General features: G+C 63.2%; 109 protein-coding genes, 2 tRNA genes, 1 other RNA gene and 4 pseudogenes (2 of these 116 only partly in view). 48 read left to right on the forward strand and 68 right to left on the reverse strand.

Going from position 1 to position 115343, the window contains the following annotated elements; all coding sequences use genetic code 11:
* Both HQ394_RS00760 and HQ394_RS00765 read right to left on the reverse strand, forming a co-directional pair.
* Positions 1–68, reverse strand: partial view of an ELM1/GtrOC1 family putative glycosyltransferase gene (locus tag HQ394_RS00760; RefSeq protein WP_190261604.1) — the beginning only. Its footprint begins 1045 nt before the window's first position; only the first 68 of its 1113 coding nucleotides appear in the window; it begins with the start codon at positions 66–68; its stop codon lies beyond the left edge, outside the window.
* A 179-nt stretch (positions 69–247) separates the two neighbouring features.
* Entirely contained in the window at positions 248–475 is a 228-nt protein-coding gene (locus HQ394_RS00765) for a LysR substrate-binding domain-containing protein (protein WP_407644726.1), read from the reverse strand.
* On the opposite strand from HQ394_RS00765, the gene HQ394_RS00770 reads away from it, so the two are divergent.
* Complete coding sequence (locus HQ394_RS00770) at positions 450–1136, forward strand: SDR family oxidoreductase (protein WP_456151467.1); 687 nt, start codon at positions 450–452, stop codon at positions 1134–1136. The two genes, HQ394_RS00765 and HQ394_RS00770, sit on opposite strands and share 26 nt — an antisense overlap.
* 454 nt (positions 1137–1590) lie before the next feature.
* Positions 1591–1755, forward strand: a complete 165-nt coding sequence (locus tag HQ394_RS00775) for a hypothetical protein (protein WP_190261607.1) — start codon at positions 1591–1593, stop codon at positions 1753–1755.
* A 123-nt stretch (positions 1756–1878) separates the two neighbouring features.
* On the opposite strand, the gene HQ394_RS20930 is transcribed toward HQ394_RS00775, so the two are convergent.
* The gene (locus HQ394_RS20930; protein WP_190261608.1) at positions 1879–4593 is read right to left on the reverse strand and encodes an MGH1-like glycoside hydrolase domain-containing protein; all 2715 of its coding nucleotides are present in this window, start codon (positions 4591–4593) and stop codon (positions 1879–1881) included.
* A gap of 53 nt (positions 4594–4646) precedes the next feature.
* Positions 4647–5537: an SDR family oxidoreductase gene (locus tag HQ394_RS00785; protein WP_223291755.1), complete on the reverse strand. Its 891-nt coding sequence runs from the start codon at positions 5535–5537 to the stop codon at positions 4647–4649.
* A gap of 324 nt (positions 5538–5861) precedes the next feature.
* On the opposite strand from HQ394_RS00785, the gene HQ394_RS00790 reads away from it, so the two are divergent.
* The 3 genes and pseudogenes from HQ394_RS00790 to HQ394_RS20935 form a co-directional block, all read left to right on the forward strand.
* Positions 5862–6143, forward strand: coding sequence for a BufA1 family periplasmic bufferin-type metallophore (locus HQ394_RS00790; RefSeq protein ID WP_190261609.1), 282 nt, complete (start codon positions 5862–5864; stop codon positions 6141–6143).
* Between the two features lie 57 nt (positions 6144–6200).
* On the forward strand, positions 6201–7073 hold the full coding sequence (bufB, locus tag HQ394_RS00795; protein ID WP_190261610.1) for an MNIO family bufferin maturase: 873 nt from the start codon (positions 6201–6203) through the stop codon (positions 7071–7073).
* 15 nt (positions 7074–7088) lie between these two features.
* Positions 7089–7292: pseudogene (locus HQ394_RS20935) on the forward strand (HvfC/BufC family peptide modification chaperone); the annotation flags it as partial.
* Here the strand turns inward: HQ394_RS20935 and HQ394_RS00805 are convergent.
* A complete protein-coding gene (locus HQ394_RS00805) occupies positions 7272–7871 on the reverse strand; it encodes a hypothetical protein (RefSeq protein WP_190261611.1) in 600 nt (199 codons plus the stop codon). The pseudogene HQ394_RS20935 and the gene HQ394_RS00805 sit on opposite strands and share 21 nt — an antisense overlap.
* Here HQ394_RS00805 and HQ394_RS00810 point away from each other — a divergent pair.
* Together HQ394_RS00810 and HQ394_RS00815 are read left to right on the forward strand one after the other, a co-directional pair.
* Entirely contained in the window at positions 7870–8346 is a 477-nt protein-coding gene (locus HQ394_RS00810) for a DoxX family protein (protein ID WP_190261612.1), read from the forward strand. The two genes, HQ394_RS00805 and HQ394_RS00810, sit on opposite strands and share 2 nt — an antisense overlap.
* 101 nt (positions 8347–8447) lie before the next feature.
* Positions 8448–9092, forward strand: a complete 645-nt coding sequence (locus HQ394_RS00815) for a redoxin domain-containing protein (protein WP_190261613.1) — start codon at positions 8448–8450, stop codon at positions 9090–9092.
* Positions 9093–9102: 10 nt separating this feature from the next.
* Here the strand turns inward: HQ394_RS00815 and HQ394_RS00820 are convergent, their stop codons facing one another.
* Entirely contained in the window at positions 9103–10029 is a 927-nt protein-coding gene (locus HQ394_RS00820) for a LysR family transcriptional regulator (RefSeq protein ID WP_190261614.1), read from the reverse strand.
* A gap of 122 nt (positions 10030–10151) precedes the next feature.
* Positions 10152–12266 carry an FAD-dependent oxidoreductase gene (locus HQ394_RS00825; RefSeq protein ID WP_190261615.1) on the reverse strand — a complete coding sequence of 705 codons (2115 nt, stop codon included), beginning with the start codon at positions 12264–12266 and terminating at the stop codon, positions 10152–10154.
* A 317-nt stretch (positions 12267–12583) separates the two neighbouring features.
* Here HQ394_RS00825 and HQ394_RS00830 point away from each other — a divergent pair, with 317 nt between their 5' ends.
* Complete coding sequence (locus HQ394_RS00830) at positions 12584–13696, forward strand: TRAP transporter substrate-binding protein (RefSeq protein WP_190261616.1); 1113 nt, start codon at positions 12584–12586, stop codon at positions 13694–13696.
* Positions 13697–13726: 30 nt separating this feature from the next.
* On the opposite strand, the gene HQ394_RS00835 is transcribed toward HQ394_RS00830, so the two are convergent.
* Positions 13727–15079 (reverse strand): mechanosensitive ion channel family protein, encoded by a 1353-nt coding sequence (locus HQ394_RS00835; RefSeq protein ID WP_190261617.1) that lies wholly within the window; start codon positions 15077–15079, stop codon positions 13727–13729.
* A 238-nt stretch (positions 15080–15317) separates the two neighbouring features.
* On the opposite strand from HQ394_RS00835, the gene HQ394_RS00840 reads away from it, so the two are divergent.
* Positions 15318–16310 (forward strand): TAXI family TRAP transporter solute-binding subunit, encoded by a 993-nt coding sequence (locus HQ394_RS00840; protein WP_190261618.1) that lies wholly within the window; start codon positions 15318–15320, stop codon positions 16308–16310.
* A gap of 66 nt (positions 16311–16376) precedes the next feature.
* Here the strand turns inward: HQ394_RS00840 and HQ394_RS00845 are convergent, their stop codons facing one another.
* From HQ394_RS00845 to HQ394_RS00865, 5 genes are all read right to left on the reverse strand, one after another.
* Positions 16377–18008: a fumarate hydratase gene (locus HQ394_RS00845; RefSeq protein ID WP_190261619.1), complete on the reverse strand. Its 1632-nt coding sequence runs from the start codon at positions 18006–18008 to the stop codon at positions 16377–16379.
* A gap of 156 nt (positions 18009–18164) precedes the next feature.
* Positions 18165–18638 carry an SspB family protein gene (locus HQ394_RS00850; protein ID WP_190261620.1) on the reverse strand — a complete coding sequence of 158 codons (474 nt, stop codon included), beginning with the start codon at positions 18636–18638 and terminating at the stop codon, positions 18165–18167.
* Positions 18639–18721: 83 nt separating this feature from the next.
* Positions 18722–19056, reverse strand: a transfer-messenger RNA (tmRNA) gene (gene ssrA / locus HQ394_RS00855).
* Positions 19057–19127: 71 nt separating this feature from the next.
* Positions 19128–19385, reverse strand: a complete 258-nt coding sequence (locus tag HQ394_RS00860) for a GlsB/YeaQ/YmgE family stress response membrane protein (RefSeq protein ID WP_190261621.1) — start codon at positions 19383–19385, stop codon at positions 19128–19130.
* Positions 19386–19587: 202 nt separating this feature from the next.
* On the reverse strand, positions 19588–20391 hold the full coding sequence (locus HQ394_RS00865; RefSeq protein WP_190261622.1) for a response regulator: 804 nt from the start codon (positions 20389–20391) through the stop codon (positions 19588–19590).
* A 368-nt stretch (positions 20392–20759) separates the two neighbouring features.
* On the opposite strand from HQ394_RS00865, the gene HQ394_RS00870 reads away from it, so the two are divergent.
* Positions 20760–21014, forward strand: a complete 255-nt coding sequence (locus HQ394_RS00870; RefSeq protein ID WP_190261623.1) for a hypothetical protein — start codon at positions 20760–20762, stop codon at positions 21012–21014.
* Positions 21015–21033: 19 nt separating this feature from the next.
* The gene (locus tag HQ394_RS00875; RefSeq protein WP_190261624.1) at positions 21034–21720 is read left to right on the forward strand and encodes a sigma-70 family RNA polymerase sigma factor; all 687 of its coding nucleotides are present in this window, start codon (positions 21034–21036) and stop codon (positions 21718–21720) included.
* A 56-nt stretch (positions 21721–21776) separates the two neighbouring features.
* Here the strand turns inward: HQ394_RS00875 and HQ394_RS00880 are convergent, their stop codons facing one another.
* Complete coding sequence (locus HQ394_RS00880) at positions 21777–21974, reverse strand: PLDc N-terminal domain-containing protein (protein ID WP_190261625.1); 198 nt, start codon at positions 21972–21974, stop codon at positions 21777–21779.
* A gap of 230 nt (positions 21975–22204) precedes the next feature.
* On the opposite strand from HQ394_RS00880, the gene HQ394_RS00885 reads away from it, so the two are divergent.
* Complete coding sequence (locus HQ394_RS00885) at positions 22205–22519, forward strand: BON domain-containing protein (RefSeq protein ID WP_190261626.1); 315 nt, start codon at positions 22205–22207, stop codon at positions 22517–22519.
* Positions 22520–22605: 86 nt separating this feature from the next.
* Here HQ394_RS00885 and HQ394_RS00890 read toward each other — a convergent pair whose 3' ends face one another.
* The 6 genes from HQ394_RS00890 to HQ394_RS00915 all read right to left on the reverse strand — a co-directional run bounded on the left by HQ394_RS00890 (position 22606) and on the right by HQ394_RS00915 (position 29468).
* Entirely contained in the window at positions 22606–24975 is a 2370-nt protein-coding gene (locus HQ394_RS00890) for a response regulator (protein ID WP_190261627.1), read from the reverse strand.
* The gene (locus tag HQ394_RS00895) at positions 24968–26734 is read right to left on the reverse strand and encodes an ATP-binding protein (protein ID WP_190261628.1); all 1767 of its coding nucleotides are present in this window, start codon (positions 26732–26734) and stop codon (positions 24968–24970) included. The genes HQ394_RS00890 and HQ394_RS00895 overlap by 8 nt, the downstream gene beginning before the upstream one ends.
* Positions 26731–27741 (reverse strand): ATP-binding SpoIIE family protein phosphatase, encoded by a 1011-nt coding sequence (locus HQ394_RS00900; protein WP_190261629.1) that lies wholly within the window; start codon positions 27739–27741, stop codon positions 26731–26733. Before HQ394_RS00900 ends, HQ394_RS00895 begins: the two co-directional genes overlap by 4 nt.
* A gap of 6 nt (positions 27742–27747) precedes the next feature.
* A complete protein-coding gene (locus HQ394_RS00905) occupies positions 27748–28152 on the reverse strand; it encodes an ATP-binding protein (RefSeq protein ID WP_190261630.1) in 405 nt (134 codons plus the stop codon).
* The gene (locus HQ394_RS00910) at positions 28133–28522 is read right to left on the reverse strand and encodes an STAS domain-containing protein (protein ID WP_190261631.1); all 390 of its coding nucleotides are present in this window, start codon (positions 28520–28522) and stop codon (positions 28133–28135) included. Before HQ394_RS00910 ends, HQ394_RS00905 begins: the two co-directional genes overlap by 20 nt.
* A gap of 10 nt (positions 28523–28532) precedes the next feature.
* A complete protein-coding gene (locus tag HQ394_RS00915; protein ID WP_456151468.1) occupies positions 28533–29468 on the reverse strand; it encodes an STAS domain-containing protein in 936 nt (311 codons plus the stop codon).
* Positions 29469–29613: 145 nt separating this feature from the next.
* On the opposite strand from HQ394_RS00915, the gene HQ394_RS00920 reads away from it, so the two are divergent.
* From HQ394_RS00920 to HQ394_RS00955, 8 genes are all read left to right on the forward strand, one after another.
* Positions 29614–29766 (forward strand): hypothetical protein, encoded by a 153-nt coding sequence (locus HQ394_RS00920; protein WP_190261632.1) that lies wholly within the window; start codon positions 29614–29616, stop codon positions 29764–29766.
* 287 nt (positions 29767–30053) lie between these two features.
* Entirely contained in the window at positions 30054–30605 is a 552-nt protein-coding gene (locus HQ394_RS00925; RefSeq protein WP_190261633.1) for a hemerythrin domain-containing protein, read from the forward strand.
* 101 nt (positions 30606–30706) lie between these two features.
* Entirely contained in the window at positions 30707–32803 is a 2097-nt protein-coding gene (locus HQ394_RS00930; RefSeq protein ID WP_190261634.1) for a catalase, read from the forward strand.
* A gap of 184 nt (positions 32804–32987) precedes the next feature.
* Positions 32988–34130 carry a sensor histidine kinase gene (locus tag HQ394_RS00935; RefSeq protein ID WP_190261635.1) on the forward strand — a complete coding sequence of 381 codons (1143 nt, stop codon included), beginning with the start codon at positions 32988–32990 and terminating at the stop codon, positions 34128–34130.
* 163 nt (positions 34131–34293) lie between these two features.
* A complete protein-coding gene (locus HQ394_RS00940) occupies positions 34294–35205 on the forward strand; it encodes a transglutaminase family protein (RefSeq protein ID WP_223291756.1) in 912 nt (303 codons plus the stop codon).
* A 308-nt stretch (positions 35206–35513) separates the two neighbouring features.
* On the forward strand, positions 35514–36479 hold the full coding sequence (locus HQ394_RS00945; RefSeq protein WP_190263049.1) for an EboA domain-containing protein: 966 nt from the start codon (positions 35514–35516) through the stop codon (positions 36477–36479).
* A gap of 91 nt (positions 36480–36570) precedes the next feature.
* Positions 36571–37467: a TatD family hydrolase gene (locus HQ394_RS00950; protein ID WP_190261637.1), complete on the forward strand. Its 897-nt coding sequence runs from the start codon at positions 36571–36573 to the stop codon at positions 37465–37467.
* 36 nt (positions 37468–37503) lie between these two features.
* Positions 37504–38880 carry an alkaline phosphatase family protein gene (locus tag HQ394_RS00955; RefSeq protein WP_190261638.1) on the forward strand — a complete coding sequence of 459 codons (1377 nt, stop codon included), beginning with the start codon at positions 37504–37506 and terminating at the stop codon, positions 38878–38880.
* Positions 38881–38909: 29 nt separating this feature from the next.
* Here the strand turns inward: HQ394_RS00955 and eboE are convergent, their stop codons facing one another.
* The 5 genes from eboE to HQ394_RS00980 form a co-directional block, all read right to left on the reverse strand.
* A complete protein-coding gene (eboE, locus tag HQ394_RS00960; protein WP_190261639.1) occupies positions 38910–41030 on the reverse strand; it encodes a metabolite traffic protein EboE in 2121 nt (706 codons plus the stop codon).
* Positions 41021–42226 carry a 3-dehydroquinate synthase gene (locus HQ394_RS00965; RefSeq protein ID WP_190261640.1) on the reverse strand — a complete coding sequence of 402 codons (1206 nt, stop codon included), beginning with the start codon at positions 42224–42226 and terminating at the stop codon, positions 41021–41023. The genes eboE and HQ394_RS00965 overlap by 10 nt, the downstream gene beginning before the upstream one ends.
* A gap of 367 nt (positions 42227–42593) precedes the next feature.
* Positions 42594–43202, reverse strand: a complete 609-nt coding sequence (locus HQ394_RS00970) for an OsmC family protein (protein WP_223291758.1) — start codon at positions 43200–43202, stop codon at positions 42594–42596.
* Between the two features lie 41 nt (positions 43203–43243).
* Entirely contained in the window at positions 43244–44263 is a 1020-nt protein-coding gene (locus HQ394_RS00975) for a helix-turn-helix domain-containing protein (protein WP_190261641.1), read from the reverse strand.
* A 194-nt stretch (positions 44264–44457) separates the two neighbouring features.
* Positions 44458–45645, reverse strand: coding sequence for an MFS transporter (locus HQ394_RS00980; protein ID WP_190261642.1), 1188 nt, complete (start codon positions 45643–45645; stop codon positions 44458–44460).
* Positions 45646–45841: 196 nt separating this feature from the next.
* On the opposite strand from HQ394_RS00980, the gene HQ394_RS00985 reads away from it, so the two are divergent.
* The 7 genes from HQ394_RS00985 (at position 45842) to HQ394_RS01015 (ending at position 50810) form a co-directional block, all read left to right on the forward strand.
* On the forward strand, positions 45842–46429 hold the full coding sequence (locus HQ394_RS00985) for a hemerythrin domain-containing protein (protein WP_190261643.1): 588 nt from the start codon (positions 45842–45844) through the stop codon (positions 46427–46429).
* Between the two features lie 92 nt (positions 46430–46521).
* Positions 46522–46716: an HIG1 domain-containing protein gene (locus tag HQ394_RS00990; protein WP_223291759.1), complete on the forward strand. Its 195-nt coding sequence runs from the start codon at positions 46522–46524 to the stop codon at positions 46714–46716.
* A gap of 86 nt (positions 46717–46802) precedes the next feature.
* Positions 46803–47366, forward strand: a complete 564-nt coding sequence (locus tag HQ394_RS00995) for a cob(I)yrinic acid a,c-diamide adenosyltransferase (RefSeq protein ID WP_190261645.1) — start codon at positions 46803–46805, stop codon at positions 47364–47366.
* 118 nt (positions 47367–47484) lie between these two features.
* Positions 47485–48423, forward strand: coding sequence for a nucleoside recognition domain-containing protein (locus HQ394_RS01000; RefSeq protein ID WP_190261646.1), 939 nt, complete (start codon positions 47485–47487; stop codon positions 48421–48423).
* 277 nt (positions 48424–48700) lie between these two features.
* A complete protein-coding gene (locus HQ394_RS01005) occupies positions 48701–49897 on the forward strand; it encodes a phosphoglycerate kinase (protein WP_190261647.1) in 1197 nt (398 codons plus the stop codon).
* A 91-nt stretch (positions 49898–49988) separates the two neighbouring features.
* Positions 49989–50558, forward strand: a complete 570-nt coding sequence (locus HQ394_RS01010) for an NUDIX hydrolase (RefSeq protein WP_317628976.1) — start codon at positions 49989–49991, stop codon at positions 50556–50558.
* A gap of 42 nt (positions 50559–50600) precedes the next feature.
* Positions 50601–50810 carry a hypothetical protein gene (locus HQ394_RS01015; RefSeq protein ID WP_190261649.1) on the forward strand — a complete coding sequence of 70 codons (210 nt, stop codon included), beginning with the start codon at positions 50601–50603 and terminating at the stop codon, positions 50808–50810.
* On the opposite strand, the gene HQ394_RS01020 is transcribed toward HQ394_RS01015, so the two are convergent.
* From HQ394_RS01020 to HQ394_RS01040, 5 genes are all read right to left on the reverse strand, one after another.
* Positions 50800–52167, reverse strand: a complete 1368-nt coding sequence (locus tag HQ394_RS01020; protein ID WP_190261650.1) for an adenylate/guanylate cyclase domain-containing protein — start codon at positions 52165–52167, stop codon at positions 50800–50802. The two genes, HQ394_RS01015 and HQ394_RS01020, sit on opposite strands and share 11 nt — an antisense overlap.
* Before the next feature lie 307 nt (positions 52168–52474).
* Positions 52475–53296, reverse strand: a complete 822-nt coding sequence (locus HQ394_RS01025; RefSeq protein WP_190261651.1) for a WD40 repeat domain-containing protein — start codon at positions 53294–53296, stop codon at positions 52475–52477.
* Positions 53239–54180, reverse strand: a complete 942-nt coding sequence (locus HQ394_RS01030) for a WD40 repeat domain-containing protein (RefSeq protein WP_190261652.1) — start codon at positions 54178–54180, stop codon at positions 53239–53241. The genes HQ394_RS01025 and HQ394_RS01030 overlap by 58 nt, the downstream gene beginning before the upstream one ends.
* Complete coding sequence (locus HQ394_RS01035) at positions 54105–55892, reverse strand: NB-ARC domain-containing protein (RefSeq protein ID WP_223291760.1); 1788 nt, start codon at positions 55890–55892, stop codon at positions 54105–54107. The genes HQ394_RS01030 and HQ394_RS01035 overlap by 76 nt, the downstream gene beginning before the upstream one ends.
* Entirely contained in the window at positions 55841–56545 is a 705-nt protein-coding gene (locus HQ394_RS01040) for a toll/interleukin-1 receptor domain-containing protein (protein WP_190261654.1), read from the reverse strand. The genes HQ394_RS01035 and HQ394_RS01040 overlap by 52 nt, the downstream gene beginning before the upstream one ends.
* 191 nt (positions 56546–56736) lie before the next feature.
* On the opposite strand from HQ394_RS01040, the gene HQ394_RS01045 reads away from it, so the two are divergent.
* Together HQ394_RS01045 and HQ394_RS01050 are read left to right on the forward strand one after the other, a co-directional pair.
* The gene (locus HQ394_RS01045; protein WP_190261655.1) at positions 56737–58752 is read left to right on the forward strand and encodes a TAXI family TRAP transporter solute-binding subunit; all 2016 of its coding nucleotides are present in this window, start codon (positions 56737–56739) and stop codon (positions 58750–58752) included.
* Positions 58753–58897: 145 nt separating this feature from the next.
* Complete coding sequence (locus HQ394_RS01050; RefSeq protein WP_456151511.1) at positions 58898–60838, forward strand: AsmA family protein; 1941 nt, start codon at positions 58898–58900, stop codon at positions 60836–60838.
* Between the two features lie 19 nt (positions 60839–60857).
* Here HQ394_RS01050 and HQ394_RS01055 read toward each other — a convergent pair whose 3' ends face one another.
* On the reverse strand, positions 60858–63419 hold the full coding sequence (locus HQ394_RS01055; RefSeq protein ID WP_190261657.1) for a sensor histidine kinase: 2562 nt from the start codon (positions 63417–63419) through the stop codon (positions 60858–60860).
* A gap of 36 nt (positions 63420–63455) precedes the next feature.
* Here HQ394_RS01055 and HQ394_RS01060 point away from each other — a divergent pair, with 36 nt between their 5' ends.
* Positions 63456–63704, forward strand: coding sequence for a hypothetical protein (locus HQ394_RS01060; RefSeq protein WP_223291761.1), 249 nt, complete (start codon positions 63456–63458; stop codon positions 63702–63704).
* A gap of 24 nt (positions 63705–63728) precedes the next feature.
* Entirely contained in the window at positions 63729–63953 is a 225-nt protein-coding gene (locus tag HQ394_RS01065) for a hypothetical protein (RefSeq protein ID WP_190261659.1), read from the forward strand.
* 275 nt (positions 63954–64228) lie between these two features.
* Here HQ394_RS01065 and HQ394_RS01070 read toward each other — a convergent pair whose 3' ends face one another.
* Positions 64229–64426, reverse strand: a complete 198-nt coding sequence (locus HQ394_RS01070) for a CsbD family protein (protein ID WP_190261660.1) — start codon at positions 64424–64426, stop codon at positions 64229–64231.
* Positions 64427–64627: 201 nt separating this feature from the next.
* Here HQ394_RS01070 and HQ394_RS01075 point away from each other — a divergent pair, with 201 nt between their 5' ends.
* The 6 genes from HQ394_RS01075 to HQ394_RS01100 all read left to right on the forward strand — a co-directional run bounded on the left by HQ394_RS01075 (position 64628) and on the right by HQ394_RS01100 (position 69751).
* Positions 64628–64873 (forward strand): SemiSWEET family sugar transporter, encoded by a 246-nt coding sequence (locus HQ394_RS01075; protein WP_223291762.1) that lies wholly within the window; start codon positions 64628–64630, stop codon positions 64871–64873.
* A 240-nt stretch (positions 64874–65113) separates the two neighbouring features.
* Entirely contained in the window at positions 65114–65848 is a 735-nt protein-coding gene (locus HQ394_RS01080; RefSeq protein ID WP_190261661.1) for a VWA domain-containing protein, read from the forward strand.
* A gap of 4 nt (positions 65849–65852) precedes the next feature.
* Positions 65853–66611 carry a DnaJ domain-containing protein gene (locus HQ394_RS01085; protein WP_190261662.1) on the forward strand — a complete coding sequence of 253 codons (759 nt, stop codon included), beginning with the start codon at positions 65853–65855 and terminating at the stop codon, positions 66609–66611.
* Between the two features lie 250 nt (positions 66612–66861).
* Positions 66862–67731, forward strand: coding sequence for a UTP--glucose-1-phosphate uridylyltransferase GalU (galU, locus tag HQ394_RS01090; RefSeq protein WP_190261663.1), 870 nt, complete (start codon positions 66862–66864; stop codon positions 67729–67731).
* Positions 67732–67845: 114 nt separating this feature from the next.
* Positions 67846–69252, forward strand: a complete 1407-nt coding sequence (gene pgmG / locus HQ394_RS01095) for a phosphoglucomutase/phosphomannomutase PgmG (protein ID WP_190261664.1) — start codon at positions 67846–67848, stop codon at positions 69250–69252.
* Positions 69253–69259: 7 nt separating this feature from the next.
* A complete protein-coding gene (locus HQ394_RS01100) occupies positions 69260–69751 on the forward strand; it encodes a gamma-glutamylcyclotransferase family protein (protein ID WP_190261665.1) in 492 nt (163 codons plus the stop codon).
* Between the two features lie 54 nt (positions 69752–69805).
* On the opposite strand, the gene HQ394_RS19320 is transcribed toward HQ394_RS01100, so the two are convergent.
* The 3 genes and pseudogenes from HQ394_RS19320 to HQ394_RS20340 form a co-directional block, all read right to left on the reverse strand.
* Positions 69806–70132: a hypothetical protein gene (locus tag HQ394_RS19320; protein ID WP_223292147.1), complete on the reverse strand. Its 327-nt coding sequence runs from the start codon at positions 70130–70132 to the stop codon at positions 69806–69808.
* 284 nt (positions 70133–70416) lie between these two features.
* Positions 70417–70767: pseudogene (locus tag HQ394_RS20335) on the reverse strand (D-alanyl-D-alanine carboxypeptidase family protein); the annotation flags it as partial.
* On the reverse strand, positions 70764–71156 hold the full coding sequence (locus tag HQ394_RS20340; RefSeq protein ID WP_263053758.1) for a serine hydrolase: 393 nt from the start codon (positions 71154–71156) through the stop codon (positions 70764–70766). The pseudogene HQ394_RS20335 and the gene HQ394_RS20340, both read right to left, overlap by 4 nt.
* A gap of 297 nt (positions 71157–71453) precedes the next feature.
* On the opposite strand from HQ394_RS20340, the gene HQ394_RS01110 reads away from it, so the two are divergent.
* Positions 71454–73085, forward strand: a complete 1632-nt coding sequence (locus HQ394_RS01110; RefSeq protein ID WP_190261666.1) for an alpha-D-glucose phosphate-specific phosphoglucomutase — start codon at positions 71454–71456, stop codon at positions 73083–73085.
* Positions 73086–73214: 129 nt separating this feature from the next.
* On the opposite strand, the gene mazG is transcribed toward HQ394_RS01110, so the two are convergent.
* The 4 genes from mazG to HQ394_RS19330 form a co-directional block, all read right to left on the reverse strand.
* Entirely contained in the window at positions 73215–74024 is an 810-nt protein-coding gene (gene mazG / locus HQ394_RS01115; protein ID WP_190261667.1) for a nucleoside triphosphate pyrophosphohydrolase, read from the reverse strand.
* A gap of 102 nt (positions 74025–74126) precedes the next feature.
* Positions 74127–74405: an NUDIX hydrolase gene (locus HQ394_RS01120; RefSeq protein ID WP_190261668.1), complete on the reverse strand. Its 279-nt coding sequence runs from the start codon at positions 74403–74405 to the stop codon at positions 74127–74129.
* 140 nt (positions 74406–74545) lie between these two features.
* Complete coding sequence (locus HQ394_RS01125; protein WP_190261669.1) at positions 74546–75034, reverse strand: tetratricopeptide repeat protein; 489 nt, start codon at positions 75032–75034, stop codon at positions 74546–74548.
* A 3-nt stretch (positions 75035–75037) separates the two neighbouring features.
* On the reverse strand, positions 75038–76798 hold the full coding sequence (locus tag HQ394_RS19330) for a tetratricopeptide repeat protein (protein ID WP_223291994.1): 1761 nt from the start codon (positions 76796–76798) through the stop codon (positions 75038–75040).
* Positions 76799–77145: 347 nt separating this feature from the next.
* Here HQ394_RS19330 and HQ394_RS01135 point away from each other — a divergent pair, with 347 nt between their 5' ends.
* Together HQ394_RS01135 and HQ394_RS01140 are read left to right on the forward strand one after the other, a co-directional pair.
* Positions 77146–77376 carry an antitoxin MazE family protein gene (locus HQ394_RS01135; RefSeq protein ID WP_223291763.1) on the forward strand — a complete coding sequence of 77 codons (231 nt, stop codon included), beginning with the start codon at positions 77146–77148 and terminating at the stop codon, positions 77374–77376.
* 18 nt (positions 77377–77394) lie between these two features.
* Positions 77395–77700: pseudogene (locus HQ394_RS01140) on the forward strand (type II toxin-antitoxin system PemK/MazF family toxin); the annotation flags it as partial.
* 19 nt (positions 77701–77719) lie between these two features.
* Here HQ394_RS01140 and HQ394_RS01145 read toward each other — a convergent pair.
* From HQ394_RS01145 to HQ394_RS01180, 8 genes are all read right to left on the reverse strand, one after another.
* Positions 77720–78550 (reverse strand): MBL fold metallo-hydrolase, encoded by an 831-nt coding sequence (locus tag HQ394_RS01145; RefSeq protein ID WP_190261670.1) that lies wholly within the window; start codon positions 78548–78550, stop codon positions 77720–77722.
* Positions 78551–78566: 16 nt separating this feature from the next.
* Positions 78567–79340 carry a TatD family hydrolase gene (locus tag HQ394_RS01150; protein ID WP_190261671.1) on the reverse strand — a complete coding sequence of 258 codons (774 nt, stop codon included), beginning with the start codon at positions 79338–79340 and terminating at the stop codon, positions 78567–78569.
* A complete protein-coding gene (gene metG / locus HQ394_RS01155) occupies positions 79327–80904 on the reverse strand; it encodes a methionine--tRNA ligase (protein WP_190261672.1) in 1578 nt (525 codons plus the stop codon). The genes HQ394_RS01150 and metG overlap by 14 nt, the downstream gene beginning before the upstream one ends.
* A 14-nt stretch (positions 80905–80918) precedes the next feature.
* A complete protein-coding gene (locus HQ394_RS01160; RefSeq protein ID WP_190261673.1) occupies positions 80919–82043 on the reverse strand; it encodes a DNA polymerase III subunit delta' in 1125 nt (374 codons plus the stop codon).
* Between the two features lie 21 nt (positions 82044–82064).
* Positions 82065–83960, reverse strand: coding sequence for a dTMP kinase (tmk, locus tag HQ394_RS01165; RefSeq protein WP_190261674.1), 1896 nt, complete (start codon positions 83958–83960; stop codon positions 82065–82067).
* Between the two features lie 64 nt (positions 83961–84024).
* A complete protein-coding gene (locus tag HQ394_RS20620) occupies positions 84025–85239 on the reverse strand; it encodes a septal ring lytic transglycosylase RlpA family protein (protein WP_190261675.1) in 1215 nt (404 codons plus the stop codon).
* Positions 85236–86459, reverse strand: coding sequence for a lytic murein transglycosylase (locus HQ394_RS01175; protein WP_223291764.1), 1224 nt, complete (start codon positions 86457–86459; stop codon positions 85236–85238). The genes HQ394_RS20620 and HQ394_RS01175 overlap by 4 nt, the downstream gene beginning before the upstream one ends.
* Before the next feature lie 632 nt (positions 86460–87091).
* Entirely contained in the window at positions 87092–87760 is a 669-nt protein-coding gene (locus HQ394_RS01180; protein ID WP_223291765.1) for a protein-L-isoaspartate(D-aspartate) O-methyltransferase, read from the reverse strand.
* Positions 87761–87946: 186 nt separating this feature from the next.
* Here HQ394_RS01180 and HQ394_RS01185 point away from each other — a divergent pair, with 186 nt between their 5' ends.
* Together HQ394_RS01185 and HQ394_RS01190 are read left to right on the forward strand one after the other, a co-directional pair.
* A complete protein-coding gene (locus HQ394_RS01185; RefSeq protein ID WP_190261677.1) occupies positions 87947–88855 on the forward strand; it encodes a class I SAM-dependent methyltransferase in 909 nt (302 codons plus the stop codon).
* A gap of 139 nt (positions 88856–88994) precedes the next feature.
* Positions 88995–89084, forward strand: a tRNA-Ser gene (locus HQ394_RS01190).
* Between the two features lie 452 nt (positions 89085–89536).
* Here the strand turns inward: HQ394_RS01190 and HQ394_RS01195 are convergent.
* Positions 89537–90898 carry an IS1182 family transposase gene (locus HQ394_RS01195; RefSeq protein ID WP_190260069.1) on the reverse strand — a complete coding sequence of 454 codons (1362 nt, stop codon included), beginning with the start codon at positions 90896–90898 and terminating at the stop codon, positions 89537–89539.
* 176 nt (positions 90899–91074) lie between these two features.
* The gene (locus HQ394_RS01200) at positions 91075–91389 is read right to left on the reverse strand and encodes a hypothetical protein (protein ID WP_190261678.1); all 315 of its coding nucleotides are present in this window, start codon (positions 91387–91389) and stop codon (positions 91075–91077) included.
* Positions 91390–91597: 208 nt separating this feature from the next.
* Between HQ394_RS01200 and HQ394_RS01205 the strand changes: the two genes are divergently transcribed.
* Positions 91598–92764, forward strand: coding sequence for a CaiB/BaiF CoA transferase family protein (locus HQ394_RS01205; RefSeq protein ID WP_190261679.1), 1167 nt, complete (start codon positions 91598–91600; stop codon positions 92762–92764).
* A 61-nt stretch (positions 92765–92825) separates the two neighbouring features.
* Here the strand turns inward: HQ394_RS01205 and HQ394_RS01210 are convergent, their stop codons facing one another.
* The 13 genes and pseudogenes from HQ394_RS01210 to HQ394_RS01265 all read right to left on the reverse strand — a co-directional run bounded on the left by HQ394_RS01210 (position 92826) and on the right by HQ394_RS01265 (position 102441).
* Positions 92826–93356, reverse strand: coding sequence for a DUF1499 domain-containing protein (locus HQ394_RS01210; RefSeq protein ID WP_190261680.1), 531 nt, complete (start codon positions 93354–93356; stop codon positions 92826–92828).
* 1 nt (position 93357) lies between these two features.
* Positions 93358–93513, reverse strand: coding sequence for a tetratricopeptide repeat protein (locus tag HQ394_RS01215; RefSeq protein WP_223291766.1), 156 nt, complete (start codon positions 93511–93513; stop codon positions 93358–93360).
* Positions 93514–93591: 78 nt separating this feature from the next.
* Complete coding sequence (gene ccmI, locus HQ394_RS01220) at positions 93592–94551, reverse strand: c-type cytochrome biogenesis protein CcmI (RefSeq protein ID WP_190261682.1); 960 nt, start codon at positions 94549–94551, stop codon at positions 93592–93594.
* Complete coding sequence (locus HQ394_RS01225) at positions 94548–94979, reverse strand: cytochrome c-type biogenesis protein (protein WP_190263055.1); 432 nt, start codon at positions 94977–94979, stop codon at positions 94548–94550. The genes ccmI and HQ394_RS01225 overlap by 4 nt, the downstream gene beginning before the upstream one ends.
* Before the next feature lie 87 nt (positions 94980–95066).
* Positions 95067–95624, reverse strand: coding sequence for a DsbE family thiol:disulfide interchange protein (locus tag HQ394_RS01230; protein ID WP_190261683.1), 558 nt, complete (start codon positions 95622–95624; stop codon positions 95067–95069).
* The gene (locus HQ394_RS01235; protein ID WP_190261684.1) at positions 95621–97615 is read right to left on the reverse strand and encodes a heme lyase CcmF/NrfE family subunit; all 1995 of its coding nucleotides are present in this window, start codon (positions 97613–97615) and stop codon (positions 95621–95623) included. Before HQ394_RS01235 ends, HQ394_RS01230 begins: the two co-directional genes overlap by 4 nt.
* On the reverse strand, positions 97612–98115 hold the full coding sequence (gene ccmE / locus HQ394_RS01240) for a cytochrome c maturation protein CcmE (protein ID WP_190261685.1): 504 nt from the start codon (positions 98113–98115) through the stop codon (positions 97612–97614). The genes HQ394_RS01235 and ccmE overlap by 4 nt, the downstream gene beginning before the upstream one ends.
* The gene (gene ccmD, locus HQ394_RS20940; RefSeq protein WP_190261686.1) at positions 98105–98314 is read right to left on the reverse strand and encodes a heme exporter protein CcmD; all 210 of its coding nucleotides are present in this window, start codon (positions 98312–98314) and stop codon (positions 98105–98107) included. The genes ccmE and ccmD overlap by 11 nt, the downstream gene beginning before the upstream one ends.
* A gap of 39 nt (positions 98315–98353) precedes the next feature.
* Positions 98354–99073, reverse strand: coding sequence for a heme ABC transporter permease (locus HQ394_RS01250; protein WP_190261687.1), 720 nt, complete (start codon positions 99071–99073; stop codon positions 98354–98356).
* A 116-nt stretch (positions 99074–99189) separates the two neighbouring features.
* Positions 99190–99897 (reverse strand): heme exporter protein CcmB, encoded by a 708-nt coding sequence (ccmB, locus tag HQ394_RS20945; protein WP_407644727.1) that lies wholly within the window; start codon positions 99895–99897, stop codon positions 99190–99192.
* A pseudogene (gene ccmA / locus HQ394_RS20950) lies at positions 99886–100500 on the reverse strand (heme ABC exporter ATP-binding protein CcmA); the annotation flags it as partial. The gene ccmB and the pseudogene ccmA, both read right to left, overlap by 12 nt.
* Positions 100501–100831: 331 nt before the next feature.
* Positions 100832–102019, reverse strand: a complete 1188-nt coding sequence (locus tag HQ394_RS01260; protein ID WP_456151512.1) for an ABC transporter substrate-binding protein — start codon at positions 102017–102019, stop codon at positions 100832–100834.
* Positions 102020–102114: 95 nt separating this feature from the next.
* Positions 102115–102441 (reverse strand): hypothetical protein, encoded by a 327-nt coding sequence (locus HQ394_RS01265; protein ID WP_190261689.1) that lies wholly within the window; start codon positions 102439–102441, stop codon positions 102115–102117.
* On the opposite strand from HQ394_RS01265, the gene fzlA reads away from it, so the two are divergent.
* The gene (gene fzlA / locus HQ394_RS01270) at positions 102421–103089 is read left to right on the forward strand and encodes an FtsZ-binding protein FzlA (RefSeq protein ID WP_190261690.1); all 669 of its coding nucleotides are present in this window, start codon (positions 102421–102423) and stop codon (positions 103087–103089) included. The genes HQ394_RS01265 and fzlA overlap by 21 nt on opposite strands.
* A 4-nt stretch (positions 103090–103093) precedes the next feature.
* Here fzlA and HQ394_RS01275 read toward each other — a convergent pair whose 3' ends face one another.
* Positions 103094–104014, reverse strand: coding sequence for a tetratricopeptide repeat protein (locus HQ394_RS01275; RefSeq protein WP_190261691.1), 921 nt, complete (start codon positions 104012–104014; stop codon positions 103094–103096).
* A gap of 233 nt (positions 104015–104247) precedes the next feature.
* On the opposite strand from HQ394_RS01275, the gene HQ394_RS01280 reads away from it, so the two are divergent.
* Positions 104248–104934: an NAD-dependent epimerase/dehydratase family protein gene (locus tag HQ394_RS01280; protein ID WP_456151513.1), complete on the forward strand. Its 687-nt coding sequence runs from the start codon at positions 104248–104250 to the stop codon at positions 104932–104934.
* Between the two features lie 1698 nt (positions 104935–106632).
* On the opposite strand, the gene HQ394_RS01290 is transcribed toward HQ394_RS01280, so the two are convergent.
* Both HQ394_RS01290 and thyX read right to left on the reverse strand, forming a co-directional pair.
* Entirely contained in the window at positions 106633–106833 is a 201-nt protein-coding gene (locus HQ394_RS01290; RefSeq protein ID WP_190261693.1) for a hypothetical protein, read from the reverse strand.
* Between the two features lie 271 nt (positions 106834–107104).
* Positions 107105–108085, reverse strand: a complete 981-nt coding sequence (gene thyX, locus HQ394_RS01295; RefSeq protein WP_456151469.1) for an FAD-dependent thymidylate synthase — start codon at positions 108083–108085, stop codon at positions 107105–107107.
* A gap of 191 nt (positions 108086–108276) precedes the next feature.
* Between thyX and HQ394_RS01300 the strand changes: the two genes are divergently transcribed.
* Positions 108277–108352: transfer RNA gene (locus HQ394_RS01300), tRNA-Glu, on the forward strand.
* 228 nt (positions 108353–108580) lie between these two features.
* Here HQ394_RS01300 and HQ394_RS01305 read toward each other — a convergent pair.
* Positions 108581–109000 (reverse strand): recombinase family protein, encoded by a 420-nt coding sequence (locus HQ394_RS01305; protein WP_223291769.1) that lies wholly within the window; start codon positions 108998–109000, stop codon positions 108581–108583.
* A gap of 344 nt (positions 109001–109344) precedes the next feature.
* Between HQ394_RS01305 and HQ394_RS01310 the strand changes: the two genes are divergently transcribed.
* Entirely contained in the window at positions 109345–112758 is a 3414-nt protein-coding gene (locus HQ394_RS01310) for a RecQ family ATP-dependent DNA helicase (RefSeq protein WP_190261695.1), read from the forward strand.
* A gap of 204 nt (positions 112759–112962) precedes the next feature.
* A complete protein-coding gene (locus HQ394_RS01315; protein ID WP_190261523.1) occupies positions 112963–113991 on the forward strand; it encodes an IS110 family RNA-guided transposase in 1029 nt (342 codons plus the stop codon).
* Positions 113992–114453: 462 nt separating this feature from the next.
* Here the strand turns inward: HQ394_RS01315 and rnc are convergent, their stop codons facing one another.
* Positions 114454–115170, reverse strand: coding sequence for a ribonuclease III (rnc, locus tag HQ394_RS01320; RefSeq protein WP_190261696.1), 717 nt, complete (start codon positions 115168–115170; stop codon positions 114454–114456).
* 22 nt (positions 115171–115192) lie between these two features.
* Positions 115193–115343 carry the 3' portion of a signal peptidase I gene (gene lepB, locus HQ394_RS01325; protein WP_317628978.1) on the reverse strand. The gene runs 599 nt beyond the window's last position, so only the last 151 of its 750 coding nucleotides appear in the window; its start codon lies beyond the right edge, outside the window — the gene reads right to left on this strand; its stop codon occupies positions 115193–115195.

The raw sequence follows: 115343 nt of genomic DNA on the forward strand, positions 1-115343 counted from the left end.
AGCTTGTCGCCGATGACGAGCCAGGTTCGTGGTGAATTGGAAGGGGGCGTCGAAGGTTCGTTGGTCACGGGCAGAGGGCCTCGCGTGGCGAAGGCTGGAACGATAAGGGCTTAAGAAACTAGGGGCATTACGCAGAGGACGCAAATCCGATCGCAGACGATCGACAATGCGGCGTCAGCATCATCTCTTAGGATAAGAGATCCCGCCGCAGCAGGCTCGCCAGCCAGTCGGCAAAAACCTGCAGGCGTCAGGATAAATGCTGACGATGCGGATACAAGAGCGTCATTGGCATTGATTCGGCTCGATGGTCGGGCATGACCTCGATCAACAAGCCGGCATCCAATTGCCGCTTCACGTCGTAGGCCGGGATTTGGATCATGCCAAGCCCGGCGAGGCAGCAGGCAATGTAGACTTCGGCGCTGTTTGCCGTAATGCGGCTACGCAGGGGCATGGAGTGTCGCTCCCCGCCTTCGATCCATTACAATAGCGGTTCAACCAAGGTGCATGCCGACGAGACGGTCGCGGCGATCAAAGATGCGGGCGCACAAGCCGTCGCGTTTCAGGCGGATTTGACCTCAGCAACTGCCGTGGAGGAGCTGTTCATTGACACGATTGCCGCCATCGGTCGCCCGGATGTCGCGCTGAATACCGTTGGCAAGGTGTTGAAGAAGCCTTTCCTTGAGATCACGGAAGCCGAATATGACGACATGAGCGCTGTCAACGCCAAGTCTGCTTTCTTCTTCCTCAAAGAGGCGGGACGGCATGTCACCGACCATGGCAAGATCTTGACCGTCGTTACCTCGTTGCTCGGTGCCTACACGCCATTCTACGCCGCCTATGCGGGGACCAAGGCGCCGGTTGAGCATTTCACGCGTGCTGTCTCGAAGGAGTTCGGCGAGCGGGGAATCTCAGTGAACGCGATCGGTCCCGGCCCGATGGACACCCCGTTCTTTTATCCCGCTGAAGGCGAGGATGCTGTGGCCTACCACAAGACCGCGGCCGCACTTTCGGCGTTCTCGAAGACCGGTCTCACCGACCTTTGCGATATCGTGCCCTTCATTCGCTTTCTTGTCTCGGACGGCTGGTGGATGACCGGCCAGACAATTCTCGTTAACGGAGGCTACACTTCGAAGTAGGCCGCAGCCGATGTGGCCATTGCTGGATGCCCAGATTCGCGATTGTTGCGGCGATTCACCTGCAACTGAGCGCGAAAGCAGTGGTTTTCCCCGGGATTCCCATCATTCAACCATCCTGCGATAGGCGCAAATAAGCTAGAGTCCCGTGTGAGTTAGCGATCGCTGCCCGGCTGCAGCGCGCTTCGGCCAGCGGCCGATCCTTGACCGCATGGCAAGCTGAGCGCAGCATTCGCAAGCTATCGGCTTCGGCGATGATGAAGCCAAGTCAAAGGGTTAGGTCGGAATCAAGTCAGCCGTCGCTTTGCGTTCGGCGCATGGAGGTCTATTCCGGCAGCAAGCCGACAACAAAGACTATGCGTCGGCATGCAAGGGGGAACTGGGGCCGGCAGGAGGAGCGTAGGGGTGCGCTTTCGGACCTGCTCGATGTGTCAGAACTGTTAGACCGGAGCCATCCATGGCAGACCTTATGGAGATAGGCCGGGTACTCTACGATCACCAGTGGGAGAGGCCCGAGGAGTGGGGGCGGACGCTGTTGGGCGAGTTGGCCGACCTCACGGACGAAGAGATCGGCACCTTGGTCGGCTTGCGTAGCAAACGCACCGAACTGCCACATACTTAAGGGCAACACGCCACCGCTAGGAGAGTGCCTGCGTTACGACCGGTGTTCGGCGCGCCGGTTTCTTCATCTGCGGCGGCTCGCATTTGCTGCCGGAAGGTGGGCGGACCCCCGCCGTCATGCCGCTCAGCCATCCGCATCATGTGCGCGCTGGCGGCTCCAGTACGCGGGAATATGCTGGCGGTAGTGACGCAGCACGAGGTTGGCAATCAGGCCCGTCCAGCCGGTTTGATGCGCTGCTCCCAGGCCCTGGCCGGTATCGGCATGAAAATACTCATAGAACTGCAGCAGGTCCTGCCAGTGGACGCTGGTTTGGAAGGGCGGTTGCGCCTGCAGCGCCGGCGGATAGGGGTNGCCGTCACGGCGATAGATATCGACCACACGGTCGGCAACCAGCGTCGCAATTTCGTTTAGTGTCAACTGCTTGCCGTCGAGGCAGGGGACACTGCAAGTGAAGCCGTCGCCGAGAAAGCGGTGAAATTTTTCGATTGCCTGGATCAGCAGATAGTTCACCGGCAGCCAGATCGGTCCCCGCCAGTTGGAGTTGCCGCCAAACAGCGACGACGGTGATTCACCTGGCGCATATTCGATCATCGCCTCACCGATGCCGGGCAATACCCCAAGATCCTTGTTCGTCGCGTGCACCTTGCTGACGCTGCGGATGCCATAGGGGGAGAGGAACTGCTCCTCGTCGAGCAGTCGCTCCAGCAGTCGCGGCAGCATGGTGTGGTCAACGAGTGCCAGCAGATGTTCGCCACGGTGGTTCTCCCAGTCCGGGCAGGCACAGACGTAGGTGCCTTGAAACAGGCCGCCCTTGTGACGGTGGAGCCGTTCGCGAAAGCGCGGGGCGTTGGCAAGCAGCCGTTGATCGACGATTTCGGTAGCGAACAGCGGAATGAGGCCGACCATGGAGTAGACGTCGATGCGCTGGTAATGGCCGTCGGGCGTCAGGATCAGGTCCTTGAAGAAGCCGGCTTCGTCATCCCACAACGAGACGCCGCAATTATCCTTGCCGTTGATGGCGTTGGCGATGGCGAAGAACTGTTCGTAGGTTTGCAGGGCGATGTTTTCGTAGGCCGGGTCGCGGGTCGCAAGCTCAAGCGCGATGACAGTCATATGCAGCGAGAACATCGCCATCCAGCCGGTGGCGTCGGCCTGCTTCAGGCTGTAACCGAAGGGCAGCGGCTGCGAGCGGTCAAAGACCGAGATGTTGTCGAGACCGAGGAAGCCGCCTTCGAAGACGTTCTGCCCGTTAACGTCCTTGCGGTTGATCCACCAGGCATAATTGAGCAGCAGCTTGTGAAAGACGCGCTCAAGGAACGCGAAGTCTGCTTCGCCCCGCTGCACCCGCTCGGCACGAAACACCTTCAGTGCACCCATGGCATGCACCGGCGGGTTGACGTCGCCGAAGTTCCATTCGTAGGCGGGAATCTGGCCGTTTGGATGCAGAATGTCATCGCGCAGCATCACTTCGATCTGCTGCTTGGCGAAATCCACATCGACAAGTGAAAGCGCCGCGCAATGAAAGGCGAGATCCCAGGCGGCAAACCAGGGATACTCCCAGGTGTCCGGCATCGAGATCACGTCGGCTGCCTTGAAGTGACGCCATTGGCTGTTGCGAGCGCGCCAGCGTTCGGCTGGCGGCGGCAGCGTGTCGCCACGCAGCCACTGCAGCACGTCGTAATGGAAGAACTGCTTCGACCAGATCATCCCCGCCAGCGCCTGACGAAGAATCCGTTGGTCCTCGGGTGTCGCCTCGGGCAGTAGGTCGTCATAGAACTCGTTGGCATCGGCTCTGCAGGAGGCAAAGATCACCTCGCTGCGGGCGAACGGTGCCTCCAGCGGTGCAGCGGAAAGCACCAGGTCGATGGTCACCGATTGACCCGCGGGTAGGGTATGGCGGTGCCAGGCGGCAAACTTGCTGCCCGTCTGCTCGGGATTAACCGCGCAGTTCTCTGCGTCGACCACCAGCCGATGGAAAGCGTCCTTGACGTAGGCGGAACCCTCAGCATCGCCCCACAGCAGCCGGGAATTGGTCTCGTTTTCGGTGAACAGCGGCTGTGCCGGCTGCCGACCGTAAAGGTGATAGCGCCCCAGTTCGGGATGCTCCGCCACCACCGACCATGCGGACGCTTTCGGAGCTGCCGTCGATTGCGGTGCCAGCTGGATGGTCGGCCGGGAGCCGTTGGCGCCCCAGCTCCAGGTGTTGCGGAACCAGAGCGTCGGCAGCAGATGCAGTTCGGCGGCCTCCGGGCCGCGGTTGCTGGCGACGATGCGGATGTGAAGCTCGGTGGGCGACGCCTTGGCGTAGCTCACGTCCACATCGAAATAGCGATCCTCGGCGAAGGCGCCGGTATCGAGCAGACCGAAGGGTGGATCGGTGCGGCTGCGCCGTCGGTTCTCCTCGAGCAGCCATTGGTAGGGATACCGCGCTTGCGGGTACTTGTAGAGATAGCGCAGGAAACTGTGCGTCGGCGTTGCGTCGAGATAGAAATAGTACTCCTTGACGTCCTCGCCACGATTGCCCTGGGTGCCGGTGAGGCCGAAGGCGCGCTCCTTGAGGATCGGATCGTGGCCGTTCCACAGTGCCAGCGCAAAGCACAGGCGCTGTTGCTCGTCACAGACACCGGCAAGGCCGTCTTCGCTCCAGCGATAGGCACGCGAGCGCGCCTGATCGTGCGGCAGGGCGTCCCAGGCATTGCCGTCGGCGCTATAGTCCTCGCGGACCGTGCCCCAGGCCCGTTCCGACAGATAGGGACCCCAGAGGTGCCAGGCTTCGTCCCCCTCGCGCAGCCGCTCAAGGCGCAACCGCTCGGCATTGATTAACCTCTCCTCGCGCATCCGACGTCTCCTGTATTTACCACCTGACCATTATCCCGCGATCCGGACCGGCTCTAGCCGCCGGTTTCGAACCCCGGATAAAGAGTCATGCCGCCATCGATGTAGATGGTAGCGCCGGTGACATAGTCGGAGTCGTCCGATGCGAGCCAGACCGTGGCACGGGCGATGTCGTCCACTTCGCCGATCCGCTTATAGGGGACGAGCTTCATCAATTCGGCATAAGCCTCAGGCGTACTCCACGCCTGCATGTTGATCGGGGTGCGGACGGCACCTGGCGAGATCGCATTGACGCGGATCCGGTAAGGCGCCACCTCCTGGGCGATCGACTTCATCAGCATCGATACGCCACCCTTGGATGCGGCGTAGTTGACGTGTCCGGCCCAGGGAATGACGTCATGTACCGAGCTGACGCAGAGGATCTTGCCGGCAGAACAGGAGACCTCCGGGCGCACGCCGCGACGCTTGAACTCGCGCACCGCTTCCCGCGCACAGAGGAACTGACCGGTGAGGTTCACCGAAATCACCTTGTTCCACTGCGTCAACGTCATCTCGTCCAGCGGCGCATCCTGCTGCAGGCCGGCGTTATTGACCAGAATGTCAACGGTGCCGAATTCATCCAGCATACGTTGGAACATCTCCTCGACCTGGCGTTCGTCTGAGATGTCGGCCTGATGGGCGTACGCTTTGGCACCACATCGTTGGACGTCGGCAACGATGGCTTCGGCCTCGTCCTGATCGCGGATGTAGTTGACGACCACATTCGCCCCGGCGTGACCGAGGCCGATCGCGATCCCCTTGCCGATGCCTGAACTGGCACCTGTCACCAGCGCCGTCTGTCCTCGTAGCTTTTGCTCGATCGGGCAGGCGGGCATGACCACTGGCGGCAGACCCGGATCGTGAAAGGCGGCGACGTCTACGTCCTGTTCGGAATAATCGGGAGCCATGGCAAAGGTCTCCTGTTGCGGATAGTCGCTAACCTGTCGCTGCGGCCAGGATCGCCGCCCGCTGCAGGCCTTACTCCGGTCATCATTGCCGCGGGACGCATCGCAGCGCCAATAGCGCCTGCCTTTCATTTTCATGATCGGTGTCTATCGAAGAGCCACAGCCGATGAAGGCTGGCTATCGAAACCATAGACGGGCGGCATTTCCGTTTGCGACGCATTCGCAGGATGCTGTCAGCACTTCGGTTGGTGATCGATCCGGCAGCGACGGATGCAATGCCGACCGGCAACGGACCAATGAGCCTTTCAAACCTAGGAGAGAGTTCGATGAGCGCAACCAAGGTGGCCCTGGCTTCAGCGTTTACCGGCCTGATGGCGGTTTCGGTGATTAGCTCCAGTTTCGCCCAGAGCGGACCGGCACCGCAGCCGAGCTTCAAGTTCGAGAAGTGCTTTGGCGTGGTGAAGTCGGGCAAGAACGACTGCCAGACCATGGGCTCGTCCTGTGCCGGCACGGTGAAGCACGACCAGCAGGGTGACGCCTGGATCTATTTGCCAGCGGGCAGCTGCGACAAGATCGTCGGCGGCAGCACCGAACCGAAGAAGTCGTAGGTCCTCCGCCAACCGACCGCTTGCCGGACGAGAACAGCGATGACGGGAGGCACGCCGATGGCCAGCTCATTCCTTCCCAGTGTGACGCCCAGCGTTGGAGTCGGCTTCCGAACGCCTCACTATCGCGTCATCGTTGCCACTCGTCCGGCCATCGGCTGGTTCGAGGTTCATCCCGAAAACTACCTCGGTGGCGGTGAACTGCCAGCACAGTTGCAGACCTTGCGCCGAGACTGGCCGATCAGCCTGCACGGCGTCGGCCTGTCGCTTGGCAGTGCGACCGGGCTCGACGATCGCCATCTCGGACGGCTGGCCGATCTCTGCCAACGCATCGAACCGGCCCTTGTCTCCGAGCATCTCGCCTGGAGCGTGACGGGCGGCGTCTATCTCAATGATCTGTTGCCGCTGCCCTATACCGAGGAGAGTTTTGCCGTCGTCGCCAGCAACGTGGCGCGGTTGCAGGACCGGCTCCGCCGGCGGGTGCTGATCGAGAACCCGTCGAGCTATCTCCGCTTCGCTTCCTCCTCCCTCGGCGAAGCGGAGTTCCTGGCCGCCCTGGTCGCGCGAACCGGCTGCGGTCTGCTCTGCGACGTCAACAACATCGTCGTCAGCTGCCACAACGTCGGCGGCGATCCGCTTGACTATCTCGACGCNGCGCTGCCGCCAGCAGCCGTTGAAGAGATTCACCTTGCCGGCCACGCGGTCAACGATGCCGACGGGACGATCATCCTGATCGACGACCATGGCAGCGCCGTCGCTCCCCCGGTCTGGTCCCTGTTCGCGGCGGCGGTTCGCCGCTTCCCGCAGGCGGCGCCGCTGGTCGAATGGGACAGCAACCTGCCCACCTTCGACGTGCTGCTCGCCGAAGCCGCGACCGCCGAACGCATGCAGCGACAGATTTTGCGCGAGGTGAGCGATGCCTACGCTGCATGATCTNNGCAACAGGCGATGGCGCGCGCCGTAATCAGCGGTCAGTGCGAGGACGCGGCCGCAGCGGTGATCGCCGATGCTCCAGGCGCCTCTGCCAGGCTCCGAATCTATCATAACCATTACCGCGTGACGCTGATCGACGTGCTGGCATCAGCCTTTCCGGCAACCTTGGCTGCGGTCGGTGAGAACCATTTCCGCGCCTCAGCACGAGGATTCATCCTCACCCAGCCACCGACGCAACCCAGTCTCACCGCCTACGGGGCCGCTTTTCCGACGTTTCTTGCCCAGTTGCCACCACTCGCCGCCTGGCCCTACCTCGCCGATCTGGCACGGCTGGATTGGGCGCTCAATGCGGCGGTGCACGCGCCGGACGCGACGCCGATCGCCGGTGAAAGGCTGGCGCAACTCGACGCTGCGGCGCTCACGAGGGCGGTTGTGCGTCTGCATCCGTCTTGCGCCGCGCTCGTCTCCAGCTTCCCCGTCGACCGCATTCGCAACGCTGTGCTTGCGGGCGAGACGCTGTCTGGGGACGAGGCGATGGATCACGCAGGCGAGGCACCGTGCCTTTGCCGGTTGCTGATCTTTCGCGCCGGTGAGGATGTGGGTTGGTTGCAGCTGCCGCCGGGCGCGTTCGTGTTCGTCACAGCACTGTTGGCAGATGCTTCCTTCGCCGAGGCCGCACGTAAGGCGGTCGCGCTGGATCCGTCGTTCGATGCCGCTGCCACCCTGGCGGCGGCTTTGCTCAACCAGGGGGTCGTTGTCGATATCTCGCCCCCATGCATGACCTGGAGGCTTAACCATGTTTGCAGCTTCGTCGCCCCATTTCAGCCGTGCGTCGCAAACCGAGGGTCTTATTCCGGCTGCCATAGCCGTGCTGGAGCGGTTTCCCACCTCGCTTCTCAGCCTCGCGTTCCGCGTTGCCGTCGCCACCGTCTTCTTCCGTTCAGGGCTGACCAAAATCGCCAGCTGGGACGCGACGGTGGCGCTGTTCGACATGGAGTACATGCTGCCCTTCATTCCGGCCGAACTCGGTGCTTACCTGGCGGCAACCCTCGAACTGGGTGCTCCGGTGCTGCTGGTGCTGGGCTTGCTGACGCGCCCCGCCGCCGCAGCGCTGCTCGGCATGACGACGGTGATTCAGCTGTTCGTTTATCCGGAGAATTGGCCGGATCACATCTTGTGGGCGTCGATCCTGCTTTACCTGGTGATGCGAGGGGCGGGGGCAATATCCGTTGATCATCTGATCGCGCGCTGGTTCTCCCAGCGGACAGCCTGATCAATTGGCCTGAACCATTGGCGGGTGTCCGGCAAAGTCCCGCCGGACACCCGTGTTTTGCGACCGATTCATGGACCTTGCTGCGTTCGGGAGGATGCGGAATGGCTAGGCAATGCGCATCGGGTTTTGGTGCTCCCGGCGATCCGGCCGCGGCAGCTCGCGATGCCGAACTGGCGCACGCGCTCACCTGGCTGACCGAAGCCGGCATCTTCACCCAGGCGGTGCAGATGGGGGAAATGGTCCCTGATTTTACCGTACCGGACTGCCATGGCGGGACGATCGAGCTGCAAGGATTGCTCGACCGCGGACCACTGGTCCTGCTCTTCGCACTCAGCCTCGACATTGCGGACGCCTGCCGCGCCCTAACGCAGCTGCAGGAGGCGTTGCCGGCGATCGAGGCCACCGGCGCCCACCTCGCAGTGTTGTCCGCTGCCCTGCCGGCCGCTGCCCGTGCCACGTCCGAAGCGCTGCACATCGCCTTTCCCATCGGCCACGATGCCGGCAACCATGTGGCGCAGCTGTTCGGGCTGACCTATCAACCACCGGAACCGAGCGATCGCTGGTGCCTGCGCCTCGGTCTGCCGCCGGCGGCACTGCCGCCCGACCATCTCTTCGTTTTGCCGGCGACCTACGTCATCGACAGCGACGGGGTCGCCGAATACGCGGTGCTCGAAGCCGATCTGCGCCATCGCGTCCGCATCGCCGACCTGCTGCGCGCGCTGTCGCCGCTCAGCAGCCGCCGCTGAGTCCGCCACATCAACCGGGCGGTAGCCTCTCTGCCGCTTTTGGCGGCAGCGATATTCCCCCTTCCGGCCAGGAGTGGCTGCGGACCTGGCGGACGAAGGCGCCGACCGCCGGCGAATGGGGGCGGCCGCGGACGGAAACGAGGCAAATGGTTCGGGTGATCTCCGGTTCGATGAGTGGCTTGGTCACGAGTCCCGGCATGGTGACGCAATACTCCGGAAAGAAGCCGAAGCCGAGACCGGCGAGAATCATTGCCTGAACCCAATCGTCGCGATCGCTCCGTAGCACCATGTTCACCTGCACGCCCATTTCCCGCAGGATATTGCGTGCGTGCAGGAGGAACTCGCAGTTAGCCCGGTTGACGTAGCGTTCCTGATGCAAATCCTTGCAGTATACCGCGTCCTGCGTGGCAAAGCGGTGCGTCGGTGCGACGGCAATGACGAAGCGTTCGCGGAACAGTGCCATTGCATGGAATCGCTCGTCGATTCCCTCCGGCAGGCCATAGATCGCCACCTCGATGTCGCCCGCGAGCAGCATATCGTTGAGTGCATGCCCCGCACTGTCAAGAACCTCCACCTCGACCCCCGGGTGCCGTTCTTGGAACAAGGCGATCAGCTCCCACAGCATCGCCGGGCTAATCGTGCACATGACGCCAATCTTCAGCGTCGCATCTTCCAGCTTGACGAAGCTCTTCGCCAGCGTGCGCGCCGCCTGCGATTGTTCGTACATCTGCGTGAAGTAGGGCTGCATCAGCCGCCCCAGCTCGGTGAGATGCGTTCGTTGCCGTTCGCGGTGAAACAGCGGCCCGCCCAATTCCCCCTCCAGACCCTGAATGGCTCGGGTCAGGCTGGGCTGGCTGACATTGCACTTCTCGGCTGCACGGGTAAAATTCAACGTTTCGCACAGCGCTAGGAAGTACTTGACCTGATAGAATTCCATGCTGGCCCCGCGAGACAAATAGCCGACCGCTGTGTAATGCTTATTTTTTACCAGCTTTGTAAATCAGCATTAACTGGTTTCTCGCTCGGTGCAAGCAAGCTTTGCGCTGGCAGCGCGTGCGGTCAATCGGCGCCACCCTCTCGACCGGTGATCAATCGCATGCTGCGGCCATAGGTGAGATAGGACCAGAACCAATCAAGCAGCACCGCGACGCGGGCGCGGACATCGACGAGAAAGGCGACATGCACGAAGGACCATAGCCACCAGGCGACGGCTCCCGACAGCTTCAGACCGAGAATATCAGCGACCGCGGCCTTGCGTCCAATGGTCGCCATGGTGCCCAGGTTCCGGTAGCGAAACGCTCCCGGCGTCGCACCGCCTTCAAGGCGGGCGCGAATGGTGCGAGCCACGTGCCGTCCTTGCTGTTTGGCGACGGCGGCGAGGCCGGGGAGGGTGCCGCCCTCGGGCGAGGGGCAGGCGGCAGTGTCGCCGATCGCCCAGACGCCGTCGATACCGGCAACCGCAAGATCGGCCTCGACGATGATGCGGCCGGCATTGTCGCGCTTGGCATCGAGCCAGCGGCCTGCCGCAGAAGCCATGACACCTGCGGCCCAAAGGACAGTGCCGGCAGCGATCCGTTCGCCACCCACGGTGACTCCCGCCGCATCGATCTGCTCGACGCGCGCATTCAGGCGTACGTCGACACCCAACTGCCGCAGCGAGACGAGGGCGGCGGCGGCCAGCGAGTCCGCCATTGCCGGCAGGACGCGTGGCGCTGACTGCACCAGGATGACGCGCGCCGAGGCGGGATCGGCGCGACGGAACTCGCCCTGCAGACCATGCTGGGCAAGTTCGGCGATGGCCCCCGCCAGCTCAACACCGGTCGGCCCGGCGCCGACGATGACGAATGTAAGCAGCCGGCAACGCTCCGCCGCATCCTCGCAGCTCTCCGCCTGTTCGAAGGCGGCAAGGATGCGCGCGCGTATGGCCGTGGCGTCATCGATCTTCTTCAGGCCCGGCGCCAGCGACTCCCAGGCGTCCTTGCCGAAGTAACTGTGCCTTGCACCCGTAGCAAGTACGAGCAAGTCGTAGCCGATCGTACGCTCGCCAATTTGCACCTGGCGGGCCGCGCGATCGATACCGGTAACCCGTCCCATCAGGACAGTGCAGTTACGCTGATCGCGAACCAGGGTGCGAATGGGGGTGGCGATGTCGGCCGGCGACAGGCTCGCCGTGGCCACCTGGTAGAGCAGGGGCTGGAACAGGTGATAGTTGCGGCGATCGATCAAGGTAACCCGGGCCCGGGCGTAGCGCAGGCCCTGCGCCGCGGCGATGCCGCCGAAGCCGGCGCCGACGATAAGGACGCGGGGTGCATCGGCCAGCCATTGGTCGCTGGGTGCCAGTGCCGGAAACCAACGCTTGATCGAGCCCGCCAGGAGACGATCAACGGCGAGGGGACCGCCGCCCTGCAGGGCAAAGGATGCCAGCAGCAGAAGAGGATAAACCGGCTCGCCCAGGAGCGCGGCATTTGTCGGCAGCAACACGACCAGCAGCAGAATGATCACCGCGGCGAGATGCGTCGCCAAGCCGGCGACGAACGCCAGCGAAGCGAAAACGCCCACCACCTGAATGACCAGCGGCTGCGAAACCAGGAGGCCGTGCCAGATCATGGATGCCAGCCACACCCGGAGCAGCATCGTCAGGACCGGCGCCGCATAACGACGCAGCGCCACGCCAAGAGCGGCAAAGTGACGAGCCAGCGGCAGCGGCGCGTTGGCCAGATGCGGACCGACAAAGGCATCGATGGCAATCGGCCCCGCACCACGCAGCGTCAGCAGGCCGAGCAGCGCCATCCAGAATAGATGATCAGGCAGCGCCTTGTAGGTGAATTGCAGAAACGCTGCGGTCAACAGTAGCGGCAGGGCACCAAGGCGGGTGAACAGCCCGAGCACCAGAAGGATCGGGCAAACCAGTTCAATGCCGGTACCGATGGTCGCTGCCGTCGTCGCCGGCACCCCCTTGAGCGGGTGCTCGATGGTATACAGGAGCACAGTGGTCGGCCATGAGGAGGCTTTGAGCACGCCGGAGGTGAAAAAGACACTGGCGAGTTGCAGGCGAATCATCAGGTCAAGCAGCGGCCAGAGACGCTTGGAGAGGAAGGCAAGACCGTCAGCTGCGGTCTCCACCGCGGGGGCAAGCGCCGGCACGAAACGATCGACTTGCAGACGCTGGGACATGGTCATCTCCGCTCATGGGCACAAAAAATCGCGTAGCGGAGACAATGATGCCGGCGACCGCCTGGCCGATGGAAATGCCGTCTGGTTAGCGTTTCCATAGGTTGGTCACATTGAACGCGGCTGCGAACCCTGCGCTTGCGTCTGAGGTGGTTATGCGTTCGCCGAAGGTGACCAATTCGGCGATTGTCTGGATGCCGGCGGCTGCGTCAGTATGCTGGCAATCAAAAGGCGGCGCGGGGGCGATGAGCGCAAGACAGGCAACTGTTGCCCATGCAGGTCGCGTGTAACCACAGCGTTTCCCCGGAGAAGATCGCCAAATGGAAAGACGCAGGTTTCTCAAGGTTGCCAGCCTCAAAGCTGCCGGAATCGGCACCGGAGCCGCCGTCTCGGCACTCGCTGCGCCCGCCGTCGCCCAGACGATGCCGGAGATCAGGTGGCGCTGTGCGTCGAGCTTCCCGAAGAGTCTCGATACGATCTTTGGTGCCGCCGAGATCGTTACCAAGCGGGTCGCCAGCCTCACCGACGATAAGTTCCAGATCCGCGTCTTCGCTGCTGGCGAACTGGTGCCTGGACTGCAGGTGCTCGATGCGGTGCAGAACGAGACCGTCGAGTGCGGCCATACCGTCAGCTATTACTACGTCGGCAAGGATCCCACCTTTGCCTTCGACGCTGCTGTCCCCTTCGGTCTCACCGCCCGGCAACAAAATGCCTGGATGTATTATGGTGGAGGCCTCGAACTGATGCGCGAGTTCTTCAAGGGCTATAACCTCGTCCAGTTCCCCTGTGGCAACACCGGCGCTCAGATGGGCGGCTGGTTCCGTAAGGAAATCAACAGCCTTGATGACCTGAAGGGACTGAAGTTCCGCATCGGCGGCTTTGCTGGCAACGTGATGAGCCGCCTGGGCGTCGTGCCGCAGCAAATTCTCGGCACCGACATCTATCCGGCGCTGGAAAAAGGAACGATCGACGCGGCGGAGTGGGTGGGACCCTACGACGACGAGAAACTCGGGTTCTACAAAGTCGCCAAGTATTACTACTATCCGGGCTGGTGGGAAGGTGGGCCGCAACTCACCTTTCTCGTCAATATCAAGCAATGGGATGCGCTGCCGAAGTTCTACAAGGAAGTGCTGACGATGGCCTGCGCCGAAGCGAACGTGCTGACCCTCGCCAAGTACGATGCGGAGAACCCGCCGGCATTGCGCCGCTTGGTCAGTCAGGGCGCCGTTCTCAAGGCCTTTCCCAAGGACGTGCTGGAAGCCTGCTACAAGGCAACCTTCGACGTGTATGCCGAAACGGCTGCGAAGAACGCATGGTTCAAGAAGGTGTTCGAGCCATGGCTGCAGTTCCGTAAGCTCGAATACGAATGGTTCTCCATCGCCGAGCACACCTTCGACCGGTTCGTCCTGGCACAGGCGGCTCGTGAAGGCTGAGCCACCCGGTGAACGGCGATAGCGACAGCGTCAGGCGGCCTCGCCCGCTGGCCGCCGGGTGCGTTCGACCGAGACGCTCAACTGCGAGTCGGAACGGATATGCAGGTCACGCTGTGGGAACGGAAACTGTACGCCGGCCTCCTGGAAGTGGTCCCAGATGTTTAGGAGAATCTCGCTCTTGACGTTGACCACCCCATTGTGGGGATCGCGGATCCACACGCGCAGCTCCAGATTGACCGCACTGTCACCAAAACCCATCAGCCGGCAGACCGGTGCGGGATCACGCAGAACGCGGCTCACCTGCTTCGCCGACTCGACAGCAAGCCCGATCGCCTTGCGGACATCGGAGGCATAGGCGATGCCGAACGGAACCTGCAGACGCAACTGGTCGGAACTGTAGGACCAGTTGGTTACTCGCTGGGTGATCAAATCCTCGTTCGGAATCAACCACTCCTTGCCATCGCGGGTGGTCACCGAGGCATAGCGGGCATTGAGTGCCGAGACCCAGCCATAGGTATCGCCGACCTCGATGACATCACCCGGCTTGATCGAGCGATCGAGCAGGAGGATGACGCCGCTGACCAGGTTCGAGACCAGTTTCTGCAGGCCGAAGCCGACGCCGACGCCGACTGCGCCAGTGAACACGGCGAACGCCGTCAGGTCGATGCCGACACTGCCGAGGGCAAAGACGATGGCGATCGTCATCAACGACAACCGCAACAGCTTGCCGGTGAGAACCTTGAAGGAGGGCGTGAGCGCGCGCGCNNGCTGCACCCGCTGTTCAAGCAGATCGGAAGTGGTGGTGGCGACCCAGACCAGCACCGTAACTGTCAGTACGCCTTTCAGGATCGACAGCGCCGAGATGTAGATGCCGGAAAAGTGAAAGCCGAGCCCATCGAGAAACTGGATCGCAAGCGGTAGCAGGCCGAAAAGGTTGAGGGCGGCAACGGCAAAGGCGGCGATGGTGATCACGCGCGCCAGGGTCTCGTGCTGGATCAATCCGGAGGTCAGCCGGATGACGACCCACACGCCGATCAGGTTGACGGACGTATCGAGGAGCAGGTGTGGCCAGCCGAGTGCGTCGGCGACGGCGATGGCGGCCGATAACAGCAGGAAGGCGATCAGCGGCAGGACGATCGAGCGGCCGGCGGTAGTGAGCATTTGCATGGTCTTCTGCCGCCAGCGGAACCGCGCCACCAAATCGGTGAGGCGATTTTGTAGAGGCCGCGAGGCGAGGTAGGCGATGCCGAAGGTTGCGGCCAGGGCGGCAAGTTGTGCGAGCGTTGCGGCGACGAGGAAATCACTGATGATCCAGTTTTCCACCCGCATCTGTAGATTTCGCAGCGCAATCCAATCGATCAGCTTGTCCAATCCGTATATCATCGACGCCTTCTCCCATCGGAAAGACACCAGTGCGCCCGAGTGCCTCTAATGCCAACGTGTCTCTAATGCCAGAGTGCGTCTTATGTTGGGAGGCCGCTTGTGTATAGTGATAGAGCGGGCAGCGGAGAGGAGACCCTCATTGCTTTTCGGGCGTCGTTTTTACTCTCGGTCAGGGTTTTGCGTGCTCATCCTGGCCGGCCGCCGACTAGCTTCGCAGGTAGCGCGCGGGCGCGTTCCGATGCTGGTTTCTCGCCTGATCCTGGCCGGAGTGCTGGCGGTGCTCGGCCTCACTGCGGAAACGGGACACGCCGACATTTCGCCGACGTCCACGTCGCGCCTGATCTCGATCGGTACCGGTGGTAAGTCGGGGGTCTACTATCTCACCGGCGGTCTCATCTGCGATTTTGTCAATCAGCGGCGCTTTGAGACCGGCCTGCGTTGTCTTGCCCTCAGCGCCGAAGGCTCGCTTGCCAATCTGCGGGCGATCCGACGTGGAGCGCTCGACTTCGCGCTGGTCCAATCGGACTGGCAATATCACGCCTTCACTGGCGATGCGGCATTCAAGGATGCCGGGCGTGATCCCAATCTGCGTTCGGTCTTCTCGCTCTATGTTGAGCCGTTCACGGTGATTGCCCGCCGCGATGCCGGCATCGATCGTTTCGAGGACTTGAAGGGCAAGCGGGTGAATATCGGCAATCCCGGCTCCGGCCAGCGCAGCACCATGGATAAGGTCATGGCGGCCATGGGATGGACGGTGGAAGACTTTGCCGTCACCGAGGACCTGGGGCTAGACGAGGAGGCGAAGGCGCTGTGCGATGATAAAGTGGATGCTGCGATCTTCATGGTCGGCCATCCGAACCAGGCAATGGCCGACGCCATCAACTCGTGCGGGGCGATCCTGATCCCGTTGCCCAGCGAGTTGATCGATCAGATGATTTCCAGCTACCCGTATTATCAGTCGGCGACGATCCTCGGCGGCACCTACACCTCGAACGCCGACGATGTCCACACCTTCGGCGCCCTTGCCACCTTCGTGACCTCGGCGCGCACCGATCCTCTTGTTGTCGAGCAGGTGGTGCGGGCAGTGTTCGAGAATTTTGACAAGTTTCGCTCCGCCCACCCTGCCTTCGCATCGCTCAAGCGCGAAGATATGACCAGCGTCGGGCTGACGGCACCGCTGCACGCCGGCGCCGTCCGCTACTATCGTGAAGCAGGGCTTCTCAAACACTGACGCCGCGGCCCGGGCTGGGACCGCGGCGCTAAGCGTGCTGGGAGACGTAGACAGACGGGCGAGGGGTCAGTGCCCGGCGCCGGGCTTCATGAACTTGGCGAAAAAGTCGTGGCCCTTGTCGTCGACGATGATGAAGGCGGGGAAGTCTTCCACTTCGATCCGCCAGATCGCTTCCATTCCGAGTTCGGGGAAGGCAATGCACTCCACCTTCTTGATGCAGTCCTGCGCCAGCCGGGCGGCGGGACCGCCGATCGAGCCGAGATAGAAGCCGCCGTACTTCTTGCACGCATCGGTCACTTGCTGCGAGCGGTTACCCTTCGCCAGCATCACCATGCTGCCGCCGGCAGCCTGGAACTCATCGACGTAGGCGTCCATCCGTCCCGCCGTGGTCGGACCGAAGGAGCCGGAAGCCAAACCCTCAGGCGTCTTCGCCGGGCCGGCATAGTAGACGCAGAGATCCTTGAAGTACTGCGGCAGCGCTTCGCCGCGGTCGAGGGCTTCCTTTAGTTTCGCATGGGCAATGTCGCGAGCGACGATCATCGGCCCGGTGAGCGAGACGCGGGTAGTGACCGGATACTGGCTGAGGGTTTTGCGGATCTCGTCCATCGGCTGGGTGAGATCGATCTTCACCACCTCGGAGGAGAGATCGGCGGCTACTGCCTCGGGCAGGTACTGCGCCGGGTTGTCTTCCAGCTTCTCGAGGTAGATGCCGTCCTTGGTGATCTTGGCGAGGATCTGGCGATCGGCGGAACAGGAGACGCCGATGCCGACGGGACACGACGCACCATGGCGTGGCAGCCGGATCACCCGGACGTCGTGGCAGAAGTACTTGCCGCCGAACTGGGCGCCGATGCCCATGCTGCGGGTCATCTCATGAACGGCCGCTTCCATCTCCAGATCGCGGAACGCCTGGCCCGCCTTGTTGCCGGCGGTCGGCAGGCCGTCGAGGTAGCGTGCCGAGGCGAGCTTGACCGTCTTCAACGCCAGTTCGGCCGAGGTGCCACCGATGACGATGGCGAGATGGTAGGGCGGACAGGCTGCGGTGCCGAGGGTACGGATCTTCTCGTCGAGAAACTCCATCAGCCGCTTCGGGTTCAGCAGCGCCTTGGTCTCCTGGTAGAGGTAGGTCTTGTTGGCCGAGCCGCCGCCCTTGGCCATGAACATGAATTTGTAGGCGTTGCCTTTGGTCGAGTAGATGTCGATCTGTGCCGGCAGGTTGGTGCCAGTGTTGACCTCGGTGTACATGTCGAGTGGCGCCACTTGGCTGTAGCGCAGGTTGGTCTCGGTGTAGGCCTTACGGATGCCAGCGGCGAGCGCTGCCTCGTCATCGCCGGAGGTCCAGACGTTTTCGCCCTTCTTGCCCATGATGATGGCGGTGCCGGTATCCTGGCACATGGGGAGTACCCGACCAGCGGCAATGTTGGCGTTCTTCAGCAACTCGATGGCGACAAAGCGATCGTTGGCCGAGGCTTCGGGGTCGTCGAGGATCTTGCGCAGTTGCGCCAGATGGCCGGGGCGCAGCAGGTGCTGGCAGTCGCGCATCGCCTGATCGGCGAGCAGCGTCAACCCTTCGGGAGCCACCTCGAGGACTTCGCGGCCATTGGCGCGGATCGTCGTCACATGCTCGGTGGTCAGCTTGCGGTAGGGCGTCGTATCCTCGCCCAGGGGAAACATCTCTTGGTAGGCTTGCTCGCTCATCCTCGACCCCTTCCGTCCACATGGCTGTGGTTTCGTTTATCGCAGTCGAAGGCGGCGTGCCCGCGACAGGGGCGGCGTAGACGAACCGCAGCCGATGCTGCCCGGATCGCGGCCTTCTGCCGNCCTTGCCTCAACGCAGTTTGGGGGCGATTTGTGCTACTTTTTGCGAAAGGTGTCGAGGGCGATTACCTTGGCCGGCAGCTCGGTTGCAGGCTGGGCCGGCGCCCCCTCTGCGTGCGGCTGGTCACCCTNCGGCATCATCATCCGCCAGACCAGGCAGCGCGTGAAGATGCAACCAAAATTGACCCCTGGGTCGCCGAACGCCTGGATGGTGTCGAAAGGCACCGTCAGTTGCGCCGGCCGTCCATGAAAGCGCAAACTGACCGAAAAGCGCTCCTCGCTCACCTGCAGGTCCCAGAATTGATGCTGCAGAATGATCGTCATCGCCTCTGGATACTGGGCACGCAACCAGTCCGGCATATCAACGCCGGGCGCATCGGTAGCGAAGGTGATGTAGAAGTGATGGGGAGAGGCAAGACCGTGTTCGACCGTGTACGCCAGGGCCTTGCGGACGACGCCGCGCAGCGCCTCTTCGACCCATGTTTCGTACGGCAACAGGGAAGAAGGCATCTCCGCGACTCCTTGCGTCTCACCGCCTGTCGATTTTGGCCGCCAGGGTATTCTGAACGTCCCCCCAGGGAGAGGGGCCGACGAGTGGAGGGCTTCTGGTGCCAGGTGCCCTCCGAACCCCGCTCANNGGCCTTAAGCGGCCAAAGCATATGCCTGATTATCGTTGGCATCTATCTATCATATTGGCCCGATAACGGCGGTACCATGCCNGGGCAAAAACCTAGCCTTTATCACGCACGTCGATCCTATTTCGCCCCCGCTGCGCCACCTGACNNCGCTGGGGTCGGGTGGAAATTGGTGGAGGCGCCGGGTACCGCCCCCGGGTCCGCAACGTCTATTCCGNNCAGGGCCATTTATCGCCATAGTCGATTGCTCGACAGAGCTAATATATTGCCGGGGTGACTAGCGGCGCAAGGTTATCGCGCATCGCATTAATCGCATTAACTGTCGGCAATGCCCGACGCCGAGCATTCGCCCCACCGCGCAGCGTTATGTGGACCGGCCGCGCAGCATCCGGTAGCCAATGAGGAGCACCAGGGAGCCAATCACCGCGACAGCGAAGCTGCCGAAATTGAACCCGTCGACGCCACCGTAGCCCAGACCGTTGGCGATGAAGCCGCCGACGACGGCGCCAACGATGCCGAGGAGGATCGTAATGATGAAGCCACCGGGATCATTGCCGGGCATGATCAGCTTCGCAATGAGCCCGGCGATCAATCCAAATACAATCCAGCTCAAAATTCCCATTTCATCCTTCCTAAGGTCCGAGGTTGAAAGCGCACACGCGCGGACAACGTCCTAACATGAAATGATCGGTGTGGTTCCGTCAGAATTGAGCTTTGTGGCTGCTCGCGATGTCGAGCGGCGGGCTCTTCATCGCGCGCCAATCCTTGGAAGCTGCGCAAGGCGTTGCAAACTGGTCAGTAGTGTCTTCTCAGGCAGTATCTTCTCAGGCAACGTCTTTGGTGCGATCGAGCGGTGGCGGCAATACGGCCAGCGCCTGACTGATGAACATCTTAAGCGCTTCGGGATCGAAGGGCTTGGTCATGACGAAGGCCGGCTCGATGTCCTCACCGGTCAGTAGCCGCTCCGGATAGCCGGTGACGAAGATCACCGGGACGTCGACACTCTTGAGGATGTCGCGGACGGCAACGATGCCGCTTTCATCCCCGCTCAACTGGATATCGGCGAGAATCAGCGATGGCTTCTTGCTCCGGGCCAATTCGATCGCCTGCGTCTGGCGCGCCGCCGTCGCGCAGACAACGTGACCCATTTCACCAACGATTCGCGCCAGGTCCATAGCAATCAGCGGCTCATCCTCGATGATCATGATCGGCACCGACGTTTCAAGCCGAACCGCCTGCTGCGCCTTGCTCAACACCGTCTGCGCATCTCCGACGTCAAGGCCAACGATGCCGGCCGCTTCAGTCAGGGAGAAACCCTCCAGACATGTCAGCAGCAGCAATTGGCGCTCGACGCTCGGCAGCTCCGCCAAGCCATGCTCTACCCGCCTGATGGCGGCCAGTGCTGGCGGGCATTCGTCCTGGGGTTGGCGATTGATCGCGCGCCATCCATCATGAAAAACACGAAAAAGCTCCAGCTTCGTCGCCGAACTGCGCATTCGAGCGGGCTCTTCGAGGATTGTTTCGAGACACAAGCGGACATAGGTATCGCCCCGCATCTGCGAACCCGTCAGGGCTCGGGCGTAGCGACGGAGCTGCGGCAGCAAGGCCAAAACCGTTTCGGTGTCCACCGAGATCACTCTCCATTCCACCAGTCACCCGCGGCCCGGTTCGCTCACAGGAGACCTTAGCCAATCCACGATCGTTTTTGCGCGCTCGGCTGCGATATAAGCTTAATACTGATGCTAGCATATTGCGATGACTCTGCCGAAGATTGTCGTCAGTTGACGACGCGTTCGGTGCGCTGGCTCGCTGTAAGCGCATCCTCATGTCACGGCCCAGGACGCTCCTTGGAAACCCGCAGCCAGACCCTATGTGGTAAGAAGAAACTCTGGAACCGACGTCTACGTCCGATCGTTCACGTTCTGGTAGTCCCGCTGTGTGCTTTCCTCATGTCTTGCTGTTTGGGCTTTACCGCACAGTGGATAAGGATCGGGTAGTGGGCAAAGGGAGAAAGAATTCGAAAGGAACCCACCCGCAGGGGAAGACAGCGAAGCGTCTACCCGAAGACGGCGGCACGGCAGCTGCCGCTTCTGTCCCTGGGTCAACGACTGATGTGGCATTCGAGGAGTGGTTGCGGCAAAAACTGACGATCCTTTATGGACCTGTTGTAGACGAGCCAATACCTGAAGAATTGCTGAAACTGATCGCTGGATTCCAAAAAGAAAAAAATAATAAAGTCTCAGAAAGCTAGGTTTTGATAGGAGTGTCGTATGGACACAGCGGAAACAAAGTTGCCATCAGCAGAGTTTTACGCTGAACTTACGCAATGTCTTCCTCACATGCGTTCGTTTGCGCGCTACCTTTGCCGGCGCGACGATCTTGCAGATGACCTCGTCCAGGATGCGGTGGTGCGTGCCTCAATGGCAGCGCATCAGTTTATTCCAGGCACCAATTTCAAGGCCTGGATTTTCACCATCATGCACAACTTGAATATCTCCAATTATCGCCGCCGTCGTCCGGTCGTTGTTTCGAGCGAATTGGTGGATAATTCCCTGTGCCAGATCGCCCCCAACCAGATCGATTCACTGATCCTGCGTGATCTGGACCGGGCGGTGAGCAAGCTGCCCTCGGCTCAGCGCAAAGCGCTCATTCTCGTGGCGGTGCACGGCCTGTCATATGAAGACGCGGCGCAGGTTTGCGGCTGCGCCGTCGGTACCGTCAAGAGCCGGGTCGGCCGCGCCCGTAACGCCTTGCAGGACATGCTGATGGGTCAGACGGGACGCGGTGCAGTGCGGCGTGATCGCGACGATGCGGTCAGGGCCGAAGGTTCGCCCCGTGGCGCAGACAGCGAGGATGCCATCCAAGCTGATGGCGATGTTCCGATCCGTTCCGCGTTGCAATCCGATCGGCGGCGCAGGCTCAATCAGGACAGTGCGTTAGTCTCCATCGCCAAATAATCTACTAACCCAGTCGCTCGGCCGGCATTGAGGTGTCGGCCGAGCAGTTGCGGCCATCACGCGGTAACGACGCCCTTGCGCGGTCCGGCAATGAGCCAAGCAATCAGGCCGATGATCGGCAGCACCAGGATGGCGAGTATCCAAAGGATTTTTGCGACTAGCGAGACCGAGCTGCCGATCACGTTGATGATCGCCCAGACATCGAGCGCGAGAACGATCAGACCAATTATGCCGCCGCCAATGTCCAATCCCATGCTTATCTCCTTTGAGTTCTCTGTTCCCCAGCTTCGTCGCTGAAGCACAGTAACAGTGGATTCGAAGCAAAACGCGGACCAGAAGCCTCGGTTCCCTCGGTACTACTTCGGCCAAAATCTCTATTGTTCGGAACACATTCACCATCCGTGCGTTGGATACGCCAGGATCGCCCGCCATCGTTCGTCGAACAATGGCGGCATTTGACGATGTTCGGAATAGGAGATTGAGGATGAAGACGAGGCATCAACGTGGGGTCGTGTGGGTGATTGCGCTGGCACTCTTCGCGCTTGCCGCCTGCTCGGGCAGCAGCAAGGAAGAAAGCACCAGCCAATACTTCGACAGCAGCATCATGGCGACGAAAGTGCGAGCGGCGATCGTTGCCGATCCGGAGTTGAGCTCGACGGATATCGACGTTGCCACCTTCAAGGATCGCGTTCAGCTCAGCGGCTTCGTTGATTCTGCTGCTGCCAAGAGCCGGGCGGGACAAGTGGCGCGAAGTGTCGACGGCGTCCGCGTGGTCGACAACAATCTCATCGTCAAGTGAACGTCGCGCCTACAACTGTGTATCAGTCATTATGTGCCCGCGGGATTCCAGGCTACTGCCCTGGGTCTCGCGGGCTGCCGATTCTGCTACCGGCGCTTTGTCTGCACCTGTTGCATCAGCTGATAGATTGCCGCCGCGAGATCATCCTGGCGGAATGGCTTGGCGAGGCGCGGCAGTTCGGCGGCGGATAGCATCGGCAGCTCTGCATAGCCCGTCGCCAGCAGCACCGGCAGACCCGGCCACTGGCGACGAATGTGGCCGGCAAGTTCCACCCCCGTCATCCCCGGCATTGCCTGATCGGTGAGGACGAGGTCAAAGGTCGGCCCGGATCGAAGCAGATCCAGCGCCTTTGTTGCCGAGGTGGCGGTGTGTACCACATGCCCGAGGTCTTCGATCATCGCCTGCGTGCTTAGCGCGATCAGCCAGTCGTCCTCGACCAACAGCACCGTCAGACGCCCGCTTTTCATCGCTGGCATTTGTTCGCTATCGACCCTCCGCGGGCGACGGACCACCGCACGGGGCAGCAAAATTTCAACCGTGGTCCCGACGCCGATCCGACTGTGAAGCCGCAGGAAGCCTCCCGACTGGGCAGCGAGGCCGTGCACCATCGACAGCCCCAGTCCGGTGCCCTTGCCGGGGCCCTTGGTGGTGAAAAACGGATCGACGGCGCGAGCCATGGTTTTCTCATCCATCCCGGTGCCGTTGTCCGTGATCGAGAGGCACACATAGTGGCCGGGAGAGGGGGCCAACTGCTCCCTATCGCCGACCACCAGATTGTCGGCAGCAATGACCAAAGCGCCACCGGCCGGCATCGCGTCGCGGGAATTCACCGCGAGGTTGAGAATCGCCAGCTCCAGCTGGTTGGCATCAACACAGGCAGGTTCAAGATCGTCCGCCAGCCGCAGTTCGATCGTGATCGTCGGGCCAATCGAACGCTGAATGAGTTCGCGCATGCCCACCAACAGCTGCGGGATGTCGACCAATCCAGGCCGCAGATCCTGTCGTCGCGCGAAGGCCAAGAGCCGCTGGGTTAGCGTCTGACCCCGTTCCGCGCCCTGCAAGGCCAGGTCCAGGAGGTGAGTAAGGTCACTGTTCGACGCCGGGAGATGCTTGCGGATCAGGTCCAGGTTGCCGAGGATGGCCGAAAGCAGGTTATTGAAGTCGTGGGCAACGCCGCTGGTCAGTTGGCCGAGGGCTTCGAGCTTTTGTGTCTGACGCAGTTGCTCTTCGACCGCGCGGCGTTCGGTGATGTCACGAATGAAGGCAATGGCGCCGATGATCTCGCCGTTGGTTGCCCGCAGCGGGGTGCAGTCGGCCTCCAGCCAGCCTTCGCGGCCGCTGTCGGCGAAGGTGTAGCGTTGGTCGCGCATGTGCGCCGTCTCACCCTGGAGGACGCGGCGCATCGCCTGTTCGGGTTCACCACGCAGGAAGGGCAGCAGGTCGCCTACTGTCCGGCCGAGCGCATTCGATGCAGAAAGGCCGGAAATCCGCTCCATTGCCTTGTTCCAGAGCGTGTAGCGCAGGTCGTCGTCGTAAGCGATGATCCCGTCCGCACTGCTCGCCACCAGCAGTTCGGAAAATGCGCGCTCGTGGCGCAGTCGTTCGTTGGCCTCGGCGATCTCACGCGTGCGGACGGCGACCATCGCTTCCAGCTCCGTCTGGCTGCGGGCCAGCACCTCACGCGCGTTGATAATGTCTTCGATGTCGGTGCAGGTGCCAAACCAGCGGATGATGGCGCCAGCTTCATTGTGGATGGGCAGGGCACGGGCGAGAAACCAGCGGTAGCTGCCATCGCCGGAACGCAACCGGCACTCCATCTCGAACGGCTCGCCACTGGCAAGTGAGTGCAGCCAGGAGTTGGTGACTCGTGCCTGATCATCGGTCTGCACGGCGGCGCACCAGCCCTGCCTCGCTGCTGCGGTGCTGAGTGTCCCGGGCGGCATGCCGGTATAGGCGTACCACCGGCTGTTGAAGTATTCGTAGGTGCCATTGGGGCGGGCCGACCAGACCACCTGCGGCATGGTCTCGGCGATCGCCCGGAAACGGGCTTCACTGAGCCGCACGGCCGCTTCGGCCGCACGAATCCGCATCAGCGCGCCGAGCGTCGCCACCAGCTCCGCCGGTTCAACCGGTTGGCCGAGGTAGTAGTCGGCGCCGCTGTCGAGGCCTTTGATCCGGTCGCCGCTGCTGACGAAGGTAGCCGAAAGCTGCAGCACCATGATGTCGGGATGGTCGCGCTTGATGGTCCGACAGACTTCGAGGCCGGAAATATCCGGCAATTTGATATCGAGCACGACAGCGTCGATGCCACCCTCAGCAATCTGCCGCAGTGCTTCTTCGCCGGAGCCGGCTTCCACCACGGTAAAGCCGGCGCGTTGCAGGGTGCGGGCGGTCGCGTAGCGGGCCGGCTCCGTGTCGTCGACCACCAGCACCCGCGCCGGCCTTGTCTCAGGCATGGCTGGTCTGTCCACGCACCGCTCGCCGCACCAGGGCGAGGAGGCGCTGCCGGGTCAAGGCCTCTTTCGGCACCACGACGAAGGCGCGCCGCAGACGCTGCCGCAGGAGTGTGTCGACAGGCAGTGACGTCGATACAATCACCGGAATCTCGCGCGTCGAGATGTCCTCCGCCAAGGCATCCAGGACAGCAAATCCATCCAGCACCGGCATTTGCAAATCCAGAATGACAACATCGGGCTTGTACGTGGCGATGCTGGCAAGACCTTCCACTCCGTCGACAGCTTCCACCACCAGCAACTGCGGCTCGGCCGTCAACAGCTGCCGTAGCAGGTAACGGANGCTTTCGTCATCATCCACCACCAGCGCCCGCTTCGGATGCTGCAGCGGCGCGTCGTCATCGGTCGTGAGGTGTCTTGCGTCCTGGTCGGGCGGGATGCGGAGATAGAACGTGGCACCGCGCCCCAGGGTACTATCCACATCCACCGCACCGCCCAGCAGTTCGGCCAGCTTCCGCGACAGAGGCAGGCCCAGGCCGGTGCCTTTGCCGCGCAGCTGCAGCCGGCTTTGAATTTGCACGAACTCTTCGAAAATGCGCTCGTGGTTTTCCGCTTCGATGCCGATGCCGGTATCACTGACGGCAAAGACGACCTGGCCTCGCTCGGCGTCGTGCGACGCGCGCACCCGCACCTCGCCCTGTTCGGTAAATTTCAGCGCATTGGAAATGAAATTGCGCAAGATCTGCGCCACTTTTGCCTCATCGGTCCACAGCAGCGGCAGATCACTGTCCGCTTCGAACAGCAGATCGACGGCGTCGCTGCTCAAGAGTGGTTTCAGTGCCCCGCGCAATCCGGCGAACAGGTCGGCTACCGTGAACAGCTCCAGCTTCGTTTCGATCCGACCGGCTTCCACTTTGGCCAGATCGAGCAGGTCGTTGACCATCTCCAGCAGGTTGGAGGCGGAGCTGAGGATCAGCGAGACCTGGCGTTCCTGCTCGCTGCCAAGATCGCCATCGGCACGGTCGAGCAACAGCCGGCTCAGTGCCAGCACTGAATTGAGCGGCGTGCGCAACTCATGGCTGACATTGGAGAGAAAGCGTGTTTTCAGCTCATTGGCGCGGCGAAGCTGTTCGGCGCGCTCGTCCAATTCCGCATACAGGGCCACCACACCGCGGTTGGTATCTTCCAGTTCACGGTTCAGCCGCGCCAGTTCCTCCTGGCGTTCGCGGGCGTCGTTCAGGCTTTCCAGCAGCTCCCGGCTCTGCTCGCGCAGCGCCAGCAAGGGATCGTCGCTGCGTTCGCGGGCGAGTTGCTTGGCGATGGCAAGCGCACCGGCGGCGGAAACGCCCTGCGAGCCGGTTGGCAGCGGCTTGCCGAGTTCCACCAGTGTGCCGTCTGGCGTCGACTGAATGTGGAAGTGCTCGACCAACCGGCGTGCATTGATAATGCCGCGCCCCTGCCGGGCGGTCGTCGCTGCGCCAGCACCGCCCAACACGGCTTCCAGGTCGGCTATGCCGCGGCCGTGGTCACGAATACGGACGAGAAAGGCGCGCGAAGCCTCGATGGTCACGAGAAACTCGGCACTGCCGCTGCCACCGCCGTGTGTGAGGGCGTTGCGGGCAATCTCCGACACTGCCGTGGCGAGACGGGTTTGCTCCTGCGCATCGAAACCGAGCAATTCACTGATGCGCTTGGCCCGCTGGCGAACAGCAACGAGATCGCTTTCGTGCTGCAGAGTCGTCGTGATGATTGGCCAGCTCACGCCGCCCGCCCGTGCGCGACAAGCACGCTCACGTCGTCGCGGCCGCGACTGAAATCGCGATAGAGCACGCCCGCCAGAACACTGGNGTGTACCGACTGCAGACCACGATAGCGCTCGATCGACCAGTTGGTATGCAGGCCATCACTGTTGAGGACGAACAGAAACGGGGTAGGGAGGTCGTAGTCGAAGGCCTGAATGCGGCGAGCGGAAAGGCCGGCCGTTCCGTTCTGCGATACCGTTCGCCGCGTCTGGCCGTCGCTAACAATTGTTCCGGCGATGTTACCGATACCGCAAAAGGTGGCCCGCCGTCGGTCCGGCTGCAGGCAGGCAATGGCGACGGCAGCACCGCGCGTGTGACGCATACCCGCATGGATGTGCGCCACCACCGAGGCGGGATCCTCGTGGACGAAGCGACGAAACAAGCGCACCGCTTCGACGGCGGCCGTCGCTGCCGCCGGTCCATGCCCGAGCCCGTCTGCCAGCATCAGCCGCAATTCGCCCTCATCGCCGACCACGGCGCACCAGGCATCGCCGCAGACCTGCTCGCCGTATTTCGGCACGGCGACGGCGCCGAACGACGGCTCGGATCGATCTGGGCCGCTCATTGGCTGGCCGGCATAGTGGCGGGCGAGGATTGCCGTGCCCATCGGCGGCGTCGAGACAATGTGAAAGACATGGCATTGTCGCCGCACCGCTCCCAGCCCCTGACCGGCGCTGCCGGCGGTCGAATAGCCATCGCGCAGACAGGCGGCGACATCGGTAATCCCGGGGCCCTTATCGAGCGCCAGGAGGTCGATGCCGGTCCCCGTTTCGTCGTCAAAATCGGCGATAATCATCTCGCCGCTCTGCGCATGCTTCACGAGATTGCTAGCCAATTCGGTAACGACAATGGCGATGCGCCCCGCATCAGTGTCACCAAAGCCGAGGGCCTGGGCGCGTTCCACCGCGTAGCGTCGCGCTTCCGAGATCTGGCTCTGTTCAGTGACAGTCAGCGCGATCGTGGCCATGGTCCATCATTTCCAACGGGTAATAACGACTTTCGTCCCTTCGCCGATCCGCGATTCGATAAAAAACTCGTTGGCCAGCCGCCTGGAACCGCCCAGTCCCAGGCCCAATCCCTGGCCGGAAGTGTAGCCATCCTTCATCGCCAGCTCGATATCGGCGATCCCCGGGCCATGATCCTCAAAGGTGAGACGCACGCCCCGGCGACCGTTGGCCTCGATCGCTTCCATGACTACTGTGCCACCCCCGCCGTAGTCGAGGGTGTTGCGGGCAAGCTCGCTCGCCGCGGTGATGATTTTCGTTTGGTCGACCAGGCCAAGACCGGCCTTCACCGCCCGCGCGCGCACCTCCTGGCGAACGATGACAACGTCCTGTGAAGTGCGGATGGCAAAAACGTCACCCTCTGCGGTGGTCATGCGTGCCCCGCCGGGTTGCACATTGGCTGCGGAGCAGGGCCATGCCCCGTTCAACGTTCAGCGCCGTCTTAACCCCTGTCAAGGACAGCCCCAGTTCCACCAGGGTAATGGCGACGGCGGGACGCATGCCAACGACGACGGTCTCCGCATCGAGAACACGGGAGACGGCGGCAATATTGTCAAGCATGCGACCGATGAAGCTATCAACGATTTCCAGGGAGGAAATATCGATGAGGACACCTCGTGCCCCGGTGCTGGCGATCCTGTTGGTCAGATCCTCTTCCAGGGCGAGCGCCAGTCGGTCGTGCATGTCCACTTGAATGGTAATGAGCAGCGCTTTGCCCATGGCCAGGATCGGTATGCGCTCCACCGCGGCACTCCTAGTCGTCAGCGAGGCCGAAGTCGCGCGAGAGCCCTCTACCGCTGCCAGTTCCCCGCATCGCGGTGACTTCACGGCCAAGCCGCTGCAGTGCGACGGCAAACGCACTGGCCAGGGTAGCCTTCGACACCACGTTGAGTTCCACCCNCAGGTGGACCATGGTCTGGGCGATCTGCGGGCGAATGCCACTGATGAGGCAATCCGCCCCCATCAGCCGTGCTGCGGCCACGGTCTTCAGTAGATGCTGCGCCACCAGCGTGTCGACGGTTGGCACACCGGTTATGTCGATGATGGCGATCTCGGCGCTGTGTTCGACAATGCTCTGCAGTAGGTTTTCCATCACCACCTGCGTCCGTTCGCTATCAAGGGTGCCGATCAATGGCAGGGCGAGAATGCCGTCCCAAAGCTTGACCACCGGCGTCGACAGCTCGGTGAGTTCTCGTTGCTGGCGCTGAATGATCTCCTCGCGGCTCTTCTGGAAGACCTCCATGGTGAAGAGGCCGAGCCGATCCAGCAGCAGCGTTGCTTGCCATGCGGCCTCGGCAAAGGCCTCCGCATGTGCGGCATAGGCCTGTTGCAACAGGCGGAATAGCGGTTGCCTGAGCCCAAAGACGAACATCGCCGTCTCACTGGGGGAAATCCCCTGCATCGCCCGCGATCGCGATAAGCTGCTGAGAACGTCGTGCAGCCGCTCGAACGCCGCGGTGCCGCCATCGGGGCCTGCCGCGACGGCTTCAATGAGTAGACGCAAAACCGTACGGCACTCTCGCTCGACTTCGGCTCGATTGAGACGAGTGCCCCTGGTGACGTTCGATGCTGTCAGGGAATCGAGCCATTCCGTCAGAATCTGCGTCTCATTCTGCACCAGGACGTTGGCGAGATTTACATGCACGGCTGCAACCCTCTCTCTTCCCTGCGATTCGTCGGGGATTGTCACCCAACCACCGCCTTAGCGAGGTGCAAGCGAAAACACCCACGATGTTGGGATCTGTGCCAATTGGCGGGGAAATGCAACGGATATGCGGAACGGTTTTGCCCAGGGCACGTTCCGTCGCTGCTCGTGAAGCGAAGGGGAGTGCACGATGGTGCCGAAAGAGCTCGAAGCCTGGGTGTTGCAGATCATGGAGGATGAACTGGCGGCGCGCAAAGCCGACCGCGAAACAAGCGAGCACGATGCGCGCGGCCATCCCACACCCTCGCCTAATGCACTCCTGCGTATCCTGCGGGCGGCGTAATTTTGGGCGGCACAAAAAGCGCGGTCAACGATAGGTAGTGAAGCGCCAGCTGTTGCTGTAGCACCAATAGATCAAAATAACGCTGTAGTGGTGTGCCGGAATAACAACGTGTCCGGCGTGATCTCCGTCGACGATTTTGCATATTTTACTTACGAATATGCACTGTGATGGGTTCATATGATGGAACTCATACGGTCGTGCCCCGTTCAACCTGTGTCGGTGAGGCCGGCGCGTTCCTGGCCTCTCCATCACTGACGTGAACATTCCGACGACGAAAGGGCTGCAACATGCCGACAGCGACAGCAAAAGCATCTACCCCCAGTAAGTCCCAGACACGGGCGACCAAGCCGAAGACGGGCGCCCGAGTGCAGCGCAAGACGGCGCGCGCCGCCGCCAAGCCGGAAGATGCAATCAAGCTGCTCAAGAGTGATCACAAGGAAGTTCGTGGCTGGTTTGCCGAGTTCGACAAGACGGATGACGACGGAAAGAAGGAAGCTCTGGCCCGCAACATTTGCCGGGCGCTTACCGTGCATACGCAAGTGGAGGAGGAGATCTTCTATCCGGCGGCACGGGAGTCCGAGGTGGACGATGATCTGCTGGACGAGGCCGCGGTCGAGCACGCCAGTGCCAAGCAACTGATCGCCGAAATCGAAAAGATGGCGGTGGGCGACCCGCTGTTCGATGCGAAGGTCACTGTGCTGGGCGAATACGTCAAGCACCACGTCGAAGAGGAAGAAACCGAACTGTTTCCTGAATGCCGCGAAAGCAGCATGGATCTCAAGGCACTTGGTGGGGAAATAGCCGCCCGTAAGGCAGAACTTATGCAGTCGAATGCCTGATGGTCACGCCGGGCGGGATGGGTTCGGCGCGTAAACCCTTCCACATCCCGCCGGCGCCGTGAAGCAAAGCGTCTCCTCCGACCCTGCTCCAGGAGCCCAGCATGGCCGACAAAGATCCGATCACGACTGCTCTAGGCGAGGGCGGCGAACCGCATCAGCATTTTACCGCCAAGGATACTGACGAAGCGACGGCAACGCTGACGACCAACCAGGGTATTCCCGTTGCCGACAACCAGAATTCGCTGCGGTCCGGCGCCCGTGGGCCAACCCTTCTCGAAGACTTCGTCCTCCGCGAGAAAATCTTCCACTTCGATCACGAGCGCATCCCCGAGCGGATCGTCCATGCGCGCGGGACCGCCGCGCATGGCTACTTCGAGACCTACGAGTCTCTGGCTGGCCTCACGCGCGCCGACCTGTTCCAGCGCCCCGGCGAGAAAACGCCGGTCTTTGCCCGCTTTTCCACCGTCGCCGGTGGCGCCGGCTCCGTTGACACGCCACGCGATGTTCGCGGCTTCGCGGTCAAGTTCTACACCCAGGAAGGCAACTGGGACCTTGTCGGCAACAATATTCCTGTCTTCTTCATCCAGGACGCGATCAAATTTCCTGACCTGATCCACGCGGTGAAGATGGAGGCGGACCGGGGCTATCCGCAGGCGGCGAGCGCCCACGATACCTTCTGGGACTGGGTCTCGCTGGTGCCGGAAACCACCCACATGCTGATGTGGGCGATGTCGGACCGGACCCTGCCCAGGTCGCTGCGGATGATGGATGGCTTCGGTATCCACACCTTCCGTCTGGTCAACGCCGAAGGTGCCTCGTGTTTCGTCAAGTTCCATTGGCGACCGACGCTGGGGACGCAATCCACCATTTGGGATGAAGCCCTCAAACTGCAGGCGGCAGACAATGATTTTCATCGCCGCGACTTCCACGAGGCAATCGCCGCCGGCGATTTTCCGCAATGGGAGCTTTGTTTGCAGGTCTTCGACCAGGCGCTGGCCGACAGCCTTCCCTACGACGTACTCGACGCGACGAAGTTCATCCCGGAGGAAGTGGTTCCCTTGCGCCGAATTGGCCGCATGGTGCTCAATCGTAATCCAGACAACTTCTTCGCCGAAACCGAGCAGGTGGCTTTTTGTCCCGCCAACGTTGTCCCGGGGATCGATTTCACCAACGACCCACTGCTGCAGGGCCGCCTGTTCAGCTATCTCGATACGCAAAAGAGCCGCCTCGGTACCGCCAACTTCCACCAGCTGCCGATCAATGCGCCCAAGTGCCCGATGATGAATTTCCAGCGCGACGGGCAGATGCAGATGCAGGTGCCAAAGGGGCGCGCCAATTACGAGCCCAACAGCCTTGATGCGCATGGCGAAGCGCCGGGTCCACGCGAATGCCCGGTGACCGGTTTTACGACCCATCCGGGGCGCGCTGAGCATGCGGAGGAGGAGACGAAGCTGCGGATTCGCGCCGAACTGTTCGCCGATCACTACAGTCAGGCACGGCTGTTTTGGCTCTCGATGACGGCGAGCGAGCAGGCGCACATCGCCTCCGCCTTCGTCTTTGAACTCTCGAAGGTTACCCTCGCTGCCGTGCCGGCCAGGATGGTGGGACGCTTGCGCAACGTCGACGAGGGGCTGGCAAAGCGGGTGGCGGAGGGATTGGCTATCCCGTTGGCGAAAAAGCTGCCGGCGGCGCGGGAGCCGGTGGATCTGCCGCCGAGTGACGCGCTCTCGATCCAGAAAAACATGCAGGCCACCCTGGCAGGGCGTGCCGTTGGCATTTTGTTTGCCGAGGGCACCGACGCCGCCGAACTGGATGCCGTTATTGCCAGCGTCGAGAAGGCAGGGGCAAAGGTGGTGCTGGTGGCACCAAAGGTGGGCGGCGCAACACTTGCCGACGGCTCCATCCGCAAAGCGGACGGTCAGCTTGCCGGTACTCCGTCACCCATCTTCGATGCGATTGCTGTCGTCCTCTCGGCTGCGGGCTGCACCGCGCTGCGCAAGGACGCCGCGGCGGTGCAGTTCGTCATGGACGCCTACGGCCACCTGAAGGCGATCGGGGCGAACAAGGCGGCGCAACCCCTTTTGGACAAGGCTGGCGTCGTCGTCGATGCGGGTGTCACCGCGCTTGGCAAGACCTTTATCTCTGCCGCTAGCCATCGCTTCTGGGACCGTGAACCATCCGTGCGGCTGCTGGCGTAAGCAACCGCCATTGCCCATCGATCGCGCCTTGACGCAAGGCCCAAAATACCTTGGGCTACGGCTGGCGCCGGAGAGAGTCTTGCCGACCCTACCGGGCTGTTTACGCTTGGCCAATTCTCTGTGCCATATTGCGTCTGCACAAGAAAAAGGCTACATAAGAATAGGACTCGTAGCAGGATCACTTATGCCGCAGCGCAAATCTCTTCCGAAACGTTTGAGACTATTCGGTGAGCAGGCCGCCAGCCATCCCGATGTGGACGATTTATTGACTGATGCCTGTCAGGAAGTCGCCGGTGCGGTAAATGTCAACCATGTAAAGGCATTGGAGTATTTACCTGACGAGAAGCAGTTGTTGGTGCGCGCCGGCATCGGCTGGAAGCCCGGCGTTGTCGGCAAGACCAAGCTGGCCGCCGGTCTCGAAAGCGCTGCCGGCTTCACGCTGCAGACTGGCAAGCCGACCATCGCCAATGATCTCGACACGGAAGAGCGCTTTCACATTCCGAAGCTGCTGCGTGATCACGGCGTCAGAAGTGCGGTCAACGTCCTGATCAAGAGCCGGGACTACACTTTTGGTGTTCTCGAGGCGGATAGCGTCGAGCCACGCCGCTTCGGCCAAGCGGAAGTGGATACCCTGCAAGGGTTTGCCAACATCCTCGCCCTCGTCATCGTGCAGAACCGGCTGGCACGCGAGAACTTCGCCCTCTCGCAGAAGCTGGATTTGCTGTTGCGAGAATTGGCGCACAGAACCAAGAATAATAACCAGATGCTGCTTTCAATCATTAGCCTTCAGAAACAGAAAGCGAATATGCTGGATGTTTCACTGGCACTCGATGATGTGATGAATAGAATATTCATCATGAACACGATTGATAACTTCCTGACCCTTGTCGACGATACGGAAAAGATAGATGTGCCATCGTACCTGGGTGCGGTGTCAGGCAAGGTCTTCTCGAGTCTTTCCGCATCGACCAACCAGGTCCGGCTGCTTACCGACTTTGCCGATTGCGTCCTCGATCGCGATCAGGCGCAAGGTCTGGCCATCATCATCAACGAGTTCATCACCAACAGCTTCAAGTACGCCTTCAAGGCGGCGGGGACGCTGACGGTGAAGATGCAATTCGATGAGGAGGCCGCCTTGCTGGATCTGATGGACGATGGCCCCGGTGTCCCGGATGATGTGGTGCCGGGGCTGGGATTGCAGATTATCGAAGCGATGGCCGGCCAACTCGAGGGCAAGGCGGAATGGCATAGCAGTGAGGGGGCGCACTTGCGCATTATCCTGCCGCGCAAATCAGCCGTCGCCCGCGGCGGCGCGGCGCCGGGATAATCGCGGCGCCGACCAACTGTTACCCACGCCTGGATTTCGGTTGGTTAGGCTGATTCGGCAACCTCATGTGTTCACTGCGCACGCAACACGATCGAGCAGAGGAACCGGCAGACACTATCGGCGTTTGCAGGATGCGCTTTTCCGACCAACTTGGGAGCCCATGATGCTGTCTGTTACCCATGTCAGCAGATACCAGTACGCATCGCCCGTCCTGCTGCACGATCATCGCCTGATGGTACGGCCGCGCGACAGCCACGACCTGCGGCTGATCTCGGCGGAGCTGATAACGTCGCCGCCAGCGCAGCAGGTGCGGTGGTACCATGACGTGTTCGGCAACTCCGTCGCCGTCGTCAGGTTCGAGGTGGAAGCCGACCACCTGGAAATCACCAGTAAGCTGGTGCTGGACACCTTTGCGCCGAACATCGATTCTCCGGAGATTGCGCCGCATGCACGCGCCTATCCCTTCAGCTATTCCCCGGATGAACAGCGCGACCTGGGCAGCTTGAGCGATCGACAATACGATGATCCCGATGCGCGCATGGCAGATTGGGTGCGCGCGGCCTACACTTCGCTAACCAACGGCAGAGGGACCATCGATACCCTTGAACTGCTCAGCGGATTGAACACCACGATTGGCCAGTCGTTTGCGTACCAGCAACGCGACGCCGAGGGAACGCAGACCCCCCAANNCGAAACCATCGAACGCGGTAGCGGCACCTGCCGCGACTTCGCATTGCTGTATATGGAAGCAGCACGTCAGTTGGGCTTGGCAGCCCGTTTCGTCACCGGTTATCTGGTGGATCGCGCCGTGCTTTCCGACCACACGCTGGTCGGCGGTGGGGCCACGCATGCCTGGGCGCAGGTCTATGTTCCCGGACTGGGCTGGATCGAATTCGACCCCACCAACGAGATTGTCGGCTCGAACCAGCTCATCCGCGTCGCCGTTACCCGCGATCCATCGCAGGCGATTCCCATCGCCGGTTCCTTCAGCGGCGCCAGCAACGCCTTCGTTGGTCTCAGTGTCAACGTGGCTGTCACCCATGTGGACCCGTCGACCGTGGAGGATGCCCAGTAAGAGCTGCTGCCCCCTGCTGCACTGACCCGCAGCCAAGCCAAGCCGAACGATATACGCCCCTGAGTTGTTGATGGGGTCGATTGTGTTGACGGAGGTGGGCCCAGCCGACCGCCCTGTCCGCAATGTATACGTCTTGCCGCCATCACTGTTGAAATACGCCGGAAAGATTGCCACTTTCGACAAAGGATGGTGTCCTGGCGCTGGAAAATGGCAAGAGGTGGAAAGACCACCCCATTTCTTCGCCGCGTTTGGCCTTGATTGCCAAAACCGCACAGTACAAGTTGATTTATTTATCATCCAACGTGCGTATGCTTCATTTTCAGTGTAAACACCGTTGGTTAGATGCAGTGGGTGAAGGCGCAGATTGCGGAGAGCACGTGTCGAATTCAAGTGATGCCGCTTCCCGGTTGCCCAGAGACATTATCATCCATTGGTTGCAGCGGCAGCTTTCGGCCGAGGCGTTCTCCTGGCTGAGCGAGGCTGCCGACAAAGTGGCTGCCGCCTCAACCGACCAGCAGCTGTACTTGGCGGTGAGCTTGGTTTCCCGCCGTGTCGGAAAGGACGATCTGGCGCTAACCGCGGCCGATCTTGCTGCTGCCGATCGGGCACGCNNCGCAGGTTGGACTCCTGCCGGCTGGTCGGCCGATCAGGCCGCTCGGCTCGTGCTTGTCCTGTCTACAGCCGACGCGGCGGAACTGGCAGCCCATCTCGAACAGCTCTTCATCACCGCCGATGTGGCGGAACTGGTCACCTTCTATCGTGGCCTGCCGCTTTATCCGCAGCCGGAGCGGTATCTCTTCCGCGCGACGGAAGGGGCGCGCTCCAATATGAAGGCGGTGTTCGAGGCGGTTGCCCACAACAATCCCTATCCGGCCGAGATATTCCCCGAGGCAACGTGGAATCAGATGGTGCTGAAGGCGCTGTTCATCGGCAGCCGGCTGGCGCCAATCCAGCGCCTCAGCGAACGGCAGAACCCGACGCTCGCCCGCATGTTGTGCGATTATGCGCACGAGCGTTGGAAGGCTGGCCGCAGCGTCAGCCCTGAACTCTGGCGCTGCGTCGGTCCGTTTGCCGATGGCGAGACCCTTGATGATCTCACTCGGGCATTATCCAGTGCCGACGAGGCGGAGGCGGGGGCTGCAGCCCTCGCCCTCGCGGCCTCACCGGCACCGCAAGCGCGTGACCTGTTGGCGCGGCGCGCCGATCTGGCGGCGGCTATCGGCGATGGCCGGCTGGCGTGGGCGAGCCTCGCCGATCAGCTACAGACGCGCTGACCGGGTCGCAACGGCCCTCGCACTTCGCTGACAGAGCAGACGTAAACAAGGCAGACGGACACAGGGCAGACGGATACAGGGCAGGCGAGTCATGCGATACATCGATCCGCACATTCATATGAACGTCCGCACCACCGCCGATTACGAAGCGATGGCGGCAGCCGGCATCGTCGCCGTTATCGAGCCCGCCTTCTGGCTCGGCCAGCCACGCACCTCGGCCGGATCCTACGTCGACTACCTCTCGACCCTCGTTGGCTGGGAGAGGTTTCGTGCCGCGCAGTTCGGCCTGCGTCACTACTGCGCCATCGGCCTGAACAGCAAGGAGGCCAACAATCCGCCGCTGGCGGAAGCGGTGATCGACCTGCTGCCCCGCTACGCGTTGAAAGAAGGCGTCGTTGCCATCGGTGAGATTGGCTACGATGAGCAGACCGCCGCCGAGGACAAGTACCTTCGCATCCAGCTCGATCTGGCGCGCGACCTCGAGATGCTGGTCATGGTGCATACACCGCATCGCGACAAGAAGCGCGGCACCAGCCGGACGATGGATGTTTGCATCGAGCACGGACTGAATCCGGCACGGGTGGTCATCGACCACAATAACGAAGAGACCGTCGAGGAGGTGCTGGATCGCGGCTTCTGGGCCGGCTTCACCATCTATCCGAAAACAAAGATGGGCAGCGAGCGGATGGTGGAGATCGTTTGTCGCTATGGCAGCGACCGCATCATCGTCGACTCCAGCGCCGACTGGGGCGTCTCCGACCCGCTCGCCGTGCCGAAGACCGCTCAGTTGATGCGCGACCGCGGTATTGCCGAAGCGGATGTGGTGCGGGTGACCTACGCCAACGCTCTCGCTGCTTACGCTCAGAGCGGCCAGATGCATGAGGACGATTGGCTGAACCCGCCGGCCATCGATCAGCGGACCTTGTTCGAAGGCAATTCGGTGCTGCGCGGCCAACAGCCGCAGGTCGACGGTCTCGTCATCGAATAGCCGCCGCTTGCTGGCCCATTTGCGGAACGAAATCCAATGCGCCGCACACTTGTTCTTAACGTCGTCGGCCTGACGCCGGCGATGCTTGGCGAGGCCACGCCGCATCTGGCCCGGCTGGCGGCAGCAGGAGGCGTTCGCCCGCTGCACACCGTCCAGCCGGCGGTCACCTGTTCCGTTCAATCGACCCTATTGACCGGCCTGTTGCCACAGGGCCATGGCTGCGTCGGTAACGGTTGGTATTGGCGCGATCTGGCCGAGGTGATGTTCTGGCGCCAAGCCAACGGCCTTGTTGGCGGCGAGAAGGTCTGGGAAGCCGGCCGCCACCGCGACGGTGCCTTCACCTGCGCCAAGCTGTTCTGGTGGTATAACATGTATGCTACCGCCGACATCACCGTCACCCCGCGGCCGACGTATCCGGCCGACGGGCGGAAGATCCCCGACATCTACACCCAGCCAGCCGATCTTCGTCCCGAGTTGGTTCGCCGTCTCGGCCAGTTCCCGCTGTTCCGCTTCTGGGGGCCACTGGCCGATCTGCTGTCCAGCCAGTGGATCGCCGGCTGCGCCCGCCACATCTTCACCACCCAAACACCGACGCTGACTCTCGTCTACCTGCCGCATCTCGATTACAACCTGCAGCGGCTCGGGCCCGACGATCCGCACATCGCCACCGATCTGCGTGCCATCGATGACCTCTGTGGCGAACTGATCGAGATGGCGGCGCGGGTAGGGGCGGCGGTGCTGGTGCTCTCCGAATACGGCATCACTCCGGTGACGGGCGCGGTGCTGCCCAATCAGACACTGCGCGCGGCGGGTCTGCTGCGCGTTCGCGAGGAGATGGGCCGCGAACTGCTGGACGCGGGCGCGTCCGCGGCATTCGCCGTCTGCGATCATCAGCTAGCGCACGTCTACGTCCGCAACAGCGCCGATCTTCCGCGCGTCCAAGCACTCCTCGCTGGCCTGGAAGGGGTCGAGACCGTTCTCGATGCCGACGGCAAGCGGCAGGCGGGCCTCGATCATCCACGCGCCGGTGAACTGGTCGCCATCAGCCGCGCCGATCGCTGGTTCGCCTATCCCTACTGGCTCGACGACGCCCGCGCGCCCGATTTCGCTCGCACCGTCGATATTCACCGCAAGCCCGGCTACGATCCGGTCGAATTGTTCCTCGATCCGGCACTCCGTCTGCCGAAGCTGGCGGTGGGCTGGCGGCTGGCAAAGAAGGCGATGGGCTTTCGTACCCTGATGGACGTGATCCCGCTCGATCCCGGCCTCGTCCGCGGCTCGCACGGCCGTCTGACCGATCGCGACGACGACGGGCCGCTCGTCCTCAGCTCCGAGGCGGGGTTGCTGCCGGCCGGCCCGGTCGAAGCGACCGACGTCAAGGCGCTGATACTCGCCCACGTCTTCGGCAGCTGACCGGCACGGCGGATTGGCGGCAACGTCGATCAGGTCGCCGGTACGAAGCGCTGCGCGGCGAGCGTCAGCGGAAACAACGCCGTAGCAACCAGGGCAAGGCCCGGCTGACCCTGGCCGAGGATCACCAACCCGTCGAGGAGACAAATCCCGGCGAGCAGCGCCGCCACCGCGCGCGGAACGTCACCCCGCTGGCGGCGAAACAGCCGGTGGACCGCAAGGCTGGTCCAGCCGGCAAAGCTGGCGAAGAGGAGGGCGCCGAAGAGGCTGTTGACGGCGATCGGCAGCGCATAGAGGAACGGAACGGCGAGAAAGGACAGCGGCCACAGACTTCCGATGCGGTCGAGGGACTCCTGCTTGGCGGCGTAGGTCAGCCCGATCAGATAGCTCCACAGCAGTACCGCGGCGAGGAAGAGGCCGGATGTGGGCGCGGCGAAGGCAACGGCACTGGTCACGTAGACCAGCGCCCGGCAGAGCCCCATGATCACCGGGCTGAAGCGATTACCCTTGTGATAGGCATCATAGGCGACGATGGCCGCGGCGAGCGCCGCGCCGCTGAACAGTGGCAAAGCGCCCGCCATGGGAGGTAACGCGGTCGGCAGCGGCAGCGGAGGCAGCAGCGACGTCATCACCGCAAGCAGCAGCAAGCCGGATGCCATCATGGCAAACCCGGCCGTGAACACGGTTGCCGCGGTCACCCGGCCGGCGGGAATCGGTCGCTCGGGACGCTCGCGGGCATCGATGCGGCGATCGAAGGCATCGTTCAGGTACATCCCCGCCAGATAAAGCAGCGATACGGCCAGAACGATAGCGGCAAGTGCCGGTCTCGCGGCCGGCGATAGGATGGCACCGCTCAGCGTGGCGCCGGCGAGGACATTGCTCCACACCGTCGGCAGGTTGGATACTCGTCCCAACAGCAGGGCATCGCGTATCTTCATCGCGTGAGCCGCTCCCGTGCCCAGGCGAGNTTCACGGGCGATGGCGCTGTTGACGTCTTCGCCGCGGTAGCATTCCGGCAGCACGCTCCAGGTATAAGTCTCCACCTCCAGGTGTGACGTGATCGGCCGCTGCCGGTGTCGCTCCAGGATCTGTTCGAGAAAGTCCTGCGTGGTGGCGAAGGGGAGGAGTTGGCGGTGAAAGATCGGGACGTGAAAGTGCACCCGCCATTCCCGCGGCGGTTCCGCCCCGTCGAGGCTGGCGAAGGCATCGTCGAGATCGACAAACCGGCGCAGGCCGGCCTCACTCCTTTCCACCACCTGATGCAGGTAGATCGGATCGGCAAAGGGCTGCAGTTGGCCGCGGCTCTCCGCCGTCACCATCGGGATCTTCAGGCAGGCGCTGAGCTGTACCTTGCCGATGGCGATACCCGCCGCTTCCAGCGCGGCGATCGCTGCCACTGGCTCTTCGAACTCGATCGCCGCATGGCAGGTATCGAGGCAGACACCGAGATGACGGCGCAGCGCCGACTCGGCATCACCCGGGCTAAGTCCTGTCGCTGCCGCCAGCTGGCCAATGGCAGCCGCAGTCAGCAGCCGTCCGGTAAAGAAGGCAATCGTTTCGGCAACGGTTTCGAGGTAGCAGCACGGTTCCGGTTCAAGCGCCAGCATCACCTGGTGGCCGGTTTGCCGTTCCAGATCCACCAGTTCGCCAACCGCTCGGAGCAGATTCTGCACCATGGCTTCGATACCGTCATCGCCTTCGAGGCGTGACTTGAAGGCACCGGGCACGGTGCTGATGCTGCCGGTCAGCGGCGGCTCGCTGGCAGGGTGCCGGTCCAACAGACGCACCAGGAGGCGGGCTAGGAGACGCGTATAGTTGAGGCGTGCCGGCTCCTGCCAGTCCGGCCGGTAGACCTGTTCCTTGACTCGGGCGGCATGGAAGATGCCGTAGGGAAAGCCGTTGAGGGTAAAGATATAAAGCTCGTGCCGATCGAGGAGATCGACCAGTTCGGCGAATACCGCGGGCGAGGACAGTGCCTGCGCTGCCGCCGCCGACAGTCGTAGCCCGACGCCGAAGGGCCCGCTGACGCCCAGCCGCGCCCGGACGGCCGGCACGTCTCGATCGAGCATCCGCCGCACCTCCGGCCAGCTTTCGCCGGGATAGACGTTGGTGCAATAAGTCAGGTGACCAGCGGCAGCGTCCTTCAGGCGCATCGGCCGGCATCGCGCTGCTGTAGCCAGGCGATGCACTCCACCACCGCAGCTTCGTCGATGTGCTCCACATCGACCGAGGTGCCGATGGCGGACAGCAGCGGGATGCTCAACTCGCCGCCCAGATGCTCCTGGAATTCGCGCAGACCATTGAGGACGCTGAGCCGGCCATCGCTGTTGCGCTCGGCAAGCGCCGGATGCCAGAGACAGAAACCCACGGTTTCGAGCAGGGCGTACACCCGCTCGGCCACTGCGGCGGCAAGCAGCCCCTTCACCGTCGCGTAACGGGTGTCAAGGGCGATGTTGATCGCCACCGCCTCGCCGTGGCGGAGCGTATGACCACTCAGCGTCTCCAGCTTGTGCGCTGCCCAATGGCCGTAATCGAGGGGACGGGCACTGCCGCTCTCGAAGGGATCGCCGCCACCGGCGATGTGCCGCAGATGCAACTCGGCACAGCCACGGATCATCGTCGCCATCGACGGGCGGGCAAAGCGGGAGAGTTGGCACGCGTTCGTTTCCAGCCATTGGAAGAACACGCCGTCGCGGATCAGTGCGACTTTCACCGCCTCGGCGATGCCGGCGATCTTGTCCCGCGTATCTAGCGTTTCGATGAAGTCGAGGTCGTTGATCACCGCCCACGGCGGCGCAAAGGTGCCGAGGTAATTCTTGCAGCCGAAAGCGTTGACCGCGTTTTTCACCCCGATTCCGGCATCGTTTTGGCCGAGCACCGTCGTCGGCATTCGCACCAGCCGCACGCCGCGGTGGGTAATGGCGGCGGCAAAGCCGACGAGATCAAGGACGGCGCCGCCGCCGATAGCGAGGACGAAGGCGTGCCGGTCGATCCTGCAGCGCTGCAGGGTGCCGAGGATTTCCTGTAGCAGCGGCGGATCGTTCTTGCAGGCTTCGCCGCCGGGGATGACCATCGGCGGGGCAACGAGGTGCAGACGAGTGTGATGGGCGTCCATATAGGCCGCCAAGCGTGCGGGCAGCGACGGCCAAGCGCTGGCGACGCCAGCGTCGATGATGCAGCAGAGCCGATGACGTCGCCCGGGTTCGCGTCGCGCTATGGCGTCGCAAAGCAGCCGATTGGTCAGGTGCAGGGCGTCGTTGGTGAAGTGAACCGGAAAATCCAGCGGCACTGCAAAGCGAGCATTACAGACAAACGGATCAAGGTAGAGGTTATGAATGTTCTGATCCATCAATCTCACTCTCCGACCGCGGATACGCAGATGTGTCCACAGTAGGTTAAAATAATTCAGCGAGCAAAATTTCAAGAAGGGCAGATCAGCTGCTACGTATATCTCATCTAATCACATTTTGCGATGTGCGTGTCATGATAACATGGTGAAAAGCGCGTTTTACGAACCAAGGGTTGGCCTTTTATCTGCGACGTCTCCAACGAAACAAGTGGCCCCGCGGCACCAGGCATTGATGGGGCCGCGACACGGTTGTACTTAATGCTGATGTAAATCTCGCTTTTCGCGACCTACAACTGGCCGTCAGGTTCTGTAGGCCTGGTCGGGCGACAATGCATCGCCGTGGTCGGCCCGACGCTCTTGGGCGGCGTCAGTCCTTAAGCGGTCGCACCTCTGTCGCCACTTCTAGCGGGGTGCGGAGTGTCTGCAACACGACGCAGTACCGCTCGGTGAGCCGGAGCAAGGTCTCAACGCGATCGGCCGGATCGTCCGTATCCACTTCAAAGATCAGCCGAATTTGGCGAAAGCCGACAGGTGCATCCTTGGCGACGCCCAGTGTGCCGCGAAAGTCCAGATCGCCCTCGGCGCGAACCACCGCATCGCGAAGCTCTACCGCCAAAGCCGTTGCCACCGCGCGCAATGTTACCCCGGCGCAGGCGACGAGCGCTTCCAGCAGCATGTCGCCCGAGCAGGCGAGGCTGCCATCGCCGCCGGTGGCGGGGTGAAGCCCGGCGGCGATCAAACCGCGGCCGGTTTCGATGCGACAGGCGACGGCAGCTGAATCAAGGCGCGCTTCGGCGTGCAGCGTAATCATCGCTGCGGTCGGCTCCTGGCGATACTGCTCCTTGAGCGGCGCCTGCAGTGCTTTCAATGCCTCTGCATCCATGGTGCGTTGCCTTCCTTCCGAATTGCCGGCGGGGACTGCGGCGAGACCGGCGGCATGCGCCGACACCGCTCGCTCGCAGCTGCCATCGCCCATGTCCTGGCCAGAAATCTACTCGCTCGATCTACTAGCTCGATCTACTCGCCCGGGGAACGCGAGTGTGGCACCAGGAGGGTGGGTTGCAGCCGCAGCGTTTGCGAGGGGGTCTCGCCGAATGCCTTTCGATATTGAACGGCGAAGCGGCCGAAATGGAAAAAGCCGCACTCGGTGGCAACGGCGGAGACCGTCGTATTGGGGCTAGGCGAGCGAAGAATGTGTTGCGCCCGGTTCAGCCGCCGGCGGGTGACGGCTTCCATCGGTGAGCAGCCACGGAAGCGGCGAAAGGCGTTTTCCAGCGCGCGCACGCTGATGTTTGCCACGCGCGCCAAGTCGTCGACGCGGATGGACTCGCCGATATTGGCATCGATCCAGTCCTCGACTCGGGCGATACGCGCCTCTTTCGCAGCTTCCCCGCTTCGTTTACCTGCCGGCTGCGGATCGTTGAGGCAGTCGAGGAAGAGGGTGAGCAGCGTGCCTTCCAGACTGGCCGCGGCCGAGGGAGCGGCGAGGCTGCCTCTGTCGGGGCGGTCGAGTTCCCGTGCCGCCCATCGGCAGAGGGAACGCATCGCCATTGCGGCGGGCGACTGCAACGAGAAGGTGTGCCTCAGCGTCTGGGCATCGGGGACATGCCCATAGCGCTCGACCAGAGTGTCGCGGACGAACTGACCGTCGAAGCTCAGCAGCAGGGTGCGAAATGGTTCGGTGTCGAGTCTGAGTTCCTGGCCGGGCGCATGGATGACTGCCTGTTTGGTTGTCGACACGGTTTCGCAGTTGTTGATCCGGTGCGCGAGACTGCCGAATTCGTGCATCGTGATCCGATAGCAATCGCTAAGCGGGGCGCACTCGATGCGAATCCGGCTCGATGTCTGCAGATAGGAGAGGCTCGACCGAATGAGCTTCGATTCGTTCCACAGCAGGTCATACTCACGGCCGCGCCGCATCTCCGAGTGATGTCGTTCCCAAACGCCGTTGACGAACTCCCGGGCGTGGTCGAGGTCATCTGTTTCGAGCACGCGATAGGCTCGAAGCAGTTCCCCCTTGGTATTTTGTCCCCCCATTCCCGCGTTTCGTTGTCGTCCACCGATTAACTCCCGGCAGTGGTTCGCCGTTCCGTGCGTCGCGAGTCGGGCTGAGGTTCAGTTTTGCACATCCCGCGGTAGCAGGGAAAGCCTCCACAAAACCATGCATTAACACAGTTATAATTCTGCCACGCAATGCACGCTAAGAAAAACAACCGAGCAAGACTATCACTCTATGATTGCGTTTCGCTCACAGCGTGCATTTGCGTCGCCACCGTTGTGCTGCTGCGCGTCGGCCATATGGCGACGATGCATCCGGCAAGCGCCGGAATAACCATCGGCAGGAACGCCGCGGTGTGCATACGTTCGAACAGCAATCCGGCCGTGAGCAGGCCGCCGCCGAGAAACAGTCCCCAGACGACGCCGGAATAGAGGCTTTGCGCCGTTGCCGACAGGTCGGCGGCAATTTCCTCGCTGATGTAGTGCATCGCTGCCAGATGGGCGGCGCCGAAGCTGAGCGCATGCAACGTCTGCAGCACGATCAGTGCCGGCAGCGCATCGCTCAGGCCAGTCCCTAGCCAGCGCACCGCTGCCGCCGCGCCGGCCAACGCCAGCAGCCGGCGCGGCCCGAAGCGGGCAATCAGCCGCAATCCGAAGACAAACAGAACGATTTCGGCAAGCACCCCTTCGGCCCAGAGCAGACCAATCACCGCCTCCGAATGGCCGGCTGCCTTCCAGGCCAGAGTGGCGAAGGCGTAGTACACGGCGTGGCTCGCCTGAATAAGCCCACTGGCAATGAGAAAGCAGGCGAAGGGGCGGTGGCACAGCGCCGCCCATACGGGCAGTCGACGGGAGACGTTCGCCGTTTCACGCCGATCAGGGATGAGGCAACAGCATATAAAAACAATGAGCTGAACGGCGATGATCATCCAATAGATCACCGACGGCGGCTGCACCGTCAGTGCCTGCCCGGCAATTGCGGCGGCAACGATGAAACTGAGCGAGCCCCAGAGCCGCACCCGGCCATACTCCAGCCGTCGCGCTTTCGCAGCCTGCATCGTTACGCTTTCGGCGAGCGTCACCACTGGCGGCCAGACGGCGAAATACACCAGGCTGACGATGAGGATGGGCCAGAACTGCTCCGTTGCCAGAAAGGTTGCGAAGGAGCCGATAGCGACGGCGGCGAAGATGATCATCAGCCACTTGCGCTCGCCGGAGCGGTCGGCGAGATGGGCGACCAGCGGCGCGCTGATCACTTTGACGCCGATGCTGAGGGCGAGCAGTAAACCGATTTCGGCGGCGTTCAGGCCCTTGCCAGCCAGCCACACCGGCCAGAACGGCTGTTGAATGCCAATAACGGCAAGCAGCGCCGCGTAGAGCAGGGACAGCCGAAAGGCGAGGGAGGTGAAGGAACGCGACAAGGGGGAGACCGAACCCTGATTCAGGCAATGCCGGATTGGTACCGTCCCGGCAAGCCATCTACCAATCCGCTGATGCTCGTCTGCATGCTAGCGAACAAATCGCCCGTTGGCGATCGGCCGCCGACGATGCTGCGAGACGCATGCATTAGACGCAAGCCAGCGTTGTCCGCTTATCGCTCCGGGCGGGACGCGGCGCATGCGATCTTATGCCGCGAAATGTGCATGGCACAAAGGACGCCGCGGGCTAAAAGGGCAATTCATGGGCCGATTAAGTGAGTTAGGCGGGCTGTTACACGAAGAGCATTTTCGCATCGTCGTATGGCTTGGCGACCTTAAGAACCACCCGTTTGTAACACCCATACCGCAGGGAGGAGGGCAAAGTCTCCAGGAAGAGCGGCAAGGATTGCGCCACTTGCTTGAGGGGCTTGACGCATTCAGTCAACACGATGCGTTCGAAGAGGAAACACTATTTCCCCTCATTGCTGAGCAGTGCTTGCCGAGGACGGTAAATTATCTGCACCGCGAGCATGCGAAGATCAATACAACCGTGGCTAAACTGCGCTCCCTTGTGGTAAGTCGCCTGCAGAGGCGTGGGGATGCAACGGTTTGCGCGCAGATTATGCAGGCGGCAAACGACTTCTACCGTGAGCTTTTTGACCATCTGGCGCGCGAGGAAGATCTGATCATTCAGCGCCTGCGCTCGCTGCTCGATCCGGAAACGGACAGTCGGTTGGTGTGCGAGCATTTCGCACGTCCGTTGTTCGCCCTGCGAGCGGTTGGCTGAAGAGTGGAACAGCGCGCAGGCTAAGCTGCGGTCGTCTCCCATCCGGCATATTACCGGGTGACCGGTGGCGGTCGGGCCGGTATATATTATGAATGCATGACATTCTCCCCATCCTGCTCGGCATTACCATGTTCGCTATCGTGGCGGTGCTGTTCACCGGCATCATCGTGTTTGCTTTCAATGAGCAACTGAATGCCAAGTACGGCAACAAGCTGATGCGCTGGCGGGTCATTCTGCAGGGCGTGGCGCTGCTGCTGTTCGGCCTGATGATGGTCATGCAGGCCTGATAGACTGCGCTCCGGCCAATCGAATGGTCACGGCAGGTACCGCCCATCAGGGCTGCTGCCGGATCGAAGAGCAGGGAAAAGTCATCATGGTCACACTGACCCGCATCTACACCCGTGGCGGCGATGCCGGCGAAACGTCGCTGGGTGACGGTACCCGGGTGGCGAAGTTCCAGCTTCGCGTTGCTGCCTACGGCACCACTGACGAAACGAATGGCGTCATCGGCGTCGCCCGCCTGCACACGACGGGTGAGGCGGATGCCATGCTCGCACGCATCCAGAACGATCTGTTCGACCTCGGCGCCGATCTGTGTACGCCGGAAGACGGGCGCAAGGCGGCAGGCGCGCTGCGGATCGTCGACAGTCAGGTGGATCGGCTGGAGCGGGAAATCGACGCGATGAATGCTCAGCTTGCGCCGCTTACCTCGTTCATCCTGCCTGGCGGTTCGCCGGCGGCGGCCTACCTGCATCTGGCACGCACCGTCTGCCGCCGGGCGGAGCGGCTGATGTGCGAACTGGCCACGGCGGAGCCGGTCAGCCCGGTGGCGATCCGCTACATCAATCGTTTGTCCGACCACCTGTTCGTGCTCGCCCGCCATCTCAACGACAACGGCGCCAACGACGTGCTCTGGGTCCCGGGCGGCAGTCGCTAGCCTCGCCAACTCGTGCTGCGCTCAAGCGGCCGCTACTGAAGCGAGTACCTCGGTTCGTTCCATGCAGGGTCAACCATAAGACCGACCCACACCGACCTGCGGAAGGCAGCGGGACGCCATGAACATCATGACCGACGTCATCCTTACGGCCGGTCATTCAGCGATGAATCTCGTCCTGTTCATCCTGATACCGGTCATGGTCGTGATGATTACGCTGATGCGCCTGCTGGAATTGACCGGTTTTCTTGACTGGGTGATCGAAAAACTGGCGCCGCTGCTGCATCCGTTTGGTTTGACCGGTCTCGGTATCTTCGCCGCGTTGCAGATCAATCTGGTGAGTTTCGCCGCTCCGGTGGCGACATTGGCGGTGATGGAAAAGCGCGGCACCTCCGAGCGGCATCTCGCCGCCACCCTGGCAATGGTGTGTGCCATGGCCCAGGCGAACGCCAGCCTGCCTTTGACTGCCATGGGGCTGCGCCTCGGTCCGGTGCTGGTGATCTCGGTCATCGGCGGGTTGGTGGCTGCGGCAACAACCTATTACCTGTTCGGCCGCAAGCTTTCCGCCAAGGAAAGCATCTCAGACGATCGGCCGCATCATGGCGCGGCGCAAGGAACGAAGGGGGTGTTGGATACCATCATTCGGGCGGGGACCGAGGCGTTCAACCTCTCCATCAGTGCCATTCCGTTCCTGATCCTCTCGCTGGTGGTTGTCAACTTCCTGCGTCAGGTGGGTGCCATCGATGCCTTGACGGTCCTCCTGGCACCCGTGCTGCAACTCCTCGGCATTGATCCGGCCCTCGTGCTATTGACGATCACCAAATATCTTGCTGGCGGCACGGCGACGCTCGGCGTCATCGACGAGATGATGCGCCAACAGCATCTCAGCGTAGCCGTTCTCAATCAATCGGCGGGGTTCCTCATTCACCCGTTCGATCTACCCGGTTTCGCCATTCTCATTTCCGCCGGCCGTCGGGTCGCTTCCGTCTGGAAACCTGCCTTTGGCGGCGCGTGTGTCGGTATCGCGGTGCGCGCCCTGCTGCACATCATCGTTGGCTGATCCACCCGACCTCAACTGTCGAGGCGACGCATTGGCGCTGCGAGATGAAACCTGCATGTCACGCTCCGCCGGGTCTTGCCTTTTCCCAGGCTTGTTCGCATAAACTCACGCGGATTGTGCTCAAGCGCAAAAAACCGCTTCAATCGGGAGTCCGTCGGTCGCACGTTTCGTCAGCACCATCCCCAGGGCGCTTGTCCGAGGGGCCGGAGACGCCGGCGCTGGTGCCGAATGAGGACGCCCACAGACATCATCAGTTTCGGGAGAGGCTCCTCGATCCATGGCCACATCATTCCGCACCATTGACGACCTGGACGTTGCCGGCAAACGGGTGCTCATGCGTGTCGACTTCAACGTGCCGATGAAGGACGGCAAGGTCACCGACACCACCCGTATCGACCGCACCGTGCCGTCGATCAAGGAACTCACCGGCAAGGGCGCCAAGGTCATCATTCTGAGCCACCTCGGCCGGCCGAAGGGCAAGAAGAACCTCGACTTCACCCAGAAGCCAGTCGCCGAGGCGCTGGCGGCGAAGCTGGGTCAACCGGTGGCATTCGCTCCCGACTGCATTGGCCCCGACGCGAAGGCGGTGGTCGACGCGATGAAGCCGGGCGACGTTGCCATGCTCGAGAACGTTCGCTTCTATGCCGAGGAAGAGAAGAACGATCTCGAATTTGCCAAGAAGCTGGCGGAAGTCGGCGACATCCTCGTTTCCGACGCCTTCTCCTGCTCGCACCGGGCGCACGCTTCGGTCGAAGCCCTGGCCAAGCTGATCCCGTCGGCGGCCGGCCGGCTGATGCAGCAAGAAGTGGAAGCCTTGTCCGCAGCACTCGAAGCGCCGACGCATCCGGTGGCAGCGCTCGTCGGCGGCGCGAAGATTTCCACCAAGCTCGATGTTCTCGGCAACTTGGTCGAGAAGGTGGATCAGATCATCATCGGTGGCGCCATGGCCAACACCTTCCTCGCCGCCAAGGGCGTCGATGTCGGCAAGTCGCTGTGCGAGCACGAGATGCTCGAAAACGCCCGTGTGATCATGGCCAAGGCGGAAAAGGCTGGCTGCGAGATCGTCCTGCCCACCGACGCAGTGGTCGCCGCTGAATTCAAGGCGGGGGCGCCCTCTGAGGCCGTCGCCGTCGGTGCCGTTCCCGCCGACAAGATGATCCTCGACGTGGGGCCTGCTTCGATCGTTGGTCTGACCGGACGCCTTGCCGGGTTGAAGACGCTGCTGTGGAACGGCCCGCTCGGTGCCTTCGAGATCGAACCGTTCGATACCGGTACCAATGCGGTGGCGCAGGAAGCCGGCAAGCTGACCAAGGCCGGCAAGCTGCTGAGCGTCGCCGGTGGCGGCGATACGGTGGCGGCACTCGCCCATGCCGGTGCCGACAGCGAGTTCAGCTACATCTCCACTGCTGGCGGTGCGTTCCTCGAGTGGCTGGAAGGCAAGACGCTTCCCGGCGTCGCCGTACTGCGCAAGTAGGCGAGAGACTCGTTGCTGCAGCGGGCGAAGCGATCGGCTTCGCCCGCACTCGTGTCGCGACAGACTTTCGCCGCTGCGCAGCGATAAGGACTTGCCGCTGAGGCGATCGGTTGCCACTCTCCTCGACATGGAGGAGAAACAAGGGGCCGGCCCGTCAGTTGAAACGATTCCGGACGGCGATAATCGGCCGCGGCGGATCTGTCCTGATTGCGGCTATATCGAGTACCACAATCCGAAAATCATCGTTGGTGCCGTTTGTGCCTGGGAGGGCCGCATCCTCCTGTGCCAGCGGGCGATTGCCCCCTCGCAGGGCCTGTGGACGATACCCGCCGGCTTCCTCGAGCTGGGAGAGACGACGGCCCAGGGTGCCGCGCGCGAGGTGTGGGAAGAGGCGGAGGCCCGAGTCGATATTGGTGAGTTGCTCGGCGTCTACGAAATTCCCCATATCAGTCAGGTGAACATGATCTATCGAGCGCGCATGCTGTCTGCCGCCTGCGCGCCGGGGATTGAGAGCGAGGCGGTGCGCCTCGTCACCTGGGAGGAGATCCCATGGGGACAACTCGCCTTCCCGAGCGTTCGCTGGTCACTGGAGCGCTTTCGCGACCAGGGAGCGGCGCGGGTCTATGCGGCGGCGCCGATGGCGCCGTTGACGCCGCGTTAACTATTTCTGCGCTATCGTTCCATCATGGTGGAGACGACAGAAATGCCGGGTCCCTTGCTGCCGGCCCCGATCACTCGTGACGGGGCGAAAGCCCAGACGGCGGAAAGCCAACCACGGCCGCAACAGCAGGATGGGCGCAACGGCGTCGCTGCGACCCAGACCGCGCTCAACCGCCTCGCTGACCTGCTCGCCAGCGGCAAGCCGCCGCGCCAGGATGTGCCGCGCGGGTCCTATCTCAACATCAGCGTCTGACATCACCCAGCCGATCGCCTGGCGACGCGGCGGGCGGCAATAGCTCGGGGGCGAAGATGCTGACCGGCGTCTCCCGTCCGCGCACCTGAATTTCTCCCATCGGCCGGGCGGCAAAGGTCTCGCCGGCAGCAACGAGACACTGCTCAGTGACCAGCACGTAGGTGCCGTACTCCTTGTTCAGCTGTTCCAGCCGCGCCGCTACGTTCACCTCGTCGCCATAGACGGTGAAGTAAAGGCGATGCGCCGCTCCCACGGCGCCGCTGACCATCGTCCCAGTGCTGAGGCCGCAGCGGGTCTTCAGCCGCACCCCAGGCCCGAACCGCTCGAGGCGGGTGAGCGCCTGAATGGCCAGCGCGGTGCGGATGGCCGAGGCGGCATGGTCGGAATTGGGACGTGCCGAGTTGAAGGTCACCAGCATCGCGTCGCCCTGGAACATGGTGATGACGCCCCNCTCCCGGTCGACGAGCTCGGCAATGGCGGCAAAGTACTCGTTCAACATCGTCATCAGCACCTGCGGCTCGAGCTGTTCGGAAATGGTGGAGAACTTCTCGATGTCGCAGAACAGCACCGTTGCCGTCGTAACCTCGGCGTCGCCCGGCTGGATCTCCCGGTCGGCGGCGCGCACCAGGGTGGCCACCTCGGGGGCAACGAAGCGGGTGAGGTCGCTGGCAACCGTCAGATCGATGACGCTGCGGATGACAAGGCGCCGGGCGCGCACCAGCGCCAGGGCGAGGATGCCGGTCACAACCAGAATGGTGATGATCTTGTCTACCTCGCCACCGATGAGGATGCGGTTGGAGGTCAGGTAGCTGACGTAGTCGCGGGTGATCTCGCTGCCCGGGCCACTGGCGGCAATGGCGAGGATGACGAGGCAGAGCCACCCCGCCGCGGCGGCGAGACCGACGGCGACGAGCGACGTCGCGTCAAACCGCAGCGCCCGCAGGGCAATGAAAATAAACATATAGAGAAGCGTCGGCGCCTTCAGCGAGAACGACGGCGGCTGACCATACTGCTTGTGGAAGCTCCAGATCAGCCCCAGCAGCAGGGCGATATCCACAAGGGATGAGCCAATCAGGTACCAGTCGGGCAGGCGGAAGCTGTAGGCACAGCGGAGCCGAAGCAGGGATACCAGGAGGAAGGCGCTCAGCACATAGGGCACCGGCGTGAAGGCCATCCCGTCCGGTGGCTTCGGCGAGATCAGGTAGAGAGCGATAAAGAAGCTGATCAGCAGCAGCTGCGCCCAGCCGATGAGGATCTCCGACTGGTCCTGCTGCCGTTCGATGGCGAGGCGCACCCGTTCCGGCAGCTGCCGGGTCGTGCGCGCACCAACCATGAAGCGGGATATGCGCTTCCACATCGTCCCCCTCCCGCCGGGTCGGGATCAACCGACCGACCGACCCGAGATTCCACGTCATCTTTACCGCATTTGTCCATCGCTTGCTGTGCACACATGCGTGTGATCGGTAACTGCCACGTTTCGGCCTGGTGAACGCCGGCTGGCGTGCGGTTTAATATGTGCTAAGCGGCGGAAACGATGCTGTTTCCTGGGCCTGCCGGCCGGGTCGCGGCAAAAATGTCGTCATTTGTCCTCAAAGCGTCTCCCCGATAGCCGATGGCACACCGTCGAGGTTGTTGTAGGATTATAATCCGTTGATTCGGTCCGGTCAATCGATCAGGCGGAGGATGTGCAGCGCCCCGGACGCATCACCGGCAATGAAGAGGTGATCGCTGGCAGCGGCAACGCAGCCAATCCCGGCATCAGCCGTAAAGCTCGCGAGGCAAGCGCCAGTCTTTAGGTCCCACAGCTTCAGCGTCTTGTCCAAGGAGCCGGAGAGCGCGCGTTGACCGTCTGGCAGCAGCGCCACCGCGGTGACCGTGGAGGCGTGGCCTTCGAAGGTGCGGAGCAGGGCGCCGGTCTGCAGGTCCCACAGCATCAACGTTCGCCCAGCGCCAGACAGCACCCGGCGGCCGTCCGGCAGCACCGCCACCGCGGTGACCCCGTTGGCGTGGCCGTCGAGGGTGCGGAGCAGGGCGCCGGTCTCCAGGTCCCACAGCATCAACGTTCGCCCAGCGCCAGACAGCACCCGGCGGCCGTCCGGCAGCACCGCCACCGCGGTGACCCCGCCGGCGTGGCCTTCGAGGGTGCGGAGCAGGGCACCGGTCGCCAGGTCCCACAGCTTCAGCGTCTCATCCCAGGAGCTGGAGAGTGCGTGGCGGCCGTCTGGCAGCACCGCCACCGCGTTGATATGTTCGGTGTGGCCTTCGAGGGTGCGGATGATAGTACCGCTTTCCAGGTCCCACAGCATCAACGTTCGCCCAGCGCCAGACAGCACCCGGCGGCCGTCCGGCAGCACCGCCACCGCGGTGACCGAGTGGGCGTGGCCTTCGAGGGTGCGAAGCACGACGCCGGTCGTCAGGTCCCACAGCTTCAGCGTCTTGTCCCAGGAGCCGGACAGCGCGCGTTGGCCGTCCGCCAGCACCGCCACCGCGGTGACCGAGCCTGTGTGGGCACAGAGATGCGGCTAACGATACCGGCCTCCAGGTCCCACAGCTTCAGCGTCTCGTCATAGGAGCCGGAGAGCGTGCGGCGGCCGTCCGGCAGCGGCGCCACCGCTGCGACACCGCCGGCGTGGCCTTCGAGGGTGCGGAGCAGGGCACCGGTCTCCAGGTCCCACAGCTTCAGCGTCTTGTCCTTGGAGCCGGAGAGCGCCCGGTGGCCGTCCGCCAGCACCGCCACCGCGTCGGCGTCGCCTTCGAGGGTGCGGAGCAGGGCGCCGGTCGCCAGATCCCACAGCTTCAGCTCCGCAGAGCCGGAGAGCGCCCGGTGGCCGTCCGCCAGCACCGCCACCGCGCTGACTCCGCCGGTGTGGCCTTCGAGGGTGCGGAGCAAGGCGCCGGTCTCCAGGTCCCACAGCTTCAGCGTCGTGTCGTCGGAGCCGGACAGTGCCCGTTTGCCGTCCGGCAGCACCGCTACCGCACTGACCCTGCCAGCGTGCCCTTTGAGAGTGCGGAGCAGGGTGCCGGTCGCCAGATCCCATAGCTTCAGCGTCGTGTCCCCAGAGCCGGTGACCGCGCAACGGCCATCCGGCAGTACCGCCACCGCTGCGACCCCGCCGGCGTGGCCTTCGAGGGTGCGGAGCAGGGCGCCGGTCTCCAGATCCCACAGCTTCAGCGTCTTGTCCAAGGAGCCGGAGAGCGCACAGCGGCCGTCCGCCAGCACCGCCACAGCGGTGACCCAGCTGGCGTGGCCTTTGAGGGTGCGGAGCAGGGCGCCGGTCTCCAGGTCCCACAGCTTCAGCGTGTTGTCCCAGGAGCCAGAGAGCGCGCGGCGTCCGTCCAGCAGCACCGCCACCGCGTCCACACCGTACACTCCAAAGCCACTAGCGTGGCCTTCGAGGGTGCGATCAACGAGCCGCCCGGCGGCGTGAGCACGGTTGTTTGCGGTGAGAGCCAGGGGCGTGGTGCCTCGCGCTCAATCCGGTCGACCACCGCCATAAGGGCCGGACGCTCGATCCCACGCAGCCTGCCGGTGAGTTGCGAAGGGAGCTGATCGGGCTGCTTCGCCAACACATGTGCCGACAATCGAAGCGCCTGCTGGATGAGGCGTAGGTCTTCGTCGCCCGGCAGGCGGTCGTAATCGGCCAACAGGGCGTTGATGTCGGTTGCGGCCAGCTTCGCGGCGAGCCAGCGGTAATCGAGGAGGAGGGCGCGCAGTTCGCCCTCCCAGCCGGCGGCGAGGAGGTGGTCGGCGAGGCGGGGCCAGAGGTAGGGGTCGTCTATCGAAAGCCGCGCCCAGGCGGCGCCGATCTCGTCGCGGTAGGCGTCGATGAGTGCCCGATGGGGTGCGCGGGGGTCGTCGGCGTTGAGGCGGAGGAAGTCGTACTGCAGGTCATGGAACCCGACTGCCGCCGCGTCGCCCTCACCCGCGAGCGACAGCAGCGCCTTGCTGGCAAAGGTTTGCAGCAGCTTGCGGCTTGTGTGCGGTTCGAGGCCGGCGGTCTGCCGCCACAGCCTGGCGACGGCGGCGACCGGCAGCGGCACATCCTCCAGCGCTACCGCCAGTTCGCCGTAGCGCGTCGCCTGATCCTCGGGAAGTGCTTCAACGCTGGCGCGCAATGACTTGAAAACGCTGCCGTATGGGTGATCGAGGAATTCCAGGTCACCCTGCTTCAGCGCAGCGAGGACGTCGGTCCAGATGCGCCCGTCCTTCACCTGCGCCCCGGCCAGCGCAAGGGCCAGCGGCAGGCAACCGCATTCCTTCGCCACCGCTTTCGCAGCGTCCGGCAGCGCATCCCGGTCCTGCCCGCTCCAGTTGGCGAGCAACTGCAGCGCCTGATCTTCGCCCAACACATCGAGCGATACCTCCCTGGCGCCGAGTGCGGTCAGCAGGCTGGCGTCCCGCGTCGTCGTCAGCAACCGGCCGCGCGGACCCGCCACCGCCAGCGGCGCCGCGTGTTCCAGACGCCAGATGTCGTCGAGGACGATCAGCGCCGCCCGGTCCTTGAACAGATCGAGCAGTACGCGCTGGCCGGCACCCGCATCGGCGAACGCCGGCTCGCTGCCGCTCAGCATCCGCCACAGCGACGCTTGCAGCGGCAACAGGTCCGGCGTCTGCCCCAGGGTCAGCCAGAAGATGCCGTCAGGAAAGGCGGCGCGCACGTCGTCATCGTGGGCGAGGGTGACGGCGAGTTCGGTCTTGCCGATGCCGCCCATGCCGTGCAGACCGATCGCCATCTCGCCGCTGCCCGGGCGGCTGGCGGTGATACCGACACTTGGGCCGTCGCTTGCCAGGAGGATGCCCTTGACGCGGCCGAGATCGTCATCGCGGGGGACGAAGTTGGGTTTCTGCTCCGGCACGCCGTGCAGCGCCGCCAGTTCGGCTTCCGGTAGCGTAGCCGCCGCCGGCGCGTCGCCCAGCCTGATCTTGATCTTGGGAAGGGCAATCCGCTGCCAGACAGCGAGGGCCGCAATCGTGCCGCCCACCGCCGCCAGGCCGGCGATGAGGCTAATTCCGCCACCCGATAGCGCCGCTATCGCCCCGGTGGCGATGGATCCCACCGCGCCGCCGGCGATGGTCTCCATCCGTGTCTGCAGTGTCGTTCCCGATGCTGGTGCCGGTGCGGGCAGCGGGTGCATCGGCGCAGGCGTGGGGGTTGACGTGTCATCGGTTCCCTTGCCGCCGCGTCGGCCTGCCGCGTGGCAGTCTCCAGCCAGTCCCCTCCGGCGCCGCCGGTCAGGGTCTCCTGCGGTCTCGCTGCCGTTTCCTGTGCCGTCCCCGCCGCTTCGGCGATCTTCTTGACGATCGCCACCAGGGCGGCGTTGCGATCGGGCCTTTTCAGCTTGTCCAGCGGCCGCTGCGGATCGCGTCCCCATTGCAGCTCGGCGAAGCGGGTGATGGAGGGATCGACCGAGCTGATGGGAATCGCGACGATGGTGACCTCGCCGGCAGCGGCGGCGGCGAGCAGCGGTGGCAGTTCCTCCGCGTCGATGAAGTCGGAGGCGAGGAAGTTGGGACTGACGAGGCAGACGCCGATGCGGGTGCGTGCTAGCGCCGTAGTTATTTCCCGTCGCCAAGTGTCGCCGACGCGGATGTAGGGGTCGCTCCACTCCTGCAGCTTTCCTTGCCGCACGTAAGGCTTGAGGATGATCCGCAGATGGCCGAGCCAGGGCGGCTCGTCCGCATGGCTGTAGCTGATGAAGACCAGATCCCGCGTCGATGCCGGGCCGTCCGCCATCCACGATCCCCCGTTTGCGCCTTGCGTCCGTAACCGTAGCAACGGTAATCGACGGCGGCGAGCCCCAATCGGCGCGGGAGAAGCGCCTCAGTTCTTGCCACCCGCGGCTGATTGCGCTTTGCTGACAATCACCAATTGCATTGTGTCACACTAACCCGTTTGGGGGCGGTGGCCGTGGGCGGGAGGGACGAATGAGGATGATCCGGGTGATCGCGGCGTTGCTGCTGGCGCTGGGCCTGCTAGGCGGCCGTGCCGGGGCGGCGCAGGCGCAACAGTCGGTGGACGCATTGCGCAACAAAGCCAACCAGGGGACGGTGAGCATCATCTCCGGCGGCGTCAACGGCACCTACATCCGGATTGCCAGTGACCTCGCCGCGGTGCTCGACAAGGACGGTGAGCTGCGCATCCTGCCGATCGTCGGCAAAGGTTCGGTGCGCAACCTGCTCGACCTCCTCTACCTGCGCGGCATCGATGTGGCCATCCTGCAGTCCGACGTGCTCAGCTACAGCCTAAAGGAGCACTTAGCACCCAATCTGGCGCAGCGCATCCGCTACATCACCAAGCTCTACAACGAGGAAGTCCACATCCTCGCTGGCCGTGACGTTGCCCAGGTCGCCGATCTTGCCGGCAGGAAAGTCAACGTTGACGGCGCCGGTAGCGGCACGGCGATGACCGCCTCCATTCTCTTCGATGCGCTGGGCGTCAAGATTGTGCCGACCAACTTCGATCAGGCGCTGGCCCTGGAAAAGCTGAAAGCAGGCGAGATTGCCGCCATGGTCTATGTGGTTGGCAAACCGGCGGAGCTGTTCAGCAAGATCGCCGCCGACAGCGGTCTGCATCTGCTCTCGCTGCCGCTGACGCCAAACCTGCTGCAAACCTACCTGCCGTCATCCCTGAGCCATAGCGACTATCCGGCGCTGATCGCCGAGGGGCAGGCGGCGGATACGGTGGCCGTCGGCGCGGTGATGGCGGTGTACAACTGGGATCCCAAGTCTGAGCGCTACAAGACGATGGCTGCCTTCGTCGATGCCTTCTTCGATGACTTCGATAGGTTCCTGCAGCCGCCTCGCCATCCCAAGTGGCAGGATGTCAACCTCGCCGCCGAGCTTCCCGGCTGGACGCGCTTTCAGCCGGCGCAGGATTGGCTCGACCGGCGGCCGACGACGGCGGGGACGGGCTATGACATACCGCTGAAAAATTCCTTCGACGAGTTCATCGCCTTCATGCAGCAGAGTGGCGGCAATCCGCGCGAGGGAGCGACGCAGAGCCGCGAGGCGCTGTTCGCGCGCTTCCTCGAGTGGCGCAAACGCCAACAGGAGGCCTCGCCGACCGAGGCGATCACCATCCTCACCGGCGATCCCAGCGGCGTCTACTATCCGCTGGGCACGGCACTTGGCACCCTGTACGGCAAGCTGCGTCCGGCAGCGCAGGTTACGGTACAGGCAACGCAGGGATCGGTGCAGAATCTCAACCTGCTGCAGGCCGGACGGGGCGACATCGCGTTCGCCCTCGCCGATTCCGTCGACCTGGCCTGGAAGGGGGATGCCGAACTGGGCTTTCCCAGCCGCCTCGACAAGCTCCGTACTGTGGCGGCGATCTATCCAAACTACATCCAGGTGGTGGCGACCAAGGCATCGGGCATCCAGTCGCTCGCCGATCTCAAGGGCAAACGGGTGTCGGTTGGCGCACCGCGGTCGGGGACCGAGATCAACGCCCGGCGCGTCTTTGCCGCTGCCGGTCTGAGCTACGATATGATGTCGGTGCAGTATCTGCCCTTTGGCGAGTCGGTTGCCTTGATGAAGCAGGGCGACCTCGATGCGACGTTGCAATCAGCGGGCCTCGGCGTCGCCTCGATCCGTGAGCTGGCCAGTGCGGTGCCGATTACCCTGGTCCCCATCCCGCCGAAGGTGGTCGCCCGGATCGGCGGTCCTGCTTATGTGGCGCGAACCATCCCCGCCGGGACCTATGCCGGCCAGACGCAGGATGTGCCCACCGCGTCGATCAACAACCTGTTGATGACACGCGAGGGAGTGCCGGCGGAGGTGATTTACACGATTACCAAAGCGATGTTCGATAACCTCCCGGCGCTGACGACGGCGCACGCCGCCGCCCAGGGGATTGCGCTTAACCATGCGGTGCAGGGCTCGCCGGTGCCGCTGCATCCGGGCGCCCAGCGCTACTTCCGGGAGAAGGGCCTCCTGAGGTAGGGAGGAGAGGGAGGCCGCTTGCCGGCGCGTCCGAGCTGTACCTGGACGGAACGTCGCCGCCCATCGGGCGTTGGGTCCTGGTCATCTGGCCAAACGGCGACGGAGGTTTCACTTGCTGCGCTTCCTCAAACAGGCGGCGATCTGGGTGTTCGCCGCTGTCTTCAGTCTGCTGTCGGTCGTCATCGCGACCATGGTGCTTGTGGCGCTGTTTTATGATTGGAATGATCTGCGCCGGCCCATCGCTCGCCTCGCAAGTGCGGCGCTCGGCCGTACGGTCAGCATCGACGGTAATCTGAAGGTGCAGCCGGGCTGGACGACGCGGATCCAAGTCGAGAAGCTGACGATCGCCAACGCCGCCTGGGCGAAGCCGGCCAAGATGGTCGATATCGGCACCCTCAGTGTCGCCGTCGATGTCCGCTCGCTGCTGTCCGGCCCGATCCACTTGCCGTCGCTGATCCTCGATCGGCCACAGGTCCATCTGGCGCGCAACGCCAAGGGCGAGACCAACTGGAGCTTTGGCAACAGCGACGGCCGTCCGTCCAGCGGCAAAGGCGGTGGCAACGCCCTACCGGTTATCGACGAGATTACCGTCAGCGACGGCTCGCTCCGGATGCAGACGCCCGAGCCGACCAAGGACATTGATCTGGCGCTGGAGTCGTTAACGCTGCGCCAGCAGCCGCCGAACCAGGATATTCAGCTGCGCGGCAGCGGTCGTTATCAACGCCAGCCGTTCACCCTTCGCCTCGATGCCGGTCCGCTCGTCATGCTGCAGCAGAGCGGCAAGCCCTATCCGCTCGATCTCGACCTGGTGGCGGGCGATATAGCGGCGAGCGTGGCCGGCAGTATCGGCGATCCGGCAAAGATGCAGCGGCTGGATCTTCGCCTCGACGTCAAGGGCGACAACGCCGCCGATCTGTTTCCCTTGCTCGGCGTGGTGCTGCCACCCACGCCGCCTTATCACGTCAAAGGCCGGCTGCAGCACCGAGGTGAAGCCTGGTCCTTCGAGAACTTCAACGGCTCGCTCGGCAAGAGCGATGTCCGCGGCGTCGTGGCGGTGGATTTCGGTGGCAAGCGTCCGTTGATGACCGGCGAGATCGCCTCCAACAGACTGGTGCTGGCCGATCTTGCGCCATTCATCGGTGCGCCACGGGACACAGACACGAAGGGTGAACCGGTAACGTCACAGCACCCGGGGCGCGTCCTGCCGGATCAGGCGGTCGATTTGTCACGGCTGCGCGCCATGGATGCGAACGTCAGCTTTCGCTCGGAGCGGATTGTCACCGACGATGTTCCACTCGACCGGTTCGCCGCCAAGGTGGTGCTCGACGATGGTACCCTGCGGCTGCAGCCACTGTCATTTGGCCTCGGCGCGGGTGCGGTCAATCTTGATCTGACGCTCTACGGTGCCCGCACACCGGTGACCGCGGATATCGACCTGCAGGTCAGGCAACTTAATTTGAAGGAGCTGATGCGCGGCTCGGACTTTGCGCGGCAGAGCGCCGGTGTCCTCGGCGGACGGGCGAAGCTGTCTGCGCAAGGAACGTCGGTGGCCAGCATCCTCGGCAGCGCCAACGGTCAGCTATCCCTGGTGATGACGGGTGGGAGCATCAGCATTCTACTAGTAGAACTGGCGGGGCTCGATGTGGTGGAGTCGCTTGGCTTTGCCATTGAGGGAGACAAGCCGACGCCAATCCGCTGCCTCGTCGCTGACCTCAAGGCGACGCAAGGCGTATTCCAGGCCGAGACCATGGTCTTCGATACCGGGGATACGGTCATCGTCGGCGGCGGTTCGGTCAACATGGCCGATGAAACGTTAAATTTGACGATGACGCCCTACGCCAAGGACTTCAGCCCGTTGACTCTGCGTTCGCCTATTTCGCTTGGTGGCACCCTCGCCAGTCCGGACGCCTTCCCGGATCCGGTGCACACCGGCAATAAGACGATCGGCGAAAAGATCCTGAGTGCCGTCCTGACGCCGGTCCTTGGCCTGCTTCCNCCCTTCGATACCGAGGTCGGCACCGACAGCGATTGCCAGTCCCTGGTGCAGCGGGCGAAGCGGTTCGTCCACGACGGCCGTGGCCGATGAGCCGGCAACCGGCTGCTATTCAGTAGGGATCCCGCGTCTGCCGGCGCAGTTCCTCCACTGAAGCCGCAGGGGATGGATCATGCGGCACCGACTCGTCCCCCAAGGGCAGCAGGATACGACAGCGGACACCGGCCGGTTCGAACTCCAGCTCCACCTCGGCGCCTGCCTCAGCCGATAGCGCATTACCGATCAAGGTGCAGCCAAACCCCATCTTGCTCGGCTGGCTGACCGCAGGGCCGTCGATCTCCCGCCATTCCAGCTGCAGGCTGGCACCATCTTCGCCGGCGATGCGGGTCCAGGTCACCGATACCCGCCCGGTGGCCACCGACAACGCCCCGTATTTCGCCGCGTTGGTCGCGAGTTCGTGCAGGATCAGCGAGAGGTTGAGGGCGGTGGGCGGACGGAGGATGAAATCGGCCGGCTCGCCGCCAATCGTGATCGAGCCCGGTGCCCGGCCATAGATGGCGAGTTCATCCTGCACAAGGCGATGCAGGCTGGCACCCTTCCACTTTTGCTGCGTCAACAGACCATGCGTCCGGGCCATGGTGCCGATGCGGCCGTGCAGGCGCCGGGCGTACTCTTCCTTTGTCGCCGCACCTTGCGCCGTCAACGACACCATGGCGGCAATGGAAGCGAGAATGTTGCGCACCCGGTGGTCGAGTTCCGCCATCAGCAGAATCTGCCGTTCTTCCGCCGCCTTGCGGCCTTCAATATCGATGCAGACGCCGACCCATTCGCGAACCGTACCGTCGCTGTTGCGGACCGGGACACCACGCGCGTTGTACCAATGGTAGCTGCCGTCCTGGCACCGAACGCGGTATTCAATGTCATACGGTTCAATGTGCTCGACTGAGCAATGCCACGCTTCGCTCACTCGCAGTCGGTCACTGGGATGCAAGGCGTTCAGCCATCCCCAGCCGGAACACTCCTGGTCGCTTTGGCCGGTGATGGCGTGCCAGGCGGCAATGTCGGTCGCGCTGCCCTCGGCGCTGGTCACCCAGACAATCGAAGCAATCGCTTCCGTCAGGGCACGATAGCGCTCCTCGCTGCTCCGCAGGTCCATTTCTGCCTGCTTTTGCTGCGTGCGATCGATGACGAAACATATCCAGGTCAGGTCGCTAGCTTCGACCTTCGCGCAGCCAATAAGCACATAGACAAGAGAACCGTTCTTATGGATGAATGCCTTCTCGTAGGGTGAGCATTCGTTATGCTGAAGAATCTCTAAGATCGCATCTTGATCATTCCCATGATATTCAACAGGCGTCATTTGGCTCCACTGACGCATTACATCGCCGATTTCCTCTCTGCTATAGCCGATGATCTTTAGAAATGCATCGTTGGCCTCGACTAGCCCATGCTCATTGGCAACCAATATACCGATGAGGTTGGCATCGATCAGCCGGCGGAAGCGTGCATCACGGCGAAGAATCTCTTGGTGGGCAGCTTCCGCAGCGTTCCGCGACTCACGTTCCCATTGCAGCTGAATGCGGGCGGCGACCTTGTCGCGATGCGCAACTGCGGCATCGAGCAGCGCAACGCGCAGCTTGGCCACCTCGGCAATCGGCTCTTCCGGCGGGTAGGGGCTCTGGCCACCGATGATAGTGCCCGCGTCGCGCGCCAGCCGCCGCAACGGTTGGGTGATGCGTCGGCCGAGATACCAACCGGCGCCCAACGCGAGGATCAGCGAGGTAATTCCGCCACCGGCGACGAGGTTGAAAGTCCGTCGCACCGGCTCCCGGAATGCGTCCACCGGCTGGCTCAACGCCGTTGTCCAGCCGGTCACCGGAGAGCGGGTAAACGCCGCATAGATGTCAACGCCGGAGCGGGAGACGCCGCCAACAATCCCTTCACTTGAAGGTAAAGCGGCTTTGCTGAACCAGGATAGAACCTTCTGACCAATCACCGACGTGGCATTGTCTGAGCGGGCGATGATTATCTCCTGGCGATCCACCAGGGAGGCAACCATGCCATTTGGCAATCCCTGCGCTTTGAGAAAGTGAGAGAGGTGCTCCGCGGTGACCGCTATGCCCAGTGTGTAGGCGACCTTGCCGTCGCGCAGGACCGGCGCGGTGATGGAAACGACGGGCTGTCCCTTCGTGGTATCGACGAAGAGATCGGTATAGGCAGGCTGCCCGGATGCATAAGCGGCTATGTGGGTGGCCAGTCCCTGCTGAGCCGCGAGCTCTTCCTTTGGTAGCTCTGCACCGAGAGGAAACAAGGTGTTGAACACCGGTCGGTGGGTGGCATCGGTCAGGACAATCCATCCCCCTTGCGCCGCAGCCAACTGGCCGGCGCGAGCGTAAAGCGTCGACAATCCATCATCGTCGATGTCGCCCGAGGTGGAGAGAGTGACCAGAGTGGACGCGATCCCTTTGAGTTCGCCGTCCACCGCCAGGGAGACCGCCGCGGCCTGTTGCTGCAAGGTGCGATCAAGAAGCTCGCGCTGCAGTTGGACGTTCCAGGCGCCATAGGCCACGAGCAGGGCGAGGAGCGGCAGCACCACGGCTGCAACAACCCGACCCAAAATCAGCCGGACGCTTGGCAGCCGTCCGGTTGATCGCTCCTGCTTGTGTTCCTCCACCGTGCATATGCTCCATTACGAACCACTATTGTTACAGTGTCGATTGACGTGTTTGGTGACAAGAACGCGTCAATGCCGCGGGCGGAATTGATGCCAACTGTACTGATCAAAGATGTTGGGCGCAGCGACGTCACCATGGTCAGGCAGGAGAACAGCAATAAAACGTCACGGCCGTCGCTCGGTTCCGATGCCGCGGTGCGCCGCCTCGATCGTTGCCGCCTGAGCGCAGGTCTTCTGGTCATCGTCTTTGGAACCAACGAGGTCGGCACACGGTTCTTTATCTAGAAGCTGAACATTGAGGAGCCGACGATGAACGAGGATCGCGAGAACAATCAAGGCGAAGGCAACGTCACAGCTGCCAAAGCCTACAACGAGAAAACCCAAGACTTCGTTGAAACAGCGAATGTCGAGGCTCACGCGCGCGAAGCGGCGAAGGCGCTCGACAGTGAGGAAGGCAAGCTGCTTCGCGACGCCGAAGAGCAGGCACGCAAGAAGGCGCGCGAGGAAGACCCACAGGTGAAGCGGACGCGCTGAACCTGCTACCGTCGGCGCCGCGGTGGACACCGTGGCGCCGGTGCGGCTGGCGCGTTACGGGCGCACGCGTTGCCGAGGCTGTGCATGAAACGCGCGCCAGTGGGATAGGTGCACTGGGCGTTTGGCCGTTTTGAAATATAATTCAACATATTACGAGGTATTATCAAACGAGTTTGTTAGCGTAATTCGATCCACACGAGCGCACGATCCGCGCGCTACTCCGGCGGATCGTGCGTGCGGATGTCCGCATCAGGGACCTCCGAGGATGGGGCAGGTTAGAGGCCGCGTTCCCAGTCAGCGACCTGCTTTTCTGCCTCTTCGCGTGCTATGCCGTAGCGGGCCTGGATTTTGCCGACAATCTCGTCCCGATGACCTTCAGCCACCTCGAGGTCATCGTCGGTCAGCTTGCCCCACTTTTGCTTCACCTGGCCCTGCAGTTGCTTCCAGTTGCCTTTGACCTGATCCCAATTCATCGCGGCTATGCTCCTTGTCTGTGTCATCCGTACGCAAACAACGTCCGCCGGCGGCGCCTGGTTCCCGGTAAATCCTGTTGGAAGAACAGCACCAGGTGGAACACCGGCCGCAGTCACCGCGTTTTCTCTGCCACAACCTCCCTCGTATCCACGTCTGTGCAAGCGGGCGAGGCAGCCAGAGAGCGCCGTGATGAGGTCTGCATGATCGCTTCGCTGCCCGAAATCATCGGTACCATCGCCGGACTATGCTCGACAGGCAGCTTTGTGCCGCAGGTGGTCAAGGCATGGCGAGAGGGTGATACCGAAGCGATCTCAAAGAAAATGTACGTTATGACTGTGGCGGCATTTTCGCTGTGGATTGCCTATGGTGTGATGATCGCAAGCATCCCCTATCATTGTCTTCAATTCGGCAAGTCTGTTGTTGTCCGGGGTTATTCTGTTTCTTAAGCTGCGGCATCGTCACCGCCTCGCCAACGAGGCCACCGTTTCAGCTGCGAAGGCGACGAGCTGAGCATGCTGTAGCGGTTGTCGGTCACCGGGTGCCGCATGTGCCGACGCCATGGGGCGATCACAAGCGCGGCAGCAGGCCGCTGACGTCGCGTGCATCCTTTGCCAATTCAGCCTACGTTATCAGCATGGTTATCGATGAGAAACAGGCGTTCCCCGGCGCGGGCAACAGCAACGAACATGCGACGCGACAGTAAACTGCCAGCCGCAGCCACGCCCGCTTCGGCGCCGGCCTCGGCACAGGAGACGGATGCGTTTCTCCGCCGGGTGGCCGCGCTCACGCCCGGCCCGCGCAGCGAGGGGCAGCCGGGGCGGCTGATTTTCGCGCTCGATGCGACCGGCAGCCGGCAGCCCACCTGGGACAGGGCGGCACAGATTACCGCCGAGATGTTTGTCGCCACTGCCGGTATCGGCGGCCTCGCCATGCAGCTGTGCTTCTATCGTGGCTTCGGCGAGTTCAAGGTGGCACCGTGGACGGTCCAGGCCGCCGACCTGCTGCGGCTGATGACATCGGTGACCTGCCGCGCTGGCGAGACACAGATTGCGAAAGTCCTGCAGCAAGCACTCAATGAAACCACGCGCGGCCGCGTCGCGGCGCTGGTCTTCATTGGCGACTGCATGGAAGAAAACGTCGAAAAGCTGGCGGCACTGGCCGGCCAGCTTGGCCTGCATGGACTGCCGGCGTTCATGTTCCATGAAGGAGAGGATCCCGTTGCTGCGTTCGCCTTCAAGGAGATTGCCCGTCTGTCAGGTGGCGCCTACTGCCGTTTCGATGCGGCAAGTGCGCATCAGCTGCGCGAATTGCTGAGCGCGGTCGCCGTCTACGCCGCGGGCGGCCGGCGCGCCTTGACCGCTTTGGCGCGGCAGCGCGGCGGTGCGGTGAAACTGCTCGCCCGGCAAATGCCTGAGGCGTGAGGCGATGGTCGCTGCGCTCGTCGCCGGGTTCGGCCTGCTGTTACTGCTGGGGCTATTGGCCCGCTGGTTCAGCAGCGTTGAGCCGCAGCGGCTGCTGAAGGCGGTGCCGTGGCTGGTGGCGACACTGGCGAGCCTGGTGGTGATCGGCCTGGTCGTGACGGGGGCGGGGTCGGCTGCCCTTGGCGCCCTGCTGTTGCTGTCGCCATTCCTGCGGCAGATCTGGCGCAAGCTGCAGGCAAGCGCCGCGCAGGCCGGTTGGCTGGGCAGTGGCAGTGGCCAATCCTCGACCCTCACCACGCGCACCCTGCGCATGTCGCTCGATCACGCGACGGGCGATCTTGATGGCGAGGTGATCAGCGGCGCCTTTGCCGGTCGACACTTGAGCGAGCTGAGCCTGCACGACCTCGCGGCACTGATGCAGGCCTGCGCCGTCAGCGATACCCAGTCGCTGCCGCTGCTGGAAGCGTTTGCCGACCGCCGCTTTCCTGATTGGCGCAAGGCGTCGACAACAGAGGACGGAGCGGAGGCGGAGGACGCGGCGGATGCGACGGCGACTGCCAGTGGCACCGCCGCACGCATGATGAGCCGGGCCGATGCCTACCGCATCCTCGGCCTGCCGGCCGACGCGGACGACGACGCGGTCCGCGCCGCCCATCGCCGGTTGATCAAGGTGCTGCATCCGGACCACGGCGGCTCGAGCGATCTTGCCGCCCAGGTGAATCGCGCCCGCGATCTCCTGCTCGGCAATGGCAAACGGTCTTGAGTGGCGCCGGTCACATTCAGCGGGGCGCAAGCAGGGCAGACTATGCCGGATACTTCGATGGCCGGTGATGGCTTCGCTACAAGCCACTCCGGCGCGCGTTCAGCGACACACCAGGATTGCCAACCGCTCGCCTCAATGTGAATTGTGCACTGCGGCATTGCGAGAAACCCATCTCCCTCGATATAAGGGCCCGCTCGTTGGCACCTGCAACTGCGTCCGAGGCACCTCCCAGCAGCTAGGGACAATTTCAATGCCGAAACCCGTGCGTAAGGCGGTCTTTCCAGTGGCCGGACTGGGGACCCGCTTCCTGCCAGCTACCAAAGCGCTGCCGAAAGAAATGCTGCCGATTGTCGACAAGCCGCTGATTCAGTACGCGGTGGAGGAGGCGCGCGAGGCGGGAATCGAGGAGTTCATTTTCGTCACCGGCCGCGCCAAGAGCGCCATCGAGGACCACTTCGATCATTCGATCGAACTGGAGATGGTGCTGCGCGAACGCGGCAAGAGCGAGTCGCTGAACTCGGTGCTCGACTGGATGCCGCCTCCCGGTCACATCTCCTACACCCGGCAGCAAGATCCTCTGGGTCTCGGCCACGCGGTCTGGTGTGCCCGCAATTTCGTCAGCGACGAGCCCTTCGCCGTGCTGCTCGCCGACGATCTGATCATGGCAGCGCCTGGTTGCCTGAAGCAGATGGTCGATGCGCACCGCCAAGTGGGAGGCAATCTCGTCGCGGTCGAAGAAGTGCCGCACGAACTGACCGACCAGTATGGCATCCTCGATAAGGGCAGCGAAGACGGGCGGCTGGTGCGCGCCCGCGGTGTGGTCGAAAAGCCGAAGCCGGCCGACGCGCCGTCGAACTTGGCGATCATCGGTCGCTACATTCTCGAACCCATCGTCCTCACCATCCTCGAACATCAGGAGAAGGGCAAAGGCGGCGAGATTCAGCTCACCGATGCCATGGCGAAGACGATCAGCCTGTTGCCGTTTCACGGCTTTCGCTTCGACGGCAGGCGATTCGACTGCGGCAGCAAGGTTGGCTACCTGGAAGCAAATCTGGCGTTCGCGCTTGAGCGCCCTGACATGAGCGATCGGGTCCGGCAGATGCTAACGCGTTTTAGCTAGCGCTGCACGAGCGGTGGGCGGCTTCGTCCGCCGCCGCCCTGGCGGGCGGGCGCCTCGACCGGCGTTCGCAACCAGGAGGGAACAGACCGGGTGACCGACAGAGGATCAAGTCCGATGACAACCGAGACCAGCAACGCAATCGTTCTGCATCCGACCATTCTTCGCGAGTACGACATCCGTGGCATTGTCGGCGACGTGCTGACGGAAGAAGTCGTCTGTGCGGTCGGCCGCGCCTTCGGAACGCTGGTGGTGCGCGGTGGTGGACGATCCGTCGTCGTTGGCTACGACGGTCGCCTGAGCTCGCCACAGCTGGCGGCAGCCCTCGTGGTCGGCCTGAAGTCAACAGGCGTGCGGGTGATCCAGATCGGCCTCGGCCCGTCGCCGATGCTCTACTTCGCCGCCCATCACCTTGGCGCCGACGGCGGGATGATGATCACCGGTTCGCATAATCCGCCCGATTACAACGGCATCAAGATGCTCAAGGGCGGCAAGCCGTTTTTTGCCGATCAAATTCAGCTGCTTGGGCAAATGGCTGCCGCCGGCGATTTCGTAACCGGGCCGGGCACGGTCGAGGATTACGATATCAAGGGCGAATACGTCGCTCGCCTGGCGCAGGATCTGGCACCGAGCGACCGTGCGTTGAAGATCGCCTGGGATCCGGGCAACGGTGCCGCCGCCGCGATCCTGCATGACCTCTGCGCCCGCATTCCCGGAACGCACGTGTTCATCAACGACCACGTCGACGGCACCTTTCCAGCGCATCATCCCGATCCGACAGTGGAGGAGAATCTCGTCCAGCTGCAGGCGGCGGTCGCGGAGCATGGTTGTGATCTCGGCATCGCCTTCGATGGCGACGGCGACCGTATCGGCGTCATCGACGGTAAGGGGCGGGTGATCTGGGGCGATCAGCTGGTGGTGATCCTCAGCCGCGCCGTGCTGGAAGAGATGCCGGGTGCGACGATCATCGCCGACGTGAAATCGAGCAAAGTCCTGTTCGACGAAATCACCCGGATGGGCGGCAAGCCGCTGATGAGCCGGACCGGCCACTCGCTGATCAAGACGATGATGGTGGAAACTGGCGCGGCGCTTGCCGGCGAGATGAGCGGCCACATCTTTTTCGCGCATAAGTACTACGGCTTTGACGATGCGCCCTACGCCGCCATCCGTCTGCTTGATCTGCTCGGCCGCTCAACCGCAAGCCTCGCCGAGTTACGCGACGCCATGCCGACGATGGTCAACACGCCGGAATTGCGTATTGACTGCCCGGATGAGCGCAAGTTCACCGTGATCGACGAAGTGAAGCGCCGACTCAACGGTCGTAGCGACATTTCGGTGCAGGACATTGATGGTGTACGGGTGACCACGGCCGACGGCTGGTGGCTGCTGCGTGCGTCCAACACCCAGCCGGTGCTGGTGGGTCGTTGTGAGTCAGCCTCGGAATCCGGATTGCAACGCCTGCGCGATGAACTGGCGCTGCAGTTGACGGCAAGCGAGATCGATCCGGTTGCCGTCGTCCATTAATCCTCCGGTGGGAGCAAACACCGCGTCGGTCGGAGGAGAGGGGCACACCGCGCGCCCCTCGGTTGCGCGGCAGCTCCGCACCTATTTCTTTTATGGAACGCTGATGGACGCCGCGGTGCGCGCCGCAGTTCTTGGACCGCGCACCGATCTGCCGCCCGTCGAAGCTGCCAGCCTTTCTGGCTATGGTCGCCTGTATATGCGCGGGGCGACCTATCCGGTGCTAGTGCCAGCGCCGCAGCAGGAGGTCGAGGGGGTATTGCTGCACGAAGTGGACGCGAATGCCGAGCGTCGGCTGGTCCGCTTCGAGGGCGATGCTTACTGGCAGGCGATGGTCACCGTTGCTGGTCGCCGGTCGGGGTCGATCGCAGCCTGCTGTTTCCTGCCGGTAAACAACAACCTCGCCGATGAGACGCGGCCCTGGGACTTGGCAACATGGCGCCGCCGCCACCGTCGCCGCTATCTCACCCGCATCCGCAGCAACCCGGTTGCCGCCGGCTGAGACCAGGACGGCGACGACCTGCCGACCGTCGCCGATGATCTTAGCTCCGGAATCTCAGCGGCGTGCGTACCGCGTGGCGTCGGCAGGCGCTGCCGCCTTCGCCGACTTTGACCGTGCGGGAGCCGGCTTGGCCTTGCTGCTGGCGACGCTGGCCTTAACCTTGTTGACGCTCGGCCGTGCCGGGGCGGCGGCGGCCACCGTGTTGTTGCCGCTTGCCTTCTTGACACTCGCTTTCTTGGCCGTGCTTGCTGACGGTGCCTTCGCCGCAACCTGCGTCGACTTGCCTCGCGCCGACTTGGCGCTCGCATGCGCCACCGCGCCGCAGCGGTGGGCGCCGCGACCGCTGCACGCCGCCTTCGGTGCGGCGGATTTGGCGACCACTTGGTGTGCACGCTTTTTGATGCTGTGGCGACTCGTGGACTCATCACCGCCGGAGCCGCGTAGGCCACCTGACGGCGAGCAGAAGCAATCTCGCCTGCAACATTGTTGCGGGCCAGCGCTGAGCCGCCATTAAGATAGTAGCTAATGCTGGCCAGCTGAATCTGCTGGTCGCCGCGAAACGCCTGATCAAACAGATCGGCCATCATCGCATTACGTACCGGCGACGTTGGCGCGCCAAGGACCACGCCGATCAGCCGCCGATCGCCCCGTTGCGCCGAGGCAACGAGGTTGAAGCCTGCGGCACGGGTGTAGCCAGTCTTGATGCCATCGACCCCTTCGTAGACGCCGAGCAAGCGATTGTGATTGGCGATGGGCCGGCCTGAGTAATAAAATTCTCTAACGGAAAAGTAGTGATAATAATGCGGATAATGGTGGAGGAGGGACAGAGCCAGCGTCGACATGTCTCGGGCCGTTGTCACCTGATCAGGATCAGGAAGCCCGGAGGCGTTGTGAAAGACGGTCTGCGACATGCCCAGCGCGTGCGCTTTGCTGGTCATCCGCAGGGCAAAGTTCTCTTCCGTCCCGGCCAGATTCTCGGCCAGGACCATCGCTGCGTCATTCGCCGACTTGGTCACCAGTCCAAGCAGGGCTGATTCGACCGCAATGGTTTGGCCGGCCCGCAGTCCAGCTTGGTCGGCGCTTGTGCCGCTGCCCGGGCAGATACGGTCAGCGGTTGATCAAGGGTGAAGCGGCCGTCGTCGAGGGCCTCGAAGGTAAGATAGAGAGTCATCATCTTCGTCAGCGACGCCGGATAGCGCGGCAAATCGGCATTCGCACTTTCGAGGACGCGACCATCGTTGGCGTCGATCAGAATTGAGGCCAGCCGACCATCGGCGGCCAGCGCCGGCCAGCCCGCCATGGTCAGAACACACAGCAAAGCAAGAATTCTGGCGTGCGTACCGAAGGCATAGCGAAAAACGCGGCGAAGCGGCGCCGAGACAAGGACTCGCGTGAGGTCTCGCATGTTGATCCACCCTTCTGTGGGCCGGGCGTGGGTGGCGAATGACAACGACGCCGACAGGGAACGATTTCGCTGCCGACGTCGTCTGCGCCACAAACTTCTATAACAAACGTGGGATTTCCTGAGCATTGAAATTCTGCGCGCCGCCACAGCGAGGCGGTCCTCACAGCAGCGGTTTGTTCGGCCACGGCTTTTCCGGATCAGCTGCCGCCGAGACGATTGGCGCCGGGGATTGATCCTGATAACGTCGGCGCCGAAACGCAAAACGATTCGGCAAGCCATAGGGAAGGGGGCTTAGCATTGAGAAAGCTCATCGTAACTGAGCCGATTGAGGGACAGCGGCCGGGTACATCCGGCCTGCGCAAGAAGGTCGCCGTATTCCGCCAAGCAAACTACCTGGAAAACTTCGTTCAATCGATTTTCGATTGCTTGCCGGATCGGCAAGGTTCAACGCTGGTTGTTGGTGGTGACGGCCGTTTTTATAATCGTCAGGCGATTCAGGTCATCCTGAAAATGGCTGCCGCCAACGGCTTCGCCAAAGTTCTTGTCGGCCAGGGCGGTATCCTCTCCACCCCGGCGGCGTCCTGCGTCATCCGCAAGCGTGGCGCCTTTGGCGGCGTCGTGTTGTCCGCCAGTCACAATCCGGGCGGCCCCGACAACGACTTCGGCATCAAGTATAACGGCACCAACGGCGGTCCGGCGCCCGAGCAGCTGACCGAAGCCATGTTCGCCCGTAGCCGCGAGATTCGCGAATACGCCATTTCCGATGCTGCCGATATCGATCTCGACCAGATCGGCATGCAAAGCATGGATGGAATGGCGGTGGAGGTCATCGATTCCATTGCCGACTATGCGGAGCTGATGGAAACGCTGTTCGATTTCGGCGCGATCAAGGCGCTGCTGAGCAGCGGCAACTTCCGCATTTGCTTCGATGCGATGCACGCGGTCACCGGTCCCTACGCCAAGGCGATTCTTGAAGGCATCCTCGGTGCCCCCGCCGGCACGGTGATGAACGGCGTGCCGCTGGAGGACTTCGGCGGCGGCCATCCCGATCCGAACCTCGTCTACGCCCACGACCTGGTTGAGATCGTCTTTGGCCCTGATGCGCCCGACTTCGGCGCCGCCTCGGACGGCGATGGCGATCGCAACATGGTCCTCGGNCAGCGGTTCTTCGTCACCCCGTCGGATAGTCTGGCGGTGCTCGCCGCCAACGCGACGCTGGCCCCGGGCTACGCCAAGGGTCTGACCGGCGTCGCCCGCTCGATGCCGACCAGTCAGGCCGCCGACCGCGTTGCCGCCAAGCTTGGCATCGGCTGCTACGAGACACCGACGGGCTGGAAGTTCTTCGGCTCGCTGCTCGATGCCGACAAGGCGACGCTGTGCGGCGAAGAAAGCTTTGGCACCGGCTCCAACCATGTGCGCGAGAAGGATGGGCTGTGGGCGGTGCTGTTCTGGCTCAATGTTCTCGCCGCCCGCAAGGAGTCGGTCGAGGCGATCGTCCGCGAGCACTGGAAGACCTATGGGCGCAACTACTACTCGCGCCACGACTACGAAGCGGTGGACAGCGACGCCGCCAATGGCCTCGTTGCTCATCTGCGCGACCAGCTGCCGACGCTGCCCGGCAAGAAGCTCGGCGCCTACGAGGTCTCCTACGCCGACGACTTCAGCTACACCGATCCCGTCGACAACAGCGTGACGACGAAGCAGGGGATCCGCGTCGGCTTCACTGACGGCTCGCGCGTCGTCTTCCGCCTGTCCGGCACCGGCACCGAAGGGGCGACCCTGCGCATCTATGTGGAGAAGTACGAGCCCGACCCGGCCAAGCACGACCAGGACACTCAGGCGATGCTGGCCGAATTGATCACCATCGCCAACACTCTGGCAGAGGTGAAAACCCGCACCGGCCGCGAACAGCCGACGGTTATCACCTGAGGTTCGCGCGTGCCGATGACCGCTTCGCCCGACGCACCCTCTCTTGTGAGGAAAGGAGAGGATCGGGGTGAGGGCGGTCGCGACCGCTAACAGCAGGGAGCAGAAGGGGCCACATCGCTCCTTCCGCTCTCAGCGCTGCTCCCGCTTCGCCTGCTGCCACAGCGCTTCCAACTGATCCAGCGACAGCGTCGCATCCTCTTCATCTCCTGCCTGAGCAAGCGTCTCGACGCGTCGGAAACGGCGCTCGAATTTCCGATTTGCCTGGCGCATGACCTCTTCGGCGTCGAGCCCCAGCTTGCGAGCCACATTGGCACAGCAGAAGAGGACATCGCCCATCTCGTCGGTGATCGCGTCCGCCGCGGCATCCTCGGCAAGCGCCTGGCGCAATTCGGCCAGTTCCTCGTCGAGTTTGGCGAGGGCGCCGGCGGCATCCGGCCAATCGAAACCCATCAGCGCCGCCCGCTTCTGCAGCTTGACCGCGCGCAGCAGCGCCGGCAGAGCCTGCGGCACGTCGTCAAGGAGGCTCACCGACGCCGCGCCGTCATTGGCGGCGGCGGTGGTGCGTTCCGCCGCCTTGTGGCGCTCCCAGGCCCGCGTCTGCGCCTGTGCATCGGCAATGGACGCATCAGCAAAAACATGAGGATGGCGGCGGATCATCTTGGCACAGATGGCATCGACCACGTCGACGAAGGCGAAAGCGCCGTCCTCTTCGGCGATCCGGGCATGGAACACCACCTGGAACAGCAGATCACCCAACTCGTCGCGTAGGGCCTGCATCTGCTGGCGCTGGATGGCATCCGCCACCTCGTAGGCTTCCTCGATCGTGTAAGGGGCGATGCTGGCGAAGGTCTGCTCGATATCCCACGGACAGCCGCCTTCGGGCGCACGCAGCCGGGCCATGATCTCCAGCAACCGATCCATGTCATGCCGTTTGGTCATCGGCTCTCCTGCATGCGGGGACACCCTCGGCGGGCTGCCAAGCCGGCAGCAGACAACCGCGCGCGGAGAAAACCACGCCACACCGGCAGATGCCAGCCTGCTTCAGCCGCCTGAGCCGCCGGCCGGCGCAGACCTACAGGCACCTTGCGGCAGACCCCAGAATCTGGCGCCAACTGGGTAGCGGTATTGCTCGACCAGATGCACCGAGCCGTCGGCCTCGACGGGGATGACGACGACGAAGTCCGGCCGTTCGACGACGCCATAGATGCCGGCGGCGCCATCGGCGCGCAGGATGGCGTCTTCGCGCACGGTCATCCAGCGGTTCCGGTAGACGACGCGGCTGCCGACGGTGCTGATCTCGGTCGCGGCGTTCTCGGCCATGGGGCTCCTCGACGGCGGTGGGGGATGCGCCAGACTTTGCGCGGCACGGAAACGTCAGGCAAGGCGCAAAGGAGCCTGGCCGCTTACCGCATATCCTCAAGTCGCATAAGATTCATTATGGAAAATAGGTGATATCCGTTTCAGGGCTGAGGGTTGGCCAGCGAAGCGATTTTTTCGTCGAGCTCTCGCAGCCGGTTTTCGAAATCCGCGCGATGATGCTCCTGGCCAGCCTGCATGAAGACCGCGAACGCTGCACTCACCACCTCGTACGCTTCCCGCAGCATCGTCACGCTTCTTGTCCGCTCGCCGAGCGTGGAAAGCGCCAAGCCCAGGTTGTTCTGCGTTGCCGCCCAGTCGAGCGGCACCCGCTCGCGGGTCCGTTCCTCCAGCGCCGCCCGATACGCCGCCACCGCATCCTCCAGCCGCGCCGTGCCGCTCTCACGCTCGCCGAGCCTCCAAAGTGCCAAGCCCAGGTTGTTCTGCTTTGCCGCCCAGTCTAGCGGTACTCGCTCGCGGGTCCGTTCCTCCAGCGCCGCCCGGTACGCCGCCACCGCATCCTCCAGCCGCGCCGTGCCGCTCTCGCGCTCGCCAAGCCTCCTAAGCGCATTGCCGAGGTTGTTCTGCGTCATCGCTCAGTCCAGCGGCACCCGGTCGCGGGTCCGTTCCTCCAGTGCCGCCCGATAGGCCGCCACGGCTTCCTCCAGCCGCGCCGTGCCGCTCTCACGCTCGCCAAGCCTCCAAAGCGCATTGCCGAGGTTGTTCTGCGTCATCGCCCAGTCCAGCGGCACCCGGTCGCGGGTCCGTTCCTCCAGTGCCGCCCGATAGGCCGCCACGGCTTCCTCCAGCCGCGCCGTGCCGCTCTCGCGCTCGCCGAGCGACGCAAGTGCGGTGCCCAGGTTGGTCTGCGTCATCGCCCAGTCGAGCGGCACCCGCTCGCGGGTCCGTTCCTCCAGTGCCGCCCGATAGGCCGCCACGGCTTCCTCCAGCCGCGCCGTGCCGCTCTCGCGCTCGCCGAGCGACGCAAGTGCGGTGCCCAGGTTGGTCTGCGTCATCGCCCAGTCGAGCGGCACCCGCTCGCGGGTCCGTTCCTCCAGCGCCGCCCGATAGGCGACCACGGCTTCCTCCAGCCGCGCCGTGCCGCTCTCGCGCTCGCCGAGCGCCGAAAGCGCGTTCCCCAGGTTGTTCTGCGTCATCGCCCAGTCGAGCGGCACCCGGTCGCGGGTCAATTCCTCCAGCGCCGCCCGATACGCCGCCACCGCGTCCTCCAGCCGCGCCGTGCTGCTTTCGCGCTCGCCGAGCGCCGTAAGCGCGTTCCCCAGGTTGTTCTGCGTCATCGCCCAGTCTAGCGGCACCCGCTCGCGGGTCCGTTCCTCCAGCGCCGCCCGATAGGCGACCACGGCTTCCTCCAGCCGCGCCGTGCCGCTCTCTCGCGCGCCGAGCGTCGAAAGAGCGTTGCCGAGGTTGTTCTGCGTCATCGCCCAGTCAAGCGGCACCCGCTCGCGGGTGTACTCCTCCAGCGCCGCCCGATACGCCGCCACCGCGTCCTCCAGCCGCGCCGTGCCGCTCTCGCGCTCGCCGAGCCTCGACAGAGCGTTGCCCAGGTTGTTCTGGGTCATCGCCCAGGCCAGCGGCACCCGGTCGCGGGTTCGTTCCGCCAACGCCTCACGATAAATCGTCACCGCCTCCTCGAGCGGCGCGTCCTTCCCCGATTGCGCACCCAGCGTTTGCAACGCATCGGCGAGGATAACGCGCGCCGCGCTCAATGCAGCGGCGTCCCACTCAGGGCGTCCTGAACCTGCTTGCAAGAGGTGGTGCACGCGGGCGATGAACGAGGGCAATCGATCGGCGACGTATGTGCCATCTTTGGCGCTGAACTCTGCATCCTGTGTCGAAACGACGAGGCGGAGCACATCCGCCAGATCATTCCAGAACACTTTTGGCAGGCTAAATACCGTGCCGCTTTCGATACCGTATTGTTTTGGCTTCCCGCCGGCCCCGCCAACGGCCGTGGTGAGGTATAGATCCGGTTTCGTTTCAGCGCCGTGGTGAAGGATGCTCCCCCAGATCAGGATCGATGCGCCGCTTTTGGCCAGCAATTGCCGCGCTTGGTCGTGGCCTTGCCGTTCTGCCTGATCGGGGACCGACCCCTCAACGGCGATGGTCCGGTTGAAATCGAGGACTTGCACTCCCTCGAATTCGCGCAACAACCGGATGATGAGTTGCTTCTGGCTTGGATTGGCATCGTCGTCCTGCAAATCGGCGACGGCCACGGACAAACGCTGCGGATCGGCTTTCGGCAACGCCTCACGCGCGAAATAGTCGACCAGCGGACGGACGCCGGGCCAGCGAGTGACACTATCCCACTGCGTCCAGGAATAGGCTGCCGCTACCACGACGGCCAAGCCGATCAGGGCCCCACAACCCGAAGCGGGTTATGATTTTTCGCGTGATCCATTCCCATAGTGTTTTAGGCTGTTCGTACACGATCCCCCGCCCCCATAACGAAGCGCGTTGCCTCACACATGCTACAGTGATGGTGCGTTGGCCTGATCGAAGCAAACCACGAACCGATTCACCTCGCTGCGGCGATAGCTGATGAAGATTGCCCCCGGTTCGGCCATGGCGGAGCGCCCTACCCCCTTTGCCCCTCCGTTATACCTTTGTTCCCACCAGGCGCAATGGCTTGCCGCCGATTGCGCCCGTCGCTGAGAAACGGTAACATGTTACCTGTGAGGTGAGCATGGCCGTGCAACGCAGGATCAAGACCCCCGGAGAGAAGATGCGCGCCTATCGGGCGCGGTTGCGGGCGGCCGGGTTGCGGCCGGTGCAGATCTGGGTACCGGACGTGCGGGCGCCGAACTTCGTCGAGGAGGCGCGGCGGCAGTCGCTGCGTGCCAGCCGGCATCCGAGTGAAAAGAACGCGATCGACTTCATCGAGGCGGTCGCCGAGCTTGACGACGACGCATCGTGAGGCGCNGGCGACGTCGTTCTCGTCACCGCTCCAGGCGACTACGGCAAGCGCCGGCCCGCGATCGTCATCCAGTCTGACCTGTTCAACGAGACGCACGCCAGCGTCGTCGTCTGTCTGGTCAGCAGCACCCTGGTCGATGCGCCGCTGTTCCGCCTCAGCGTTGAGGCGAGCGCCGGCAATGGCTTGCCGCAAGACTCGCAGATTATGGTTGATAAGATCGCGACACTGCGGCGGGAGCGGCTAAGCGAGCCGATCGGCAGCCTCGACGACGAAACCCTGCTTCGCCTCGGCCGCGCCCTCGCCCTGGTTATTGGCCTGGCCTAGGGATATTGGGCGTGAGGGGCTATGCGCCGGCGGCGGCGATCGGGTTGCGGCCGTCGCGGGGAGCCGCCACCGCCGTTGCCACCTCGATCCGCATCCCGTCGTAGGCCGGCTCGACGCCGGCGGGCAGGCGGGCGGCCAGCGTCGCGTAGTCGAGGTCAGGGCCGAGGTGGGTGAGGATTGCGCGTGCCGGGCGGACGCGAGCGATCCATTCGAGGGCTTTGTCCACGTGGCAGTGGGTCGGGTGCGGGCGATCGACCATGGTGCCGATGATCCATAGCTGCACGCCCTCCAGCGCCCGGAAGGACTCCTCCGGCAGATCCACCACGTCGGTGGAATAGGCGAAGGCACCGAAGCGGAGGCCCAGCGTGCGGCTAAAGCCGTGATCCTGGTCGAAGGCCTCGACGGTGATGGCGCCGATGCGCACGCTCTCACCGACGGCAAGTTCGTGCGGCTGCAGCAGCGGCTTGTAGAAGTGGCTGCCATCGCCGTTCAGCGGCGTCATCACGTACTCGAACCGGTTGCTGATCACCGCCAGCGTCGCGTTATCGGCATAAACCGGCAGCGGCGCGCCGATAATCCGGTTGACCGCGCGCAGGTCGTCGATGCCGTGCAGGTGATCGGCGTGGGCGTGGGTGTAGAGGACGGCGGTGAGTTGGCCGGTGCCGGCGTCCAGCAACTGCTGGCGCAGGTCGGGCGAGGTGTCGACGAGGAGGCGGGTCTCGCCCTCCTCCACCAGGATCGACGGTCGCAGTCGCCGGTTCTTCGGATTGGCCGGATCGCAGCGACCCCAGCCGAAATCGANTGCAGGGGTGCCGCTGGAACTGCCGCAGCCGAGGATGGTTATCCGCATCCGTTTTTCCACACCGTTATCTTGCCTTGTGGAAAAGGCGAAAAAAGTTGTCACTGGTTATGGTTGCCATCGCTGCTTCATCCATGTTGCGAGCTTCGGCGAGCTTGCGCCCGGTCATCCGGGTGAACGCCGGTTCGTTGCGCTTGCCGCGGTGTGGTACCGGCGCCAGGAACGGCGCGTCGGTTTCCACAAGCAGCCGGTCCAGCGGCAAGGTGCGGGCGATATCAACGAGGTGCGAGGCTTTCTTGAAAGTCAGGATGCCAGAAAAGGAGATGTGCAAACCGTGGACAACCGCCTGCTCCGCCAGTTCGGCGCCGGAACTGAAGCAATGCAGCAGGCCGGTGAAGCGACCCTTCGCCATTTCCTCGTCAAGGACGCGGAGGGTGGTCGCGTCGGCATCGCGGGTGTGAATGACCACCGGCAAGCCGGTCGCCCGCGCCGCGGCGATGTGGGCGCGAAACCCCTCCTCCTGCAGCGCGCGCGGGCTGTGGTCGTAGAAGAAATCGAGGCCGGTCTCGCCGAAGCCGACCACCTTCGGGTGCTGCGCCAGTTCGATCAGCCGTTCGACCGGAGCCACGCCCTCGCTCGCCACCTCGTGCGGGTGAATACCGACGGTGCAGTAGACGTTGGGGAACCGCTCCGCCACCGCCAGCACGCTGGCGAAGCGCGACAGGTGGGTGCTGATGGTGAGCAGCGTCGTCACCCCGGCCGCCGTCGCCCGTTCGACCACCGCGTCGAGTTCACTGGCAAAATCAGGGAAATCCAGGTGGCAGTGGCTATCGACCCACACGGGCGGCACCCTCTTCGCTTTCGACGTCCACGTAGCGCGGGAAGATGCCCTGCGGCGGCGGCAGCGGCGTGCCGGCAGCGAGCGCGTCGGCGGCGGTCAATGCCGCAAAGCTGCGCCGCTCGGAGGCGACGGCAAGCTGATCGAGCAGCCGGCCGGCCGCTTGCGGCACGAAGGGTTGGACGAGAATGCCGAGATGGCGCAGCACCTCGGCCAATACCCAGAGCACCGTCGCCATCCTGGGCGGGTCGGATTTGCGCAAGGCCCAGGGTGCCTGGTGGTCGACGTAGCCGTTGGCGGCACTCACCACCTGCCAGATATCGACGAGGGCGATGTGAAACTGCTGCCGATCGAAATGGCCGCGCAGTCGGTCGATCAGCGTGCCGGCCTGACCGAGCAACGCCTGATCGTCCGCGCTGAGCGGACCCGGCTGCGGCACCTTGCCGGTGCAATTCTTCGCCACCATCGACAACACCCGCTGGGCGAGGTTGCCGAGATCGTTGGCGAGGTCACCGTTGATCCGGCCGACCATGGCGCGGTGGGAAAAGTCGCCATCGCTGCCGAAGGGCACCTCGCGCAGCATGAAGTAGCGGACGGCATCGAGGCCGTAGCGCTCTACCAACTGGCGCGGATCGATGACGTTGCCGAGCGACTTGGAGATCTTCTGGCCCTCGTTGGTCCACCAGCCGTGGGCGAACACCCGCTTCGGCGGCGCAAGGCCTGCCGCCATCAGGAAGGCGGGCCAGTATACGGTGTGAAAGCGGAGGATATCCTTGCCGACCATGTGCAGATCGGCCGGCCAGAAGCGGCGATATTGCTCGGCGTCGGTATCCGGATAGCCGACGGCGGTGATGTAGTTGGTCAGCGCATCGAGCCAGACATACATCACATGCGCCGGATCGCCCGGCACCGGCACACCCCAATCGAACGTGGTACGGGAGACCGAGAGGTCCTGCAGGCCGCCACGGACGAAGCTCACCACTTCGTTGCGCCGACTCTCCGGGGCGATGAAGTCCGGGTTCTCCTCGTAATACCGCAGCAGCGGCTCCTGCCAAGCGGAAAGACGGAAGAAGTAGCTGGGTTCCTCCACCCACTCCACCGGCGCGCCGGACGGCGCCAGCCGTGTCCCATCGGCGGCCTTGGTCAGCTCGCTCTCGGCGTAGAACGCCTCATCACGTACCGCATACCAGCCGGCATAACTGCCGAGATAGATCTGGTCGCGCTCAGCGAGCCGCGCCCACAGCGCCGCCAGTGCTTGCTTGTGCCTGGCCTCGGTGGTGCGAATGAAATCGTCGTTGGAAAACCCCATCGAGACCGCCAGGTCACGGAAATTACCGGAGACCCGATCGGTGAACTCTTGCGGCGAGATGCCGGCAACCGCAGCCGCCTTCTGCACCTTCTGGCCGTGTTCGTCGGTCCCGGTGAGAAACTTGACCTCGAAGCCGTCGAGGCGCTTGAACCGGGCGAGAACGTCACAGGCGAGAGTCGTGTACATGTGGCCGATGTGCGGGACATCGTTCACATAATAGATGGGGGTCGTAAGGTAATAGGCCGTTTGCCCAACCATACCGGCGCGTTCCGTCATAAGCCCGATTGCGGGAAATCCATCCGTTTGCCCGCCGGCTGCATCGCCTGTTTCAGGGCGAAAAAAACCGCGAGCAGCACTTGCTTACGATCGAGGTAGGCCGTGTCGGTGCGGGCAAACAGTTCTTGAACTTTGTCCCATACCTGGAGCCAGCGATCAAGGGGAGCAGACGCGGTGAAACGCTGCAGCAGCGGGTCTGCCGATTGGGTTGGTTGGGCCGCAGCACGAATGGCCGCGCCGATGACATTGCGGCAGATATCCACCACTTCCCAGAACTGCGCCTCGTTGCCGGCCTTGCCGACGCGTTCGGCAAAGCTGAACAGTGCTCGGCTATCAATGGCCGGCAGTGCCAGCAGCAGGGAGCGGGTGTCGGCCCACAGCTTGGCGCCGTCGGCCTCGGCCAAGGCCAGCGCCCGGCCGATGCTGCCGCCAGCCAACGCTGCCAGCGCCTGTGCCTCAGCCAGCGGCAGCTCCGGCCGGTAGAGGCCGAGCAGGCTGATCACCGTTTCTTCCGGCAAGGGCCGCAGCCGCAGCCGGCGGCAGCGCGAGCGCACCGTCGCCGGCAGTGCCGACGGCGCATCACTCACCAGGAGGAGGACGGAAAATGCAGGTGGTTCTTCAAGAATCTTCAATAGGGCATTGGCGGCGTTGACATTCATCTCGTCGGCACCGTCGATGACGACGACCCGCCAGCGACTCTCCGCCGGTGTCGACGTGAGAAAGGGCATGATGCGCCGCACATCATCCACCACCACCTCGCGCCGCAGCCGACCGCGCTTTTCATCCATGCCGCGCTCAACCGTCAGCAGGTCGGCATGCCCTCCACTAGCGACACGGCGGTAGACAGGGTGGTCGGGATCGAGCGCCAGCGAGCCCTCGATCGGCGCCGACGGTGCGTTGCCGAACAGGCTGGCCGTTGCCGGTACGGACACGGTGGCGGCATCGGCAAGGAGAAAACGCGCAAGGCGGAACGCCAGGGTCGCCTTGCCGATACCGGCGGCCCCGGTGATCAGCCAGGCATGTGGCAGGCGCTGCGCCTGGGCGAGACGCCAGAGTTCCGCTTCAACCGCCTCGTGGCCGAGGCAGAGCCAATTGGCCCGCGGCGGCGGCGGCCNGTCCATAGCGTTCGAAAGCAGCCGCGGTCACGGCGTTGCGGTCAACTGGGCGCAGCGGCGATCCACCTCATCGACGATGGCGGCGTTGAGGGACTCCGCCGACTGGTCGGCGTCAATGAGAACGCAGCGCTGTGGCGCGGCCTGAGCGATGGCGAGAAAGCCATTGCGTACCCGCTGATGGAAGTCCGCAGTCAGTCGCTCGTAGCGATCGGCGATGCCGCCGCGACCGCGCAGACGCTGCTGCGCCACCGCTGGATCCAGGTCGAGGATGATGGTCAGATCCGGTGCGTCGCCGCCGACAACGAGGTCGGCGACGGCAGCGATCCAAGNCGGAGTCAACCCCTGGCCACAGCCCTGATAGACGGCAGTGGAATCGGCAAAACGATCGGTGATCACCCACTGCCCCGCCGCCAGCGCCGGCCGGATCGCTTGGTCCAGGTGTTGGCAGCGGGCGGCGAAGTGCAGCAGGGTTTCGGTCTTCGGCGACCAATCCCGGTCATGCCCGCCAAGCAGCAGCGCGCGGATGGCTTCCGCCTCCGGGGTGCCACCCGGCTCACGGGTCAGCAGCACCTCGATCCCCCGTCGGCGAAGCTGAGCTGCGAGCAGGCGGGCCTGGGTCGATTTTCCCGACCCCTCCCCGCCTTCGAAGCTGATGAACAGCGGTTGCTCAGCCCGCGCGACTAGCCCGTCTTCTGCGGCTACTCGGCTCAGAAGATGCTCCCNGATGCGCTGACCGATGGAGGCAAAGACGCGGCCGATGAAGCCCTTGCGTTCTACGTCATTGGCGGCGACGAGCGGGATCTCCATCGGGTCCACGCCGGGCGCCGTCACCACCAGCTTGCCCACCTGCTGCCCCTTGGTGATGGGCGCCGGAATGGGACTGTCAAAAACCAGCGATACCTTCATGTCCGGCCGCACCTTGCGCGGCAGCGTCACGATGGCGTCCTTCGCCGGCACCAGCGAAACCGTCTTGGCATCACCCAGCCAGACATCCGCCTTGGCGACTTCTTCGCCGGCCTTGAACAGGACGTAATTGTCGAATTCGCGGAAACCGTAGCCGATCAGGCGTTCCGATTCGTCCGAGCGGGCCTTCATGCTCGGCAGCCCGGTGAGGACGGCGATCAAGCGGCGATCGCCCTGTTTTGCCGACGCGGTAAGGCAGTAGCCGGCTTCCTTGGTGTGGCCCGTCTTCAGGCCATCGGCACCGATGTTGCGATACAGCAGGGGATTACGGTTGCCCTGCTTGATGCCGTTATGCACGAACTCGTGTTCGCTATANNATAGTTGATAGTATTCAGGAAAATCGGCAATCGTCCGCTTGGCAAGCGTTGCTAGATCCCGGGCGGTGGTAAATTCTTCCGGATCAGGCAAGCCATTGGCATTACGATATTGGGATTTCGTCATGCCCAATTCCTTTGCCTTCTTCGTCATCAGCTCAGCAAAGGCTTCCTCGCTACCGGTGAGCCCCTCGGCAACGACGATCGAGGCATCGTTGCCGGACTGGATGACGATGCCGCGGACCAGATCCTCAATCGGCACCTGATCACCGATGTTGAGGAACATGGTCGAACCACCGCTGGCGGCGCCACCGCGTCGCCATGCGTATTCACTCACCGGCAACGTCTGATCAAGTTTCAGGCTGCCTTCCTGCAAGCGCTGGAACAAGATGTAAGCGGTCATCATCTTGCTCATGGATGCGGGCGGTGCCGAGGTATCGGGGTTCTTTTCGAACAGTACAGCGCCTGTATCGTAGTCAATGAGAATGGCTTCCCGCGCCGTCGTTTCAAACGCCTCGCCACGAACGCTCGGCAGACAAGCGAGACCAAGGCCAAGCAACAGGAGCAGGCTGATGCGACTAAGATGGTGAGGTTTCCGATTACGGGTGGATGAGCTGGGGATGCGAGAGCCAACGGTTCCCAACATGGCATTCCCTCCTGTTGCTGAATTGGATAGCCCGTACGCCGGCAACAGCCGGCCCGGGCGCCGATTATTCGACGACGATCTGCGATCCTGGAAAGCCGGCCTGAATGACGGACGGCAGCACACGTTCGGCTTCCCCCACCGAGGCGAGCGGACCCAGGCGCACGCGATAGAGCGTTGAACCAGCGGCACCGCCATTGACGACGGCGACGGGACCAAACCTGGACAAACGGTCGCGTACTCGATGCGCATTATCCGCATTGGCAAAGGCACCCGCCTGGACATACGCTCGCTGATTGGCACTGACGATGGGTGCGCTCGCTGTCTTGACCGATCGCGGATAGGCCGGCTCGGCCAGCGAATTCCGCTGAGGCTGCCAGACGTTGCGCCTGCACCGGCAGCGGTTCAACCCGTATCGGAGCCGAGACCGGCACCGAACTGTCGGCATAGGAAGAATCGGCCATCGCCAGGGCGGACGAACCGCCTGAGATCGGGGAATNNCAGACGCCGCATAATCCGTCGTTGCCGCCGACCACTGTGGCGTCGGCGCATACGTCACGGCGGCCTGCCCCACTTCCGCAGGAAGCGGCTGTAAACCGACCGCCGTCGCTGTGCCGTCTGCTGCCACCGCGGCAACAACCGACGTGTCGGGCGTGGGCTCGAGCGAGGATGCTGCCACAACCGGCACCGGCGGCGCGCCGGCACCAATCGGCTGCGACGGCTGGCGATTGGCCACCATCGCCCCGGTCGGATAATCTGACCCGGTCAGTGCAATCGCCAACTGGCGGCTCTCGTCGGCGACGATCTCGACGCGAACATGCGCCGTGCCCGGGCCGTAAATACCAAGCAAATCGGCGCCGCGACGGGAGACGTCGATAATGCGGTTCTGGGCAAACGGGCCACGATCGTTGACGCGCAGCTTGATGCTGCGGCCGTTGTCGAGGTTGGTGACGCGAACAACGCTGGGCAGCGGCAAGGTTCGATGCGCTGCGGTCAGGTCGTTCATGTCGTAGGTTTCGCCGTTGGCGGTCGCCTTGCCATGGAATCCGGGACCGTACCAGGAGGCAACCCCCCTNNCCTCCACATAATCGTAATCGATCTGCGGATAGTACCAGATCCCTTTGATCTGATAGGGCTTGCCCACCTTGTAGAGGCTGGGCGCGCGCTGGGCGGATTGGCCGGTCTCGACGACACCGCCATTTTGCACACTGCCCCCGGCGCATGCGGACAAGGTCAGCAAGGCTGCGCCGATGACGAAATATCCGTGGCGGGATACACTCATTGCGTCGAACGCAACTGGTCGAGCAGAGCGACCGTGGGGTAACCGTCCGCCGGCAATGAGGCCTGTTCCTGGAAACGCTTGACCGCCTCTCGGGTCTTCGCCCCCACCAGACCGTCGACGCCGCCGGTATCGAGGCCACGGAGCAACAGCAAGGACTGCATTTCCTCCACCTGTTGGCGGGACATGGGCGAGCCGTCGTCATAGCGCAGGGTGGCGAAAGGATCACCACCGGCGATCCTGTCCGCAAGATGGCCGACGCTCACGGCATAGAGGAGAGAATTGTTCCAGTTCATGATCTTACGAAAGTTGCGATAGACCAGCAGCGCCGGTCCGGAATTGACGCCACCCGGCAGGATCAATGAGGCACTCAGCGTCGATGTGGGCAACGGCGAGCCATCGATATTGACCACGCCCAGCTGTGCCCATTCCGACATTGGCTTCTCCGTCTCTATCCCGGACAGCGCATAGGGAAAATCGTAGGGCAGCGCCACCTCGCGCCCCCAGGTGCTGCTCCCATCCCAGCCGATGCTGGCGAGGTAATTGGCGGACGAGGCGAAAATATCCGGCAGGCTGGTCCACAAATTGGGGTGGCCGTCGCCATCAAAATCAACCGCATATGCCTTGAAGGTGGATGGCATGAACTGTGTCTGGCCGAACGCCCCCGCCCACGACCCCTGGGCATCGGGACTGATGTCACCGCGATCGATCAGGTGCAGCAGCGTCAGCAATTGGTCACGGAAGAAGTTGGCGCGACGGGCATCGTAGGCCAGCGTTGCCAGTGATGCCGCCAGCGGAAAATTGCCCGTATCGTCACCAAAGCTGCTCTCCATCCCCCAGAAGGCGACGATGAATCGCGGCTGCACTCCGTACCGCTGGTGCACCGCCTCCAGGAGGGAGGCGTTTTCGGCCAGCAGTCGCCGACCGCGCTCGATGCGGGCCGGGGTCACTCGCGCATCCAGATAGCGCCAGAAGGTCTGGACGAATTCCGGCTGGCGGCGATCAAGTTCGAGTACGCGCGGTATCAGCGTGACGTTGGCAAAAGTAAGATCAAACGTCTCCGCACTGACGCCGCGGCTGAGAGCTTCGGACCGCAACGACACGACCCAGTCCTCAAAGGAGCCGTCCAAAGCGCGCGAGGGCACAACGACCGCGAGCACAAGCAGGACCGCAAGGCATAGCCCTGCCGGCGGCAGAATGCGTCGTCTGAACTGCTCTCCCATTCGCTACGCCGTACCGTACCGTTACGCGCCCGGTGCTCCAGATCTTTTGTTTGTGCCACAGTCCGCCTGCGGAGACAAACGCAGTGCCGCGCAATCCGAATTTTCCCTTCCGAATCATAGTATTGCGACAACTGTGGCCGCCGCAAGAGCATCGCGGCCGATGACCGGTTATGGAATCGCTGTACGGCTTGTCGCGCCAACACGCCGCCAGACTTTCGCGCCTGTAAAAGTACTGCGGCTGATTTTCGCTTGCACTCGCCAGTGATCAGGTTATCCTTGTCGGAACAATGATATAAAGTCCCGCAGTTAACATGCGTCGGCGTGTGCGGCTGGGAGTGTACGGGTCGGTATTGGGAGGGCGAGGCCGTGGTGGAGATCCCACGCCACAATTATGTTGTTCGTGATACGGCAAGCAGCGGGTCGTATTGGCATGGCGAGCCACGGTTCGAAGATCTGCTTCGAGATCCGGTGATGCAGTTGGTCATGCGTCGCGATCAGGTCCACGAAGACGAACTAACGCGGCTAATCCAGGGTGTGCGGCAGACTCTGCGCCAAACGTAGTTCCGCCCGGCGACCGGCAATTCCCTTCCTGCTCAGATAGCAGCGCGCCGCTTGGACGTTGTTACCTTTGTCTACATCCCCGTTTCAAGCATCGCAAAGCGGACGGCAATGGTCTCGCGGATGCTGAGACGTCCGTCGGTGCCCTTCTCCACCAGCGACAGCATCTGTTGATCGGCAATGCCGGTGGGAATGACCATCCGCCCGCCCGCCTTCAACTGCATCAACAGCGACGGCGGGATCAGCTCCACGCCAGCGCAGACGATGATGCGCTCGAAGGGGGCGTGACTGGGCCAGCCGTTTTCGCCATTGCCGATGCGGGCGAACACATTGCGATAGCCATGCGGCGCCAAGCGCTTGCGTGCCTGCTCACCCAGTTCCTCAACGATTTCGACCGTAAAGACCGTCGCCGCCAGTTTCGCCAGGACGGCCGTATGGTAGCCAAGGCCGGTGCCCACTTCGAGGACCCTGTTCCCCGGCTCGACGCCAAGCAGATCGGTCATCAGGGCGATGATAAAGGGTTGCGAGATGGTCTTCTCGTAGCCGATGGGCAGCGGCTGGTCGGCATAGGCGTAAGGAACCAGTTCGAGCGGGACGAAGTCGTGGCGTGGGATCTCGGCCATAACGGCGAGGACGCGCGGATCAAGCACATCCTTGCCGATCTGCTCGCGGGCATAAAGGGTATGAGCGGCGATGATCTCGACCATCTGTTGCCGCAGGAGGTTCGCGCGATCCTCTGGCATCGTAGCACCCAATGAGGCAAGTGGTCCGAGCGGAGAAATGCTAGCCGATTTCGCCCCGAGGCAATACACCCCTTGCTGCTATGATTGTGTTCAGTCCGGGCGGCGCCACGCCCCGGGGTGAGCTGTGCGTTTTCTGCTTCACATCGGTGATTTCCGCCTATGACACATCGCGCCGCATCTCGGCTGGTGCAGACGCTGAACAAGGGACTTGGCAAACTCGGCCTGCGCATCATCGCCGCCCCGCCGGGAAAAGATGACGTGGGCGATGCGGACCCTAGCGCCACCCTCGCGGCAAGGATTGCCACGCTTGAGGCGCGCGCCGATGCGCAAGCGACCCGAAGCGTCATTCAATATGCGATGAAGGCGCACTGGCGCACCATCGACATGCTGGAACAGTTGTCCGGCAGCAGTGAGCCGGATGCTTGCCCGCTGTGTGACCACAAGGCCGTGGACGACGCCTTCGCTACCCGCGTCAGTCAATGCCTGTTCTATGGCGGCACGCTCATCCGGCATGCGTGTCCAAACTGCCAGGTCATTTTTGGGCCGCAGAAGATGCTCTGCCTGGATGCGGCGATGATCGATCTCGAGTACCGCAATCTGTACAATATCTATGCGGAAGGCACGTCGACGTCCTCAATCATCCGGACCTTCCATCTGCTCTTGCCCACCAAGGAAGGGACGTATCTGGACTTCGGCTGCGGTGGTGCATGGTCAGAGGCAATCGAGCAACTACGCGAGGATGGCTGGAATATTTACGGCTTCGAGCCGAGCGCTGAGCGTCGGTCAGATTATGTCTTCACCAGCTGGGAAGACATCGAAGCACGGACATTTGACGGCATTTTTTCGCATAACGTGCTTGAGCATTTGTTTGATCCAGCCGGGACGACAAAGCGGCTCGGCGCCTTGTTAACAGCCGGCGGACGCATCGTGCATGCGACACCGTGCTTTGCGTATTGTTACGAGTTCTCCCGCTTTCATGTGTTTTTCTTTACCGGGCGATCGCCTCAGGTCTTAGCCGATCTTGCCGGCATGTCGATCATTGACTGGGAGACAGACGGCGAGTTTATTGCCTGCATCATGCAGAAATCGGCTTGAGTGCAATCCGTGCTGTGCCGCAGCGGCTGGCATGCCTGCCGCCGCAGGATCCGCTGCGCCATCGCAAGCAAGCGCAAGGTTGCGGCCTTGGCGGGTTTGCGTTAGGCGATGCAGTGACGCAGTTGCGGACGGCGTCCGCGGATGGGTGGCCGAGCGGTTGAAGGCACCGGTCTTGAAAACCGGCAGGCCCGCAAGGGTCTCGTGGGTTCGAATCCCACCCCATCCGCCATGTCTTTCGTGTCCGGCTTGGAGGCGTGGGAAACAAAACGGGCCTGAGACATGGGTGACAGCCTCGTGCCGAGCGGGTTGTCGATGGTTTGCAGGGTACGTTGCTCCAGGTCGATATATCCAAGATCGTAGGGGATGAAGGTGGCGAGCCAGATGCCGTCATCGGCCTCGGTGATGCCGAAACGCTGGCCTGCCAGCACGGTAGAAATATTGATTTCCTTGCGGTGCATACAGATGCGTCCGCAGGCGGTGAACAAGAGGTCGCGGTCGTGGAAAGGGTGGACTGTCCCGGCCCGAGCCATGCCGCGGGGTAAAGGCCGCGCCTAGCAGCCTGTCGGACTTGCGTCTCGGGCGTCGCCGGACCTGCGTAGGGATCGGTGCGTCGGCGCCTCTGTCAGCGCCATTTTGGGCGGTGCGGTCGCGCTGGCGCGCCTGCGGAACTGGCCGCGCAGGCTAGACGGCGCGGCTGAGGGCGAACATCCGCTTCAGGTTCCATGCCATGGTTACAAGCCTCCACTCGCCACGGGCGGCATTGAGCCCGCGCAGCAGGAACTGCCGGAACCCCAGCACGGACTTGATGATGCCAAACACTGGCTCGGGCGTCTGCTTGCGCAGGGCGTAGAGCGCGCGGCCCTGCGGCGTGCGCAGCCGATACGCCATCGCCTGAACCGGGGTGGGGTCTTCGGGCGCCGGTGGCGCCGCAGCGAAGCGCTCTTGCAGGCTGAGATGATGCGCCTCGCGACCAAGTGCGATCAGCGGTTCGATCCCGCCGGCCACACAGGCCTGCACATTCGCCTCGCTGAAGTAGCCATTGTCCGCCAACAGCATGTCCGGCCTGCCGAGCACGTCCGGCAGAGTGCCGATCTTGTCCAGCATGGGTGTAAGCTGCTGCTTGTCGTTGGGCGCCTGCACCACGTCGGCGACCACCACCAGCAGACTGCCCGCCGCCACCGCCGCCTGCGCATTGTAGCACTGCTCAAAACCGCCGCCCGCCACCGCCATGATGCGGCTTTCCTCGTCGGTCAGATTGATCTGATCCGTGGGCAGCGGCGTCGCCACCGGCGGCTTCGGCTCACGGCCCGTGGGCTTCTTGCCGGTGGCCGCTGCCTTGGCGTCCCGTGCTGCGAGTTTCGCCTGATGGTCTGCCTGCTCCCGTTCGAAGCGTTCCTTCGCGCGGGCCTCGATCTTCGCCCGGGCCTCGGCGAGCCTGGACAACCGTTCCTCACGTCGCGCCAGTTCGTCGGGGATCGACATGCCGTCAGCGATGTCCACCTGGTCCGCCGCTTCTGCCTTGGCCATGAGATCGGCCACTTCGGCCTGCAGTTGGGCCTCCAGCTTGCCCGCATGGTCATAGGACAGCGCGCTGTGCCGGCTGGCATTGGCGTGGACCTTGGTCCCGTCGAGCCCGACCGTTCCCAGCTTCAGCACGCCCATCTCGCGCGCGAGCACCAGCACCTGGACGAACAGCTTCTCGATCTGCGGCAGAAAGCGTCGGCGGAACGCGGCGATGGTGTCATGGTCCGGATGATCGTTCGCCGCGATGAAGCGGAACGCCACGCTGTCATAGGTCGCCCGCTCCAGCTTGCGGCTGGAGAACACCCCGGTGGCGTAGCCGTAGATCAGAATGCCCAGCAGAAGGCTGGGGTGGTAGGACGCTTCCCCAGAGCCACGGTAGCTGCCGGTCATCGGCCGCAGATCCAGCCCCGCGATCACCTCCACCACGAACCGCGCCAAGTGCCGCTGCGGAAGCCACTCGTCCACCGACGGCGGCATCAGAAATCCGCTGTCGCGGTCGATCGGGCGGAAGTTGCTCATGCCGAAGAGGTCCGGGCCGGGGGCGTGAATCCATGCCCGGATTCTATAACCCACAGCTCCGCCTCGCGTTAAGTCCGACAGGCTGCTAGCACAGGCATTGAACGTCGAACGCGGCCAGTCGGCGGGTCACGCGTCGCTTTCGAGCCCGCCCTACGTGGGTCACAGTCGGCTAGCGACTACCTGCCGTAGCGGGTGTAGTTGTTGAAGCCGTGGTCGCCGGCACCGATCTGCGCCCCGCTTGGCATCGGCCTCGAACTGCTGCCGATATCCGAGGCCGGATAGCCGGACCGGTTGGCGCTGCCGCCGAAGAAAACGCCGGAGGAGTGCTGCTGGTCGGTCATTTTCTCAGTCGAGGCATCGGGATCGGCGAAACGCGGCGTTCCGTCGGCATTATTGCCCGACTCGGGTCGAGTGTGAACGCATGCGCCTGGCGGCATGGCGCCGACGAACGCCAGGATGAGCCCTGCAGCGATAAGCCGAGACAGTCTCATGGGAACCTCGCTAGCTATTGCGGGCAGGCGTGCCCGCCCGTCGGCGGAATCAATGACAGTCCCCGGCAGGACAGTCAAACGATTGCGCGTCGATGGATGACAAGCGGTTAATGTGTTGCGGGCGGCTGCGGCGCGGCGACGATCGCCTGTTTGATCGGAGCCGCCGTGGCGTTATCCTGCCGCCGTCCTCAATCGCTCGTTCAGGGTCATGACCAGTAAGATTCTCGCCGGCGTCCGCGTCGTCGAATTCGACGCGATCGGGCCGGCGCCGTTTTGCGGGATGATGCTCGCCGACCACGGCGCGTCGGTGGTGCGCATCGCCCGTCCCGGCGGCCAGCCGCCGACGCTCGACGCAGGGAGTAGCGATGTTCTCCTGCGCGGCCGTCTGACACTTACCCTCGACCTCAAGGACCCGGTGGAGTTCGGCCACGCGCGCGAACTGGTCAGCACCGCCGACATCCTGATCGAAGGCTACCGTCCNGGGGTCATGGAGCGGGTTGGGCTCGGCCCCGACGCGTGCTTTGCCGATAATCCGCGCCTCGTCTACGGGCGCGTCACCGGCTACGGCCAGCACGGACCACTGGCGCAACAGACCGGCCACGACATCAACTTCATCGCCCTCTCCGGCGCGCTCCACGCGATGGGTGATCCCGATCTGCCGCCACCGCTGCCGCTCAATCTTCTCGGCGATTTCGCCGGTGGCGGACTGATGCTCGCCTTCGGGGTGCTGGCAGCACACCTGCAGGCGGTACGCAGCGGACGTGGGCAGGTTGTCGACGCGGCGATGGTCGACGGCGTCGCGGCACTGATGGCGATGATCCACGGCTGGCGCAACGCCGGTATGTGGTCGTCACAGCGGGGCGACAACCTGCTCGACGGCGCCGCTCCCTTCTACCGCTGCTATGCAACGCGTGACGGGCGTTTCCTCGCCGTCGGCGCCATCGAACCGCGTTTCTACGCCGCGTTCCGTCGCGCCCTCAATCTCACCGACCCGCTGTTCGACGCGCAGCTGGATCGCCGGCTGTGGCCGGAAATGCGCGCGCGCATCGCCGCGGTCGTGGCCGCCCGCACGCTCGCCGAATGGCAGCAGGCGATCGACGAGCCCGATGCCTGCCTCTCGCCCGTCCTCAGCCTGGAAGAAGCGGCGCTGCATCCGCACCTGCTCGCCCGGCAGACGCTTGGCTTTGCCGACGACGCCATCGCAGTAGGTATCGCCCCTCGCTTCCTCTCTGACCATGCGGAAGCAGCGACACTGTCGGCACCAAGCGTCGCCGAGACGATTGCCGCCGCTTGGCCGCTGAGCGACTCGCTGCGTGCCTTCCTCGCTTTCCCGGCGGCGGATGAACCGGCGACAGGGTATCGTCGAGAGGGGTAAGCCCAGAGGATATGGGCAGTCCCAGAGGGGCAGTTGTGGTTTGCGCGAGCGCCGCACCCGGCTACGCCAGCTGTTTACCTAACAGCTCGATCCAGGCGCGCACCCGGCGGCGGTTGACGCCCAGGTCCCAGTAGCCGACACGGGCGCGGCTGTAGATGGCGACGGTGGAGCGGTTGGCGGCCAGCGGAATGGCGCGGAAGCTGATGTCGTCGACGAAGCCGAACACCGCCGATCGCTGCTCGGCCTCGATCTGCAGCCCATCCGCCGAAACCAGGCTGATCGTCGTTCGCGGCTGCTGCCGAAGCACCGTCTGCCAAGCGTCGGCCAGGCGCACCGCGTCGATGGCGAAGTCCGCTGCATCCTCGTTCGGCTTCGCCGCGGTGTAAGCCGGCGGTGCCACCAGCCAGGCATTGGGACTGTCCGGGGTCTGCAGCGAGGCAAAATCGGTCAACCGCGGCTCACGCATCGCTGTTTCATCGCTCCCTTCCGCCGCAGCCCCCGCCTGCACGCTCCAGACCAGTAGCAGCAACGCTGCCGCGACGGTCCAGCGGATCGTTTGCCGGACGACACCGCTGGTTGCGCGACCGGGCACCCTACTGGGTCGCCGCCGCGGCGCGGGCGCGGGCTTCGGCCGCCTTGGCTGTCTCACCGAGGACGTCGTAAGCGCTGGCAAGACGCAGCCAGCCCTGGCGATCGTCGGGATTCTGCTGCAGCCTTGTGGCAAGGCGCTCGACCATGCTGCGGATCATCGCTTGGCGCTGCTCCGGCGACATCGCCGCTGCNNCGCCTGCACGTCCTCGGCATTGGGTCCAGGGCTCGCCGTCGCCTCACCACCCAGCGCTGCTGCCGCGGTTGAGGGTGGCGCCAGGGCGAGNCGCCGCTGCCGATGGCTTGAGCGTCGCCGGATCGGCCCCCACCGCCTGCACCGCAGCGGCGATCTGCTGGCGGACCAGCGGCACCCAGGGTGCTCCCCGCGGCGACAGCGCCACCAGATCGACCCAGTCTTGCAACGCCCCGGCGACATCGCCGGCCTGCGCCCGACCAAGCGCCAAATAATAGCGAGCCTGGACGTTGCGCGGATCGGCGGCAAGCGCCTCGGTAAACTGGTCGCGCGCCGCCTCACCCACCTGCCCTTCGCCCGCCAGCACCAGCGCCTCGCCATAGGCGGCGGTCACATCGGGCCGCCCCGGCAACAGGTCCTTCGCTTTAGCCAGGGCCGCCACCGCATCGCTGCTGCGATCGAGGGTCAGATAGGCGCGACCGAGCATCAACCAGCCCTGACCGTCGTTGCCATGGCTGGCCAGATAGCGCTCCAGATCCGTCACCGTCGCCAGCAGTGACTGGTCCACCTCCGGCTGCTGGTTCGCTTCGGCCAGATCGCCGGTGGTCCGACGCATCACCAGCGGCTCGTCCGGTGCCATCGGCTTGCCGAGGAGGACATAGACGGCGATGGCGAGTGCCGGCACCGTCAACGCCAGCAACAGTCCCAGCAGGCGACCGTAGCGGCGACGCGGCGGCGGTGCATCGGCGACATCCGTCGCCGATCGCGCCCGCTCCAGCGCCGTCAACAGGCGCCGCTTCAATTCCCGTCGCGCCGCCGCCGCCGCTTCGCCATCGATCAGGCCATCGGCCTGATCGCGATCAACCTCCGCCAACTGGTCGGCGACGATTGTCGCGTCATGCGCCTCGCGTGGCTGTGCCGGGGNATGCCTGCGGAGCAGCGGCTGCACCAGCAGCAGCACAGACAGTGCGGTGAGCAAGCCGCCGAAGACCCACAACAGTATCATGTTGGCGCGTCCTTACCGTCGCGGCGCAAGGGACCCGCCGCCTGCATCAGCCGGGCGAGCCGTTCTTCTTCGTCCGCGCTCAACGCCACAGCCGCAGGCGTTGCCTCCTGCATCCCTGCACGCCGGCGCAGGAACAGGACGACCGCCGCAGCACCAAGGATGAGCACCAGGGCCGGGCCAAACCACAGCAGATAGGTATTGGGCCGCAGCGGTGGCCGCAGCAAAACGAAATCGCCGTAGCGGGAGACCACGTAGTCGATGACCTGGTGGTCAGTGTCGCCGGCGCTGAGGCGTTGGCGGACCAGGACCCGCAAGTCCCGCGCCAGGTCAGCGTTGGAATCGTCGATCGACTGATTCTGGCAGACGACGCAGCGCAGTTCCTTGCTGATCTCCCGGGCGCGTCCCTCCAGCTCCGGATCGGCCAGCATTTCGTCCGGCTGGACGGCCAGCGCCGGGCCCAGCGCCANACCAGCCGACAAGAGCAGCGAGCACGAGTGCGCGCCACATCGTCCGCCCTACTCCGCCTGCAGGGCGCGCACCAGCGGCCACAGATCCTGCTCCCACACCTGGGNGGTAATCGGCCCCACCTGACGATAACGGATCACCCCCTTGCGATCGACAACGAAGGTCTCCGGCGCGCCGGTGATGCCAAAGGCGATCGCCGCCTTGCTCGCCGGGTCGTCGCCGACCAGCGTATAGGGGTTGCCGTGTTTTACCAGCCACGCCGGACCGGCCTCGCGGTTGTGTTCGCGCCAATCGATGCCATAGATGGGCACCACTCCCTGGCGCGAAAGCTCGGTCAGGTATCGATGCTCTTCGGCGCAGGCGACGCACCACGAACCGAAGACGTTGACCAAAGAGACCTGACCCTGCAGATCCTGGCTGCTGAAGCCCTTGTCCGCCCCGGCGATGGGCGCCAGCGTGAACTCCGGCACCGGTTTGCCAAGCAGCGCCGAGGGGATCGCATGCGGGTCGCGGCCAAGCCCGATCCAGAAATAGACCGCAATCGCCGCGAAGATGACCAGCGGCAGCAGATAGGGCAGACGGCGGACGAAAGTGGCGGTTGCGGTCACGGGCGGAGACCAACCGTCGCTGCCGCGCCCGCCCGGCGCCGCGCCGGTGCGCCGACGCGCAACCGCCGGTCACTGAGGCTGACGATGCCACCCACGGCCATCACCAGCACGCCGATCCAAATCCATTGCACCAGTGGCTCGAAGTAGAGCCGTACCACGTACCCCTCCACACCCTCATGCGTCCGCGGCTCGCCGATCACCACGTAGAGGTCACCCAGCGGTCGCGGCTTGATCGCCGCCTCGGTGGTATCGGCGCCTTCCACCGGATAGATGCGTCGCTCAGGGGTAAAATAATCGACAATGCGATCACCGGCGCGGGCGATGAAGTGGCCCTGCAAAGCGCTGTAGTTGGCGCCGCTAACAGTGCCCGCACCTTCGAAGGTGATGCTGTACCCGCCGATCGTCGTCGTCTCTCCCGGCGCCATCACCAGGATTCGTTCCTGCTTCCAGACGCCCGAAGCACTCACGCCGGCAATCAGCAGCGCCGTCCCGCCGTGCGCCAGCGTCATGCCGAGCGCCGAGCGCGGCAGCCGGCGCAGGCGCTGCCAAGGCTTGCCACCGGCGGCGAACAGATCGATCCGCCCCGCCAGTTCCACCACCGTGCCCACCAGCAACCAAGTGGCGAGACCGAGGCCGAAGGCGCCGGTGGCGTTGCGTGGATCGACCAGCAGCCAGACGAGGGCAAAGACCACCAGGGCCATGACCGCCGCTACCCACAACCGCTTCAACGCCGGTGCCAGGTCGGCTCGCTTCCATGGCAGCAGCGGCCCGACCACCATCAACAGCACCAGCGGTGTCATCAACGGGACGAAGGTGGCGTTAAAGAACGGCGGGCCGACGGAAACCTTGCCGCTGCCGATCGCCTCGGCCAGCAAGGGGAAAAGCGTTCCAAGCAGCACAGTGGCAGTGGCGGTACCCAGCAGCAGGTTGTTGACCAGCAGGCTGCCTTCGCGGGAAATCGGCTGGAACATGCCGCCACCTTGCAGGCTTGGGCCACGCCAGGCGAACAGCAGCAGCGAACCACCGATCACCAGCACCAGCAGCAGGAGAATAAAAATCCCGCGGGTCGGATCGGTGGCGAAGGCGTGCACCGACGTCAGCACCCCGGAGCGGACGAGGAAGGTGCCAAGCAACGACAGTGAAAACGCCAGGATGGCAAGGAAGACCGTCCACGCCTTCAAGGCATCGCGCTTCTCGACGACGATGGCCGAGTGCAGCAACGCCGTACCGGCCAGCCAGGGAAGCAGCGACGCGTTCTCCACCGGATCCCAATACCACCAGCCGCCCCAGCCGAGTTCATAGTAGGCCCACCAGGACCCGAGGCCGATGCCGAGGGTGAGAAAGGTCCAGGCGGCAAGCGTCCACGGCCGCACCCAGCGCGCCCAGGCAGCGTCAACGCGGCCCTCGATCAGCGCCGCGATGGCGAAGGAGAAGGCCATCGAAAAGCCGACGTAGCCGAGATAGAGGAACGGCGGATGGAAGGCCAGGCCGGGATCCTGGAGGAGCGGGTTCAGTCCTCGCCCGTCTTCCGGTGGCGGGATCAGCCGCGCAAACGGATTGGAGGTGAAGAGAATGAACAAATAAAAGCCGACGCCGATCCAGCCCTGCACTGCCAGCGCCCGCGCTTTCAGGCCTGGTGGCACGTTATTCCCGAAGATTGCCAGCGCCGCGCCGTAGACGGCGAGGATCAGCACCCACAGCAGCATCGAACCTTCGTGGTTCCCCCAGGAGCCGGAAATCTTATAGAGGAGCGGCTTGGCTGAATGGGAGTTGCTGGCGACGGCGAGCACCGAGAAGTCAGAGGTGACGTAGGCCAACACCAGACAGCCGAAAGCCACCACGACCAACAGCACCTGCGTCAGCGCCGCGGTGGTGCCCACCTCCATCCAGTCCGTCCGGCCGCGTGCTGCACCCAACATGGGCAGGATGCCCTGCACCAGCGCCACCACCAGCGCCAGCGCCAGCGCGAAATGACCGAGTTCGACTGTCACCGCGCACCTCCCTGCTGCGTTTGGCTGGGCGGCATCTGGCCGCTTGCCTCCAACTTGTCACGCATGTGTTGCCACTGACCCGACTGCTTCAGCGACGCCGCCACTTCCGGCGGCATATACTTCTCATCGTGTTTGGCCAGCACCTGATCGGCAGCAAGGACGCCATCCTTCATCCGTCCCTCCACCACGACGCCCTGCCCTTCGCGAAACAGGTCGGGCAGGATACCGTTGTAGGAGACGGTGACATCGCGGGCGAGATCGGTGACGCGGAAGCGCACCATGCCGCCGCTCTGGCGCTCGACACTGCCCTCCATCACCAGCCCGCCCAGGCGCAAACGCCGATCGTGCGTCAGGTCCGGCCGTTCTGCCAATTCGGAGGGAGTGTGGAAAAACACCAGATGTTCCTGAATCTGCGTCAGGACGATGGCCACGGCGATGCCGAGCACGGCGAGGCCAAGACCGACAAAAACAAGACGCTGATGCTTGCGCTTAAGCGCCACGGCGGCGGTTTCCCTGGAGGCTGTTCTCTGTCTGGCTGCGTTCTGGCTGTGGGTGCTTTCCGCGCGGCGTCTGACTCTGCAAACTGGCCAACGTCATCTCCCGATGCTTCAAGGCACGGCGGCTGGTGAAGGCAAGGGCGACGAGTACGACGACGGTGATCCCGAACGCCGGCCAAATAAAGGACGCATATCCGCCCATGGCAAAAAAGGTCTGCGCGCGTCGGTGATCATCACGCTGTCATGCCCGTGCCAGTCGCTGCCGCATGGCGCGAATCTTGCCGGCGAGTATTTCGCTGCGTAGCCGCAGCAGCAACAACCAGAAGTAATAACTGGTGAAGGCCGTGGCCATCACCAGCAGTGGCGCCAGCATGCTGGCGTCAATGGACGGCCCGCCCATGCGGACAACGCTGGCAGGCTGGTGCAGCGTGTTCCACCAGTCGACGGAAAACTTGATGATCGGAATATTGATGCAGCCGACGAGAGCAAGGATCGCTGCCGCCTTCATGCCACGTGCCGGATCGTCAAAGGCTTCGACCAGGGCGATGTAGCCGAGATAAAGGAAGAACAGAATGAGCACCGAGGTCAGCCGGCCGTCCCATACCCACCATGTCCNCCACATGGGCCGGCCCCACAGCGAACCGGTGATCAAGGCGAGGAAGGTGAAGGAAGCACCGATAGGCGCCGTCGCCTTCGCCGCGAGTTCCGCCAAGGGATGGCGCCAGATCAGCCCGACGGCAGCAGCCATCGCCATGGATACGTAGCAGAACATGGACATCCACGCCGCCGGCACGTGTACGTACATAATCCGCACCGTCTCACCTTGCTGATAGTCCGGCGGCGAGGCCAGAAGCGCGAGATACAGCCCTGCAACCAACAACACCGCGGTCAAGCCGCCGAGCCATGGCATGAGAACGGCGCTGAGCCGCATGAAACGATTTGGATTGGCGTAGCCCAGCATTTTTCTACCCACGCGCGCGTCCGAACGGCGACGCTTGTATCACAGCTTCCCTAATATGTACCAGACGACAACCACTTTCGCCCAGTTGCGCATTAAAGTGTATTCACCTGCCGTCCTCAATCCAGCGCCAGACGCAAGGCCAGCCCCGCTGCCCATGGTGCCAGCACAAGGCTGACCAGCAGCAGTGCCAGCAGCATGCGCAGATGCGGCCAGATGTCGAAGCCGAAAGCAGCCGCATCGATGGCGGATACGCCGAAAATCAGCACCGGGATGTAGAGAGGCAGGACCAGCAACGCCAGCAGCACTCCGCCGCGTCGGGCACCGAGGATCAGTGCCGCGCCGACGCCGCCGATCAGGCTCAGCACCGGTGTACCCAGCGCGAAGGCCGCCGTCATCACCCCCACGCGCGTGANGTCGAGATGAATGATCACAGCAAGAACCGGCCCCACCAGCACCAGGGGCAAGCCGGTCAGCAACCAGTGGGCGATGATCTTGGCCAGTGCCAGCAATGGCAACGGGATAGGCCCGAGTGCAAGAAGATCGAGGGTGCCGTCGGCATAATCAGTCTGGAACAGTCGCTCCAGCGACAGCATCGCTGCCAGGAGCGCCGCCACCCAGAGAATGCCGCTGGCGATGCGTGCGAGTGTTTCCGTCTCGGGGCCGATGCCAAGCGGAAACAGCACGACGGCGAGGACGAAGAAGGCAACCGCCATGGCACTGTCGAGCCCTTGGCGCAGCGCCAGGCGCACTTCGCGGGCGATTACCACNNCAAGCTGCTGTTCAGCACGCCGCCATATCCTGGTAATNNGCGCCAAATCAACCACCTGCGCCGCCGGCGGATGGTCGCCACCATGCAGCGCCATCACCACGCCACCACCGGCGCTGCGATGATCAGCGATGACGCGATCGAGACAGCGCAGCGCATCGGCATCGAGGGCGGTCCGCGGTTCATCGAGCAGCCAAAGCGGCGCCTCCGTAGCGATCAGCCGGGCCAGCGCCACCCGCCGTCGCTGGCCTTGCGACAGGAAACCTCCCGGCAACGACGCCAGATGCTCGATGCGGAACGCCGCAAGGGCAGCGGCAACCCGTTGTTCTCTCCCTGCCGTGCGGCGCCGCGNGAACGATGCCCAAAAGGTCATCGCCTCATCAACCGTCGCCGTGGGTTTGATCGCATCGGCGTGGCCCACATAGTGCACCCGCATGGCGTGGGCCATTACGTCATCCGCCACCGGATGCCCGTCCCAGAAGAGACGTCCCGCCGTCGGTCGCAAGAGGCCGGCCATGATGCGAAGCAGGCTCGATTTGCCGGCGCCGTTCGGTCCCACCAGCACCAGCGCCTCACCCGGGGCAAGGCGGAAGTCCAGCCCGGCGAAGACGGGCCAGCCGCTGCGAACACAGCAGAGCCCTTCGCCGTGGAAGTCAGCCATCAGCAAGCCTCGAGCAGTCACCACCGCCGCGACGAGTCGTCAGCGCACCGCAGCAGGCAAAAGAACGGCGACCAGTGAGCGCACTGGCCGCCGGTAGCTCCCGGCACGTATGCCGATTAGGGAACCGGAGATGGGGATTCTCCGGATTGTCTCGTAGGAGGTCTGAATCGTTCACAGAGTACAACCCAATTGCGGCAATATTTTGCCTTGTCCAGCAAGCACTACGGGAATCTCGCATCGGCGCATCGCGTGAAACCGGGCGGAGCCGCAAAAACTGGGGAATAACACACGTAATCCTGCATAAATAGCGCGAGGAAACAACCGGTAATATTTACCACCCCAGCCAATCGGCGCGCCGAGGGATATCTGCCGTATAGACATTTTCCAACTGTAACGTGCCGTCGGCGATCAACGTTGCCAGATCAGCATCCCGCGGCGGGTCGCTCGTCACCCGAGCGCGGTAAAGCAGCACACGGGTGAAACCGCGATGATCGTCGGCACTCCAAGTGGCCTTCGCACACGCCCCCTCCAGGCCAACAGGGACCCAGTCCGTTTTCTGATACATCCCCTCCTTGATCACCGGCCCTTTCACCCCGCCGTGATCTGCGGCCCATTCCATTGCCTCCTTCATGAAGAAGATGGAGCAGACGCCACGGATATAATGATGCGGCTGATAGGTAACGGCGGGATCGGCGGCCTTGGCAATCTCACGCACGCGCGCCATTCCTGGCGTGTCTTCAAACCAGGTGCCGGTCCCCATCACCCAGACGAGACCATTGGCGGCGGTGCCGGCCGCTTGCATGGCGCGCTCGTCAAATCCCCAGATATTGGCTAGAAACTGGGTGGTGACGCCCATCTGGCGGCAGGTCTTGATCAGTTCAACGTTCGACGCCGCCGTGTTGCCGAGATAGGCGTAGTCGATACCGGCTTCCTTCAGTTGGGCACACTGCGGCCGCTCATCACCCGGAGTCATCGCATACTGGATCGCCGGCAAAACGGTGAAGCCCAACTCAGCCGCGTAACTTTCCCCGGCTTTTCGCGGCGAACTCGGATAGGGATGATTATCGCCTAAGTGAACATAGCGAGGAGCGCGCTCATCCCCGGTGCGTTGACGCCAGTCGGCCCTCGCCCATTGCAGTAGCGCGCGGAGCCCATCGGAATAGGACGGCCCCATGATGAAGTTGTAGGGGCTGGGGCGCCGGGTGACCGGGCTTTTGCCTTGCGGATCAGTCAGCGCGGCGGAATACGAACCCGAGAAGAAGGGAACCTGGTCTTCGCTGACAAAGCGCACCAGCGCTTCGGTGTCGGCGGTCCCCCATCCCTGCACCGCGATCACGCGGCNCTCATGCCACTTCTGATATTCGGTGAGCGCCGGTGGGACCTGATAGCCTGTATCGAAGGTGTCGAGTTCGATCGGTCGGCCGTCGATTCCGCCATGGGCATTGATCCAGGCGACGGCATCGATCTTGCCGCGGCCGTAAGGTGTGGCAACACTGGCGGTGGGACCGGAGAAATCCACCAGGTTGCCAACGAGGATCGGTTCCGGCTTGGCGTCAGCGGCGATGGCAAGCGAACCGCCTGCAACGAGCCCGGCAATGGCAACTAAGATATTGATTATTGAACGCAATACAGTCGCTCCTCTACCCAGCGGCGCATTTTTTTCCGCAGAAAGCGTTTTGTCGATCCTTTCTTTGCGAATCGCTTGAGCGGCTGTGCGACGGCGCCACCCCCTCGTTGCCGCAAGTCCCTGACCAGCGCCATCGCCTTGGTCGCCAAAGCCGCCATTTCGTCGCCAAAGGCAGCACCCAAAACCTGTTTTTGCCGCCTCTCGGTCGAGGGATCGCCACTTCCGGATGCGGATTGCGCATGGCCGCCTTTTCCCCTTTTGCCCGGCGCGCAATACGGTGTATTCACTTGCGCATGTGGACGCTCTACCACCAATGGCTGTCTCCGTTCTGTCGCAAGGTACGGTTGTTTCTTGCTGAAAAGAAGGTGGACTTCGAACTGCGCCTGGAACCCGTCTGGGACCGGCGTGCGGAATTCCTTGCGCTCAATCCAGCCGGCGAAGTGCCGGTGCTTGAGAATATTGATGGGGCGACCCTGGCCGACAGTCAGGCCATCGTCGAATTCATCGAAGAGGAAGTGCCGGAGCCGTCGCTGATCGGCCGCGATGCCGCAGAACGAGCCGAGGTGCGTCGTCTCGTTGCTTGGTTCGACCGCAAGTTCAATGCCGAGGTCACTGATAACCTGGTGGGTGAAAAGGTGGTCAATCGGCTGCTGCGCATGGGTACGCCCGATTCGCGCGCCATTCGCGCCGGCCACTTGAATGTCCGCCACCATCTGGAATATGTGGGCTTTCTCATGGAGCGGCGAACATGGCTTGCCGGCGATCGGTTGACCCTCGCCGATCTTACCGCCGCCGCGCATTTTTCCTGCATCGACTACCTGGGAGACGTTCCCTGGGAAGCGCACGAAGAAGCAAAAACCTGGTACGCGCGTATCAAGTCGCGCCCCAGCTTCCGCCCCCTGCTCAGCGATCACATTCCGGGCATGGCTCCTGCCAGCAACTACGCCGACATGGATTTCTAGCGCCTCAACCGCCCTTACCGGCGTCCAGATGCTTCGCCGCCATCAGTGCCGCCGCCGATCCGGGTGCAATCTTCATTACCATCTGCCAGTCTTCGCGGGCGCCGTTGCTGTCCCCGGCGTCGCGGCGCAACAGCCCGCGCTCAAGCAGCGCATCGGGGTTGTGGCGGTCAAACATCAGCGCCGTATCCACGTCGAAGGCGGCTTCGTCGAGCCGACCGGCGCGGCGCAGCGCGCTCGCCCGCAGGACATAGGCGTCGGTGTTCAGCGAATCCGCATCGATCGCTCGCGTCAGATCCTCCACCGCGTCGTTAAACCGGCCCAGTTCGACAGACGCGCGCGCCCGGTCGATCAGCAGTCCGGTATCGCCCGGAACCAGTCCCAGTGCTTCCGTCAGTACCGCTATCGCCCGGTCGGGCGAACCCGCTTGCACCCAAGCGTCCGCCGCTTGTGCCAACAGTGCCGCCTGTCGTTTCGGCGCCCCACCGGTGGCAGCCAGCAGTTCGAACGCCTCCGCCGCATCCTTCGGTCGACCAAGTGCCAGATCAGCGGCAGCAGCGCAATGTTTCGCCGCATCACCGCCGCCCTGCTTGAGCCATGTCCGAGCGTCACTAGCGGCAGCGGCCGGATCGTCGACCACCCGGGCAAGACAGGCACGATAGCGTGCTTCCCGCTCGGACACCGACGCTGGTGGCGCTGATTTTGCCGGAGCCGCACTGCCGGCCGGTGAACTCGTGGCTGGACTCGTCGCTGTATTGGCCGCATGCGCTTCGGCGACGGTGGCGAGAAGCGTCAGGGTGCAGAGCACTAGCCTCGCTGGCACCCGCAAGCGGTAAGCGCTGTTGATCAATCCAATGGCCTTGCTGTTCTTCTGTCCGCAGGCGATACACTGGCGAGGGCTCAGCGTCCAGACAAGGGGCAGCACCACGGTTGATTAGCTCTGTTAGACCGCACCTGTTTTGCTTCGGCCTCGGCTACAGCGCTCGCGTGCTCGCCTCGCTGTTGAGCCGCGAGGGTTGGCTTGTGTCCGGCACCTGCCGTGAAAAGGCTGGCGACTCCCGGCATCCGCTGCACGGCGTCGCCATCCACAGCTTCGATCGCGCTCACCCGCTTGCCGATCCGACCACTGCACTGCGCGGCGTCACCGACATCCTGTCATCGGTGCCACCCGACACCGATGGCGACCCAGTCCTCGATCTCTGCCAGTCCTCGATCCTTGCCGTCGACCGCTTGCGCTGGGTCGGCTACNNCTCAACCACCGGGGTCTATGGCGATACCGGCGGCGCTCTGGTTGACGAAACCTCGCCGTTGCAGCCAACGTCCGCGCGTAGCCAGCGGCGTGTCGTCGCCGAACAGCGCTGGCTGCGCCTGTACCGCGAGTACGGCCTGCCGGTCCACGTCTTCCGCCTCGCTGGCATTTATGGCCCTGGTCGCAACGCGCTTGAGCAGGTTCGTGCCGACGCGGTCCGTCGCGTCCATAAACCGGGCCATCTGTTCGCACGCATCCATGTGGACGACATCGCCCGCATCCTGCGCGCATCCATGGCCCGTCCCAATGCCGGAAGCATCTACAATGTCTGCGACGACGCTCCCGCGGAGCAGAGCGACGTTGTTGCCTTTGCCTGTCAACTGCTCGGCAAGCCACCACCACCGCCCATGGACTTTGCCGACGCCATGGCGCGCATGTCGCCGATGGCGCGCAGCTTCTGGCGTGACAACCGCCGCGTCGACAACGCAAGATTGAAGCGCGAGTTGGGAGTGAAGCTGCAATATCCCGACTATCGCACCGGACTGGCGGCTATTCTGGCCGCCGAAGCCGAAGACTCAGCACCGTCTGCCGGCAATTGACTCTCTCGGGGTACCATGCAGGCGATCATATTTGCGTCAGCAACGCTTAACGCCCCAAGCACATTTTCCAAACAAGATAAGAAAACATTAACGCCACGATCCAGCAAAGCAGCCGCCCAGATCTAATTAAATTTTTTGTCATCCTCCCGTAAGCCGGCGGCATAATCGATTTGTTATGCTTGATGTGTCTTAAATGAGCTTATTGGTGCAATGACTTCGCGATCAGGTCATATCAAATATGCTTAACAAAAATTTAGGTCACAGTACCGAGTGGGTAAACGTTCCTGCACGAATACTCAGGCTCCACTCTCGTCAGACCTAATGGTAACATGACGACCCTCACGTTCCGAAGCTACGCTCGCCGCCGTGCCAGCAAGGTGCAGGCTGATGCTTTTGTCATGCGCTACCGGTGCCGTGACTATTTAGTCAAGCATCGCCACGAATGAAATAGGTGGCGATTTGCTGCCTTAAGTCTAGTGCGGTAGGTGTGTATGGCGCTCCCAGCACATTGCCTGGAACCGTACAGGAACAAATCGGTATTTATCTACGCGCAGCACGTGCTGACAGCATCTCGACACGTCTCAATTACCGCAACGACTGGCTGCTTCGCTCCAGCCCTTCCCATCAGGAGGTAGGACATGCTCGTCCGTGCTAAACTGTTTCTTCGGCAGGCCGCTCCAGGCTATTACAGACTAGCCCTTTTGCCGTATGTCAAAGCTCGGCGTTTCACCCAGCGCTGGCGGCGGGTCGCCGTCTATGCCAACCAGCGCGCGAATGGCAATATATTTGCCATTGAACTGGATATAACTGCAGGCTTCTTTGCAGTAATAACCGCTTATTTATATATCCTTGTTCACTGTGAAACGCAGAATCTAACCCCTACNATACGTGTTACTGGAAGAAATTATCGTTCCCCATCCCATGATAGAAATTGGATCAATAATTATTTCAATGTCATAACGCCCATGACGCCTGAACAGAGAACAAAAATAGATAAGGGAGAACTGAAAATCACAAGGATAAAATCAATCAATGATCTTGGATATCACAGGAAATACAAGGACATCTTGACCATTGAATTTGCACACCATTTGATGAAAAAGCATCTGGTCATCAAGGATGATATCCTGGCGGAGGTCGATGACTTTTTCAGCAACACCCTAGCCCGTGGGCACACGCTAGGCGTCCACTATCGTGGAACAGACAAATTCGTCGATGCACCACGCTTATCTTACGATGTTTTATTTGAGAACATTACCAATTATCTCAGGGATAACCCACAGACGACGCAGGTCCTGCTTGCAACAGATGAGCCTGCACTTATCGAATACATGAAAGAACGCCCACTAGCAAAGCCGCTGTTCAACTGGGCGTCCAGTCAAATCTTCCCTGGTGGNAGTAGCCCTCACTACGCCAAGGATGCAGACAGATACATTCTTGGACGCGAGGCGTTACTGACATGCCTCGCCTTGGCACGCTGCGATTATTGTATTCGAACAGCGTCCTATTTGTCTGGCTTCGCCTCTGTTTTGAACCCGGCGCTTCGATCGGTGATGCTGAACCCCATTTACCACGATCGCTTCCCGGATTGGGAACTCTGGAATCGACAGCGCGGTGGTACACAACAATGCCGCAACTTCGAACAGGTAGCGACAGTCGGCGCATCGTAAAGCTGCGCCGCTGCCTACCCGGGCATCTCTACCATTGGCGTTCGCAGGATACGGCAACGCAGCTGTCCGGCGTTTCACTTTGCGCGCCGCAGTCGATCAGCGCCCGTTCCTGCGCCGAAAGCGGATCGATGTCGCGGGCAATCCAGCGATTGCCCGCGCCGTCACGGGCTAAACATTGGACCAGCGGCCCACTGTCGCTGCCAGCGCAAGCCGTCAGCGCCGTCAGCATGGCGAGCAAGACCATCGCCACAGCAGACCTCAATCCAGCCAGCTGATGCGCGCCAAAACTCGCTGGGGCAAAACATGTCGTCAAGACGACCTCCCTCCGCAACAGCCGTTTGCGCCGCACTCGGCCATCGTCGAGACAATGAAGCGTTGGGCGAAGCACCCCTTGCGATCGACAATACGCCACCACAGTCCCTGACGTCACCCGTCAGCGTCATCAGTCCCTGGGCCGTCACGCCCAAACCGCGACGCCTACCTTTCGCATTGCCGTTTGCTCATCCGTCATGCCCGAGGACCGCCATCAGCTCTCGCCATTCCCGGGCCGAAAGACCGCTGTCAGCCGGCGTCGGCTGCTCGCCGGCTAGCAGCCGTCTGACCACCGCCAGCGCGCGCGCCGACAGCAGTGCCGCGCCCAGCCGGTAATCGGAGAAGGCCTCGGCGGTGATCGGCAGCCAACGCTGCACCGTTTCCAGCATCACCGCAGCGTAAGCGCGGATCTCGTACTGGGCGTGCGGATCAGCGCGCAGGCTGAGAAAGTGCAGCAAATTGTGCAGGTCGATCTTCCAGTACCACTGCGTGTAGGTGTTGAGGGTCAAATTCATCCGTGCCAGTTCGCGTGCCAGGCCAGGGCGATCGGGATCGAGGCGGTTGCCGTCGCGGTCCTCGTTGAGCAGCGTTTCATAGTCGGCGTAGCAGCGCTCGGCATCGTCGCGGAGGATGGCCAGCACCCGAGCCGCATCCGCCGCGCTGAGCACCTCATCGCGGCCTTGGCGGTTCGTCTTTGCCTGTGCCGCCAGGTGTCCCGGCTCCGGCAGGTAGTACTCCTTATCGAGAATCGAATATCGTCCCGAATATTCGTTCACGTTGGCGGTGCGGTGACGAATCCATTGCCGGGCGACGAAGATCGGCAGCTTGATGTGATACTTGATTTCACACATTTCGAAGGGTGTCGAATGGCGGTGCCGCATCAGGTAGCGGATCAGGCCGGCGTCATCCTGCACCCGTCGGGTACCGCGACCATAGGAAACCCGCGCCGCCTGCACGATCGCCGCGTCGTCGCCCATGTAGTCGATCACCCGGACGAAGCCATGATCGAGGACGGGCAGCGGCTGCAGCAGGATGCTTTCCAACTCCGGGACAGTCGCCCGCCGGGTGATTGCTGCCTGCTCGCGCGCCTCGGTGATTTCGGCCTGCTGTTCGGCGGTCAACTCCATGGCAACAAGTCCCCTTCCGGTGGAAAGCCCGACCTTAGTCATTCGGGCAAAGACCGCAAGCGCGGGCACTGCCAGTGAAATGCCGCTGAGCTTGGTGAAAACGGCGCGACACCAGCAACAACCGACGATAGTTTGCCGACGCGGCCATGCCCGCATCGCCGCTGTCACCGAAAACAGACGACGTGGCAGCAGACTTGATTTTGCCTGCCGCGACCGTTACCAGAGGGATTGAAGACCCCATCGTCTAGAGGCCTAGGACACCACCCTTTCAAGGTGGTAACACGGGTTCGAATCCCGTTGGGGTCGCCAGCCGCTTGCTAAACGCGTGAAGCGGCACAATCCTTTGAAATCGCAGCGCTTTTTTCACCCTTCGGTGGTACGAGAGGGTGATACAGGTGGCGGCGATGACCAATCTCCAGACGCATCCGCAATCCGGCGTCCATCGCTTCCGCAGGGCAATTCCGCCCGACCTGCGTGCCGTGTTCGGCAAGACGGAGCAGTTGCAAGACAACGCCCGCACCGCCAGCATCGAATTGTTCAATCGACAGGCGGCACTGGAACACCGTGTGCGCGCGATGAAGATGGCCCAGGATCGGCGCGATGACCGTTCGGTCGAACCGATCGCCTCGTCGCTGCTCGCGCGATCGCCTGCCCCGCCTTCGACCGCTCGCTGATCAGGTTGCGCTCGAACTCGGCCAGCACCGCGAAGATGCCGAACAGCATCCGGCTGGTCGCCGTGCCGGCGTCGATGCGATCCATCAGCGAGACCACCAGCTTGTCGCCGGACCGGAGCAGATCGAGCACCCGCCGCAATTCCTGGCGCTCGGCCTTCGCGCCGGACTGCTTCTCGCGGAAGATGTCACGGTCGTCGACGCCCGCCTTGCTCAACGCGTCGACCCGCAGCGCCCAGTCCAGATCGGAGGTGGAGACCCGAGAGTAGCCGAATAGGCGACTCAAGGTCCGGATAATCATGCAGGTGAGTTGATCGCCGGTTGCCCCCGGCCGGACATGCGCTCTTCGCCAGGAGCGTTGGTTACGGATTGCGGATAGCCGACATACCCAGCGTTGCTTTCGAGGGAAAGGAGACATCACGCAAGGATGGCACCTGCCGTGGTATAAGGTGCAGTCTGCCGGGGAGAGGGCGATTGCTCCAAGTAGCAGCAGAGCAAGAAGAAGACGACGACCTTCATATTGTCGGAGTCCGCAACCCTCCGGGAATGCACTCGTCCCGAGCAACTCAATCCGAAGGGATCCTCGCGGCCGAGGATATTGGCACTGCTGATGTTAGGAAGGGGGGCGGGATGACGACGAAGGTTCAGGCAATCCAGTTTCTGCGGCAGGCACTGGCCGATCCCAAGGCCGAATTCAGAAGAGGCCAATGGGAAGCGATCGAGGCGCTTGTCGACCGGCGGGAACGCCTCCTCATCGTCGAGCGCACCGGCTGGGGAAAGAGCGCCGTCTACTTCATCGCCACGCGGATCCTGCGCGACAAGGGAGCCGGGCCGACGCTGATCGTGTCGCCGCTTCTCGCCCTGATGCGCAACCAGATCGAGGCGGCCGGACGCATCGGCATTGAGGCGCTGACCATCAATTCGACCAACAACAGAGAGTGGCCCGCCTTGAAAGGCGCAGTACTCCAGAACAGAGCCGATGCCTTGCTCATCTCTCCGGAGCGGCTAGCCAATGATGCGTTCGTCGAAGAGGTTCTCCTCCCCGTCGCCGGACGCATCGGCCTTCTCGTCGTGGACGAGGCCCATTGCATTTCCGATTGGGGCCATGATTTCCGGCCGGACTATCGGCTGATCAATGTCATGCAGCGCATGCCGCCGAACATGCCGATCGTCGGCACGACCGCCACGGCGAACACGCGGGTGATCAACGACGTAGTCGCCCAGTTGGGCCGGATCGCCATTCAGCGGGGACCGCTGATGCGGGAGACCCTCGCCCTTCAGACGCTTCGCCTGCCCGACCAGGCGGCGCGGCTGGCATGGATTGCGGCCCATGTGCCGGCGCTGCCGGGGACCGGCATAATCTACACCCTGACCAAATGTGATTCCGAGCTTGTTTCCCGATGGCTGAACGACAACGGCATCAGTGCGGAGCCTTATTACAGCGGCGTCGAAGAGGATGGCTTCGCGGACTCCAACGCCTATCGCCAGCATCTCGAAGACAGGTTGCTCCGCAATGACCTGAAGGCCTTGGTGGCGACCACGGCCTTGGGCATGGGCTACGACAAGCCGGACCTCGCCTTTGTCATCCACTTCCAGGCGCCCGGTTCGATCGTCGGTTATTACCAACAGGTCGGGCGCGCCGGCCGCGGCATCGATCGCGCCGTCGGCATCCTTCTTTCGGGCCGCGAGGATGAAGAGATCCACGACTATTTCCGCCGCAGCGCTTTCCCACGCGAGCAGCATGTCGAGGCGGTTCTGAGGGTGCTGGCCGAAAGCGATGGGCTGGCCATTCGGGAGATCGAGCAAAAGATCAATCTGCGCCAGGGGCAGATCGAGAAGGTCCTGAAGTTCCTTTCCGTCCAGAACCCGGCGCCGGTGATCAAGATGGACAATCAGTGGCGGCGGACGGCCGTGTCCTACCAGATGGACCACGAACAAATCCTTCGGCTCACCCGGCAGCGGGAAGTCGAATGGCGGGACGTGCAGGCGTACATCGACACGCCGGAATGCAAAATGGCGTATCTGGCGAAAGCGCTCGACGATGAAAATCCGCGGGCTTGCGGGATTTGTGCCTCATGTCTCGCCGGGCCGATCGTTGCGGGACCCGTCGCCTCTAGCATCGGGGTGCGGGCCGCCCGGTTTCTTCGGCATTCCGAAATGCCCTTGGAAGGCAACAAGCAGGTCGCCCCGGATGCGTTCGAGACCTACGGCTTTCGCGGCAACATGCCGGCGGAGTTGCGCGCTGGAGAAGGCCGCATCCTCTCCCGGTGGGGCGATGCCGGCTGGGGCGAGATGGTCGCCGCGGACAAGGATGCCGGCCGGTTCAGGGACGAACTGGTCGACGCCACGGCCGAGATGATCGTCGAGCGTTGGAAACCGGACCCGGCGCCGCAATGGCTCACCTGCGTGCCCTCCCGCAATCATCCGACCTTGGTGCCCGATTTTTCCCGCCGTCTGGCAACCCGTCTCGGCATGCCGTTCCTGGAGGCCGTCACGAAGGTCAAGGATAACGCGCCGCAGAAGTGGCAGCAGAACCGCTTCCATCAGTGCCGCAATCTCGACGGCGTGTTCGCCGTTCCGAACGGGATCCCGGCGGCGCCGGTCCTCCTGGTCGATGACGTCATCGATTCCGGGTGGACCATGACCATCATCGCGGCACTGCTGCGCCAGAGCGGCAGCGGTACCGTCTGGCCTTTGGCACTCGCGACCGCCCGCGTGGGGGANTTGAGAATGCACGTAAGCGAGCACACCCAGGCAGTCTTGCTGTTGACCTCGCATTTCGGGAAGTCCGCCAGGGAAGAGCTCCAGCCGCTCTCGACCAACGAGTGGGCGCGGTTCGCCGTCTGGCTCAAGGATCATGGGCTTCAGCCGGCTTCGCTCCTGGCGGACAGCCCGAAGACTGTCCTTTCCGGCTTGATGGACAGGTCAGTTACGCCCCATCGGATCGAATATCTGTTGGGCCGCGGCGGCGCTCTTGGCTTGGCACTGGAGAAGTGGCAGCGGGCGGGGATATGGGTTCTGACCCGATCCGACCCCGATTATCCGGACCGCCTGAAGAAGCGGCTCAGAAACGAAGCGCCGCCGCTGTTTTTCGGATGCGGCAACCAGGCGCTGCTGTCGAGGGGCGGCATCGCCGTTGTCGGCTCGCGTGACGCATCCGAGGATGACTTGGCATTCGCGACCCGGTTCGGAGCCGAGGTGGCCGCACAAGGGCAATCCGTCGTCTCGGGCGGCGCCCGCGGCATCGATGAATGCGCGATGACCGGCGCGCTCGATCGCGAAGGAACCGTCATCGGCGTGCTCGCCGACAGCCTTCTGCGGTCCGCAACGTCCGCGAAGTACAGACATCATCTGATGAACGGCGACTTGGTGCTCATCTCGCCGTTCAACCCGGAAGCCGGGTTCAATGTTGGCAACGCCATGAACCGGAACCGATATGTCTATTGCCTCGCAGACGCGGCCGTCGTCGTCAGTTCGAGCAAGGAGAAGGGCGGCACTTGGGCCGGCGCCGTCGAGGATTTGAAAGAAAGGTGGGTTCCGCTTTGGATCAAGCCGCAGCCGGCTACTACGGCCAGCTCCGGTAACAGCCAATTGGTGCAACGGGGCGGCCGGTGGCTACCGGACAAGGCCGAGGTTGCGGCACTCGTGCAGCCTCAAGCAGGGGCGGCAAACGGCCGAGCGAACGGGGACGCATCCCTGTTAGATCATGTCCAGAAGGACGCGGCGCCCACGAAAAACGGGAACGCGCAGCCGTCGAAGCCGGAACCGGAAACCCCTGTCGCAGAGCGGCCGGTAGAGAACCCTCCCCCTTCCGAGCAGAGCTTCTACGGGCTGTTCCTGCAACGCATGGAGGCGTTGACCGCCAAAAACGCTTTCACCACAGAGGAATTGCTCGACCGCTTCGACGTCACCAAGCCCCAGCTCAGCGCATGGCTGAAACGCGGTGTTGAAGAGAAGAAGCTCAGGAAGCTCGCCAAGCCGGTACGCTACGGCTGGATAAGCCACATCGAAGTCCAGACCTCCATGTTTGACGCGGGACAATAGTTGATCCACGCGCGGAAAGCTGCTTCTTAACGGCCTGCCCCATCCATCAACCCGTCGAGCAGTCGAGATAGGGGGCATAGCGGACTTCCCGCGGGGAAAATCGAAAACGTCGCACCTGATGCTGTGGACGGNCTCTCCACCCGGCATCGGAGTGCCATAGAGTGGTTATTGCTGAGGTAACCACGCTGAAAAGGAGAGCCGCCCGTGGGACAGGTTACGACGATTGGTCTTGATATCGCCAAGTCCGTATTTCAGGTCCATGGCGTCGACGCCGATGGACAGGTCGTCCTCCGCCAGCGCCTGACCCGCGCCCGCGTCTTGCCATTTTTCCGCAAACAGCCGGCATGCCGCGTCGGCATCGAGGCGTGCGCCACGGCGCACCACTGGGCGCGTGAACTCCTCACCCTTGGCCATGAAGTCCGGCTGATGCCGCCGGCCTACGTCAAACCCTACGTCAAGCGGCAGAAGAACGACGCCGCCGACGCCGAAGCGATCTGCGAGGCGGTCGGGCGGCCAACCATGCGCTTCGTCACACCGAAGACGGTCGAGCAGCAGAGCGTGATGATGCTGCATCGCGTCCGGCTGATGCTGACCCGCCAGCGCACCCAGGTCGGCAACGCGATCCGGGCGCACCTGGCCGAACTGGGCATCGTGGCGCCGGTCGGCCGCAAGGGGCTGGCGAGCCTGCTCGCGATCATCGCCGACGAGACCGACGCACGGCTGCCGGCGGCCATGCGCTGTTGCCTCGCAATGCTGGCCGAACAGCTGCAGCTTCTGAGTGTGCAGATCCAAGAGAACGACCGTGCCATCCGTGAAACGATCCGCACCAGCGAGGTCGCCCGCCGGCTGATGGCAATCCCCGGCGTCGGTCCGCTGCTCGCCAGTGCCCTGGTCGCCAGCATTGCCGATCCGGCCACGTTCAAGTCCGGCCGCAACCTCGCCGCCTGGATCGGCCTCGTTCCGAAGCAGAACTCGAGCGGCGGCAAGGAGCGATTGGGGAGCATCAGCAAGCAGGGCAACCGCTATCTGCGGCAGTTGCTGGTTGTCGGCGCGCTGGCCGTCATCCGCCAAGCCCAGCGATACGGCAGCAAGCGGGCCTGGCTGATCGGGCTGATGGGCCGGCGGGCCACCCGGGTCGCGGCGGTGGCCCTTGCCAACAAAACGGCGCGGATGGCCTGGGCGATCATGACCTCGGGTGAATCCTACCGCGAGCCGAAGGCGGCCACGGCCTGATCTTGGAAGTAAAGACGCGATCCACCGAGCAGGACAAGGAGATTGGCAAGGGCAATCAGGCAGGTGATGCGGACAACGGTCGACACCGTCGGGGCGGGAAAACCCATTTATCCCAGCGCACGTCTTTCGAGTGCGGGCTCTTGGTTGGGACTCGTCCCCGCGAAGAAGGCATCAGGGCCTGCGGCCATGTACGCGCCGCATCACAAGGCCGAACACATGGTCGCACCGACCAACGCCGCAGATCTCGCACGAAAATCCTTGCCAACGGAGAGCCGTCCACACATGGGATAAACCAACCCTACGGGAAGTTGCTCCGCGTCATAGGCCGAGCAGTGAGTTTGTTTAGCAAACACCTCGCTGCAGCCCCCATGAAGCTATGACAATGCGATCGGGAACCAACCGCCTCGCCCACCAGAGAGGGCGACAGCCGCCGTGTGGGGGCAGCCATTGGCCCGGTCGGGGTTACGGCGGCGGTGGTTGGTCGGTGATGAGGTCCAACAGGTTTTGCGCCACGGCCTGTTCCGCCTCGCGCTTGGAAAATCCCTCGCCGACCACCGGCGCATATCCCTCAAGAACGACTTCGACCTTGAACACCGGCAGGTGGGCCGGTCCGCTGCGGGCGATCTCGCGATAGAGCGGCCGCGGTAAACCGCGTGCCTGCGCCCACTCCTGCAGCTTTGATTTGGCGTCGCGACGTGGCTGGATGTCCTGGTGAATCCAGCGCGTCCAGTGCTGACGGACGAATGTCCGAGCCCCCTCAAGGCCGCCATCGAGGTAGATGGCGCCGATGACCGCCTCGCAGGCATCGGCAAGTGGCGTCACCGTTCGCCGTCCCGACGGCACACCGTGCTCATGCACATAGCGGAGAAACTGTTCGAGCCGGATGGCGATCGCCACCTCATGCAGCGTGTCGCGGTCGACCAGCTTGGCAAAGCGCGCCGCCACCGCCCCCACCGGTTCGGTGGGAAAGGTGTGGAACAACTGTTCGGCGACAAGCAGGCCGAGGACGCGGTCACCGAGAAATTCCAGCCGCTCGTTGCAGAAGAAGCCGTTCTCGCCGTGCGTTCCCCGGCTGGCGTGGGTCAGCGCCTCCTGCAACAGGGCCGGATGGTTGAAATGGTAGCCGAGGATGGCTTCAAAAGCGGCCACCTGTTGGGGTGTCAAACTGAGTTGAGGCATCAACCGACGCTCAATCAGCTGCCTAACGGATTAGATCAAACATTCTGTCCCAACGAACCGCCTTGTAAAATGTGAAGAGACTCAGCTCAGAATAGTCGACGGAGAAAAATATAACTTGCGCTTTGCCGACCAGATTCTCGAACGGAATGTAGCCGACATCACTCAGGAATCGG

It is taken from the genome of Defluviicoccus vanus, assembly GCF_014672695.1.
Classification (GTDB): domain Bacteria; phylum Pseudomonadota; class Alphaproteobacteria; order Rhodospirillales; family Defluviicoccaceae; genus Defluviicoccus; species Defluviicoccus vanus.

What these genes read in the sequence shown, in the direction of transcription:
- HQ394_RS01175 (WP_223291764.1), bottom strand. Translation starts at nt 86,459, where the DNA reads ATGGGAGAGCAGTTCAGACGACGCATTCTGCCGCCGGCAGGGCTATGC.
- HQ394_RS01180 (WP_223291765.1), bottom strand. Translation starts at nt 87,760, where the DNA reads ATGCCAGAGGATCGCGCGAACCTCCTGCGGCAACAGATGGTCGAGATC.
- HQ394_RS00990 (WP_223291759.1), top strand. Translation starts at nt 46,522, where the DNA reads ATGCATGACATTCTCCCCATCCTGCTCGGCATTACCATGTTCGCTATC.
- HQ394_RS01070 (WP_190261660.1), bottom strand. Translation starts at nt 64,426, where the DNA reads ATGAATTGGGATCAGGTCAAAGGCAACTGGAAGCAACTGCAGGGCCAG.
- HQ394_RS01195 (WP_190260069.1), bottom strand. Translation starts at nt 90,898, where the DNA reads ATGAGCAACTTCCGCCCGATCGACCGCGACAGCGGATTTCTGATGCCG.
- HQ394_RS20340 (WP_263053758.1), bottom strand. Translation starts at nt 71,156, where the DNA reads ATGCGAGACCTCACGCGAGTCCTTGTCTCGGCGCCGCTTCGCCGCGTT.
- metG (WP_190261672.1), bottom strand. Translation starts at nt 80,904, where the DNA reads ATGGTTGGGCAAACGGCCTATTACCTTACGACCCCCATCTATTATGTG.
- HQ394_RS01290 (WP_190261693.1), bottom strand. Translation starts at nt 106,833, where the DNA reads ATGCTGACGGCGCTGACGGCTTGCGCTGGCAGCGACAGTGGGCCGCTG.
- HQ394_RS00975 (WP_190261641.1), bottom strand. Translation starts at nt 44,263, where the DNA reads ATGGGGGGACAAAATACCAAGGGGGAACTGCTTCGAGCCTATCGCGTG.
- HQ394_RS00805 (WP_190261611.1), bottom strand. Translation starts at nt 7,871, where the DNA reads ATGGTTAAGCCTCCAGGTCATGCATGGGGGCGAGATATCGACAACGAC.
- HQ394_RS00770 (WP_456151467.1), top strand. Translation starts at nt 450, where the DNA reads ATGGAGTGTCGCTCCCCGCCTTCGATCCATTACAATAGCGGTTCAACC.
- rnc (WP_190261696.1), bottom strand. Translation starts at nt 115,170, where the DNA reads ATGCCTCAACTCAGTTTGACACCCCAACAGGTGGCCGCTTTTGAAGCC.
- HQ394_RS00930 (WP_190261634.1), top strand. Translation starts at nt 30,707, where the DNA reads ATGGCCGACAAAGATCCGATCACGACTGCTCTAGGCGAGGGCGGCGAA.
- HQ394_RS01085 (WP_190261662.1), top strand. Translation starts at nt 65,853, where the DNA reads ATGGTCGCTGCGCTCGTCGCCGGGTTCGGCCTGCTGTTACTGCTGGGG.
- HQ394_RS01065 (WP_190261659.1), top strand. Translation starts at nt 63,729, where the DNA reads ATGAACGAGGATCGCGAGAACAATCAAGGCGAAGGCAACGTCACAGCT.
- HQ394_RS01045 (WP_190261655.1), top strand. Translation starts at nt 56,737, where the DNA reads ATGAGGATGATCCGGGTGATCGCGGCGTTGCTGCTGGCGCTGGGCCTG.
- ccmD (WP_190261686.1), bottom strand. Translation starts at nt 98,314, where the DNA reads ATGGGCGGATATGCGTCCTTTATTTGGCCGGCGTTCGGGATCACCGTC.
- HQ394_RS00775 (WP_190261607.1), top strand. Translation starts at nt 1,591, where the DNA reads ATGGCAGACCTTATGGAGATAGGCCGGGTACTCTACGATCACCAGTGG.
- thyX (WP_456151469.1), bottom strand. Translation starts at nt 108,085, where the DNA reads ATGACTAAGGTCGGGCTTTCCACCGGAAGGGGACTTGTTGCCATGGAG.
- HQ394_RS00825 (WP_190261615.1), bottom strand. Translation starts at nt 12,266, where the DNA reads ATGTCCCAGCGTCTGCAAGTCGATCGTTTCGTGCCGGCGCTTGCCCCC.
- HQ394_RS00785 (WP_223291755.1), bottom strand. Translation starts at nt 5,537, where the DNA reads ATGGCTCCCGATTATTCCGAACAGGACGTAGACGTCGCCGCCTTTCAC.
- HQ394_RS01135 (WP_223291763.1), top strand. Translation starts at nt 77,146, where the DNA reads ATGGCCGTGCAACGCAGGATCAAGACCCCCGGAGAGAAGATGCGCGCC.
- HQ394_RS01035 (WP_223291760.1), bottom strand. Translation starts at nt 55,892, where the DNA reads ATGGAGACCATCGCCGGCGGCGCGGTGGGATCCATCGCCACCGGGGCG.
- HQ394_RS00840 (WP_190261618.1), top strand. Translation starts at nt 15,318, where the DNA reads ATGCTGGTTTCTCGCCTGATCCTGGCCGGAGTGCTGGCGGTGCTCGGC.
- mazG (WP_190261667.1), bottom strand. Translation starts at nt 74,024, where the DNA reads ATGACCAAACGGCATGACATGGATCGGTTGCTGGAGATCATGGCCCGG.
- HQ394_RS00790 (WP_190261609.1), top strand. Translation starts at nt 5,862, where the DNA reads ATGAGCGCAACCAAGGTGGCCCTGGCTTCAGCGTTTACCGGCCTGATG.
- HQ394_RS01225 (WP_190263055.1), bottom strand. Translation starts at nt 94,979, where the DNA reads ATGCTGGCCGATCCGGAGCTGGAGGGACGCGCCCGGGAGATCAGCAAG.
- HQ394_RS01120 (WP_190261668.1), bottom strand. Translation starts at nt 74,405, where the DNA reads ATGGCCGAGAACGCCGCGACCGAGATCAGCACCGTCGGCAGCCGCGTC.
- HQ394_RS00965 (WP_190261640.1), bottom strand. Translation starts at nt 42,226, where the DNA reads ATGGATCAGAACATTCATAACCTCTACCTTGATCCGTTTGTCTGTAAT.
- HQ394_RS00830 (WP_190261616.1), top strand. Translation starts at nt 12,584, where the DNA reads ATGGAAAGACGCAGGTTTCTCAAGGTTGCCAGCCTCAAAGCTGCCGGA.
- pgmG (WP_190261664.1), top strand. Translation starts at nt 67,846, where the DNA reads ATGACAACCGAGACCAGCAACGCAATCGTTCTGCATCCGACCATTCTT.
- fzlA (WP_190261690.1), top strand. Translation starts at nt 102,421, where the DNA reads ATGTGGACGCTCTACCACCAATGGCTGTCTCCGTTCTGTCGCAAGGTA.
- HQ394_RS01200 (WP_190261678.1), bottom strand. Translation starts at nt 91,389, where the DNA reads ATGAGACTGTCTCGGCTTATCGCTGCAGGGCTCATCCTGGCGTTCGTC.
- HQ394_RS01040 (WP_190261654.1), bottom strand. Translation starts at nt 56,545, where the DNA reads ATGGCGGACGGCCCGGCATCGACGCGGGATCTGGTCTTCATCAGCTAC.
- HQ394_RS00920 (WP_190261632.1), top strand. Translation starts at nt 29,614, where the DNA reads ATGGTGCCGAAAGAGCTCGAAGCCTGGGTGTTGCAGATCATGGAGGAT.
- HQ394_RS01215 (WP_223291766.1), bottom strand. Translation starts at nt 93,513, where the DNA reads ATGATCCGCAGCATGGTCGAGCGCCTTGCCACAAGGCTGCAGCAGAAT.
- HQ394_RS00890 (WP_190261627.1), bottom strand. Translation starts at nt 24,975, where the DNA reads ATGCCTGAGACAAGGCCGGCGCGGGTGCTGGTGGTCGACGACACGGAG.
- HQ394_RS00935 (WP_190261635.1), top strand. Translation starts at nt 32,988, where the DNA reads ATGCCGCAGCGCAAATCTCTTCCGAAACGTTTGAGACTATTCGGTGAG.
- HQ394_RS00815 (WP_190261613.1), top strand. Translation starts at nt 8,448, where the DNA reads ATGGCTAGGCAATGCGCATCGGGTTTTGGTGCTCCCGGCGATCCGGCC.
- HQ394_RS00845 (WP_190261619.1), bottom strand. Translation starts at nt 18,008, where the DNA reads ATGAGCGAGCAAGCCTACCAAGAGATGTTTCCCCTGGGCGAGGATACG.
- HQ394_RS00950 (WP_190261637.1), top strand. Translation starts at nt 36,571, where the DNA reads ATGCGATACATCGATCCGCACATTCATATGAACGTCCGCACCACCGCC.
- HQ394_RS01000 (WP_190261646.1), top strand. Translation starts at nt 47,485, where the DNA reads ATGAACATCATGACCGACGTCATCCTTACGGCCGGTCATTCAGCGATG.
- HQ394_RS01080 (WP_190261661.1), top strand. Translation starts at nt 65,114, where the DNA reads ATGCGACGCGACAGTAAACTGCCAGCCGCAGCCACGCCCGCTTCGGCG.
- HQ394_RS01075 (WP_223291762.1), top strand. Translation starts at nt 64,628, where the DNA reads ATGATCGCTTCGCTGCCCGAAATCATCGGTACCATCGCCGGACTATGC.
- HQ394_RS00820 (WP_190261614.1), bottom strand. Translation starts at nt 10,029, where the DNA reads ATGGAATTCTATCAGGTCAAGTACTTCCTAGCGCTGTGCGAAACGTTG.
- HQ394_RS01005 (WP_190261647.1), top strand. Translation starts at nt 48,701, where the DNA reads ATGGCCACATCATTCCGCACCATTGACGACCTGGACGTTGCCGGCAAA.
- HQ394_RS00985 (WP_190261643.1), top strand. Translation starts at nt 45,842, where the DNA reads ATGCGATCTTATGCCGCGAAATGTGCATGGCACAAAGGACGCCGCGGG.
- HQ394_RS01015 (WP_190261649.1), top strand. Translation starts at nt 50,601, where the DNA reads ATGCCGGGTCCCTTGCTGCCGGCCCCGATCACTCGTGACGGGGCGAAA.
- HQ394_RS00885 (WP_190261626.1), top strand. Translation starts at nt 22,205, where the DNA reads ATGAAGACGAGGCATCAACGTGGGGTCGTGTGGGTGATTGCGCTGGCA.
- HQ394_RS00905 (WP_190261630.1), bottom strand. Translation starts at nt 28,152, where the DNA reads ATGACCACCGCAGAGGGTGACGTTTTTGCCATCCGCACTTCACAGGAC.
- HQ394_RS00995 (WP_190261645.1), top strand. Translation starts at nt 46,803, where the DNA reads ATGGTCACACTGACCCGCATCTACACCCGTGGCGGCGATGCCGGCGAA.
- HQ394_RS00810 (WP_190261612.1), top strand. Translation starts at nt 7,870, where the DNA reads ATGTTTGCAGCTTCGTCGCCCCATTTCAGCCGTGCGTCGCAAACCGAG.
- HQ394_RS00955 (WP_190261638.1), top strand. Translation starts at nt 37,504, where the DNA reads ATGCGCCGCACACTTGTTCTTAACGTCGTCGGCCTGACGCCGGCGATG.
- HQ394_RS00875 (WP_190261624.1), top strand. Translation starts at nt 21,034, where the DNA reads ATGGACACAGCGGAAACAAAGTTGCCATCAGCAGAGTTTTACGCTGAA.
- galU (WP_190261663.1), top strand. Translation starts at nt 66,862, where the DNA reads ATGCCGAAACCCGTGCGTAAGGCGGTCTTTCCAGTGGCCGGACTGGGG.
- HQ394_RS01125 (WP_190261669.1), bottom strand. Translation starts at nt 75,034, where the DNA reads ATGACGCAGAACAACCTCGGCAATGCGCTTAGGAGGCTTGGCGAGCGC.
- HQ394_RS00970 (WP_223291758.1), bottom strand. Translation starts at nt 43,202, where the DNA reads ATGGGCGATGGCAGCTGCGAGCGAGCGGTGTCGGCGCATGCCGCCGGT.
- HQ394_RS00880 (WP_190261625.1), bottom strand. Translation starts at nt 21,974, where the DNA reads ATGGGATTGGACATTGGCGGCGGCATAATTGGTCTGATCGTTCTCGCG.
- HQ394_RS00860 (WP_190261621.1), bottom strand. Translation starts at nt 19,385, where the DNA reads ATGGGAATTTTGAGCTGGATTGTATTTGGATTGATCGCCGGGCTCATT.
- HQ394_RS00925 (WP_190261633.1), top strand. Translation starts at nt 30,054, where the DNA reads ATGCCGACAGCGACAGCAAAAGCATCTACCCCCAGTAAGTCCCAGACA.